Source organism: Polaribacter sp. Asnod6-C07 (genome assembly GCF_045063625.1).
In the GTDB taxonomy this organism is placed as follows: domain Bacteria; phylum Bacteroidota; class Bacteroidia; order Flavobacteriales; family Flavobacteriaceae; genus Polaribacter; species Polaribacter vadi_A.
Window position 1 is genome coordinate 1,499,060 of the sequence record NZ_JBEFOF010000005.1, and the last position, 115,343, is coordinate 1,614,402.

A 115,343-nucleotide genomic window follows, 5' to 3' on the forward strand; every position below is an offset into this window, starting at 1 on the left:
GAGGATGTAATTATATATGTTGGTAAAGCTAAAAACTTAAAAAAAAGAGTTGCTTCTTATTTTACAAAAACACATGAAAATGGTAAAACTCGTGTTTTAGTAAAAAAAATAGTTCGTATAAAACACATTGTTGTAAATACAGAAACAGACGCGTTATTATTAGAAAATAACCTTATTAAAAAATACAAACCACGTTACAATGTGCTTTTAAAAGACGATAAAAGTTATCCTTGGTTGTGTATTAAAAAAGAACGTTTTCCGAGAATTTTTATGACAAGAAGAGTTATTAAAGATGGCTCAGAATATTTTGGACCTTATACTTCTGTAAGAACAGTAAGGGTTTTGTTAGATTTAATTAAAGAACTCTACCAATTAAGAACCTGCAATTACGATTTAAGTCCGCAAAATATTAGCGAAGGCAAATATAAAGTCTGTTTAGAATATCATTTAAAAAACTGTAAAGGGCCTTGTGAAGCTTTAGAAACTGAAGCACATTACAACGAATCTATCAAAGAAATTAGAAATATTATTAAAGGAAACTTTAAAGAAAGTTTAGAGAAATTTAATAAAATGATGATGGATTTTGCAGCAAAAATGGAGTTTGAAGAAGCGCAAAAAATTAAAGAAAAATTAGATTTATTAGGTAATTATCAAGCAAAATCTACCATTATAAATCCGTCTATTAATAATGTAGACGTGTTTACTATTATTTCTGATGAAACACATGGTTATGCAAATTTCTTAAAAATTTCTAACGGATCTATTATTCAATCACACACTACAGAAATAAAGAAAAAGTTAGATGAAACAGACAAAGAATTACTAGAACTTTTTATAGTAGAAATTAGGCAACGTTTCGATTCGCAATCGCCAGAAATTTATGTGCCTTTTAAAGTTGATATTGGCGAGAATATAAAAGTAACCATTCCTAAATTAGGTGATAAAAAACGAATTGTAGAACTCTCTGAAAGAAATGCAAAGTATTACAGACAAGAGCAGTTTAAGCAAATAAAAATTGTTGATCCAGACAGGCATGTAAAACGAATTATGGCGCAAATGAAAAAAGATTTGCGTTTAAAAGAAGAACCAAGGCATATAGAGTGTTTTGATAACTCTAACATTCAAGGTACAAACCCAGTTGCAGCTTGTGTTGTTTTTAAAGATGGTAAGCCAAGTAAAAAAGATTACAGACATTATAACATTAAAACTGTAGAAGGTCCAGATGATTTTGCGTCTATGGAAGAAGTAGTGTATAGAAGATACAAACGCTTACTTTCTGAAGGCCAATCTTTGCCTCAATTAATAATTATTGATGGTGGTAAAGGGCAATTATCATCAGCATTAAAAAGTTTAGATGTTTTAGGTTTACGAGGTAAAATTGCAATAATTGGTATTGCAAAACGTTTAGAAGAAATCTATTATCCAGATGATCCTATACCTTTGTATTTAGATAAAAAGTCAGAAACTTTAAAGATTACACAATATTTAAGAAACGAAGCACATAGATTTGGTATTACATTTCACAGAAACAAGCGTAGTAAAAGTGCCATACAAAGTGAGTTAGAGCAAATTCCTGATGTTGGTAAACAAACAATTACAACTTTATTACGTAAATTTAAGTCGGCAAAACGAGTTAAAGAAGCTTCTTTGACAGATTTAAAAGAAGCAATTGGTAATGCAAGAGCTGTAAAAGTGCATCAATATTTTCATAAACAAATAAAAAATGAAAAGTAAAGTTTTTCTTCTAATTTTAATGTTTCCTTTGTTTGTTTTTGGGCAACAAAAGCAGCCAAAAATTGGTTTAGTTTTAAGTGGTGGTGGGGCTAAAGGTTTTGCGCATATAGGTGTTTTAAAAGAAATAGATGCAGCAGGTATACAGTTAGATTATATTGGTGGTACAAGTATGGGAGCTATTGTAGGTGGTTTGTATGCTTTAGGTTATTCTGGTATTGAAATAGAAAAAATTGTAAAAAATACCGATTTTATGTCTTTATTAAGAGATAAATTACCACGAAGTTCTTCTCCTTTTTTTGATAAAGAAAATGCCGAAAAAACCAAGTTAACTTTACCTGTTTCTAAAGGTAAATTGGGTTTACCTAAAGGTATTTCTAAAGGGCAAAATGTATTAAATTTATTGTACGAGCTTATTGGCTCATCAGAAGAAATAGAAGATTTCTCCAGATTAACAATTCCATTTTTTTGTATTGCTACAGATGTAGAAACAGGTAAGGGAGTTATGATAGAAAGCGGTTCATTACCAGCAGCTTTAAGAGCAAGTGGCTCTTTCCCAACCTTATTAAATCCAGTTGTTTTAAACGATAAATTATTAGTTGATGGAGGTATAGCAAATAATTTTCCTGTAACTTTTATGAAATCAAAAGGAATAGATATTGTTATTGGTGTAGACGTAGAGGGTAAGTTAATTGATAGAGATAAGTTAACTTCTGCAATTGCTATTTTAAATCAGATTGTTAGTTATCAAATGTACGATCAAAGTAAAGAAGAAAAAGAAAAGTTAGATGTCTATTTGCATCCAGAAATATTTAATTATACTGTTGTAGATTTTGATAAAAAGGATGAAATTATTGAAAAAGGAGAAATTGAAGCTAAAAAGTTTAGAGAAGTTTTTAAAGAATTAGCAGCAAAACAGATCAATAATAAAAAGAGAACATTTTTAAAGATAGATACTCAAAAAAAATATATTTCTAAGATTGATGTAAAAAGATCAGAAAACTATACAATTGCCTATGTTTTAGGTAAGTTAGATATTAGAGAAGGAGATAGTATTTCTAGGCAAGAAATTACCAAAAGAATAGGTCTATTATCTGCCACTAAAAACTATGATAGAATAGATTATGCTTTAATAAAACAGAGAGATAATTCTTATCATTTAAACTTTATTATAAAAGAATCTATAGAGAATGCTACTTTAAGTTTAGGGGCACATTATGATGATTTATACAAATCTGGAGTTTTAGTAAATTACAGTCACAAGCACGCTTTTTTTAGTAATGATTTACTTTCTTTAGATTTAGTTTTAGGCGATAATTTAAGATATGATTTAAACTATTTTGTAGATAATGGGTTTTATTTGAGTGTGGGTTTTAAATCTAGATATAATCACTTTAGGGCAAATTCTAAATACGGCCCTATTATTTCTCAATTTCCTAATATTAGCAGTGTAAATATTAAATACACAGATATTACAAATCAGCTATACTTACAAACAACTTTCGATAGAAAATTTGCTTTAGGACTAGGTGTTGAGCATAAATATTTAAAAGCTAGTACAGAAACTATAACTAATAATAACAATGAAACTAATATTGATAATAGCGAATATTACAACGCTTTTGCTTATTTAAAGTTAGATACTTACGATAAAAAGTATTTTGTAACAAAAGGATATTTTGCTGATTTAAATTTAAAATGGTATTTAAACTCAACCGATTTTAATAACAATTTTAAAAGTTTTGCACAAGCACAAGGTACTTTAGGTTTTGCAACACCTTTATCAGATAAAATAACTTTTCAAAATACTAATGAAGCTGGTTTTACTTTTAATACTAATGAAACTGGTATTTTTGAATTTTATTTAGGTGGTTATAACCAAAACTTTATTAACACGTTTGTGCCTTTTTATGGTTATGATTTTGGTGAGCTTTCAGATGTTTCGTTCTTAAAAACAGAGTTCCATTTAAGATATGCTTTTTTAGATAAGCATTATGCAAGTTTTATTGCTAATTATGCACGTTTAGATAATAATGTCTTTAAAGATATAGATATTTTTAAAGACATTAAATCTGGTTATGCATTAGGTTATAGTTTTGATAGCCTAATAGGTCCTATAGAATTAAAGTACAGTTGGTCTCCAGATCATAGAGATCGCTATTGGTTGTTTAATTTAGGATTCTGGTTTTAATCATTTTTAAATAATGATAAACTTTTATTTAGTACTCAAATAAAACTCCTCGTAAATTTCTAATAAATTCATTAAAGCTTTCATTAAATCTTTGGTTTCTAGAAGAATACTAAAGTAAAGTGTAGAGTTTTTAGGGCTAGTTTCATCTGTTCTAATTCTACTAACTTGTTTTTCTACAGATAATGAAACGTTCTTTAGCAACTCACGTTTTTCTATTAAAATAGGATTTAAACTATCAAATTCTCTAGATTTAAAAACGTCGCTTACATTGTCTAAAATTTCTGTAAGTTGGTTGTTAATACCTTTTAAATCTTTTAATTGACCCTTTTTTAAGTTTTTATGATTGTTATTTACGTGTTTAAAACTTGCTCTAGAAATATAACTAATAGACTGAGCAGCATCTTGTAAATAGCCTAAAACAGATATATAAAATCTACTTGCTTGCACAGAAGTTTCATCTAAAGATTTAATAAAATAAAAAACGTTGTCTTTTAGTTCATCTATTTCTTCATTTAATTTTTCTACGTGTTTATCTGTTTTACGAAGTTTATTTAAATCGTGATTAGCTAAATCATCTACAACATTTGTGTACAATTTATTTATTCTGTCTGCAACACCAGAAATATGATCAGAACTTTCTTCTATAACACCATTAATAGTAATTAATTCAGATCTTTCTATATGGTTTTTTCTTTTTACTTCTTTTGCTCTTTTTCTATGTGCCATAGAGTTTTTAGTGATTAAAAAAGCAACTAAAAGCAATAAAACAGGAATAAACGCAATATGTAAATTAATAAAATATGCTACAATACCAGCAGCAATAAAGGCAATTAGAGCTGTTAAAAACCAACCACCAATAACATTTAAAACTCCAGCAACTCTATATACAGCACTTTCACGTCCCCAAGCTCTATCTGCTAAAGAAGTACCCATTGCAACCATAAAAGTTACGTAGGTGGTAGACAATGGTAATTTCATAGATGTTGCTATAGATATTAAAACACTAGCCATAATAAGGTTTACAGAAGCACGAACTAAATCAAAAGCTGGCATTTCAAAAGTTTTATCTTTTGGTAGTTTTATAACTGGTTTTTCAAACTTAGCATTAATAAAATCTTGCGTTTTTTGTGGAAATAAATAATTTATACCTGTATTTAAAACCATTGCAAAACGTACCACAACTCTAGATAAATTGTTTGGTTGAAATTTTTCATGACCTTCTCCTTGTCTAGATAAATTAATACCAGTTTCTATAACTGATTTTGCTTTAGAAGATGTCCATAAAGTAACCACCATTATTCCACCAGCTAAAAGTAAAAGCCAAATGTTAGAAGGTACTTTTTTAGCCAAACTACCCATAGAGAAAACTTCTGGGCTTACACCAGAAATATTCCAAGCTTCATAAGAGTTTAAAGCTGCAATTGGCACTCCAATAAAATTAACTAAATCATTACCAGCAAAAGCCATAGCTAAAGAAAATGTACCAACACCAATAATAATAACTAAAATATTTTGCTTAAATATTTTTATAATTAAATAAGATATAGCAGACCAAATTACAAAACTTGCAGCAACAATTTGTAGTGTGTTCCCTTCTAAATATTCTTTTAAACTATCGTAAAACTGTGTTCCTTTTAAACCTTTAATAATTATAAAATAAGTAATTGCAGTAATTGCAAAACCACCAAATAGAGAGTTTATGTAAGTAGGTCTACTTTCAAAATTAAAAGAATAAATAATTCTAGAAAAGTATTGTACAATGGCACCAACTGTAAAAGCAACAATAACAGAAAGTAAAATTCCTAAAATAATATCTGTAGCTGTATTGTAATTTATATAGTTCCAAATGGCAGAAACACTTTCTGCATCATTTTGTGAAATTTTAACCATTGCAATAACAACAGCAGAGCCTAAAAGCTCAAAAACAATAGAAACTGTGGTAGATGTTGGCATACCTAATGAGTTAAAAACATCTAACAATAAGATGTCAGTAATCATAACAGCCATAAAGATGTACATTACATCTTGAAACACAAACATGTTAGGGTTAAATATTCCTTTACGAGCAACCTCCATCATTCCACTAGAGGAAACTGCACCAAAAAAAACACCCACACTAGCAATAATCATAATGTTTCTAATAGATATTGCTTTAGAACCAATTGCAGAATTTAAAAAATTTACTGCGTCGTTACTAACACCAACAACTAAATCAACAATAGCTAAAACAGCTAAAGCTATTAACATTAAAATATAAGGATCTTCCATTTTATATTATAAATTTAAGAAAGCAAAGTTAATTACACTACATTTTGGTAATGTTATCTAAATGTTATGAAATTCTCATTCATTTTTTGCAACTAAAGTAATCTATTTTATGTGTATACACTGATAATTTTTGCCATTAGGTACTTATAAATTCTTGTTTTTTAATTTAACATAATTAACAATTAATTAACCAGTTTTTAACTCAAGCATAATTTAATACTAACACTGAGTTTACAAAAGGAGTGGATTTTTGCATTAGCAAATTAAACACACAAAATGAAAAAATTTTTACTAATTACCTTGTTAGCATTGAGTCAATTTATAGTAGCTCAAGATAAAGGTAAATTAACAGGTTTATTAACAGATAAAGAGTCTAATAATGAGCCTTTGCCATTTGCAAATGTACTCATTAAAGGTACTGATATTGGTGCTACAACAGATTTTGATGGTAATTACACCATTCAAGTTCCTGCAGGTACACATATAGTACAATTTAGTTTTTTAGGTTACAAAACAATCGAAAAATCATTTACTATAAAAGCAGGTGGTACAGTTACAATAAACCAATTAATGTCTGCAGAAGAAGGTGTAGCTTTAGATGATGTTGTAATAAAAACTACAACAACTAAAGAAAAAGAGTCAGCCCTGTTATTAAAGCAAAAAAATGCTACTGTAATTGTAGAGAGTATTGGAGCAGAAAGATTATCTAAAATTGGGGTTTCTGATGCTGCAGCTGCAACTACTAAAATATCTGGAGTAACAAAAAGTGAAGGTTCTGGAGATATTTATATTAGAGGTTTAGGAGATAGGTATTTATCTACTACAATGAATGGTTTGCCAATTCCCTCTGATGATGTAGCAAATAAAAACATAGATTTAGGTCTTTTCTCTACCAATATAATTAATAATATAGGTATATCTAAAACTTATAATACAAGCGGATATTCTGATCAAGCATCAGGAACAGTAGATATCACTTCAAAAAAATACACAAGAAAAGGTTTTTCAGTTAGTGTAAATGGAGGTTTTAATACAGCAGTTATTGGGTTAAATTCAGATTTTAGAAGTACATTAAATATGAATGATGTTACTTTCGGATATTATAAAAAACCTTTTTTACTTAATGATGCTATTAAGTATCAAGGTTGGGATCCTATTACATCAGATAATTCAACTAATTATGGATTGTCTTTTAATGCGTCTTATAAGTTTGATATTTTTGGTAAAGAATTAGGGATATTTGCTACAGCATCTCACAGTAAATCTTTTGAGTACCAAGAAGGAGAATTTAGAACATATCGTGCTAATATTTTAGATAACGCATTTCCTAATTTATCCTATGACCCTGAAACAGCGTTAAATGATTCTCCATCAGTAGAACAATATATTACAAAAATAAATACAACAGGTTATATTAGAGGAGATTTAAAGTTAAACGATAACCATAAGATTGGTTACAATACTTTATTTGTAAATACTGGTAAAGATAATTTATACGAACAAGGAAGAAATGGTTTAGGTTATGTTTTTGACCAACAACCACAAGAGAGAGGAGCTTTTGTTAGAGATCAAAACTACAAACAAACAATTATGTTTGTAAATCAATTAACAGGTGAACATAAACTTTCTGAAAACAATAAATTAACATGGGCAGGTGGCTATAATTTTATTTTAGCAGAAGAGCCAAATCGTATTAGAAACGAAGGTATTATTTTTAGTGATAGCGAAGTAACTTATGCAGATGTATCAGATTTTTCTCAAAGAAAATCTACACAAAGAATTGAGGACAATGAGTTTAATGCTTACATAGTTGATGAATATTCTTTTGGAAAAACAGAAAGTGAGTATGATGATAAACCAATGAAATTAAATTTTGGTTTAAACTTTAGAAATAAAGAAAGAGCTTTTAGTTCTCAGTTTGTAGGTGTTTCTACACCAGGTTATACACCAGGTTTTCCTAACTCAGGGTTTTTAGTTGAAACAGTAGATAATATATCAAATACTTTTACAGATCTTTCTAACTACAATGAAGCAGCTAACCCAATGTTAAGAGTAATAGAGCAATTACCAGATGCATACTCAGCAGATATGACAAATATGGCTGCGTTTACCAATTTAAATTTTGGTTTAAACAATAAGTTTTCTGGAAATTTCGGATTAAGATTCGAAAGAAACGAAGTTAATATTGCTTGGAATGTAAAAAATTATCAAGGCCCAGATGGACAAGCAAGAGTTGGTTCTTTAAGCAGAGAATACAATTCTATTTATCCTAGTTTAAATCTTAAATACCAATTAAACGAAAAAAATTCTGTTCGTTTTGCATCTAGTTTAACGCAAACACTTCCAGAGTTTAAAGAATTTGCTCCTTTTCAATATGAAGAGCCTACAGGACGTGTAATTCAAGGTAATCCAGATTTAGAAAGATCTAAAGTGATAAATATAGATGCTAAATGGGAGTTTTTTCCAAGTAGAGATGAGTTAGTTTCTGGAACAGTATTTTACAAAAACATTAAAGACCCAATAAATTTAGCTTTAACAAGAGGTTCTTCTGGTAACTTTGAGTTTAATAATACAGGAGAGAGAGCAACTGTTTTTGGAATTGAAATAGAAAGTAGATTAAATATCATAGAAAATGATGATGAAAAAAGTTTATTGAGTGCTAATTTCAATATTACTAAAATGTGGTTTAATCAAGATTTATACACAAACTTTCAATATTCAAATGTAGAAGAGTCAGGTTTACAAGGAGCTTCTGATTTTATTACAAATGCATCTCTTAGTTTTAATAGTAGAACAGAAAAAGAGTTTACTGCAACTGTATCTGGTAACTATGCATCAGATAAAATATTTGCATTAGGTTCTCCAGAAGATTTGGTAAATAGTGCAACTTTATTTAATGATGAAATTATAGAAAAAGGTTTTGTGTCTTTAGACTTAGTTTTAAGCAAAGAAATTACAGAAAACTTAATAATTAAAATTGTAGGCAGAAACTTATTAAACCCAGATATACAACAGACTCAAAAAGTTACAGATTTTGATAATTCAGGTTCTGGTGAAATAAATGGAGTAACCAATGAGGTGGTTCAGTCTTATAAAAGAGGAAGTCAATTAAGTTTTAATTTTACGTATAAATTCTAGTTAACATTTTCGTAACAAATCAAGGTTTTTTATGAGTTTTCGTAACTTATTGTTAATAGTTAGTTAATAAAAATCAAATAAATCTGAAGTTTCTTTGTGGAAATAAATAAAAAAATATAATTCAAAAAAAATGAAAAATTTAGTTGTAAAAGTATTGGCAATTATTACTATTGTTACTTCTATATCAAGTTGTGGAAGTGATGACCCAATTGCAGTTGTTCCACCAGTGAGTGATGTAATTGAGAACTTACAAAACGGAATCTTAAATGGAGCATTAACAGAGAGTGCAACTTTAGACTCTTCTACACAGTATAGTTTAACAGGGCAATTTACAGTTGCAGAAGGAGCTAGTTTAACAATACCAGCAGGTACAAGAATTATTGCTGATGCAGGTGGTTCAGAAGTTTATATTGCAATTTTAAGAGGAGCTCAAATTTATATTAATGGTAATACTTCTAATCCAGTAATAATGTCTTCTGCTAGCGGAAACCCTGGAGATTGGGGTGGTTTAACACTTTGTGGTAATGCTACTACATCAGCAGGTGTAGATGCAGTTGCAGAAGTTGGAGACTTTGTTTATGGAGGTACTACAGATAACGATAGTTCTGGTAACATTAACTATTTACAGATTGTTGGTACAGGTGCTCAGATTACTACAGAATCTCAGTATAATGGTATTTCTTTTTACGCAGTTGGTTCTGGTACAGTTGTAAATAATGTAGCAGTAATTAATGGTAAAGATGATGGTGTAGAATTTTTTGGAGGTACAGTATCTGTTTCTAATTTATATTTAGAAAATAATGATGATGATTCTATAGATTGGACAGAAGGATGGAATGGTACAGTTACAAATGCATACATCTCTCATACAATTGCAGGTTTCTCTACAGTTTTTGAAGGAGATAAGGTTAATGGAAACCCAAAATTTAATAATATTACAGCTGTTTCTACTGTAGGTGGTACAGCTTTACAGTTTAAATTACAATCTGGAGGTACAATTACTGGTTTATCTTTGTCTGGTTATGATATAGATTTAGATATGAAAAATGGAGGAGCAACTAGTAATGTTGTTTTAGAAGCAGGTTTAGAAGCTGTTGCTTTAACAGATCCTACAGCTACAGAGACAATAGATGAATATTTTTATACTATAAATGGGGCAAATGTAGCACCAGTTGTTTCTAAAACAGATTTTCCTTGGGTAGATTCAGATTTATCTTTTGAAAGTTCAGTATTACAAGGTACAATTTCTGGTACAGTTACTTTAGATGCTTCAGTTTCTTATATGTTAAATTCAGCTTATATTGTTCCTAGTGGTGCAAAATTAGTGATTCCTGCAGGTACAAAAATTACTGCTAGAGATGGTGGTACAGGAGTTTATATTGCTGTTTTAAAAGGCGGTCAAATAGAGATAGATGGTACAGCAGCTAACCCAGTTGTAATTTCTTCTGCAGATGCTAACCCTGGAGATTGGGGAGGTTTAACAATTTGTGGTGATGCACCAACATCAGCAGGTGTAGATGCAGTTGCAGAAGTTGGAGGTTTCATTTATGGAGGTACTACAGAAGATGATGATTCAGGTCACGTAAAATATTTAGTAATTAAAGGTACAGGTGCACAAATTAATTCAGAATCTCAATACAATGGTGTTTCTTTATATGGTGTTGGTAATAATACTGAATTAGAATACATTGCTGTAATAAATGGTGCAGATGATGGTGTAGAGTTTTTTGGAGGTACAGCAGCAGCTAGCTATTTATACTTAAAAGATAATGATGATGATTCTATAGACTGGACAGAAGAATGGAATGGTTCTGTTACAAATGCTTACATTACAAATACAGTACCTGGTTTTTCTACAGTTTTTGAAGGTGATAAAGACAATGCAAACCCTACGTTTACAAATATTACTGCTATTTCTACAGTAGGTGGTACAGCTTTACAGTTTAAGAAAACTTCTGGTGGTACAATTACAGGTTTAAACTTAATTGGGTACGATTTTGATTTAGATATGAAAGATGAAGGTTCTTTATCTAACGTAATAATTGATGGTGTTGCTGCTGATGCAACTTTAGTTAGTGGAGAAACAACTAAATATACTTTAAACTCAGGTAAAACTTCTACAGCTGTTGATATTTCTGCTTGGACTTGGATTAACGCTAGTTTATAATCGATTAAGATTTTAAAAGAACATATTATTAGAAAGCAGGCTTTAAGCCTGCTTTCTTGGTTTTATAATTAGACTATTATTCGTGTTTTAATTTATGTTGATTAAAAATTCTAGGTTGTAACATTTACTTTTTCTTATAAATCATATTAGAGTTGTTTATTTACCTATATAACCCTACTAAATTGATGATTTCAATGCTTTTAAAGCATAAAAATAATCTAAAGTAGAGATTTACATCCATAAAAAAAAACCGAGCAAATGCTTAGACATGGTCGGAAGAAATTCCGACCATTTTTTTTAGGTTTCAAAATGGTCTAAATTTCCTTCACATTTTAGAACTATCATAGCAATAGCTAAATTTCTGAGTTCCATTTTAAATCTTCTTTTAGCGGTTTTATAACCTATTTTGTTAGTTTTTTTATATATTAAAATTAGCATAGCCACAATCAATGTCATGTAAAGCATTACTTCTATTTCATTTTTGTTTAACGATACAAGGTGACTAACATTAAGCTCTTGTTTAATAAAACGGAAGAATACCTCAATATCCCATCTTCTTCTATAGGCTTGTGCAACTTCTTTAGCCGTTAGTTCAAAATCATTAGTTATAAACCAAAACTCTTTAGACTCTTCTGTTTTACTTTTTGCAACAATTAAACGAAAAGGCGTTTCTACTAACTCTTCTCTATAATGAATATTTCCTTTTTTATTTTTGATAGGTTTTCCAGTATACAGTTGTACCTTACTATCTTTTATAAGGATTAGCTCTCCTAAATCTATCTCTTTATTTTGATTCATTAAACAGGCTATCTCAATATGTTTTCTGTTTTCTCTTGCTCTAATAATAAAACCAATGGAGTCTTTACTAAAAGAGTGCATCGTTCTTGTATACTGCAAACCTCTGTCAATTACATAAATATTTTGATGACCTGATTCTTGTTTTACGTGACCCAAAATAGCTTCAGGTAAAGCAACATCCTCGCTAGAGTATTTTTTATCTGTAAAAACATTAAAATGGCAAGGTAGTAAACCATCGAAAGCAACACTGTACTTTACAGACTTCTTTCCATTTTTATGGTCAATACCTTTTACTAATCTTGTAGAAGCTTCACTAACCATAGAGCTATCAACATGAACTAAGTTGTATTTTGAGCTATTCTTATTAGGATAAGCATCATAAAACTGTTGGTAAATACATTGGTATATCTGAGCAAAGTAATCGGAATCAATTTTAGATAATCGTTCTGAGATAGAACTTCTACGTATACTTTCTGATTTGTCCAAATCAAAAAGAGTTTTGAAAATTACATCATTAAATGTATCCTCTAATGTACGTTGACTCAGTTTTTCATTTTCTAAAATACCATATAATAAAAGATAGAACATCTTTTTACCATGAAGTACTTTGGCATAATAATCTACTTTAGTAGTTACTAATAAATTGGATAAAAGAGCTTCTGGTATAACTCTCAATAATTGATTTACTGAAATTTTACGATCTTTAAAAACTGACATAAATAGCTGATTATCAGACAAAAAGATACGAAAATATTATCAAATAAACAAGCTAAATAGTTGGTTTTTAGTTTCTTGACTAAAAATTTATTGTGTTTTATAAAACAAAAAAGTCGGAAGAAAAATCTTCCGACCATGACTAGCTTTTAGCCTGCTTTTTATCTTATAAGTTAAAATGATTGTTAAGCTTTTTTATCATTACAACAATCCATTGTGCAATCTTCTTTACATTCTTTTTTATCAGTAGAAGTTTCACATTTTTCTTTACAAGCTTCAGAACAAGCGTGTGCTTTCTTGGTTGTTTCAGAAGCTGAGTACATTTCTCCACCAGCAATACCATCAACAAAAGCAATTAGGTCTTTTTTAGAAGTAGTATTAGCATCAAATTGAATATTAGCAATACTATCTGTAAAAATAACTTTAGCATCTATAACACCTTCTTTTTTAGATAATTTAGATTGAATGGTTTTTGCACAACCTATTTCGCAGGTCATTCCAGAAATCGCTAAAGAAACGTTTTCATTTTTCACTTCTTTCTTTTCAGTTTTACATGAAGTAAGTATAAAACAAGCAATTGCGATTGCAGTAAATATTTTTTGAGTTTTCATTTGAATATAGTATTGAATTATTTTGCAAATTTATTAATAATATGACTTGTATTTGAAAAAGTCGAGGTTTTTTACATCAATTTTAACTGAAAATGAGTCCTATACTGCAAAATATAACTTTAAACAATAAAAAAAGAGCCAAAACATTAAGTTTTAACTCTTTTATCAAATTTATTTTAAAAGTGTTTACTTAAAATCTTCATCAGTAACACCTTCATTTACTTTTATTTCTTTTACTTCAAATTTTAAATCCATAGGTCCAGATTTTACCCCAATAGAATAAGGAAACAAAACTCCTTCTACAGCCTTATAATTGCTGAATGTTGTTGGTACTTTCATTTCACCTGTTGGTCCTTTTACCGTTTTTACTTCTTTTGCTTTTAAACCTGTTTTTAGGTCGTAAAAAGCTTCAGTATCATTGAATTTTATAACGTAATAATTTACACCATCAATAGGTTCAATTCTCTCTAGTTTACCAGTTTTATACGCCAAATCTGAAAAAGGAACTAAATTAGACTTTGCTTCTTCTATTTGTTCAGCTTTCATCTCTATTTTTTGTCCTCTAGCTTCTTGGTAACCTGTTGTACCATTAAAAACAGCTTTTTGCATAACATTACCAGCTACAGCAATTTCTTGCGAAGTTTTGTTAGGTGCAGCTGCTTTAGATGTCATTGTCAAAGCCATTCCTTGTACAGTGGCATTTGCAACCATTATTGTGGTTTTAATTGCCATTACTTTTTCTTTACCTCCAATAGCTTCTATGTATTTGTCAACAACAGTTTCTGCAGTCATTCCTGCAGGAATAGGCATTGTCATTGGTGGTTTTACTGTTGGGTTTCCTTTATCATCAAAATACTTAATTACATAATCTGTTTTTTCAAGATTTTTAAGTACATCAATTCCTTTACCTGTAATTACAATTCTAGCTTTATTACCTTTAAAATATTTAATGGCTGCATTCTGAACTTCATCAATAGTAACCGCATTTATATTTTTTAGGTAATTTTCATAAAAATCATCTGGTAAATTGTACAATTCTCTGTTTAAAGCATAACCTGCAACAGTTGCTGGCTTTTGTACATTAATTACAAAGCTTCCTACATATTGTGCTTTAGCGTTTTTAAGTTCTGCTTCTGTAATTTTTTCATAACGAATTCTGTTAATTTCTTTCATTATTTCTACAACAGAGCTGTCTGTAACCATATTACGTACACTTGCAGTTGCTCTAAATGTAGCTGCGTTTCTGCTTTGTCTTAACCTTGAGTAAGAACCATAAGTATAGCCTTTATCTTCTCTTAGATTAGAGTATAAACGAGCAGTACCTCCACCACCTAAAATTCTATTGGCCAAAAGAGCAGCATAATAATCTTTATCTCCTAATTTTAGGTTGATATTATTGATAATTGCAATTTCTGATTGAACTGCATTATCCATATTAATAAAGTTAATTTCAGTAGTTTCTACATTTTTAGTTTCTGGAATGTTGGTTGTAGGTATTGTACCTGCTTCCCAATCAGAAAATAATTTAGTAACTAACTTTTTAATTTCTTTCGGGTTTATATCACCTTGTACAACCAAATAAGCATTATTAGGCTTGTAATATGTATTGTAATTAGTCTTTACATCTGTTAGAGTGATGTTGTTTACAGTTTCTTTAGATATGAACTCTCCATAAGGATGTTCTGCTCCATAAGTCAATAAATCTTCTACTCTTCTTGCAATTGTAGTAACACTTTTTTCGTTACTTTTTATACCATCTAAAGTTATCTTTTGTTCTTTATCAAATTCTTCTTGCGTAAATTGTGAGTTCTTTACACCATCTGCCATTAAACCTAAAACTTCTTCAAAATATCTTTTTAAAGAAGATGCATAAGCAGATGAGCTACCAAAACTAATATTTGCACCTAAAAAGTCTACTCGTTCATTAAAAGTATCTTTTGTCATTGTTGGTGTTCCTCTTCCTAAAAGGCTACCCATCATAGAAGAAACACCAGCTTTATCACCTTCAAAATAAGGTTTATTATCAATATTTAAACTGGCAGAAGCTCTTGGTAATTTATGGTTTTCTACTACAATTACAGTTAAACCATTTTTTAATTTAAACTTATCTGCTTTACCAAATTTTACTTGTGGTGCAGGACCTGAAGCAGGCTTTTTTGTTCTGTCTACTTGTGCATTTAACGAAAAACAGATGGTTAATATGGCTACAAGTGATGCTATTTTTGTTTTCATAATATTCATATCTTATATTATTTCTTTTGTGATTCTGGTAAATACTCTAAAACTAATCTTTGATTTGGATTTAAGTATTTTTTTGCAACTTCTCTAATATCTTCTCTGCTGATAGATCTAAAAATATCAATCTCTGTATTAATTAAATTAGTATCACCAAACATAACATAGTATTCTGCTAATGAACCAGCAATTCCTTGTACTGTAGCATTTGAATTTACAAATCTATTTTCGAATTGATTTTGTAATTTCTGATAATCGTTTTCAGAAATTAAATTGGTTTGTAGTTTTATAATTTCTTCGTCTATACCTTCTAATAAAGCATCCAAAGAAGTTTCATCTTGTGGTAAACCAAACAAAATATAGGTTCCATAATCTTCTTGACTAAAGTTGATAGCACCTGTTTGTAACGCCATTTTCTTAGTATCAACTAATTTTTTATACAAAACTGAGCTTCTACCAGTACTAAAGTAAGAAGAGATCATATCTAAAACTCTAGAATCTTTTGTTGTCATTGCAGGAGTTCTATAAGCAGCCATAATTGCAGGAATACTAATATTAGCATCGTAAGCTTTTGCTTTTATAGTTTCTGTAATTGGTTCTTCTTTTGGGAAGTTTCTTTCAATATCTGCACCTCTTGGGATTGAGCCAAAATAATCTTGAATTAATTTTTTAACTTCGGCTTTATCAATATCACCAGCAACTACTAAAGTTCCGTTATTTGGTATATAAAACTTTTTATTAAATGCTTTAAAATCCTCTAAAGTTGCAGCGTCTAAATGCTCCATTTTTCCAATTGTAGTTCCTTTATAAGGATGTTTTTTAAAGATATTTTTCTTAACATTCTCTAAGAATTTTCCATAAGGCTGATTGTCTACTCTTAGTCTTTTTTCTTCTTTAACAACTTCATTCTGTGTGTCTACACCAACTTGTTCTATAACAGGATGCAATAATCTTTCAGATTCTAACCACAAACCAGTAGCAACTTCGTTAGATGGAAATTGCTCATAATAATAAGTTCTATCATCATCTGTTGTTGCATTTCCATTACCACCAGCAGAAGAAACTATTTTATCCCATTCTCCTCTTGGTATGTTTTTGGTTCCTTCAAAAAGTAAGTGCTCAAAAAAGTGAGCCATCCCTGTTCTATCTGGTTGTTCATCTTTGGCACCTACATGATAATAAGTAGCAATAAATGCTACAGGTGCAGAATTGTCTTGATGCAATATTACATGCATCCCATTACTTAAATCATACTCTTCAAATTCTACTTTTTGTGCATTTGTTGTAAAAGCAAATAACACCAAAGCAGCAAAAGATAAAATACTTTTCTTCATTGGTTTAATTTAGTTTATTAATAAGTGTTTAGATTTGACGCAATTTTTTATGTTTTGTAACAACATAAAAATATCAACAATCAAAAATAATAAAGACCAATATAATATAAATGATTTCTTATATAATTATTTAATTTTAAAATATTATAATTGATGTTGTTAACTATTAAAAAAGATGTATATTTGCATCCGCATTTTCAGTAAGTTAAATGCAATAAATTAGTATAAATACGCAAAACAATTAGTATGTACGCAATCGTAGAGATAGCAGGGCAGCAATTTAAAGTAGCAAAAGACCAAAAAGTATACGTTCATCGTTTACAAGGAGAAGAAGGATCAAAAGTAACTTTTGATAACGTTCTTTTACTTGATGATGCTGGTAACGTAACTTTAGGCGCCCCAGCTATAGAAGGAGCATCAGTAACAGCTCAAATTTTAAGTCACTTAAAAGGTGATAAAGTAATCGTCTTTAAAAAGAAAAGAAGAAAAGGTTACAGAAAGAAAAATGGTCATAGACAGTATTTAAGCGAGATTCAAATTGAATCTATTGCTGCAACTGGTGCAAAGAAAGCTGTTAAAAAAGCTGCTCCAAAAAAAGCAACAAAAGCTAAAGCTGATGATTTAAAGAAAATTGAAGGTGCAGGACCTAAAGCTGCTGAAGCTTTAGTAAATGCAGGTTTAGATACTTTTGCTAAAGTTGCAAAAGCAGATCCAGCTAAATTGAGTGAAATCTTAACTGAAGCAAGTTCTAGATTGTCTCATTTAGTTACAACTACATGGCCAAAGCAAGCTGGTTTAGCTGCAGAAGGTAAGTGGGATGAATTAAAAGAATTACAAGATAGATTAGATGGTGGTATTGAAAAATAACCATTTATAATTTACTTTAACCTATAAAAACTCAACAAAATGGCACATAAAAAAGGTGTAGGAAGTTCGAAGAATGGTAGAGAATCAGAATCGAAACGACTAGGTGTTAAAATATTTGGAGGACAAGCTGCAATTGCAGGTAATATTATTGTTCGTCAAAGAGGAACTACTCACAATCCAGGAGAAAACGTTTACATGGGTAAAGATCATACTTTACATGCAAAAGTTGATGGAATTGTAGAATTTCAAAAGAAAAGAGATAATAGATCTTATGTATCTATTACTCCATTTGAAGCTTAAAAAGACGTAAGTTTTTTACAATATTAAAAATGCTCTAACATTTATTTGTTAGAGCATTTTTATTTTTAGTAAATTTTATGGTATATTTCTATGATATATAAAAAAAACATGACGAGAATCCATTTTTTTACTTTATTTGTATACCTATTTTCTTTTAGTAGTAGTGTAGCTCAAGATCAAAACAATCAACAAACTGAACTAACACAAAAAGTTGAGATTTTTATTTTAGAAAAGAAATTAGATTCTGCATCTCTTCTTTTAAATCAACTTAATAAAAACAGCTATACAACAATTTTAAATAAGATTAAAAATAAGGAACTTGTTTCTTATGCAGAGTATAATCAATTTTTAAAATCTGTAAGTACAAGACAGGTTGTAAATTATTTATCTGTACATAATTTTATAAAAAACTTTATAAAAGAGCCAGTAAATGATAAAAAAATAGATATAGATTATGTAAATATTAAGTGGAATCAAATAGGTAATTTAAGAGATGAGGTTACGTTAGAAGCCGCTAATAAAGAGCATGAAAAACTAGAAATTTATGTAAATAAGTTTGATGATTCTGATATTGATGTTTTAAAGTTGAAGACAAAAATTACAAGTCATCCTATAATAATGTTTAATATTAAACAAGATTTAAAGGGAAAAGAGTTGTGTTTAAAAAGTATAGAATCTGCAAGAGAACTAAAAGACATAAATTTAGAAATTATTTTTTTATACTATCTAACAGACTTTTTGGTACAAGAAGGTAAATTACAAGAATATATAGATGTTTGTGAGCAAAGTTTAGAATTAGAAAAAAAGTTGCCTAAACAAACAGGTTTTCATCATGCTATATTAGAGCATTTAGTAGATGCTTATATTTATAAAGGGGGTAATAATGACAGGGTAGAAGGTTTGTTGGCGGAAATTTATGAAAATGAAACTTCAAGAATACAATCATTTGAATTCTATGCTAAATTTATAGCTAAACTAAACAAGAACTCAATAGAAAAGAAAAAAATTCTAAAAAAATTTCAAGTAAAAAATGTACTAGAACTAATAGAAAAATTTAGAAAATTAGGAGAAGTTTTAAATAATCATGATTATGCCAGTTTAATAAGTAGCAGTGCAAGAGCTTTAGTTGCTCATGGTTTTTACGAAAAAGCAATTTTGTATAAAGAAAGCCAAATAACCCTAATCAAAAATATTTACTCTAAAGATTTATCAGAAACATTAGCAAATTATAAAACAGATTTAGCTGTTAAAGAACAAGAAAAAGTTATAGAACACGAAAAAGAAAAAACAAGTTTATATGCAGTTATTGCATCTTTAGCTTTTATTTTACTATTAATTTCATTATTAGTTTTAAGGAAAATAAGAAAGCAATCTAAAGAGTTAAGCGAAAAAAATACACTAATAGAACAATCATTAAAAGAAAAAGAATTACTAGTTAAAGAAGTACATCATAGGGTAAAAAATAATTTTCAAATTGTATCTAGTTTATTAGAACTACAGAGCGAAGGCATAGAAGATGAAAAAGCATTAGAATTAGTCAATGAAGGTAAGAATAGAGTGAAATCGATGGCTTTAATTCATCAAAAACTATATCAAAATGAAAGTGGTTTAGTAGATTTTGATGAATATATACACTTATTAGTTAAAGAACTTTCATCCTTATTTAAATCTAATAACAAAATTGAAACATCAATAGAATCAAAAAATATGGAATTTGATGTAGATACAGCAATTCCTCTTGGCTTAATAATTAATGAAATAATTACAAACTCTTACAAATATGCGTTTGGTAGTGAAAAAGAAAATATCTTGTCTATTTCTATAGGTAAAGAAGATAATGATGATTTTAAACTTGTAATAGAAGATAATGGCCCAGGATTGTCTAATGATTTTGATGTAAAAAAAACAAAAAGTTTAGGTTTACGTTTGGTAAACAGATTGGTAAAACAATTACATGGTACTTTAAAAGTAACAAATATAAATGGAGCGAGATTTGAAATTACTTTTAAAGATGAACAAGCAAGACAATTAATCGATTAAATTTTTATAAATTTTTGTTTATGGAAAGTGTAAAGGTTTTAGTAGTTGAAAATGAAATGATAATTGCAGATAATATTTGTAATACCTTAGAAGATTTAGGCTATAATGTTTTAGAGCCAGCTATTAGTTATACAGAAGCTATGATAACTATAGAAAAAGAAAAACCAGATATTGCAATTTTAGATATTATTTTATCAGGTAAAAAAACGGGTATAGATATTGCAAAACAAATTATAGATAATTACCATTTTCCTTTTGTTTTTTTAACGTCCAATTCAGATTCAATTACTTTAAATAAGGCAAAAGAAGTTATGCCACCTGCATATTTAGTAAAACCATTTTCTAAAGAAGAACTTTTTACTTCTATAGAAATAGCAATTTCAAATTATTCTAAAAGAGTAATAGAAGAAGAAAAAAGTGTTTCTGATAAATCAATTTTTATTAAAAATAAAGGAGCTTTGTTAAAAGTAAAGTTCGATGATATCTTATATTTTAAAAGTTCACATGTTTATGTAGAGCTTTTTTTAGTAGATAATAAAAAGTTTTTGGTAAGAAAAAGTTTAAATAACATTCAAGAAACATTAAATAAAAATTTTGTTCGTGTACAAAGAAGTTTTATTGTAAATATTCATCATGTTAAAGAGGTTAAAATAGATTCTATTATAGTTGATCAAGAGATAATACCTATAGGTAAAAAATATAAAGAAGAATTAATAGATAGAATTAATTCAATTTAAATTGCTTTTTAGAACAAAAAACACTGTGTTTAGAACATTTAGTTAGCAAAAACAGTTGAGTTTGTTTATTTTTATTAAAAATATTTACGTTGGGGGATGTAACTATTTTTATAAAAGTTATTTTATAATAAGAACTTTTAATCAAGTTACCCTTTTTAGGGTAACTTTTTTTTAAGGTCAAATTTCTTTTTTGGGTATTTAACAAACTTCTATTTTGTATTTTTACCACAATGAATTTCCTTTATAACTTCCTTGTTTTTAAAGCCTCTATTGTGCTCTCAATTTTAGCTATTTTTAATAAAAAATTAAAGCTTTTTGTTGATGGAAGAAAAGAAACATTTTCTAAAATTTCTACTTTAAAAAATGAGCAAACAATTTGGTTTCATGTAGCATCTTTGGGCGAGTTTGAACAAGCAAGACCAATTATAGAAGAGTTAAAAAAAGACTACAAACAGTTTAAAATACTGGTTACTTTTTTTTCTCCTTCAGGATATGAAATAAGAAAAAATTATAATTTAGCAGATGTTGTTTGTTATTTGCCTTTAGATTCTAAATCGAATGCTAAAAAGTTTGTAGAAATTGTAAATCCTAAAATGGCAATTTTTATTAAATATGAATTTTGGCCAAATCTTTTAAATGAACTTAAAAGAAAAGAAATTCCTACAATTTTAGTTTCGGGCATTTTAAGAGAAAAACAATTGTTCTTTAAAAGTTATGGAGGTTTTATGCGCAAATCTTTAGAAGCTTTTCATTACTTTTTTGTGCAAAATAAAACTTCTAAAGAATTATTGAATTCCATCAATTTTAAAAATGTAAAAGTTGCTGGTGATACACGTTTTGATAGAGTTTCTAAAATCTTAGAACAAGACAATTCACTCGATTTTATTAGCGAATTTAAAAATGGAAAATACACTGTTGTTGCTGGTAGTACTTGGCCAGAAGATGAGCAATTGTTGGTCAATTATATCAACAATAATGCAACAAATGACGAAAAATTTATTATTGCGCCTCATAATATTAAAGCTGATGCAATTGTTGCTTTACAAAAATCCATCAATAAAAAAACAGTTTTATTTTCAGATAAAGAGGATAAAAACTTAGCAGAATATCAAGTTTTTATTATTGATACAATTGGTATTTTAACCAAAATTTATGCTGCAGCAGATTTAGCTTATGTTGGTGGAGGATTAAAAACAGGGTTGCATAATATTTTAGAACCAGCAACTTTCGGAATTCCTGTAGTGATTGGAAATAATTACGACAAATTTAAAGAGGCTGTAGATTTGGTGAAAATTGGTGGTTGTATTTCAATTAAAAATCAAGAAGAATTTACGCAGAATTTCATCAATTTTAAAAATGATGAAAATTTCAGAAAATTAACAGGCGCAATCAATAAAAAATATATTGAGACTAATTTAGGAGCAACAAAACAAATTATGAATTATTTAAAGGATAAAATTTAAAATGGATTTTATATTTCAACCTTGGGCTTGGTATATAGGTGGTCCACTAATAGCATTATCGCTGTTATTGTATTTCTATTTTGGGCAAAACTTTGGAGCATCAACGAATTTTGAAACCTTGTGTACAGTGGCTGGTGCAGGCAAAGTTTCTGATTACTTTAAAAAAGATTGGAAACAGCGTGATTTTGCACTAATGTTTGTAGTTGGTTTAATTATAGGTGGTTTTATTTCATCAACTTATTTAGTGCCAAATCAAACAATAGATTTAAACCCAACTACAGTAAAAGAACTCACAGACTTAGGTTTTACTAATGTTGGTAATCAATATTTTCCTGATGAAATTTTTGGGGATGATATTTACACATCTTTAAAAGGATTTTTAATTCTGATAATTTCTGGAGTGCTAATAGGTTTTGGAACACGTTATGCAGGTGGTTGTACTTCTGGCCACGCAATTACAGGTTTAAGTAATCTACAATTACCATCTTTATTAGCCGTAATTGGGTTTTTTATAGGGGGTATCATAGCAACATGGTTTATAATTCCAATACTTTTTTAGATGATGAAAAATATTAAGTTTTTAATTTTAGGAATCTTTTTTGCAATTGTATTGAGTAAATCTCAAGCCATTTCTTGGTATCGATTTTACGAAATGTTTAAGTTTCAATCTTTTCATATGTTTGGTATTATTGGAGGCGCAGTTGTAATTTCTGCTATTATTATGCAGTTGTTTAAAAGCGGAAAAATAAAAGATATTAAGGGCAATAAAATTGTACCAAAGCCAAAGAAAAAAGGATTTATCAGTACTGTTTTTGGAGGAACACTTTTTGGTTTAGGTTGGGGGATTTCTGGAGCTTGTGCAGCACCTATTTTTGTGATTTTTGGATTTAAATTAATACCAGCACTAATTATTTTATTGGGTGCACTTTTGGGTACATTTTTGTATGGTTTAGTAAGTAAGAAATTACCTAATTAATGGAACGTCATTATAAAATTTCTGATGCTGAATTTGAAACACAATTCACAGAAAATACATTTAAACCTTTGTGGTTTACACACGAAGCACATTTACGTTTAGCGTGGATTTATATTACCAAATACAGAAAAGAAATTGCCTTAGAAAAGTACAGTAAACAATTGCAAGACTTTGCAAATAAATACAACGCAGAAGGTAAATACAATGCTACAGTAACTTTTGCTTCCATTCAAATTATGGATGCTTTTATTCAGAATTCTGATGCTTATGATTTTCAAGATTTTATCAATGAATTCTCACAATTAAAAAGTAATTTTAAAGAAATTATTTCAACCTATTATTCTGGCGATGTTTTTACTTTAAAAGAAGCAAAACAACAAGTTTTACAACCAGATTTAAAACCTTTTAATGAGTAAATTAGTAGACAATTTTGGACGACAAATGGAATATGTACGATTGGCAGTTACAGATCGTTGTAATTTGCGTTGCCAATATTGTATGCCTGCTCACGGAATAGATATTGTTCCTAGACAAGAATTATTGACTTTTAAAGAAATGTATCGTTTAATTCGAGTGTTAACAGAATTGGGCGTTAATAAAGTTCGTTTAACAGGTGGAGAACCTTTTGTGCGTAAAGATTTTGTTGGTTTTTTAGAAATGTTGTCTTACAACGATTTATTAGATGCTATAAATATCACAACCAATGGTGCTTTAATTTCTCATCATATAGATAAAATTGAAAAGCTAGAAAAAGTTAAAAACATTAATTTAAGTATTGATAGTTTACATAGAGATAAGTTTGCTAAAATTACACGAAGAGATGTTTTTCCTGAAGTTTATAAAACGTTTGAACTCCTAGAAAAAAGCAACTTAAACTTAAAACTGAATGTAGTTGTGCAGTCTGGTTTTAATACGGATGAAATTGTAGATTTTGTTAGACTAACAAAAGACAAAAATGTAGCAGTTCGTTTTATTGAAGAAATGCCTTTTAATGGAAAAGGACAAAGAGATATGCAAGAAAATTGGACGTTTAAAAAGATTTTAAATGAAGTAAAAACCGAGTTTTCTGTGGATGAAATTCAGTCTGAAAAATCATCAACTTCTAGAAATTATAAAGTAGAAAATCATAAAGGGACTTTCGGAATTATACCTGCATTCACAAGAACTATTTGTAACGATTGTAATAGAATAAGAATAACATCAACAGGAACTTTTAAAAACTGTTTGTTTGATGATGGCGTTTTTAATCTACGAGATTTTATAAGAAAAGGAGCTTCTAACGATGATTTAAAAGAACTCTTTTTATCTTTAGTAAAAGAAAAACCAGAAAATGGTTTTATAGCAGAAGCAAATCGTAAAAAAGGAAATGTTTCTGAAAGTATGAGTACAATTGGAGGGTAAAAAAGTGTAACTGTGTAATTGTTTAATTGTGATAGTACACATAACAATTACACAATTCAACATATAAACGATTACACGTTATAATCAATGATTTCAGTTAAAGAAGCAAAAAATATTATTTTAAACTCAACCCAAAATTTTGGAGTTGAAGAAATTCCGTTTATAAAATCTGTAGGTAGAATTTTAAAAGAAGAAATTAGGGCTGACAGAGATTTTCCGCCATTTAATAGAGTTTCTATGGATGGAATTGCAATCAATTATTCGTTTTTTAAAAAAGGACAAAGAGATTTTAAAGTAGAAGAAATTCAAGCTGCAGGAAGTAAGCAATTATCTATGCAAAATGCTGAGAATTGTATTGAAGTAATGACAGGTGCTGTTTTGCCAAATAATTGTAATACTGTAATTCGTTATGAAGATGTAACTATCAAAAATGGAGTTGCAACTATTAATGTTGATGTTATAAAAGATAAACAAAACGTTCATGATAAAGGAAAAGATGGTAAAGTTGGTGATGTTTTAATTAAAGAAAATAAAATTATTTCAGCTGCAGAAATAGGTGTTTTAACAACCGTTGGAAAATCGTTTGTAAAAGTTGCAAAACTACCAAAAGTGATGATTGTTTCTACAGGTGATGAATTGGTTGGCGTAGATGAAATTCCGTTAGAACATCAAATTAGAAGAAGCAATGTTTTTACATTGGTTTCATTGTTAGAAAGATTACATATTTCTTCAGAAACTGCTCATATTACAGATGATAAACCAATTTTAAAATCTAAAATTGAAGCGTATTTACAAGAATATGATGTTTTGCTTTTTAGTGGAGCAGTTAGTAAAGGTAAATACGATTTTTTGCCAGAAGTATTTGAGGAATTAGGAGTAGAAAAATTGTTTCATAAAGTAACTCAAAGACCAGGAAAACCTTTTTTCTACGGAAAAACGAGTGATTGTAATATCTTCGGTTTTCCAGGAAACCCGATTTCAACTTTTGTAAATTGTCTAGCATATTTTTATACTTGGTATCATAAATCTGTTGGATTAGAAACCAAAGAAGAAACTGCAATTTTAAATGCAGATGTAACTTTTAAACCTAATTTAACTTACTTTTTACAAGTACAATTAGATTATAAATTCGGACATTTAGTTGCAACTCCAATTAAAGGAAATGGTTCTGGAGATTTAGCAAGTTTGGTAAATACGGATGCTTTTATTCAATTACCAAATGATAAAATAGAGTTTAAAAAAGGAGAGAGTTTTTCTGTAATTAGATATAGATGAAATTAAATCTAAAGAAAACACCAGTCTTATTTTTATCAATCATCCTAGTTCCTTTATTTTTTTGTGGAGCTTTTTATTATTTATTAGTTGAGAATAATGGAGGAATGGCTTTAGCAGGAGCAATATCCCTATTTGCTTTAATTGTAAATTTAATTATATTGATAATTGAACAATTGATATTAAAAAACATTTTTAACTTAAAGAAAATATGGATTGCAGAAATAGTTTTAATTTTATTAATCATATTATTTACAATTATATTTAGTGACTAATGAGCAACTTTACACACATCAACCAAAAAGGAAATCCTAAAATGGTAAATGTTTCTGATAAGAAAATTACCAAAAGAACTGCCATTGCAAAAGCAACAATGTTTTTAGGCAAAGAAGTGATTGCTCATTTTACAAATGATGAGTTAATTACCAAAAAAGGACCTGTTTTTCAAACGGCAATTATTGCCGGAATTCAAGGTGTTAAAAAAACATCAGAATTGATACCTATGTGTCATCCTTTATTAATTAATGGAGTAGATGTTGATATTGAAATTATCGATTTAGAAAATATTGAAGTTCTTTGTGAAGTTACGATAACTGGTAAAACTGGTGTAGAAATGGAAGCGTTAACAGGTGCAAATATTACTTGTTTAACCATTTATGATATGTGCAAAAGTATCAGTCAAAAAATGGTGATTAAAGAAGTGAAATTATTAGAAAAAACAGGAGGAAAATCTGATATTAAAAATGGTTAAAAAACACAGTAAACACACAAATTTAGAAAGAAGAAATAACGATAATTTTGCTCCTAATGAAATTGCTATTCTAGGTACAAATTGTAATAATATTTCTGATTTAGTAACAAAAGTTTCTCAAAAATTATCTGATTATAATTTAGCGTATTTTGATGCTTCACACGCAAAAAATGTTGAGGAGAATAAATTATCTGAATATGTTTTTCATCATCAAGGAAATTTGCAGATTACAACTTCTGGTAACATCAATAAATTTCAACAGAGATTAGATTTTGCGCAGTTTGATTATGTTTTTATCAACGGAAATCATTATCAAGGAGCAAAACAAATTTTAATTTTAGATGAAGCTAAAGAAGCTTCTGTGTTAAAAAGATTAGAGCAGTTAGATCGCATTCAGTTTGTGGTAAAATTAAAATCAGAAACTAAATATTTTGACTTTTTAGTAGAGAAATATCCGCAGATAAAGAATATTACTTGTTATACAATTGATGAAGTTGATGAAATTGCAAATCATATTAATAATTTAATTCAAGAAAAAATTGCACCTGTTAAAGGTTTGATTTTGGTTGGCGGAAAAAGTACAAGAATGGGTACAGATAAAGCTGAACTCAATTATTTTGGAAAACCTCAAAAAGAAACAGCTAAAGAATTGTTAGAGAATAATAATTTAGAAACTTTTTATTCAGTTCAAGAAGGTAGCAATGAAAATGAAATATCAGATAAATTCTTAAACCTAGGACCTTTTGGAGGCATCTGTTCTGCTTTTCAAAAAGACCCGAATTCAGCTTGGTTTGTGTTGGCAACAGATGTTCCTTTTGTAAATGAAGAAATCATTCAATTAGTTTTAAAACATAGAAACCCAAGTAAAACTGCTACAGCAATAAAGGGAAAAGGGAAGCAATTTGTAGAACCTTTGATTACTATTTATGAGCCAAAAGCATATCCAATTTTATTGCAATATTTAGCACAAGGTTATTCTTGTCCTAGAAAAATGTTAATCAATTCTGATGTAAAAATTGTAGAAATTGATGACGATTTTATTAGAAATATAAATACTCCAGAAGAGTTTGAAGCTGCTAAAAGTGAGATTCAAAAAAAGTAAACATGTTGTATTTTACACTAATGATTTTTGTTAAAGAAGGTAAAGAAGAAGTTTTTCATCAATTTGAAAAGTTGTCACTTCCAATTTTAGAAGATTATAATGGAAAACTAATTTATAGACTAAGACCAAATAAAGAATCTTTTATTTCTGCTCAAGAAAAACTACCTTATGAAATTCACTTTTTATCTTTTAATACTGAAAATGATTTTTTAAACTTTACAAAAGATAAAAAAAGAAATGACTTTTTACATCTTAAACAAGAGTCTATTAGCTCTAGTTTATTAATAAAAGGAACAAAATTATAATTGGTAAGATACTTAAATTAGAATGTTAAAAAATCAACTTTTTAAACGTCAAATTACTTTATCAGAAATTGGTGAAATTGGGCAACAAAAACTACAAAACGCATCTGTTTTGGTAGTGGGTTGTGGAGGTTTAGGAAGTCCGATTGCAGTTTATTTGGCATCAAGTGGAATAGGAAGAATACATTTGGTAGATTTTGATACTGTTGATATTACAAATCTGCACAGGCAAGTTTTTTATTCTTTAGAAGATGTAAATCAACCAAAAGCAAAAGTTTTATCAGAATTTATTAAAAAAAGAGCACCTTTTACAGAAGTTAATTTTACAAACAAACCTATAACAAAAGATAATGTTTTTGAGTTGATAGAAAACGCAGATATTATAGTTGATGGTACAGATTCTTTACCCACAAAATACTTGTTAAATGATGCTTGTGTCATTAAAAACAAACCTTTAGTCTATGGTTCTTTGTATAAGTTTGATGGTTATGTAGCTACTTTTAATGTGTTGCAAAAAGATGGAACTTATTCTGCAAATTTAAGAGATGCTTTTCCTGAAATGGCAACAGATATACCAAATTGCGAAGAAGCAGGAACTTTAAATGCTATTGTTGGCATAATTGCGACTACGCAAGTAAATGAAGTTTTAAAATTGATAACAGGAATTGGAAAACCACTAACAAATGAGTTGTTAATTTACAATTCGCTGCAAAACACACAATTGAAAATGAAACTAAAAGCATCAACTATAAAGGATAAAATTGCCAAATTATTTAAAGTTCAGACTTATGTAGATGCTGCTTGTTCTGGTCAAAATCCTGATTGGCAAATATCACCATCAACCTTAAAAGAAAAATTAGGTAGTGAAAACCTGGAAATTATTGCGGTTTTAAATAATTTAAAATTGCCTTTTACTGTTAATCAGACCATTCATATTAATAAATTTGATGCAGATAAAATAGAAGTAGATTTTAATAAAACCTATGTTATGGTTTGTCAAAGAGGTTTTAACAGTTATAGAGCTACAGAAAGGTTAAAAAAGAAGTATCCAAAATTAGAAGTGTTGAGTTTAACAGGTGGTATTTCATCTTATGGAGAATAAAAATGTTATTATTTCTTTTGGTAAAAGATCTCTTTTTAATCGGATTTTGTCTTCTGTTTTTTATGCTGCAGCAATTTATGTTTTAGCTCTTTTTTTTATTAGAAAACCATTTTCCTTTTCCGAAAGTTACGTAATCTCTTTTTTGCATATACTAGAGTTAGAAATCTATATAATTGGCTTTGCTTTGCCTTTTTCTGTTTCAGTTTCTCATCATTTTAATTTTAAAGAGATGAAATACAGAAAGTTTTATTATGTTGGACCAATAGGTTATGGCTCTTGGAAAAATCTTAGGAAATTAGATAGAGTATCTACTTTTTTAAATTCTAGAAAAGAATGCGAAGTTAATATTTGGGATGAAAGAAATAACAGGTATAAAATTGCTGCTTTTGATAAAATTGATAATGCAGTTATTTATGGTAGAGATTTAGCCGGAAATTTAAAAATTAAATTTTTAGAAAGAAATTAAGAATGAAAAATCCTTTAGAATTTTATAATCAACAAAAAGAAGAACTAGAACATGAAGCTTCTAAACTTAAAACAAAACTTATTAATTTAGGTGTTTTTAGATTGGTTGTTTTTTTAGTTACAGCCTTTTTGGTTTATCTTACTTTTGGCAAATATCCAGATGTTTTTATCATTGCTTTTTTAGGTGTTTCACTCTTTTCTTTTTTGGTGATAAAATACATCAACCTAAAAAGAGAAAAGGCAATTGTTGATCAAAAAATAGAGATCAATAAAACAGAAATTAATGTTTTAAATGGCAATTTTTATCAATTAGAAACAGGTAAAGAATTTATAGATCCATCACATTTTTATAGTAATGATATCGATTTATTTGATAGAGGTTCTTTTTTTCAGTATGCAAACAGAACTGCTACTTTTGATGGTAAAAAAGCATTAGCAAACCTTTTTACAGATAATAATATTGATGCTATTATAGCCAAGCAACATACTATTAATGAGCTTTCTGAAAAAGTAAAATGGAGACAACATTTTTCTGCTTTGGCAAGTTTGGTAACTGTAAAAAACACTTCGAAATCAATTGTAAATTGGTTAGGGAATTACACTTCAGTTTTTCCTAATTATTTAGCTAAAATACAAATTGGGTTTTCTGTAATTTCTTTACTGTTATTGGGTTTAATTTCTTTCGGATTTTTATCTTTTTCTTACTTAACTGCTTGGTTTTTTATCGGACTTTTTATTACTGCTATGTTTCTAAAAAAAACGAATAATTTATATGTAGAAACTGATAAAGCCAGAGAAACTTTTAAGCAATATCATCAATTATTAAATGAAATTGAGAACGAAAGTTTTACTGCTAAAAACCTAGTAGAGAAACAAGCAATTATTCAATCAGAAAACAAAAAAGCATCAACAATATTTAAAGAATTTTCTAAAATTTTAGATGCTTTTGATAATCGAAACAATATTGTAATTGCTGTTTTTGGAAACGGACTTTTTCTTTGGGATATTTTAAATGCTTGTAAAGTAGAAAAATGGATTGCGAACTACAAACACACAGTAGAAAATTGGTTTGAGGTTGTTGCTTATTTTGATGCTCAAAATTCATTAGCAAACTTTAAATTCAATCATCCAAAATTTGTGTTTCCAGAAATTTCATCAGAAAAAGAGATTATAAAATCTACAAATTTAGGGCATCCATTATTAAATGCTAATAAAAGAGTTGATAATGATTTTTTTATTGATGATGAGCAATTTTTTATTATAACTGGTGCAAATATGGCTGGTAAAAGTACTTTTTTAAGAACGGTCTCTTTGTCTATTGTTATGGCAAATTGTGGCTTGCCAGTTTGTGCAGAACATTTTAAATATCATCCTATAAAATTAATTACAAGTATGCGAACTTCTGATTCTTTAACAGATGATGAATCGTATTTTTATTCTGAATTGAAACGTTTAAAGTTTATTGTAGATCAAATTAAAACAGAAAAATATTTTATTATTTTAGATGAAATTTTAAAAGGAACCAATAGTAAAGATAAGGCAATTGGCTCTAAAAAGTTTGTTGAAAAATTATCAAAATCGAAATCTACAGGAATTATAGCAACACACGATGTTAGTTTGTGCGAATTAGAAAATGAGTTTACTGATATTAAAAACTACTATTTTGATGCAGAAATAATTAATGATGAATTGCATTTCGATTACACCTTAAAAAACGGTGTTTGTAAAAACATGAATGCTTCTTTTTTGTTGCAAAAAATGGAGATTGTTTAAAATTTTAGACAAAAGAGAATAGACTTGAGATTTCTCGAAAATCAACCAAAATAGAGATAAATATATAAACTAAGACTTTTACAAAGATTGGAATCCTTTCCCTTTGATAAGGTTAGGAAGGGCTTTATTCCCACTCCAAACTTTCTACTAATTTTAAAATATCTTCTTTAATGTAAGCAACTGCTGGTAAAATTGAATCGTAATTTGGTTTTGCGTAGAAATACAAAGATCCTTTTATAAAATGATTGGTACTATCTGTTACGTGAAACTGTAGGTGAGAAGCTGCATTTCCTGTAATTTCGTATAAGCTGCCAAAAGTTCTTTTTTCTGGGTTTATAAAATCTTTTGGTATTATTTGTTCTGCTTTTACAGCGTGTTTAAAAACTAATTTTTCAGCTTCTGTAAGTAATTCTTTTATGTTGTTTTTTACAGGTCTGTAGGTAATATCAATAGAGGCTTTTAAATCTGGATATTTTATTTTTAACCAATTGTTTTTATCATCAAATATGGTTGTACTTTTTAAAACATCAAAAGAATAAGGTCTAGAAACGGATAGCTTTTCATAATCTTTAGCAGGGTATTCTAAACTTAAATATGCTTTAGGTTTTGGTAAAACATCATCATTACAAGAAATAAAGAGAATAAAGATGAGAGAAAAGAGAAAAGAGATTTTACGCATTTCTGGTTGCTTTTACTTGTTTAATGCGTTTTTTATCTAACGCTTCTATGGTAAACGTATAATTCTTGAAGTTTATTTTCTCTCCTTTTCTTGGAAATTTACCAGATATTTCTAAAATAAAGCCAGCTAATGTTTCACTTTCGCCTTTTTCTTCTTCAAAAATTTCTTCGTCTTCATCATCTAAAACTCTACAAAAGTCTTTAATTGTAGTTTTACCTTCAAAGATATAATTGTTTTCATCTATTTTAGAATATTGTAAATCATCATCATCAAACTCATCATTTATATCGCCTACAATCTCTTCAATAACATCTTCTAAGGTAACTAAACCACTTGTACCTCCATATTCATCAACCACAATTGCTAAATGATTTTTACGGTCTCTAAAATCATCTAACAAATCGTCTAGTTTTTTATTTTCTGGCACAAAAAAAGCTTCACGAACTAAATCTTGCCATTTAAAAGTATTCTTATTTAAGTGTGCTAATAGATCTTTAGCATATAAAACACCAACTATATTATCGATGTTTTCTTTATAAACAGGGTTTCTAGAATAACCGTTTTCAAGAATTTTATTTAAGACAACTTCGTAAGATTCTTCATCAGAAAGTGCAAAAATATCTATTCTTGGTTTCATAATTTGCACAGTTTCTGTATTACCAAAATTTACGATTCCTTCTAAAATTTTCTGTTCATCTTTTGTAGTTGCACCTTCTGAAGTAAGTTCTAAAGCTTGCGATAAAGTTTCTACTGAAAAATTAGAATTTTTATTACCTAATTTCTTTTCTATAAACTTAGTTAATGTAATTAATGGTAAGCTAAAAGGTGTTAAAATTACATTTACTCCATTAATGAATTTTGCCATTAATTTAGAAAATTTCAATGCATTTCTAGACGCATAAACTTTTGGTAAAACCTCACCAAACAAGAGAATTAAAAAAGTTACTAAAACAATTTCTATTAAAAAACGAACAGGAACTTCGAATAAAATTAGGTTTAATTGATAATCAAAATCAGCAAATATTGTTTCTGCTAAAGAGGCAAATAAGAGTACAATTAAAATATTTATAAAATTGTTGGTAATTAAAATTGTTGCCAATAATTTTCTAGGTTTATCTAATAAATCTACAATTATGTTTTGTTCTTTGCCTTCGTTAGAAAGCGAATCTAAATCTGTTTGTGAAAGAGAGAAAAAAGCAACTTCTGTGCCTGAAATTAATGCAGAACTAATAAAAAGAAAAATTAATGCAAGAATATTTAGACCTACAATAAAATCTATAGAAGTAAATATTAAGAGTAATAAAGGTTCAGGATCTGGGTCCAAAATTTAAATATTTTGATTAATTAAAAAGGTAAATCGTCATTTTCTTCTGGTGCAACAGTTTTAGTTTCTGGAGCAGAAGGTTGTTGGTTTTGCTGAGGATTATTAGCGTTAGCACTATTGTTTTTGGTAGATAACATTGTCATTTCGTTTACATGCACTTCAGTAGAATAGCGTTTTATGCCATCTTGCTCCCACTGACGGTTTTTTAATTTACCCTCAACATAAACTTTATCACCTTTACTAAGGTATTTTTCGCAAACTTTAGCCAAGCCATTTCTAACTACAATATTATGCCAATCTGTATTTGTAATTTTTTCTCCAGTTTGTTTATTGGTATAACTTTCTGATGTTGCAATAGGAAAACGACCTACACAATTTTGATCATCAAAATAATGCATTTTTACTTCATCACCTAAATTACCAATTAAAATTACTTTGTTTATTGTACCTGCTGCCATAGCTTAATTTTAAAATATTTTAGATAGTTTATCAGGATTTTGTTTACTGTTAAACACATCAATAATGATTACTTTATTAGTTTTTCTTTCGTAGATTATTTTATAACTCCATTTAGGAATAAATCGATACTTGTCATCATCTATAATTAGTTCTCTAGAAAAATCAAAACGTTCATCTTTTAAAGAATCTCCTAATTCTAGTAAAGAATCAAAAACGTGTTTTGCGTTTTTTGGGCTATCTTCATAAATATAATCATAGATTTTAGCTAAAGATTGCATAGATTTAGAAGACCAGAAAACTTTCATTATCTATTTAAAACATAATTTCTGACTTCTTCAGAAGTATATGTTTTTTCTCCAGCCTCAACGCTTTCGCTAATTTTGTTTAAATGCGCTTTGTATTGTTTTTTTGTTAAACCTTTTCCATCAGCAGTATAAATAACAAATTCATTTAATGAACTTTTTTTAAGTTCATCAATTTTATTGAGCATCTTTTCATCTAGATTATTAATCCATTTAGCGAGCTCGTCTCTTTTTGCTTCTACATTCATGACTAATATTTATGTAAATATACTAAAAACTCAAAAAATAAATCTTAAAATAAGTTAACATCGATTACTTTTTAGGTTGATACTCTTTTAAAAAATTAGCGATTAATACAGGTACAGGATATTTTTCTATATCAGACCAATTTATTTTTGCTTCGGATGAAGTAGCTGTTTCTACAATCCAGAATTGTGTATGTAAATGTTGATGAGATAATTTATGAACAATCTCCTTTTTATTGAACAGTGAAATTGTTGTTTCATTAGGAAAAAGTGCTACAAATTCATCAGAAGAAATCAATTCATTTTTGTTGATGTTTTTATCGCTTTCAACTAATGGGAATTGATACAAGCCCTGCCAAATACCTTTTCCTTTTCTTTCTGACAGAATCGTTTTGTTATCATTTGTTTTTATCACCAAAAAATTAAAATAACGATTTCTAACTTTTACTTTTTTCTCTTTTACAGGCAAAGTTTCTATCAAGTTTTTTTGAAGTGCAACACAACCATCAGCAAAAGGACAAAACATACACAATGGTTTTTTAGGTTTACATTGTATAGCACCAAAATCCATAATAGCTTGATTAAATGTACCTGGTTGTGTTTCGTCTATTAACGTTTGTGCTAATTTTTTGAACTCTTTTATACCTGCAGATGAATTAATAGGAGTGTCAATACCAAAATATCTAGATAAAACACGATACACATTACCATCTACAACTGCTGTTGGTTCATCAAAACAAATAGAAGCAATTGCTGATGCTGTATAATCGCCTATTCCTTTTAATTTTATAATCTCTTTAAATGTTGATGGAAACTCGCCATTAAAATCACTCGCAATTTGTTTTGCAGTAAAATGTAAATTTCTTGCTCTAGAGTAATACCCTAAACCTTGCCACATTTTTAAAACAGTGCTTTCTTCTGCTTTTGCAAGGTCGAAAACTGTAGGAAAAGTGGAGGTAAATTTTAAGTAATAAGACAAACCTTGTGCAACTCTTGTTTGTTGCAACATAATTTCTGATAACCAAATATAATAAGGATTTTTAGTTTTGCGCCAAGGCAATTCTCTGCTGTTTTGTAAATACCAGTAAATTAAAGTGTTAGAAAAAATCATCGATTAAAAATAGAAATGCAATATTACATTTTAAAATTCACATAATTTTAGTTGTTTAAATTTTTGGAATTGATTAATTATCATATATTTGCATCCGCATTTTTGAAAGTAAATTAATAAAAATATAATAAAAGTAGAGACATGACGAAAGCAGATATCGTATCAAAAATTTCAGATAAATCAGGGATCGAAAAGACAGATGTTTTAGCAACTGTTGAGGCGTTTATGACTGAAGTTAAGGACGCATTAGAAAATGGAGATAATGTTTATTTAAGAGGTTTTGGTAGTTTTATTATCAAAACAAGAGCAGAAAAAACAGGTAGAAATATTTCTAAGAATACAACTATTAAGATTCCAGCTCACAATATTCCAGCTTTTAAACCAGCTAAAACTTTTACAGAAGGAGTAAAAAATAAAGTAGCTGTTAAATAACAAAATACTAATCTAAACCTTAACAGGTTTAAAAACATCAGAACATTATGCCAAGTGGTAAAAAAAGAAAGAGAGCAAAAATCTCTACACACAAAAGAAAGAAAAGAGCTAGAGCAAATAGACACAAGAAAAAGTAAGCGTTAGCTTACTTTTTCGTTTATAGTTTAGCGAAAAGAATTACAAGTTCATTGACATCGAGGTTACACAAACCTCAAATGGTATTACAAATACCTGACAATATTAATCCATCTGCACAAAAAAGTGCAGTGTTAAAACCAGTTCAGTATGAAAACAGAATTAATAATTCGTTCAAATTCATCTGATATTGATTTTGCCTTATTAAGAGATGGAAAACTTATTGAATTAAATAATGAAACAACTGATAACAAATTTTCTGTTGGCGATATCTTTTTAGCCAAAATAGGAAAAGTGTTAACAGGTTTAAATGCATCATTTGTAAATGTTGGCTATCCAAAAGATGGTTTTTTACATTATCATGATTTGGGTGCACAAGTAAACTCATTAAATTCGTTCATTAAGAAAGTAAGCACAGGTAAGTATAAAGATTTCACTTTAAAAAACTTTCGAAAGGAAGTAGACATTAACAAAGACGGTAGTATTAAAGATGTACTAAAAACAGGGCAAAACTTGTTAGTACAAATAGTAAAAGAACCAATTTCTACAAAAGGACCAAGATTAAGCTCTGAGCTTTCTATAGCTGGTAGATATTTAGTTTTAGTCCCTTTTTCTAATAGAGTTTCTGTATCTCAAAAAATAGCAGATCCTAAAGAAAAAGAACGTTTAAAAAGGTTGGCAAAAAGTATTAAACCTAAAGGTTTTGGAGTAATTTTAAGAACTGTAGCTCAAGGTAAAATGGTTGCAGAATTAGATAAAGACTTACAAAACTCTTTAGAACGTTGGAAAACAATGTGTAAAAGAATACCTAACACAAACACACCAACAAAAATTTTAAGTGAGTTAAACAGAGCATCTTCTATTTTAAGAGATGTTATGAATGAAACCTTTACAAACATTGTAACAAATGATGAGACTTTGAAAGTAGAAATTAAGGAGTATTTACAAGAAATTTATCCTGAAAAGGAAAACATTGTAAAACTACATAGATCTACAACTCCTATTTTTGAAAAATACGGAATTGAAAGACAGATTAAAACATCGTTTGGAAAAACTGTTTCTATGAGTAAAGGCGCTTATTTAGTTATAGAGCACACAGAGGCTTTACACGTTATTGATGTAAATAGCGGAAATCGTTCTAATAAAGCTGGTTCTCAAGAAGATACTGCATTAGAGGTAAATTTAATTTCAGCCACAGAAATTGCACGTCAATTACAATTACGTGATATGGGTGGTATTATTGTTGTTGATTTTATTGATATGCACAAAGCTGAAAACAGAAATAAATTGTTTCAGCACTTAAAAGATCAAATGGCTTTAGATAGAACAAAACACAAAATTTTACCTCCAAGTAAATTTGGGTTAGTTCAAATTACAAGACAAAGGGTTAGGCCTGAGTTAAGTATAAAAACTACCGAAGACAACCCAAATATAAATGGACAAGTAGAAGCTCCTATTGTTTTGTTAGACAAAATAGAGGCTGATTTAGAAAAACTTATCTTTAAACTAGAAAGTAATAAATCAACAAATAAAAAGATACAATTACATATTCATCCTTTTATTGCTGCTTATTTAACAAAAGGAGTAAATTCAATTCGTTTTAAATGGTATTTAAAACACAAAAAGTGGATTACAATTATACCTAGAGATGCTTACACATACTTATATTATAAATTTACTACTGTAAAAGAGTAACCTATATAATAAGGCAATAATTTATTATCAAAAAACCCCACAATTTTTAATTGTGGGGTTTTTCTATTTTATATAAATCTTAATTTTAAGACCAAGGTTCTTTGTTAACTTCTAACTGTTTTTGGCTTGTAAGCAAGGCTTTTTTATTTTGTTCTGTTTCTCCAATTTTTAAACAAGAGTATAATAAAAAACTAATTTCTAAGTCCTTTTTATCTAATAATAAGAGTTTTATAGATTCTTTAAAGTTTTCATCAGAAAAAGATTCATCAAATTCTGCAATCTTAATTTCGTTTTTATAAATAGATATTCTCTTTTTATAATGAATGTTAACTGCATAAGTAACTCCATTAATATTAATAGAATAAATGGTTTTTCTATTGTTTTGAGAAATCAGTTCTATAATTGCAGCATTGTTATTCTCTATGCTAAATACCATTTTCCATTTCCAAAATTGAAACTTTTTTGTAATTTTATAAATGATATTTTCCTCTTTATTAAAAACCTCACAACCAAATTTACCAAAATCCATAAACCAACTAGAAATATATTTTATTTCTGTTGATAAATAAGTAATTAAAGTATTATTGTTGTGTTTTATTGTGTATAAATGTAAATTCATAGGGAGCAATATTAGTTCACAAAAATAGAATAACTAAAGTAAAATTGAATTATTTATATGATTAAAATAACGCCTTTATTTTCTTAAAAATGCAATAACTTTATCAGGGAAATCTGTAAAAGCACCATCTACATTAGCATCAATTAAAAGTGTTTGCATCATTTCTTTAAAGGATGAAAACTCTGCTAAATCATCTGCTCTAAAAGTATAAGGATGCACTTTTAAACCTAACTCATGGGCATCATCAACAAGTGTAGTAAACGTAAATTTATCACCTTCTTTTTTACTTAGAATTTGTCTGTACCAAGGGCCAATACCATCTGCATAAGTTGCAAAATGTGCTAATTGTTTTGTTTCTTCTTTAAACTCCATTAATTGAACCAAAAATAATTTAGATTTTAATTCTTTACGAATTCTTTCTAATTCTTTGGCATTAAAACACTGTAATATACAGTTGTCTTTTTTGGTTTTGTAACCATAATCAGAAAGAACTTTTAAAACAATTTCGGTTAAATTTTTATTTTCTTTTTGATGAAATTCTGGCGCTTTTATCTCTGGATAAATTCCAATATTTTTACCTGTAGATGTATTTAAACCTTGTATTAATTCTATTTCTTCTTGTAAAGAATGTAGCTTAAAATTGCCTTGCCAAATAGGAAAGCGATTCGAATATACTTGTTTGCCAGTTTTAGGATTAAATCGTTCTGAAACTTTTAGTATTTTTAATTCATCAAAAGTAAAATCGATAACATAATAACGATTATCACTTCTTTTTCTTTCTGGGAATTTTTTGGCAACATCTGTTACATCATCCAAATAAATATCATGAATTACAATAGGTACATTATCTTTACTTAATACCAAATCTTGCTCAATAAAATCTACATTCATTGCATAAGCCATTGCTTTTGATTGCAAAGTATGCTCAGGTAAATATCCAGAAGCTCCTCTGTGTGCTATGACTATTTTTTTGCTCATTGGTTTTAATTTTTGATGTGTTTTTTTACATCCAAAGATAATTATTAATAAAAGTATTATTTTCTTCATTCTTTAAAAGTATAACTTTTGTAGTTTTGCGATATGAAGTTAGCGTTAAAAATAATGTTTATTGTCTTTTTACTTTGGATGATAGTAGGAATATATCTTATTAACACAGAACATGAAAAAGCCCAAATTGTTATGGGTTTAGGCGTTTTGTTTTTGTCTTTTTTATTTATGCCTTTGTTTATTTATTATAGATATAGAGATGGTAAATACAAGAAGTATATTCTAAATGATGAAAAAATTTTGAATGCTTTTAAAGGTGTTAAAAAAGATTAATCTTTCTTTTTTAAAAAAGCATATACAGGGAAATGATCTGAAAAACCACCTTTATACCAAGGGCCAATATAAGTTCTAAAAGGGCTTCCTTTGTATTTGCCTTTGTAAATTTTCATCCACTTTTTATTAAAAACTTCTGCATGTTTAAAGTAGCTTTTACCCTCTTTTTTTTCTAAGAAGTTTTTAGAAAATATTATTTGATCAAATAAGTTCCAATTACCATTATAAGTTAAAGTACCATTGCCTTTTGCTAACAAACTTTTCATAGGATTGTAAAAATCATCTTTAACCAAAAAATCTTTTACACTTGTACTTGTAGGATCATCATTAAAATCGCCCATAATTATAATTTTTGGGCTCATTTCTTTACTTTTTATTTCTTCGATAATACCTCTTGCAGTTTCTGCAGCAATAATTCTTTTAGGTTCAGTTTCTAGGGCACCTTCTCTTCTAGAAGACCAATGATTTACTAATATATGTACTAACTCACCATTTAAATTTCCACTAACTTTTAAAATATCTCTGGTGTAATCTCTTTTGCCTCTTTCATCTTTTAAATAAACAGGGTAAGTTTCAGAATCAATCAACTCAAAAGCAATTTTATTGTATAATAAAGCAACATCAATTCCACGTTCATCAGGCGAATTATGATGTACAAAACCATAATGATGTTTTTTTAAATAAGATGAATTTGCCAAATCAGAAACCACTTTTGCATTTTCAACTTCTACCAAACCTACAATTGCAGGCGGATATTTAGATCTGTTTAAACCCAATTGAGAAATTACAGAACTCAGTTTTTTTATTTTAGAATCATAGCGTTTATAGTTCCATTTGTTTCTTCCTTTAGGTGTAAAATCATCATCCGCAGTTTTAGGGTTGTCTATAGTATCAAATAAATTTTCTACATTATAAAATGCAATTGTTGTTATATTTTTTTTCTGTTTAGATGATGATAGTGTTGGAAACATATTTTTTACTTTATTGTAAAAATAGACAATTATTTTAGGGCATTCATAACTTAAACCTCTAGTTTTATTAACTTTCAAATAACTATAAATAATAATTACTATTATAAATTTGTAGTGATTAAAATTTGAATTTGGCTATAGAAAGAATTAACTGAATAAGTACGAAATTTAAAATAGCTATAAAATCCTCAATTTCATTGAGGATTTTTAATTTTAATTATAAATTAAACACTAAAAATTGCTTTTTAAGCAATTTTTAACTTTAAGTAAATGTTTTATTAACATTAAAATCAACTCAAATAAATAAAAACATTTTATTTTTGCATAAATAAAAATTAACTATTAAAAAGAAAGAGTATAAGAAAAAAAAAGAAGTGTAAAAAATTTGAATTAATTAGTTAAAACCTCAATGTAAATTGAGGTTTTTTCTATTTATATAGCTTTTGTTCTTTGTAATTCTACAAGATGGTTTCCTAATTTTTTATTCAAATAAAATAATTTTCACAAATAATTTTTATACTCTTAATGTTAAATTAATCTAAGATATTGCATTGTTTTTATAAGAATAAGGTAATTGCTTAAATTACTCTTACAATCTTTATTTTCTATTATTAATACAATTGTATTTTAATAATTATTAACACTTTTTTGATAGTTTATCTTCAATGTTAACCCTTTTAAAAAAGTACCCAAACTAACTGAAACTACATGTTTTTATAACATTTACTTTAGCTTTTAAAATTATACTTCTATTAATTTTACAGTGTTAAATAATAATACCTAAAAACAAAATATAATAAAATGAAAAAGCTATCTATTGTAATTTTACTAACTTTTATGACTGTGTTTTCTACTTTTTCTAATAATGATGAAAGAGTAAAAAAAGAGGTAAATAATCGATTAAGAATTAAGATTGAAAACTTATTAGGAGACTATCAAAATATTTTAGATAATACAGAAGAAAAAGCTTCTATTAAATTTATCATTAATAGACAAGGAGAAATTATTGTGTTATCAGTTAACACAGAAAAAGAAAACATAGCTAAGTTTATAAAAAGAAAATTAAACTATAAAGTGGCTACAATTAAAAATGTAAAATTTTTAAGAACCTATACACTACCTGTAAAGTTTGTGAAAGAGTAATATTTTTTTAAAATATTTGAATTTGAATTGGTTAATTAAAGCTTTTAGCTTAGCCTCAACAATTGTTGGGGCTTTTTTGGGTTTTAAAATAAAGAATAGTTTGTATTTTTGTATTATATGATAGATCAAAAAGAAGCCATTTCAGAAAAAGCTGTTTTAATTGGTGTAATTACACAACAGCAAGATGAAGCAAAGTCTACAGAATATTTAGATGAGTTAGAGTTTTTAACATCAACTGCAGGTGGAGTTGCTGTAAAACGTTTTGTGCAAAAAATGGAAAGACCTAACCCTAAAACATTTTTAGGCGCTGGTAAATTAGAAGATGTTAGAGCTTATATTCATTCCAATCATATTGGTACTGCCATTTTTGATGATGAATTATCGCCAGCACAATTACGTAATATAGAGAAAATTTTAGATTGTAAAATTTTAGATAGAACCAATTTAATTTTAGATATTTTTGCTCAAAGAGCACAAACAAGCTCTGCTAAAACTCAGGTAGAATTAGCACAAAGCGAATATTTATTACCTCGTTTAACGAGACTTTGGACACACCTTGATAAACAGAAAGGTGGTATTGGTATGCGTGGACCTGGAGAAACAGAAATAGAAACAGATAGACGTATTATTCGTGATAAAATATCTTTACTAAAAAAACGATTAAAAGTCATTGATAAACAAATGGCGGTTCAGCGTAAGAATCGTGGTAAAATGGTTCGTGTAGCTTTAGTTGGGTATACCAATGTTGGTAAATCTACCTTAATGAACGTAATTAGTAAAAGTGATGTTTTTGCCGAAAATAAACTTTTTGCAACCTTAGATACCACAGTTCGTAAAGTGGTTATTAAGAATATTCCGTTCTTAATGACAGATACTGTTGGGTTTATTAGAAAATTGCCAACACAATTGGTAGAGTCTTTTAAATCTACCTTAGATGAAGTTCGTGAAGCAGATTTGTTGTTACATGTGGTTGATATCTCTCATCCTAATTTTGAAGATCATATTGCTTCTGTAAATGATATTTTAAGAGATATAAAAAGTGATGACAAACCTACTTTAATGGTATTTAATAAGATTGATGCTTATCAACATGAAATAATTGATGCAGATGATCTAGAAACCGAAAAAGGAAAAGAACACTACACTTTAAAAGACTGGAAAAAAACCTGGATGAATAAAAATGAGGTTGAATCTATTTTTATTTCTGCTTTAAATAAAGAAAATCTAGACGATTTTAAAGACAAAACTTACGAAGAAGTAAAGAAAATACACATTCAACGTTTTCCTTATAACGACTTTTTGTACTATGAGTATAAAGAGGAGGAATAGTTTTTTTAATATTAGCTGTTTTAAACAGCTAGTAATTTTATTTTTAATAATATTCTTGGTTTCTGGTTTTTCTAAAAAATCTGTTTTTAGAAAAATACAGAAACCCTCTGTTTTAGTTTTACCTCCCTATGATTTAAATGCCAATGGAGGTTTTTCTCCTGAAATATAAGATATATTAGAAACAAATTTTAGCAATAATTTTGAAATAATTCTGATAAATTTTCCTTTCAAGAAACTTATACAGGTTCCATATCAAAATGTATACGATAAAAAATATTGTAAATTAATTTCAGAAAAAATAAATGTTGATTTTATAATAATGTCGAAAATTGACCTAAAAGATATTCTGAAACAGAATAAAAAATGGGATTTAAATTTTAGAATTTATAATGTTAAAGAAAATCAACAAATAGATTCTAAATTAAAAGGTAAAGATTTGTCTTATAATCAAATAGAAGATAAAATTCAAAATAATTACCAAATTTTGGTTGATGAAATGTCAGGATTCAAAAAATAATTATTTTTATCCTTTTTTCTCTTCTTCAATAATACCCATTCTTTTGGCACGGTTTTCCCAAGATTTTCTTGCATAAGATTGTAAGTCTGCAATATTATCGGTTTCGTCCATAATTTCTAAACCTAATAAAGTTTCAATAACATCTTCTTGAGAAACTAATCCGCTTACAGAACCATACTCATCTACAACTAAAGCAATATGTTCTTTTTCTTTAATCAATTTATCAAACAAATCTGCAATAGATAAATCTCTGTTTGTAATTAGAATATCTCTTCTAATTGTTGCTAAAGTTTCAGAACCTTTACCATTAATTATAGCTTCTAATAAATTATCTTTTAAGAAAAAACCTGTAATTTCATCTGGATTATCTTTAAAAACAGGAATTCTAGAAAAACGTAAATTTTTATGATCGTTGTAAAAAGCTTGTATAGTTTGGCTTTCATCAGCAGTTTCTAAAACCGTTCTTGGGGTCATTACATCATTTACTTTTATCTCTTTAAAACCTAAAAGATTTCGAATTACTTTACTTTCATTCTTTTGAAAAACGCCATCTTTTTCAGCCATTTCTGTCATTACTAAAAAGCCTTCTCTACTTAAAATACTTCCATGGCCTTTACCACCAATTAATTTTGTAGTAAGCTGTAAAACCCAAAGAATACCTGTCCATTTTAAAGGAAATATCATAATGTTTAAGGCTTTAGAAGTAAAGTTAGATAATTGTTTCCAGTAAGTTGCACCAATGGTTTTTGGTATAATTTCTGAAGCTACTAATATTAGAATTGTCATTATTGTAGAAACAACACCAACCATTATATCTTCTGTAAACTCAAAGCCTAAAATACTACTTGTGGTAGTTCCGTACATTTCTGCGTAAGCAACTTTTGCTTGTACACCTACTAAAATTGCACCTACAGTATGTGCAATTGTGTTAATTGTTAAAATAGCAATTAAAGGTTTGTCTACGTCTTTCTTTAAAGTTTCTAATTCACTTGCGTAACTTTCACCTTCGCTCTTTTTTAGGTTGATAAAAGTAGGAGTAATACTTAATAAGACTGCTTCTAAAATAGAACACAGAAATGAGAAAAAAATAGATATTGTTGCGTAAATTATTAATAAGGTCATCCACAGAAATTTAAGTTACAAAAGTAATTAAAATAAAAAACCTCAAGAATTTCTTGAGGTTTAATATATATTATTTTTTTATTTAATTAAAAAGCATAGCTTAAACCAAATAACCAGTAAGATTGTAATTTGTTATCTTCTGCGCCTAAATCTACTCCTTGAAAGTTTGCTGCTTCTTGTTTGTTGTTTCTTAAACCAAGCTCGAAACCTAAACCAATGCCTTTCCAGATTGTGTAACCAAAAGAGTTGGTCCATGTCCAGTTAGATAAATCACCATCTTTATAGCTTTGAAACATAGATAAGTTAGATTTTACGCTTAAACCTCCATATTTATTCGTATAATCTGCTACAATCTTTGCACCTAAAGAAGATTCAAAAACAGTATCTCCACTACTAAATACAAAATTGTAGTTTCCAGGGTGTATAACTACTACTAAATGGCTTGTTGGTGTCCAAGTTGCACCAGCACCTAAATCTAAATAACCAGGGTCATTAAAATTGTCTAATAATGTTGTTCTGTATTCACCTAAAGCAGAAATTGCCCATTTTTTATTTAATCTTTTACCATACAAAGAAGAAATTGTAAAAACGTCTGTTGCTGTTTCGAATTTATCAGAATCTGTAGGGTCGTCTTTATCATCAATTTTAACCCAACCTAAATTAATTGTACCAGAGTTTCTCCAGAAAAAATCTTCTTCAATTAGATTTGCAAATCCGTTAACAGTAATACCAATATTACCTGCAGCCGTATTTGGGGCAGTTCTTGCATACCAATTGTTAAAACCAGATAAACTAGCACCAATAGTACCAAAAGCACCTTTTCTCCAGCCAGGTAATGCATCAATTTTAGCTTGTAAAGCTTTTACTTCTCCTTGTAATTTAGCAATTTGAGCTTTTTTAGGAGCTTGTTCTTTTTTTAATTCTTCAGCAGTTTGTGCATTTGCAGTAAAGCTAATGCATACTAATAATAGTAGAATAGAAAGTTTTTTCATTTTTTTGTTTTTACTTTTAAAAAATAAGCGTGCAAAAATACACTTTATTCTTTAGACAATAAATTTATTAATAAGTCACTTTATCATGAAAATTATAATTAACACCTAAGCCAAATAATTGTTTAAATTGAATTCTACTAGAAGCATTATCATCAATAATAGTATGAAAAGTCATAAGCATTTTAATAGATTTGTTTACTGTAAAACGAATATTTGTTTGATAATCAGTATCTATATTGCCAATGTTTGCTAAATAATCAGAATAAAGCGTTAAGATATTTTCCATCTGAATATTTTCCATCAATTTAAATTTATAATAGCCAGATAAGTTAAAACCTAAACTAAAGGCGGTATTTCTACCATCATCTACACCAAATTGACCAGAAAAATCATCGTTAACAAAAGTGTATCTTGCAGTTCCTGGTGCAATATTAACATTTAAATTGTCCGATTTTTTCCATAACATACCAGGTCCAAAAGTTAAATATGCAGGCGATAAAAAGTCAGAAACAGCAACTTTAGGCTCAACATTGTAATTAAAACCCTCTGAGTATTGTGATTTAAAATTGCTGATAAAAGAAAAAAACCAATATGTGGTTGTTTTAATACCAAGTACAGAATTTAATTCGAAACGATCGTCCGTTTTTCTCCAACCATTTTCGCTTAAATGACTTAATCCGTAACTGGTTATTAGTCTAGTATCCCAGTTCACGTTATTTTTTTTGTAATTAAAATCGTAATTCACGTTAAAGTTACTAGCTATTGTATTTTCTCCTCCTGAAGACCAATTAGAAAATGAAGATTGATTAAAAACAAAAGTAAATTTGCCATTAATTTTCCATTTGGGTTGTGGTTCTTCTTTTTTCTTTTTTTGAGATAAAACGCTTACAGAGCTTAAAAAGAAAAGCAATAGCAATAAATTTTTCACGATATAAAACTTTAAATTACACAAAAATAAAATTAATTTTTAGACTTATAAAGAGGTACTGTTGAGCAAGCTTCGCCAAACATAATTGACTTTGCAATAGGTTGTAGTTTTTCAATTAAAAAAGCAAATGCTGATGCTGGTATAGGTTTTTCTGCACAACCTTTTATAATTACAGGCTTATTAGCAAAATCTCTTAAATCTAAAAAACCAATTAATTCTTGATATATTACAGTTTCTAATAATTCTAAATCGCCAATTACTACTTTATTTGCAAAAGGTATTAATTCTGAAGCGACTAGCATAAAAGCCCAAGAAGGCACAATAGCATCTACAGAACAATTTACAGCTACAAAAGAATTTTTGTACTGTTCCCAATTATGGTTTTTTACTGAATCTCTAAAGTCTTTTTCTTTTAGAATTAACTCTTCATAAAGCCAATCTTTAATATCAAACAAAACTCTTTTTCCTTCAGGATAAATTTCTTCTAAATCAAAAGTTTTTAGTTTGCTATTGGCAACTCTATTTATAATTTCTTCCATTTTTCTTTAAGTTTCAAAGTTTCAAAGTTTCAAAGTTTCAAAGTTTTTTTAGTTTTGAATACTGAATACTGAATACTGAATACTGAATACTGAATACTGAATACTGAATACTGAATACTGAATACTGAATACTGAATACTAAAGCATACCTAATTCTAGCTTTGCTTCTTCACTCATCATTTCTTGAGTCCAAGTTGGGTCGAAAGTAATTTCTACCTCACACTCGTTTATCTCTTTTAATGTTTTTACTTTATCTTCAACTTCTACAGGTAAAGTTTCTGCAACTGGGCAGTTTGGAGATGTTAAGGTCATTAATATTTTTGCATTGTTTTCATCAGAAACAAAAACATCATAAATTAAACCTAACTCGTAAATGTCAACTGGTATTTCTGGATCAAAAATGGTTTTTAAAACTCTTATAATTTTATCTCCTATTTCTTCTAGTTCTTTGTCTGTCATTCTGTTGTTGTGTTATTCCTAAAATTATTAGGAAACTTAATTAGCTAATTTAGTTTGTTGCGCAATTGCGTACATTTTTATCTGTTTTACCATAGAAACTAAGCCGTTTGCTCTTGTTGGCGATAAATGTTCTTTTAAGCCAATTTCATCAATAAAATTTGTATCAGCATTTAAAATATCTGTTGGTTTTTGTTCAGAAAAAACGCGCAATAATAATGCCACAATTCCTTTTGTTAAAATAGCATCACTATCTGCTGTATATTTTATGGTATCGTTTTCTAATTCAGAGTAGAGCCAAACTTTAGATTGGCATCCTTTTATTAAGTTTTCATCTAATTTGTATTGAGCATTAATAATTGGTAAAGATTTACCTAATTCTATAATGTATTCATAACGCTCCATCCAATCATCAAACATAGAAAACTCATCAATAATTTCTTCTTGTATTTCTTTGATAGTCATTTTTAAAACTTATTTTTGCCTTTTGTAATTTATTGTACAATAATCGTGCAAAATTAGGCATAAAAAGGCATTTTATGTCTTAATAATATAAAAGAAAGATTTTTTATTAACAAACTATAGAGAGAGTAATATTTCTCTTAATTTAAAAATCCCTTCTTTTTTAGAAGGATTAGAGCAATTTATGAGTAAATTATTGGCAGTTGGTACTGTAGCATTTGATGCAATTGAAACACCTTTTGGTAAAACTGATAAAATTTTAGGAGGTTCAGGAACTTTTGTAGGTTTAGCTGCAAGCACTTTTGGTATTGAAACAGGTGTTGTTTCTGTTGTTGGCGGAGATTTCCCTGATGATTATCTTAAAATGATGAATGCTAAAGGAATTAATACTGATGGTGTAGAGGTAATTAAAGAAGGAAAAACGTTTTTTTGGAGTGGTAAATATCATAATGATATGAACTCTAGAGATACTTTAGTTACAGAATTAAATGTGTTAGAAAACTTTAAACCAATTGTGCCAGAAAGTTTTAAAGATGCAGGTATTGTAATGTTGGGTAATTTACACCCCTTAATCCAAGCTTCTGTTTTAGACCAAATGACGGAAAGACCAAAACTAGTTGTTTTAGATACAATGAATTTTTGGATGGATATTGCATTAGCAGATTTGCATACTGTTTTAAAAAGAGTAGATGTAATTACTATTAATGATGAGGAAGCACGTCAGCTTTCTGGAGAATATTCTTTGGTAAATGCAGCAAAGAAAATTCACGAAATGGGGCCTAAATATGTAGTAATTAAAAAAGGAGAACATGGAGCTTTATTATTTAGTGAAGGAAAAATGTTTTTTGCACCAGCTTTACCTTTAGCAGAAGTTTTTGATCCAACAGGTGCAGGAGATACTTTTGCAGGTGGTTTTTGTGGTTATTTAGCAAAAACAGAAAACATCTCTTTTGAGAATATGAAAAACGCCATTATTTACGGTTCTAATTTAGCCTCTTTTTGTGTAGAGAAATTTGGTACAGAACGTATGCAAGAGTTAACCCAAGATGAAGTAAGAGTTCGATTACAAGCTTTTAGGGAATTAACTCAATTTGATATAAACATTTCATAATTTAATCCGCGGTTTTTGCTGCGGATTTTTTATTTCAATAACATAAAATATTACTATAATGAGTGATGCTATTAAACACGAATGTGGAATTGCACTTGTTCGATTAAAGAAGCCTTTACAGTTTTACAAAGACAAATATGGTTCTGCCTTTTACGGAATTAATAAAATGTATTTATTAATGGAAAAGCAGCACAATAGAGGGCAAGATGGTGCAGGTTTTGCCAGTGTAAAATTTAATGTAGAGCCAGGTACAAGGTATATTAGTAGAGTACGTTCTAATAAACCACAACCTATACAAGATGTTTTTGCACAAATTAACGAACGTTTAAATGGTGTTTTAGAGCAAAACCCAGATAAAAAAGACGATGTTGCTTGGCAAGAAGAAAACATGCCTTATGTAGGAAATTTATTTTTAGGGCATGTACGTTATGGAACTTTTGGTAAAAATAGTATAGAAAGTGTACATCCTTTTTTAAGGCAAAGTAACTGGAAACATAAAAACTTAATTGTTGCTGGTAATTTTAATATGACTAATTCTAATCAGATTTTAGAAGAGTTAGTAGAGTTAGGTCAGCATCCAAAAGAATTTACAGACACAGTAACTGTAATGGAAAAAATTGGGCATTTTTTAGAGGATGAAGTTGCAAAATTATACCAGGAAGCTAAGAAAAAAGGATTTAACAAAAGAAACGCATCACCTTATATAGAAGAAAATTTAAAACTAAAAAAAGTTTTAAAAAGATCTTCTAGAAATTGGGATGGTGGTTACGCAATGGCTGGTTTAGTTGGTCATGGAGATGCTTTTGTTTTAAGAGACCCAAATGGCATTAGACCAACTTATTTTTATGAAGATGATGAGGTAGTAGTTGTAGCATCAGAAAGACCAGTTATACAAACTGTTTTTAATGTAAAAATAGATGAAGTTAAAGAGTTAGAAAGAGGACATGCGCTAATTATTAAAAAAAGTGGTAAAACTTCGATTAAAAAAGTAAACGAGCCAAGAGAAAATTTAGCTTGTTCTTTTGAGCGTATTTACTTTTCTAGAGGTAGTGATGCTGCTATTTATGAAGAACGTAAAAATTTAGGGAAATATGTTTTTCCTGAAATATTAAAATCAATAGATAGCGATATTTCTAATACAGTATTTTCTTTTATACCAAATACTGCAGAAACATCTTTTTATGGGATGACAGAAGCTGCTGAAGATTTATTAAATCAACAAAAAACAGCAAAGATTTTGGCTGGAGGTAAAAATTTATCTGCAGAAAAAGTTACAGAAATTTTATCAGAAAGACCACGTTTTGAGAAAATTGCCATTAAAGATGCTAAGTTAAGAACTTTTATTGCTGATGACAGTTCTAGAGATGATTTGGTAGAGCATGTTTACGATATTACTTATGGGGTTGTAAAGCCTACAGATAATTTGGTAATTATTGATGATAGTATTGTACGTGGAACAACTTTAAAGAAAAGTATTATTAAAATTTTAGATAGGCTAAGCCCTAAAAAAATTGTGGTAGTGTCTTCTGCACCTCAAATTCGTTATCCAGATTGTTACGGAATTGATATGGCAAGAATTGAAGCATTTATTGCCTTTAAAGCTGCTTTAGAGTTGTTAAAAGACACAAATCAATATCACATTGTAAGTGATGTTTATAAGTTGTGTAAAGAGCAACAATCTAAAACAGACGAAGAAATTATAAACCATGTAAAGGGAATTTATAGCCCTTTTAACGCTGAAGAGATTTCTGCTAAAATTGCTGAGATGTTAAAAACAGAAGACATTAAAGCAGATGTAGAAGTAATTTATCAAACTATAGATGGGTTACATAAAGCTTGTCCAGATAATTTAGGAGATTGGTATTTTACTGGTAATTATCCAACTCCTGGAGGTATGAGAGTTGTAAACCAAGCTTTCATTAATTTTTATGAAGGTAATGATGAAAGAGCTTATTAGAATATTATAAATTATTGATATAAAAAAAGCATCCAGAATTGGATGCTTTTTTTATATCATAGAGAATCTAATTACTTAGCTTCTGCATATCTTTTTTCAACTTCGTTCCAGTTAATTACTTTAAAGAAAGCACTAATATAATCTGGTCTTCTGTTTTGGTAATTTAAGTAATATGCATGTTCCCAAACATCTAAACCTAAGATTGGAGTTCCACCACAAGTAACACCTGGCATTAATGGATTGTCTTGGTTTGGTGTAGAACAAACTTCTACTTTACCACCTGGTAAAACACATAACCAAGCCCAACCAGAACCAAACTGAGTAGCTGCAGCTTTAGAAAAAGCATCTATAAACGCTTCTTTAGAACCAAAAGCTTCTTCAATTGCATCTTTTAATTCACCAGATAAATAACCACCATTTTCAGGATTCATAACGGACCAAAATAAAGAATGATTGTAAAAACCACCACCATTATTTCTAACAGCACCATTACTCATATCTAAATTAGTTAAAATATCTTCAATAGATTTTCCTTCTAAATCAGTTCCTTCAATTGCTGCATTTAATTTTGTTGTATATCCATTATGATGTTTTGTATGGTGTATTTCCATAGTTCTTGCATCAATATTTGGTTCTAGTGCATCGTAAGCATATCCTAATTCTGGTAATTCAAAAGCCATAATTCTTTATATTAAATTGATTAAATAAAATTTTTGTTCCACAAATTTAACTATAAATACATGGTTTTACAAGAAGTTTACGTTTTGATAATTTATTGCTGTATAAGAAAGATTTATTCGCCAAAAGTTTTCATGAATTGTTCAACTTTTTTTACCATATTTTTACTTCCGCAAACAAAAGGAACTCTTTCATGTAGTTCTTTAGGTTCTATTTCCATAATTCTATTATATCCATCTGAGGCTAAACCACCAGCTTGTTCTGCTAAAAATGCCATAGGACTACATTCATACAACAAACGTAGTTTTCCTTTTGGGTTTTTTGATCCTTTAGGATACATATAAATTCCACCTTTTATCATATTTCTATGAAAATCAGAAACTAAAGAACCAATATATCTACTTGTATAAGGTCTATCTCCTTCTTCTGCTTGGCAATATTTTATATACATTTTAATTCCTGCAGGAAAATCTAAATAATTTCCTTCGTTTACAGAATAGATGCTTCCATCTTCTGGGAATTTCATATCAGGATGTGATAAATACCAACTACCTAAAGCTGGGTTTAAAGTAAAACCATTTACACCATTTCCTGTAGTATATACCAACATAGTAGAGGTACCATAAACAATATAACCTGCAGCTACTTGTTGGTCTCCAGATTGTAAAAAATCTTGTATTTCAACAGGTGTTCCAACAGGAGTAACCCTTCTAAAAATAGAAAAAATGGTACCAACAGAAACGTTAACGTCTATGTTTGATGAACCATCCAAAGGATCCATAAGAACAACATATTTATTTTGATGATTCTCATCTTTACTATTAATAACAATAAAATCGTCTTCTTCTTCACTCGCTATTCCACAAACAATATTTCTGTCTGTAAGTGTTTGAATAAAAATCTCATTGGCATAAACATCCAACTTTTGTTGATCTTCTCCTTGAATATTAGTGTCTCCTGCAGCTCCAGTAATATCTACAAGTCCGGCTTTATTTACTTCGTGATTTACAACTTTACCAGCTAATCTTAATGAATTTAGTAATCGAGATAATTCTCCTGATGAATACTTAAAATCGCTCTGATTTTCAATAATAAATTCTCCTAAAGTTTGATTTTTTTTTGCCATTATTATGATTAATAGTTAATTATTTAACAAATATCTGAACTTTTTTGAGTTACTACAACGTTTTCGAATTATATTTTTATTTATAATTGACTGTTTTCAAGAATCTTTAAAAAATTGAACAAAATAAGTTTTATTGTCAAAAATCTTCAATAATTTTTAGCGATTATAAAATCAAGTATCTTTGACCAAAATTTTAATAGTATGAGTTTCAACATAAGGTTAGGAAAACAAAAAGACATGCAATCTGTATTAGATTTAATTACTGAATTAGCAGTTTTTGAAAAAGAGCCAGATGCTGTAGAAATTACTGTAGAAGATTTAATTAATGATGGTTTTTCTGCAAATCCAAAATTTAAAGTTTTTGTAGCAGAACAAGAAAGTAAAATTATTGGTATTGCACTTTTTTACGAACGTTTTTCTACATGGAAAGGTAGAACTATACATTTAGAAGATCTTATTGTTACTAAAGAAAAACAAAAAATAGGAGCAGGTAAGGCTCTGTATACAGCTGTTTTAAAATATGCTTACGATAATAATTACAATAGAGTTGCTTGGGAAGTAATTGATTGGAATACAAATGCTATAGAATTTTATAAAAGTACAGGCGCAACTTATTTAAGTGATTGGTCTGTGGTGCAAATGAATAAAGAGAATTTAGCAAAATTTATAGAAAATAATTAAGATGAAGATTTTTAAGTTTGGAGGAGCATCTGTAAAAGATGCAGAAAGTGTAAAAAACGTTGCAAGTATTATAAAAAATGAAGGTGCAAAAGATACCTTGGTTGTAATTTCTGCAATGGGAAAAATGACAAATGCTTTTGAAGATGTTATAGAATCTTATTATCATAAAAAAGAAGATTTACCTAACAAGCTTAATTTTATAGAAGAATATCATAAAAATATTATGGGTTCTTTGTTTGATAAAGGTGATGATGTTTACAAAGAAATAGATGTTTTGTTTGGTGAACTAGGTTGGTTTCTGGCTAGAAATACATCGCAAAGATTTAATTATGTTTACGATCAAATTATTTGTTTTGGTGAATTATTATCAACCAAAATTGTAAGTGCGTATTTGGCAAAATTAGGTCAAGAAAATGTTTGGTTTGATGTTAGAAACTACGTAAAAACTGACAGCAATTATAGAGATGCAAAAGTAGATTGGCAACTAACAGAAGAGTTAATTACTAAAAAAGTAGATACTTCTAAAATAAATATAACTCAAGGTTTTATTGCTGCTAATGATACTGAAAATACAACCACTTTAGGTAGAGAAGGGTCAGATTATACAGCTGGTATTTTTGCCTATTGTTTAAGCGCAGAAAGCGTAACTATTTGGAAAGATGTTCCTGGAGTTTTAAATGCAGATCCAAGAGTTTTTTCTGATACTACTTTGTTAGAGCAAATTTCTTATGAAGAAGCTATAGAAATGGCCTTTTATGGTGCTTCTGTAATTCATCCAAAAACGCTACAACCATTAGAAAGAAAAGAAATTCCGTTATTGGTTCGTTCATTTGTAAATCCTAAAGAAACAGGTACAAAGGTTAGTAAAGGTACAAGATTAGTGCCATATATACCTTGTTTTATTGTTAAGAAAGATCAGGTTTTAGTGTCTATTTCTGCTTTAGATTTCTCTTTTATGGTAGAAAATAACATCAGTTTTATATTTCAAAAATTACACGATTATCAACTGAAAGTAAATTTAATTCAGAACTCTGCTATTAGTTTTTCTGTTTGTATTGATAATAAGTTCAATAAATTTGATGCTTTTTACGAGGAATTAAAAAATCAATTTAAAATTGAAGTTCAAAAAGGAGTGGATTTATATACAGTTCGTCATTTTGATGATAATGCAATAGAATTGATAGAAAGTAAAGGAAAATCTTTGCTAACTCAGGTAAATAAAGAAACATCACAAATAGTTGTTAATCCAAATTAAAACAAATTAGAACTTCGTTTTTTTTACTATGTTTGTATTTAGTTTTAACTGAACTTTATGGCATTAGTAACTTCTAAAGAAATAGCGCAAGTAATTGGTTTACAGAAACTTGGTTTTATTGGTACATTTGTAGGTTGGTTGCTTATAAGGGTGTTAAGAATATCTAAAGTAAATAAGATTTATGATAAGAATAAAAATAAATCTGATTTAGAGTTTTTAAATGCTGTTTTAGAAGATTGTAATGTTCAATTCGAAATACCAGAAGAAGATTTAAAAAGAATACCAAAAGATGGTCCTTTTATTACGATTTCTAATCATCCTTTAGGAGGTGTAGATGGTATTTTGCTATTAAAACTTTTAACTGAAAAAAGAAAAGATTATAAAATAATCGCTAATTTTCTGCTTCATAGAATTGAGCCATTAAAACCTTATGTAATGCCTGTAAATCCTTTTGAAAACAGAAAGGATGTAAAATCTAGTGTAGCAGGAATTAAAAGTGCTTTATTACATTTAAAAGAAGGTAAACCTTTAGGTATTTTTCCTGCAGGAGAAGTTTCTACCTATACAGAAGGAAAATTGAAAGTAGATAAACCTTGGGAAGAAGGTGCTGTACGTTTGATAAAAAAAGCACAAGTACCAGTAATACCTATTTATTTTCATGCAAAAAACAGTCGTTTTTTCTATTTTTTATCTAAAATTTCTGATACTTTAAGAACAGCCAAATTACCATCAGAAGCTGTTTCTCAAGATGATAAGTTGGTAAAAGTTAGAATTGGGAAACCGATTGCTGTAAAAGATCAAAACGAATTTAAAGACATACCCGCTTTTTACGAATTTATTCGAAAGAAGACTTATATGTTAGCAAATCCTTATGATAAAAAGAGCAAGATTTTATCAACAGAAAAAATAAAAATTAAAAAATCTGCTAAGAAAATTACTCCACAAAAAAATATAGATTCATTTATTGAAGAGGTTGATACTTTAAGAGAAAATAATGGTAGATTGTTAGAAAGTAAAAATTATGAAGTCTTTTTTGCAAACGCAAAAGACATCCCTAATTTGTTACATGAAATTGGTAGGTTGCGTGAAATTACCTTTAGAGATGTTGGTGAAGGCACAAACAAAGCCATAGATTTAGATAAGTATGATAAGTATTATTATCATATGTTTCTGTGGGATAGAGCTGCAAATTGTTTGGCTGGTGCATACAGAATGGGTTTAGGTAAAGAAATCTATAAAAAGTATGGTATTAATGGTTTTTATGTACAAACATTGTTTAGAATTGAGCCAGAATTGCATCAAATGATGGAAAATACTATAGAAATGGGACGTGCTTTTATTATTGGCGAATATCAGCAAAAACCTATGCCTTTATTTTTGCTTTGGAAAGGTATTGTACACGTTACTTTACGTTATCCAGAACATAAATATTTAATGGGTGGCGTTTCTATTAGCAATCAGTTTTCAGATTTCTCAAAATCGTTAATGATTGAGTTTATGAAATCTCATTATTACGATCCTTATATTGCACAATATATTTATCCGAAGAAAGAATACAAGGTAAAATTAAAAGATGGTGATAAAGATTTTGTGTTTGATGCTACAAAAGCAGATATGCAAAAGTTTGATAAAATTATCGATGAAATAGAACCTGGTGCACTTCGAATTCCGGTTTTAATTAAAAAATACGTGAAACAAAATGCACGTTTGGTGGCTTTTAATGTAGATCCAAAATTTAACAATGCTGTTGATGGTTTAATGTATATTAAAGTGGCAGACATACCACAAAGCACTGTAAAACCTGTTATGGAAGAATTTCAAGCAGAGTTAGAACGTAAAGCTGCTGAGTTGCAGAAGAAGTAGGGTTTTAACGTGTTTGTATATGAAAAATAGCAGAATAAAAATACTTTTACTTTCAGTTTATATATTAAAATAGCAGAAAAGCACAAACTTTATAGTTTGTACTTAACTGCTATTTTTTATATACTTTGTTATGCCACGTTATTATTTTTCAAAGTATAGTTGTCTAAAAAAACGTGAACTCCAAAAAGGAATAAGAACAGATTTCCACAAATCCTTTTTTTCAATTACATTCTTTTCAATTAATCTTTGACCATCAATAAATCCTCTAAAAATAATATAAAATAATAGTAAAACTGTAAACATTACAGAGCTATTATTTGATACAATTATCAGTAGAGGAATTGGTAATAAAATTGCAAAGTAATAAATAAATAAATTTTTCATATTTTAAGTTTTTAACATACTGCAGCTGCACAACCTGCAGCTGCTCCAATTGCAAAAGCTGGATAGAAAGCAGTTACTATCCATAAACCAACTGAAGTCCAACCTCTATTTGAATAGCTGTCAACTAAACAATCAGAAGTTTTTTGACCACAACTTTCACCTTTAGCAGCATAATTATTAGTTTTATTAGGGTAAGTAATAGAGACTTCCTCCGTTATTGTGTTAGCAGAAATTGTAACTAGTATTTCTCCATTTGTTTTTTTATATACTATTTCCTTATTATTACCATTTTCTCCATATTCTACTATTAAGAAATTAAATTCTCCATTTTCTATCGGATAAACACCTAGTTTTATTTTTTCATCAACATTAGAATCTATCATATAAGAAATTTCACCTGTTTCTACATTTTCAACTTCATTAATATTATCAAAGTCAAAATCATTAGCACCTTTTTTAGCATATTTAGAATTAAAAGAGCTATTCAAATTATTTGATAGTTTTGCGTTTTTTATAGAAGTTGTTTTGTATTCTTTTTGTATTTTCGAATCAACATCTGGTAAAGATTCACTATTATCACAAGATACAAATAAAAATATACTTGCAATTATGACAGATAAATAAGGTTTTCTCAAAGCTTTTAAAATATTCATTTTTTTAAATTTTAAGGAAAAAATCTTTTTCTAATTTTTAATTTTTTCCTTGTTAATAACAATTTTCTACTTGTTCGATTTTCGTAACTAGGTTTACTTTTTATTTTATTTCGGTTTCAACTTTCACAATTCCGATTTTGGATGGTCAGTCCTTTTTCGACCGTTGTTTTAGGTTTATGTGGCATAACTACTTATATCTCAAACACTATTTTTATTATCCCTACCCTATTTATTTGTAAACACAATTTTTTTAGTTATCGTAATAAATATTTAGAATAGAAAATTTTAGCAATTATTTGTCTAGTAAATTTAAAGACATAAAATACACCTGGCAATCCCCATTTATGGGTAGGCTTCTCCCTATAAATGGGGAGAAGAAATTGATAAGTAATTGTTTTACAGTTAATAATGATTTATTAAAATTTTAAGAATAAATTTATTTCCGCTAAAAGGAAAACTTAAACAATTATAAAAAGTTAATTTAAAACTAGTTTTTTAAAAATATAACCTGCCAAAACTTCCGATTTTAAAATTGGTACACTTTTAGCAATCAGTAAGTTAAATTTATACTTATGAAAACATTTCTAAAAATTTTATTAACGGCTTTAGCAGTAATTGTTTTAGCTAATATTTTACCTGGAGTTGCTGTAACTGGTTATCTTTCAGCAATTATTGTAGCTATTGTAATTGCAATTTTAAATATGATTGTTAGGCCACTTTTAATATTCTTTACACTACCAGCTACCATTGTAACTTTTGGGCTATTTATTTTTGTAATAAATGCTTGTATTATTTTATTGGCAGACAGTTTAATAGACGGTTTTAAAGTTTCTGGCTTTTGGGCAGCACTCTTTTTTAGCATTTTACTTTCAATATTTAGATCAGCATTATTCTCTTTATTGAAAGACGAAAAGAAGTAGTAATTATCCTTTAAAAGAAGCTCTTTGCAAGCGATCGTTCATCGATTTTCCTAAACCAAAATCTGGCATTTTTTCTACTAGAATAATGTCTAAATTTTGATGATCTAATTGATGTAAAGCATCGTATAATTTTGATGCAGCTTCTTCTAAATTAGATGAAGTAGATAAAATAATTTCAGCACTAATTTTATCACTTTTAAAAGAAGAATTTAAGCTCAAAACACCAATTTTTTTATTTGGATGTTGCTCAATTTCATCAACAATAGATGTTGTTAAAATGGTTGTTGTAATTGGCGAATAATGTTTGTCTAACATTCCTGGAGCATCAGGGTTTTCCTCCTTTTTATTCATTATAGCTACTTTACCAACAACAGCTTCAATTTCTTCTATAGCCAAAGCTCCTAATCTGTAAATAATGGGTTCATTGTTTTCGAAACCAATAATGGTAGATTCAATTCCGTTTTTACAAGTATCACCATCTAAAACCATTTTAATATCATTTTTAAAATAGCGTTCTACGTGTTCTGGCTTTGTTGGGCTAATATTGTTAAAAGGATTGGCACTTGGTGCAGCCAAAGGAAAAGGTAATTGCTCTAAAAGGCTTATTGTTGTTGGGTGATTAGGAACCCTAACAGCAACTGTATCTTTACCAGCTGTAATTAAATCAGGAATGGATTCGTGCTTTTTTAAAACCAAAGTTAGAGAACCTGGCCAGAATTTTTCTGCTAAAATCTTTGCTTTTTCAGGGATTTCAGAAACAATGTTTTCTAGTTGATCTACTCCTGAAATATGAACAATTAAAGGATTAAAAAAAGGACGCTTTTTAGTTTCGAAAATGCTTTTAATCGCTTTTTCGCTAAAGATATTACCAGCTAAACCATAAACGGTTTCAGTTGGTATTGCCACCAATTCCTCATTGGTTAAAATGGCAATTGCTTTTTGTATGTCTTTAGAAATAATACTCATAATTTTCGGATACAAAATTACATATAAAAATGCTTTTTTGATTTAAAAATCAGCATCAACCTTAAAACTCATTTTTTTATGAGTTGATGGGTGTAAAAACTCAATAAACTGAGCATGTAAATGCAACCTGTTTGTTTTTTTTCCATATAAATCATCACCTAAAATAGGAGTGTTTAAACCATTTTTATGAGCTGCATGTACTCTTAATTGATGAGTTCTACCAGTTATAGGATAAAAATAAACACGAGTTTTACCATTTTCTTTGTTGATAATTTCCCAATTCGTTTCTGCATTTTTTCCATATTTAAAATCGACCAATTGTTTAGGTCTATCATCTAAATCTACACGTAAAGGAAGTTTAATTGTTCCTTTTTTTGCTGATAAATTACCATCCAATAAAGCTACATATCGTTTTTTTACAGTTCTATTTATAAACTGACTTTGTAAAACTTTATTGGCTTCTTTAGTTTTTGTAAGCACTAAAATTCCGGAAGTAGACATGTCTAAACGATGCACAATTAAAGGGCCTGTTGCTGTTGGGTATAGCTCTTTAATTCTGGTGTACACAGAATCTTTAATTTCTTTGCCAGGTACAGATAAAAATTCTGAGGGCTTATTAACTACTATTAAAACATCATCTTCAAAAATAATTTTTAACTGTTCTTTTTTTGATAAGCTTTCTAACAGCAAATTATCATCCATTTTAATGCCATTTAACATGTGTCCTAAAATGGGTTTACATCTGCTTTGGCAAGCAGGATAATAATTTTTGTGTTTTCTAATGGCTGAGTTTGGCGAAATTCCCCACCAAAATTCTGCTATACAAATGGGTTTTAAGTTGTTGGCAAACGCATAGTGTAATAATTTTGGTGCAGCACATTCTCCAGAACCTGCAGGAGGTTTTATTGTTGGATCGTTAAAAATATCTAACAAACTTTTTAGTTCTTTTTTCTGATTAAAAAAAGCATATTTACTAAACAAAGTTTGCTGTAAATAATTCGATTTTTCTTTTCTTCGGATTTTTAGAGCATCAATTTTATTTTCAAAAGCAGTTAGTTTTTTAGCACTTTTATCAATTTTAGATTGATAGTATTCTTGTAATTCTTTGTAAAAAAATTGATCGTTATAACTTTCTTGCTGTAGTATTTGTGTTAGTTTTTTAAACTCAACATCGCTTAAAACTGAAATTGCTTGTTGCTTTCTTGCTTTTCTATCAGCTTTAGAAAGTTTCATTTTTTTTCTTTGCAGTTCTAAATCAGTTTCAATATTTAAAACAAGTTTTTTGTGATTTGCTTTTATAGTTAAGTAGTTTTCATCCTTTAAAATTGAACCTAATTGAGCATTTATTTCTTCAATTTTTTTTTCTCCTTTGGTGTAAAAACTACCTTCTGTTCTCATGTTAAAAACAGGTGGTACAAAAGCTTTGGGTAAACTATTATCATCTAATTTACCAGAAAAAGCGGCTAAATAACCCAATTGGTTTTTATCATCTTTAACTACTAAGACTCCAAACATTTTACCAATGGCAGTTTCAGAATTTTTATCATCTAAACCAAAATTGTGTGTAAAGTCAGTCTGATTTTCTAAATAAGCCTGAATTTCATCCACAGCAGTTTTTGCTAATAAATGAGGCTCATAATAGAATGGAAATGTAAACTTTTCTGGAAGTTTAATTTCTGAAATATCAGTTTTAAAATGATGAAAATGTTTCAATTTTATAAGAATAATTGCCAAAGATAGGTTGTTTCGTTATAAAATACCACTTAAACAGTTTATAGAATCTAAAATATCTAAAGAGCAAAGAATTACATTATTTGCGTTAAAGAACTGTTTTGTTATCCTATAGTTTTGTATCGAACTTAAAATAGAAATATTATGAAAATTATGAATATGAATTCAGTAAGAGTAGCAGCTATCGTTTTAACATTATCTAACTTTATGTTGGTTTCATGTGATACTCCAAAGAAAAACAACATGGATGAAGCAAAAGAAGAAATTGCAGAGCTTGTAGATATGGATAAAGATAATTTAGACGTGGAAATGGAAAGTGATTTAGCAGAAGATGAGGTAAAAACACGTACCTATAAAATGAAAGAAAAAGAAACACCAATTGTATATGACTTAGATGCTAGAGGAATATCTGGTTTTAATGATTGGGCAGATTATACAGTTGTAAACTACGAATTAACTAATTTAAGAAAAGTTGATTATGTTACAACAAGAGAAAGAATTCAGAATATGAATTATAGAATTGCAAACTTAGGAAACACAATTCCTGCTTGGTTAAAAACTGAGGAAGTTATGGAAGATGTACAAGATATTCAAGATGAATATTTAGAACTTATAGAAGACCAAGATGCATCAGAAAAAGAAATGCAAGAGAATTTAGAAGAGCTTTCAGAAAAATTTGATGACTTAAAAGAGGAGTTAGATGAAACTGTAAATGAATATATAAAAATTCACGAAGAAGCTATTGAAGAATTTAATGAAGAAATTAAAAAAGGAAAATTTGATGCTGCTATTGAGGAGTACAATGAAGAGATTAAAAAGTTAGATAAAATTGTAAAAGAAGATCAATAATAAATAACACTCTTTAAAAGAAAAAGTTTTTAAACTAAGGTAGATTTTTAATCTACCTTTTTTTATGCGTTTTATTCTAGTCTTTCTTGATATTGAAAAGCATCAAAAAGCACATTATTTTCTGTTGATGTTGGCAAATCTCCCATAAAATGTAAATTCTCTAAACTACAATGTACTTTAAATTTAGTGTTACTTTTTACGTTAGTTTGTAGCGTTTTAACTAAATTATTGTTGATGAACCACTTTACTAAATAAAAGCCATTAACATCTATTAGCTCCATTTTAAAAGTAGCATATTCCTCCATTTTTACTGCAAAGTGGCTAGAGTTTGAAGGCGAAAATTGTGATACACAAAATACAATGGCTTCATTGTCTTTTAAATTTATTTGTTCTCTATCTATTTTTTGACCAGAGCCAATTTCAAAATCAAACTCAAATTCTTCTTTTTGATTATGATATAAAAATGCGCCAATACTAACTTGTTCGTGCATTTTAAATTTTGGTACAAAAATACGCCATGAATATGTGCCAGTGGTAAACTTTTGTTTACTTCTTATTTTTACTCGATCTTTTGTATTGGGTCTTGTTGTAATTTTTAAATGTTCGTTTTCTAGTTGATACAATGCAGGACTTTTCCAAGAGTTATCTTTCCAGTTTTTTTTAAAAGTTTCTTGATTGTTAAAGTTTTCTGTAAAGGAAGAATCTTGTTTCATAAACAAACGATTAGTACCACAATTTATAAAGGTGATGATAGATAGAACTAAAAAAAATAGATTTTTAAGTTTTTTATTCATTTAATTCTGTTAGAATTATTTTAACTAGCACTTGGGCAAAATAACAAATCTGTAGGGTTGTCAATATCATACAAGTATTGATGAGCTCTAGATTCTTTATTGCAAAATGGTTCTATTAATCTTATCATATTTTCAAAACCTTGTAGGGTTAAAATACAGAAAAAATTATAGTCGTCTTTTGTTAAAATACCTTCATCCGTTTTAAATAAACCTAAAATTAAATTGCAATTTCTAGGTTCAATAAAATCAACTTGAGCTAAATCTAACTTTTGTTTTTTAAGAATAACAACTTCAATTAATAAGTCTCTAAATTTTATGGCTTCTGCTTTATTAAAATTATAAAGACGAACCAAGTTTTCATTAAGTTCGTTGTAGTTTTCTAAGTAATCTAGTTTCATTTTTTGTTTTATTTAATCTCCACAGCCAGAACAGCCACTGCACCCACTATCACATCCATCATCATGAAAATCATCATAAGAGCATCCATTATTATTGTTGTTATTTTTACTTTTTAAGGTTATCAAAATTATTACAACAACTAATACTATAATTATTGAACTTGAATCAGTTAAACTGTCTTTAGCTCTTATAAATAATAGAGGAATTATAAGTAGAATAGTTAATAATTTAAATGCAAATAAAAATTGTTTTGATGGTTTTTTTATAAGCCAAAAAGAGTCAATATTAATTCTTTTAAAATTAACCTCTTTAAACCTTTTTTTATTGTTTAGCCAAATTGAGTTAGGAGGTGTTTCTTTAAATTCAGATTTATAAATCTCAAATGTAGAATCATAACAATCAGAAAATTTTTCTCTTTCATTTGTACCTCCTTTTGTTGGGTTATGATGAATTTCTTTGCCAAGTGTTTCGTTACAGAATGTTTTCCAATAAGATTTGGTGTAAGTTAAGTGAAGGTGCCAAACTTGATCTACAGCATCTGAAGGTGTAATTTGTTTGTTAGATACACAACATAGGTAAATGAATTTTTTGTATTCTAGAATGCTTTTTAAAGCAAATTTAATTTCCCAATTATTATCTCTGGCTAACCTTTTAGAAAAAGGAAAATCAGAGCTTTCGTCATCTAGATTAAAGTTTTTAATTTTAATCCATAGTTTTTCGTTTTTCACTAGCTTTTTATTTTTTAGAAAAGAGAATCATATCTAATGCGCCTCTAACCAATTATAACCCAAACCTATTTCAACATCTAAAGGAACACTCATTTTAAAAGCGTTTTCCATTTCGTGTTTAATGATTGGTTCTATGGTTTTTAGTTCGTCTTTATGTGCATCAAAAACCAATTCATCATGCACTTGCAGTAACATTTTAGATTTAAAACCTTCTTTTTCAAAACGGTTGTGAATATTAATCATTGCTAGTTTTATAATATCTGCAGCAGAACCTTGTATTGGCGCATTTACGGCATTTCTTTCTGCACCACTTCTAACCATTGCATTTCTAGAATTGATGTCTTTTAAATACCTACGTCTGTTTAAAACGGTTTCTACATAACCATTTTCCCTAGCAAAATCTACTTGTGCAGACATATAGGCTTTTAACTTCGGATAGGTTTCATAATACGTATCAATCAATTCTTTGGCTTCGCCTCTAGATAAGTTGGTTTGATTGCTTAAACCGAAAGCAGAAACTCCATAAACAATTCCGAAGTTTACTGTTTTTGCATTACTTCTTTGCTCACGAGTAACTTCATCCAAAGGAACATTAAACACTTTTGCAGCAGTAGAAGCGTGAATATCTTCGCCATTTTTAAAGGCATTTATCATATTATCTTCTTCGCTTAAAGCAGCAATAATTCTTAATTCTATTTGGCTATAATCTGCAGCTAATAAAACATATTCCTGACTTCTTGGTATAAACGCTTTTCTTACTTCACGACCTCTTTCTGTTCTAATAGGTATGTTTTGTAAATTAGGATTGTTAGAACTCAATCTACCAGTTGCAGCAACTGCTTGTGCATACACAGTATGAATTCTTCCTGTTTTTTTGTTGATTTCATTAGGCAAAGCATCAACATAAGTACTTTGTAATTTTTTATATTGACGATATTCTAAAACATCTTGAATAATTTTATGATCTTTTGCTAAGTAAGATAAAATATCTTCACCTGTTTTGTATTGCCCAGTTTTGGTCTTTTTAGGTTTGTCTACCAATTGCATTTTTTCGAATAAAACAATACCCAATTGTTTTGGTGATGCAATGTTAAATTCTTCTCCTGCTTGTTCGTAAATGTTTTTTTCTAGTCTAATAATATCATCAGACAAAGCAACAGATAGTTCTTTTAAAAATTCAGTATTGATGTTTATTCCTTCAATTTCCATAGCTGTTAGTACAGAAACTAAAGGCAATTCTACATCATTAAACAAATTGGTAACATTACCAGAAGCCAATTCTGTGGTAAAAAGTTGTTTTAATTGATAAGTAATATCTGCATCTTCTACTGCATATTCTGTTTGATCTGCTATAGGCACAACTCGCATAGAAAGCTGATTTTTACCTTTTTTACCAATTAATTCTGTAATAGAAACAGGTTGATAATTTAAATACGTTTCTGCCAAAATATCCATATTATGCCTCATATCAGGATTAATTAGATAATGAGCAATCATCGTATCAAACAATTTACCTTTTACAGGCATTTTATAATTTGATAAAACTTTAATATCATATTTTAAATTATGACCAATTTTCTCGATATTTTCAGATTCGAAAAAAGGTCTAAATTCTTCTAAAATAGTTTTAGTTTCTGTTTGGTCTTCAGGAAATGAAACGTAATAACCTTTACCTGTTTCGTAAGAAAAAGCAATTCCTATCAACTCAACTTCTAAAGCTTTTAAACCTGTAGTTTCAGTATCGAAACAAACAGAAGTTTGTTGCATTAATTTCTGAATTAATAATTTTCTAGAAAAAGTAGTATCTATATGCTGATAAAAATGACTCGTGTTTTTTATAGTTTTAAACCCAGAAGCCACATCTTCTTCAGAAACGCTTCCAGAACCAGGAGCTGCAAATAAATCGAATTGTCCATCTGCTTTTACTGATGGCTTTTTTGATTTTTCAGCAACGCTAGTTTCTACAGTTTTTGTAGTAGTTTCTGTTGCAAAAGTTCGTAAAAAGTTGGTTAATAAATTTCTGAATTCTAAATCGTTAAAAAGTTCAGTTACTTTTTCTTTATCAGGTTCATCTAAATTAAAATCTTTAGCATCAAAAGTTACAGGAACGTCTAACATAATTGTTGCCAATTTTTTAGATAGTAAACCTAACTCTCCATTAGCTTCAACCTTTTCTTTCATTTTTCCTTTTAGCTGATCTGTGTTGGCTAATAAACCTTCCATAGAACCAAATTGTGCTAAGAATTTTTTGGCAGTTTTTTCTCCAACTCCAGGTAAACCTGGAATGTTATCAGCAGAATCTCCCATCATTCCTAAAAAATCGATGACTTGTTCTGGGTTTGTAACTCCGAATTTTTCTTGTACTTCTGACACTCCCCAAACATCATAACCACCACCAAAACGTGGTTTATACATAAAAATATTTTCTGAAACTAGTTGAGCAAAATCCTTATCTGGAGTTACCATATAAGTTTTAAAACCTTCTTTTTCTGCTTGTTTAGAAAGTGTACCAATTACATCATCTGCCTCAAAACCTTCTTTAACCATAATTGGTATGTGCATAGCTTTAAGAATTTCGTAAATATAAGGTACAGCAACTTTTATGGCTTCAGGAGTTTCGTCTCTATTGGCTTTGTAAGCTTCGAACATTTCTACACGATCTACGCTACCACCTTTATCAAAACAAACTGCTAATTTATCTGGTCTTTCACGTTTTATAACATCTAATAAAGAGTTCATAAAACCCATTATTGCAGAAGTATCTAACCCTTTAGAATTAATTCTTGGGTTTTTTATAAAAGCGTAATATCCTCTGAAAATTAATGCGTAAGCATCTACTAAAAAAAGTCTTTTTTGATCTGCCATTTTGTATAGAGTTGAAAGGATAAAACTACAAAATATTAGCTTGAAAATTAATATTAAAGGTTATGAATTGTAACATTAACTACTTTTGTATTACTAACTACTTAAAAATGGGAAAGATGAATTTGTTTTTAAAAATAACCTTAGGATTTGTATTTGTTGGCTTGTTACTGTTTTTTGGTATTAATTTATCAGAAAAAAAGAAATCTAAAATTGGAGATTTAACTTTTGATAAAAATGATTCTATAGCAACTAAAGTTAAATTAGCTGATGAATGGTTGCAACAATTACAAAAAGATAAAAAATTTAATGGAGCAGTTCTTCTGATAAAAAACGACCAGATTTTATTGAAAAACACATACGGTTTTGCTGATGCTTCTCAGCAAACAAAATTGTCTGTTTCTTCTTCATTTAGATTGGCCTCTTTATCTAAACAATTTACAGCAACAGGAATTATGCTTTTAAAAGAGCAAGGTAAATTGAATTTTAATGATGCCATAACAAAATTTTTACCTGAGTTGAATTACAAAAACGTTACCATTCGAAATTTATTAAATCATACTTCAGGTATTCCTGATATTTATATGGATTTTCCTAAGAAATACAAGAAAGAAATAGGGGTATATTTAAGCGTTTCTAAAATGGTAGAATTACTGGCTAAAGAAAATAGACCTTTAATAAATATGCCTAATGAAGTTTATCGTTATAATAATACTGGCTATGTTTTGTTAGCTGCAATCATAGAAAAGATCTCTAAAATTTCGTTTGAAGATTTTATGAAAAAAGAGTTGTTTGATAAATTAAAAATGAAAGACACAAGAGTTTGGAATTTGGCTTCTAAAGATTCAACTTTTAATAATAAGACAAATTCTTTTCACTATTTTTTGGGAAAACCTTTTGAATTGAAACCTACAGTTTTAGATGGTGTTGCAGGTGATGGAAGTGTTTTCTGTAGTATAAATGATTTTGTAATTTGGAATAATTTTTGGCATTATAATAACCTCATTGCTAAAGAAACTATGAATGAAGCTTTAAAAACAACAAATTTAAACAATGGAAAAGAATCTAATTATGGTTTTGGTTGGCTTATTACAAAAAATGATGCAATGTGGCACAATGGTTCTTGGTTAGGTGCTAGAACTTTAATTATAAGAAATGAAAGTCTAAGAAATTGTATGGTTATTTTAGATAATTCATCATCAAAAAATATTGATGAAATGGCTAAACAACTAGTTGATGTAATGCGATAAATGAATTTGTTATTTTAAGTATTTAAACTTTAACAAGTTGTTAAAATTCATTCGTTTTTTAACAGTTACCTTTGTTTGTTTAAAATAAATTTTATGCTACGTTGGTTAATTCCACTAATAATTGTAACGATTCTTGCAGTAATTTTAGAGGTTTACACATTTAATGCCTTAAAAATAGTTTCTAAAAATAAGTTTTTAAGATATGCTGTTTTAATTGCAAGTTGCCTTGTTTATATCAACTTTTTTATCACCATTTTTTCTTATGATAGAAGCAATGGACAAACACCACAATTTCAAATGGCAATGGGTTTGTTGCTTACTTTTTTAATTCCGAAGTTGGTGCTTTTTTTATTGCTTTTTGGTGAAGATATTTACAGATGGATTGTAAAAGGAATATCAGCAGTTTCTAAAACAGAAACACAACCTTTAGCTGGTAGAAGAAAATTTATTTCTCAATTGGCTTTAGGGTTGGCAGCCATTCCTTTTGTGTCTTTTATCTACGGAATTATACAAGGTAAATACAATTATAAAGTGATAAAATACCAACTTGCTTTTGATGATTTACCAGCGGCTTTTGATGGGTATACCATTACTCAAATTTCGGATATACATTCTGGAAGTTTTACCAACAAAGAAAAAATACAATATGGTGTAGATTTGATAAATGAACAAAAATCTGATTTAATGTTGTTTACAGGAGACATTGTAAATAATCAGGCAAAGGAAATGGACAATTGGATTGATGTTTTTGCAAAACTAGAAGCCAAAGAAGGTAAATACGCTATTCTTGGAAATCACGATTATGGTGATTATATGGATTGGAAATCGCCAGAAGATAAAACCAATAACTTTAAAAAAGTAAAAGAAATTCATCAAAAGATAGGTTTTGATTTACTTTGTAACGAAAACAGATATTTAGAAAAAGACGGACAAAAAATAGCTTTAATTGGTGTTGAAAATTGGGGAAAAGGGTTTAATCAAGCAGGAGATCTTGAAAAAGCATCAGTAAATGTTAAAAAAGATGATTTTAAAATATTAATGAGTCACGATCCAAGTCATTGGCAAGAAAAAGTAAAGAAAGATGATTTTAATTATCATTTAACTTTAAGTGGTCATACACATGGTTTGCAAATGGGTATTGAGATTCCTGGTTTTTTTAAATGGAGTCCTTCTCAATATGTGTATAAACAATGGGCTGGTTTGTATCAAGAATTTGGTAGGTTTATAAATGTAAATAGAGGTTTTGGTTATCACGCTTTTCCTGGTAGAGTAGGTATTTGGCCAGAGATTACTGTTATAGAGCTTAAAAAAGCCTGATAATCAGCTTATTTAATTAGATTTATTATATTTGTGTTAATAAAATAGAAATTTTACGCAATTTTTTCCTTTAAAAACCTTAGGTTATGACAAAATTTGGAGAGTTAATTAGTGTTGATAAGCCTGTTTTAATCGACTTTTATGCTGATTGGAATGAGGTAGAAAATAGTGTACAAACTTTAAGAGATGTTGCTGCTGCTTTAGGTGATAAAGCTAAAGTAATTAAGATCGATATTAAAAAGAACGAAACTTTAGCAGATGCTTTACGTGTTAAAGGAAACCCTACTTTTATGATTTATAAAAATGGCGAAATGAAATGGCGCCAAACAGGTTTTCAAGATGCAAATACTTTAATTAGTTTGGTACAACAATACGTTTAAGTTTTACTAAATAATAACTATAAAAAAACCACAAACTTTTAAGTTTGTGGTTTTTTGTTTTATTGTTTTACTTCTTCACTGTCACTGGGCATAATGTGTTCAAATAAACTCAGTGTTTTGTTAAAGTCATCTTGTATTTCGTTTATAAATTCTTGGTCAGTATCATACTGTACAACTTGATCTATGATTCCTCTATAAAGATATCTAAAAGTTAAATCGAAATCTTCGAAAACCATATCAAAATCTTCGACAGAAAAAGTACTATACCAAACTAGTTTTTCTTTAAATAATCTAATTAAATCTTCGGCATTTTTTCTAGCTTTTTTTGCTTCACCTAATTTATAATACATCTCTGGGTATTCCATAGATAAACTGTAATGGTCAAAATCTTCGATAGGTAATTTGTCTAAAGATAAGTCTAACACTTCAATTGCTTTTAAAGTATCACCTTCTTTTGCAAATGCAGCAGACAAACGCATTAAGCTGTTTCTTAGAGAGATTGCGTTTCTTTTAGTTTGTTCGTCTAAATAAATTTTACCATCATTAATGTTTCTCCAGTTCCATTTTTTAACGTTACTGTACATTTTTTCAGTATCAATTCTACCAATATCAAACAAACTCAACTCACGAATTAATTGTCCGTTTTCATTATAAATTTTGGTAGGTGTTTTTATAGGTACAAATTTAAAAGCAACACCATCTAATTGTAAGTAATCTTTAAGCCATATATATTCATTATCTGCATTAGAACCACCTGTAAAGTAAATTGGTCTTTTCCATTCGAAATTATTTAAAATATCTAACATTAAGATTGCATTTTTACCTATGGCTCTATCAATCGTAATATCTATGTAAGGTACAATCTTATCAGCGTCTTTTTGTGCCACAATTCCGTATTTTAAAACATTTTCTTTGTTTACAGGAATACGAATTTTGTTAGCAAGTAATACTTTTTCTGGGTTTCCATCATCATCTAAATCATAAAAAGTACGTTTATTATCACTCTGAATCCATTTCATAAAATAATCTAATTCTATGACAGAATCTTTTAATTGAGGAAATATTTCAGGAAAGTAATAAGCAACATCTAAAGTTCCGTATTTGTATTCATCATGTTCTAATTGCGATGGAATTGGTTCTGCTTTATAACTTTTCTTTTTCATTTGGTCTATGTACCAATCTGTTTGAAAAAGACTTGTATTTACCAGTTTAACATCGGTTCTAATGCCTTCTACTTCTTGCATATACCAAAGAGGAAAAGTATCATTATCGCCAATTGTAAACATAATTGCATTTGGGTCGCAACTTTCTAAATAAGCTTGTGCATTTAAATGTGTTGTGTATCTGTTAGAACGATCATGATCGTCCCAATTTTGTACGGCCATTAAAGTAGGCACAGCTAATAATGTAACTACAGTAACAGCAATTGCAACTTTTTTTCTCATTGCAAAATTTTTCAGGTATTCATATAAGGCTAATACACCAAAACCTACCCAAATTGCGAAAATATAGAAACTACCCACAACTGCATAATCACGTTCTCTTGGTTCAAAAGGTTTTGGGTTTGTATAAAATATAATGGCAAAACCTGTAAAAGCAAAGAATAAAAATAGGGTGAAGAAATTATTTTTATCCCATTTTATTTGATATAACAAACCTATTAACCCTAAAATAAGAGGTAAAAAATAGTATTTATTGCGTCCTTTATTTAGTAAAGATTGCCAAGGTAACATTTCTTGAGAGCCTAACCTTGCTTCGTCTATTACATCAATTCCGCTAATCCAATTTCCATTATGTATATCTAATTGTCCTTGAATATCATTTTGTCTTCCAACAAAATTCCACATAAAATAACGCCCATACATATACCCAAATTGATAGCTAACCATAAACTTAATGTTCTCTGCAAAAGTTGGTCTACGTTTGCTATTTGCTGGTATTCCTGCAATTTTTTTATACATTTCTTCGGATGCAGGATTTACCATTCTTGGTATAAACCCCTTATGTTTATCAGAATAATTAGGTAAAACGTCTTTGTAAACATTTACAATTACATATTTTCCGTCTTTTTTCTCATATTTTGGTTTGTCATCTTTAGTTGGGTTTGTAGCATCTTGCTCTCTGCTGTATGTATTTGAATAATACGTGTCGTAAAAAACATTGGCATCCCCATATTGTTCACGTTCGTAATAAGCCAATAATTCACGTGCACTAGAAGGATTATTCTCGTTAATAGTAGTGTTTGCATTGGCTCTTATGGGTAACATCATCCAAGAAGAGAAACCAATCATTATAAAAAGTAACGATAAAATTAAAGTGTTTGCCGTTAATTTTTGCTTTTTTCTGGTGTATTTTAATCCGAAGATAAAGAGAGCTACTAAGATTATTGCAGCAATAATACTACCAGAATTATATGGTAAACCAACTGAGTTGATGAAAAATAACTCTGATGCACTAAAGAATTTTAATGTAAAAGGGAATATAAATTTAAAAACCAGCATTAAGACAAATACAGAAAAAATAGTGGCTATAGCTGTAGTTTTTAAGTTGATGCTCTTGTAAGTTTTAAAAAAATATAACATTACAATTGCAGGGATAACCAACAAAGAAAGTATGTGAACACCAAATGATAAACCAACAACAAAACTGATTAAAACCAGCCATTTATTACCTCTAGGTGTATCTATTTCGCTTTCCCATTTTAAACCTAACCAAAATAATAATGCCATTAAAAATGATGACATTGCATAAACTTCACCTTCAACAGCACTAAACCAAAAACTATCAGAAAAAGTATAAGTTAAAGAACCAACTAAAGCACTTCCTAAAATAGCAATTCGTTTCCCTTTAGATATATTTCCTGTTTTAGCTGCAAGCTTTTTAGCTAAATTACTAACTGTCCAGAACATAAATAAAATGGTAAATGCACTTGCTAAAGCAGACATAAAGTTTACCATTTTAGCAATTTCTGTATTATCTGATGTAAACAATGCAAAAAATGCACCTAACATTTGAAAAAGTGGCGCTCCTGGTGGATGCCCAACTTCTAATTTTACAGCTGTAGAAATGTACTCACCTACATCCCAGGCACTAACTGTGGGCTCTAAGGTTAAAGTGTAAGTAATTAAGGCAATAGCAAATGTAATCCATCCAAGAATGATGTTCCATTTATTAAATTGTGCTGGTGTCATAAAAGCAGGTAATTGTATGTGGGCGAATTTACTAATAATTATGAATAAAAGCTTGTTCTTATTGTTTTTCTAAGTAAAGAAATCCTCATAAATCTTTGTTAAAAGTAAATTTTATAAAAAAATGTTTGCAAATTTAAAAGATTGCATTAAATTTGCATCCGCTAAGAAGCATTGGCCTATGGTGTAATTGGTAACACACCGGTTTTTGGTACCGACATTCAAGGTTCGAGTCCTTGTAGGCCAACAAAAGCAACTTTTAATCTTATGATTATCAGTTGCTTTTTTTTTAGTTTAAATTTAAGTAGAAAAAATTTTGGTTTATGTGGATGTATTTGGGGCTTTTAGCCGCGCTTTTTTTAGGGTTTCATAGCATCATAAAAAAACAAGTTGTTAAAAATAATGAGGTTTTACCTGTATTAACAATTACTTTATCTGCCGGATTTTTAGTTTTCTTACCTTTTTTTATCGGTTCAATTGTAAATCCTGAATATTTTAAATCAATAGGATTTTATATTGAAGAATTGCCAATAGAAAAACACGGTTTTATTTTTATAAAATCTATGATTATGGCTGCTTCTTGGGTTTTAGCTTACAGTGCTTTAAAACATTTACCAATTACAATTGTAGCTCCAATACGTTCTGCAGGTCCGTTTTTTACTTTTATTGGAGCTATATTTATATTTAAAGAAGAGCCAAACATTTATCAATGGATTGGTTTTTTTCTGATAATCTTCTCAGTGATTTTATATTCTAAAATAGGGAAAATAGAAGGTATCATTTTTAAAAGCAACAAATGGATTTTTGCAATAATAGCAGCTACTTTTTTAGGGGCATCAAGTGGTTTGTACGATAAATTTTTGGTGCAAAGCCTACATTTAAATCCGCAAACATTACTGTTCTGGTTTTGCTTTTATACTTTATTGATTTTATTGGTTATACTAAGTGTAATGTGGTTTCCTTTTAAAGAAAAAAGAGCAAGATTTAAATGGAGTTGGTTAATCCCTTTAGTAGGGTTGTTGTTATATACTGCAGATTATTTTTATTTTAAAGCATTACAAGATCCTGAAGCTTTAATTATGTTGTTGTCAGCCATAAAAAGAAGTCAATTATTAATCACAGTAGTTATTGGAGGGTTTATTTTTAATGAAAAAAACAAGCGTAAAAAGATTGTGCCTCTAATAGGAATTATGATTGGTGTTTTTCTGATTTTAAATTCTTAGTTTTTAATAGTTTGGTTGGTATATTGTATCCTACTAATAAAAATAGCTTCCAATTTTAATAAATGATTTTATTAGAATTGGAAGCTAATAGCTTTTAATATAGTAAGAGAAATATATTTATTTCATTAAATACGCTTTCAAGTCTTCGTAAGTAGCTGCTTTTAAAGCCACTTTTGTATTGTTAATTACTTTTTTAATCTGCTCAGGAATTTCAACTTTTACAGGCAAAGTTTCTTCTACAACATCTAAGAATTTTACTGGATGAGCAGTTTCTAAGAAAACACCAAATTCGTTTTCTTTTAAACCATGTTTTTTTAATCCTAAGTAACCAACAGCTCCATGAGGGTCTGCTACATAACCCGAATTTTCATAGATTTTTTTCATTGTTGCTCGAGTTTCATCATCAGTAAAACTATAAGAAGAAAAAGCACTTTTTAACAATTCTAAATCGTTGTTAAACAATTCTCTAATTCTAATAAAGTTACTTGGGTTACCAACATCCATAGCATTAGAAATGGTTGCTTTTGATGGTTTAGGAGTGTAAACTCCATCCACTAAATAATTAGGTACAGTGTCATTTACGTTTGTTGATGCTACAAAATGTTTGATAGGTAAACCTAGTTTTTGTGCCATTATTCCTGCACAAATATTACCAAAATTACCACTTGGGACAGAAAAAATAAGGTCTTTATGTTGTTTGTGTAATTCTTTGTAAGCGAAGAAAAAGTAAAACATTTGTGGTAGCCAACGTGCAACATTTATAGAGTTTGCAGAAGTTAAAGTTCGCTCTATGTCTTCATCTAAAAAAGCAGTTTTTACCATATCTTGGCAATCATCAAAAACACCATCTACTTCTAAAGCTGTAATATTTTTACCTAAAGTAGTTAATTGTTTTTCTTGAATATCGCTCACTTTACCTGAAGGATACAAAATAACCACATTTACGCCTTTTGCACTTAAAAATCCGTTAGCAACAGCACCTCCTGTATCACCAGAAGTAGCAACTAAAACAGTAACTTCATTGTCATTATCTCTGTTAAAATACTCCAAGCATTTTGCCATAAATTTTGCACCAACATCTTTAAAAGCCATTGTTGGTCCGTGAAACAATTCTAAAGTTGCAATATTATCATCAACCTTAACCACAGGAAAATCAAAAGAAACAGTTTCTGCAATAATTTCTTTTAAAACATCAGTAGGGATTTCATCACCCACAAATTGTTTTATGGCTTCAAAGGCAATTTCGTGGTTGGAGTAATCAGAAATATTATCAATAAAATCTTTTGATAAAGGTGTAATATTTTCTGGAAAATAGATTCCTCTATCTTTTGCTAAACCTTCTACAACAGCATTTTTAAAAGTTGTATTTGGTGATTTATGATGTAAACTGTAATAGTTCATTTTTTAGTTTTTTTGGTCATTCTAAGTTTACAAAGCAATCTTATAATTTTATAGAGATTGCTTGATTCTCTTATTTTGAAAAGACGATTAGTCAATTATTTTTATTCCTTCTGGATTTACTTTAGATGTGTAAAGTTCAAAATCAATACCTTTATCTCTGTAGCTTTTTTCGATTGCATTATAAACTTCTTTCTGAACCTCATCACCTTTACAAAGTGCAAAAATTGTTGGCCCAGAACCAGAAATCCCAGCACCTAAAGCTCCTGCTTTTATGGCAGCGTTCTTTACTTTATCAAAATAAGGGATTAACTTTTTACGATGAGGTTCTACAATAATATCTACTAAAGAATTACTGATTAAATTATAGTCATTAGAGTGTAACCCAGAAATTAATCCACCAACATTAGCCCATTGTGTAACTGCGTCTTTTAAAAGTATTTCTTTTGGTAAAACTGCTCTTGCATCTTTGGTTTTTACTTCAATCTGTGGGTGAATGGCTACAAGTCGTAATTCATTTGGTACAGGTAGTTTTATGATTTCTAAGGGTTCGTAACTTCTAATTAATACAAAACCACCATAAACTGCTGCTGCAACATTATCTGCAATTGCACTTCCACAAGCAACTTCTTCTCCAAACATTGCAAACTTTGTTAGTTCTAATTCAGAATAAATATTGCCTAATAATTGATTTGCACCAAAAGCAGCACCAGCAGCACTTGCAGCAGAGCTACCCAATCCACTTCCTGGAGAAAAACCTTTATGAATGGTAAGCTGCACACCAAAATTTGCTTTTGCTTCTAACAACATTTTCTTAACCACAGCACTTGCAGCGTTTTTATCAACATCGTAAGTTAAATCTGCACCTGTTATATTTGTTATTTCTACTTCTAAGTTTGGTGTTTTTGTAAATGTCATTTCATCACCAATAGCATCTACAGCAAAACCTAGAGAATCATAACCACAAGAAACATTGGCAACAGTTGCAGGAGAAAATATTTTTAAATAGTCCATTTTTAATAGTTTGAAAGTTCTTAGAGTTTATAAAGTTTCAACTTTTAAACTGTTTTATTGATTAGCAATTCTTATAACATCCGCAAAAATACCAGAAGCAGTAACATCTGCACCTGCACCTGCACCTTTAATAATTAATGGATTTACTGGGTATCTGTCTGTAAAAAATAACACAATATTGTCACTACCTTCTAAATTGTAAAAAGGATGATCTGTGGGTATATGTTGTAAGCCAACATTTGCTTTTCCGTCAACAAATTCTGCTACATATTTTAAACGACAATCTTTGTCATTGGCTTGTTTAAAAATATTTTGAAAATGATTTTCGTGTTTTGTTAATGCTGCATAAAAATCATCATTATTACTTGTGTTTAAAGCCTCTTCTGGTAAAAAAGCATTCTTTTCAATGTCTTCTAATTCCATTTTAAAACCACTTTCTCTAGCAAGAATTAAAATTTTTCTAGCAACATCTACACCACTTAAATCAATTTTTGGATCTGGTTCTGTATATCCTTCTTTTTGTGCCTGAGTAACAACATCGTGAAATGTTGAGCTTTCATTAAAATTATTAAAAACAAAGTTTAAACTACCAGATAAAACTGCTTGAATTTTATGAATTTGATCACCAGAATTTACTAAGTTTTTAAGTGTATCTATAATTGGTAAACCTGCACCAACATTTGTTTCGAATAAGAAAGAAGCATTGTATTTTTTAGAGACTTCTTTTAATTTTTTGTAATTATAAAAACTAGAAGCACAAGCAATTTTGTTACAAGTAACTACAGAGATACTATTTCTTAAATACTTTTCGTAAATCTCAGAAACAGTTTGATTTGCTGTATTATCAACAAAAACACTATTTCTATGATTTGCTTCTTTTACTTTTATGTAAAAATTATCTATGCTTGTTGGTTCTCCATTTTCTAATAAATCTTTCCAGTTATCTAAATTGATTCCAGAATCATTAAAAACCATTTTTCTAGAATTAGAAATACCAATAACTCTAATGTTTAGTTTTAAGTTTTCTTTTAAGAACTTTTTTTGTTGATTTAATTGTGCTAAAAAACGCTCACCAACATTACCAACACCAGTTACAAACAAGTTTAATTGTTTAGTTCTTTCTTCAAAAAATTGTTCGTGTAAGGTATTTAATGCCTTTTTTGCATCATATTTATTAATAACTGCAGAGATATTTTTTTCTGATGAACCTTGGGCTATTGCTCTAACATTCACATTATTTCTACCCAAAGCACTAAACATTTGTCCACTTAAACCTTGGTAGTTTTTCATGCTCTCACCAACTACAGCAATAATTGCCAAATCATTTTCTACAATAATTGGTTTTATTTTTTTTCTGTAAATTTCTATGCTAAAAGTTTCGTCTAAAATAGTTTTTGCTTTTTCTGCATCAGTATCATAAACACCAACACAAATAGAGTGTTCAGATGAAGCTTGAGTAATAAACACTACATTAATTTTAGCAACAGAAAGTGCTTCGAATAAACGTTTAGAAAAACCAGGAATGCCAATCATTCCTCCACCTTCTAAAGTAATTAAGCTAATGTCTTCTATATGCGAAATTCCTTTTACTTCGTTTCCATTTTCAGGATCGTTAGAAATTAACGTTCCGAAATTTTCAGGATCGAAAGTGTTCTTAATTCTAATAGGGATTTCTTTACGCAAAGCAGGTTGAATTGTTGGCGGATACAAAACTTTTGCACCAAAATGAGACAACTCCATTGCTTCTTCGTAAGAAATTTCGGAAATTGGATAAGCTTGTTTTACAATTCTAGGATTTGCAGTAAACATACCACTAACGTCTGTCCAGATTTGTAATTCATCAGCATTTAAAGCAGCAGCATAAATGGCAGCAGAAAAATCAGAACCACCTCTACCTAAAGTTGTGGTTTCTTCGCCTGTATTCGAAGAAATAAATCCACCTAAAACTGTAACTTTATGTTGGTTGTCCTGAAAAAATACAGCAATATTTTTATTAGTAACCTCAAAATTTACTTGTGCATTTAAATACTCATCATTGGTAACAATTAAATCTCTACTTTCTTTGTGAGTAGCATCTAAAGTTTCTTTGGCAGCATTTGCAATAATGTAAGAAGATAATCTTTCACCAAAACTAGATACTTTTGCTAATGTTTTGTTTGATAATTCTTGAAGTAAAAAGATACCCTCGTAAATAGAAATTAAATGATCGAATAAATAGGTGATTTCTTCAGTAACTTCTTTTTTGTTTTTGATGATTAGGTCATCAATTACTCTAAAATGTAATTCTTTAATTAATTCTAAAATTTCTTTTGCAGCAGTAATGTCTTCTAAAGCTTCGTTTGCGCCAGCTAAAAGTTTGTCTGTAGTTTTGCCAAATGCAGATACTATAACTGCTACTTTTTGTTCTTCTGATGTTTTAGCAACAATGCTTAAAACTTGTTTGATTTTTTCTGAATTGGCTACTGAAGAGCCTCCGAATTTTAATACTTTCATCTTAAATTGATAAATAGTTTGTAATTTTTTTATAGTTTTTATTTCGATTTGTACGAAACAATAAATAACCTAGGTAATATGTATATAGCAGAACCCCTAAAGGGTAATAGTTGTAGTTGATGTGCGAATAATGGTGTTCATAGAAATACATACTACAGAAGTAGTTTTAGAAGAATTTGTATTTAATTTAGAAAGATTCACACCACAAAAATAGAAGTATTATTTATTTTGATGGGTTTAGATGCGTATTATTTTAAGAAAATTATTAAAAAATATAATGTTCGTAATAATTATCAAAATAATTAATAATAATGTAATGTATAATTTATTTCTTTGATTTTTCTTTAATTATCAAAGCTATAGGTTTGTTTTTTATTTTACTTTCTAACCAAGATAGAATGTCTAAATACAAAAATGCTCTTTTTTCATAAGGATGATTTTCAAACTTTTGTAGTTTTGCGTGTATTTTTTTGAACTCATTTTTTATTTCATGAGGAAAAACATCGCTCAAATCTCTAATAGATGTCAAGAATATTTTTTGAACTTCTTGTAGGTTTTCCATCTTTAGAAGAAACTTATAGGTATCTAAAAACTGTCTTTCTAAATCGTAATCTAATCCACATTCGTAATGCGCAATTAAATTTAAAATTCTTGCAAAACATTGTAAATCTTCTGCAGAACTTAAGTTTTTAGACTTTATTATTTTTTGCAAATAAGCAATACATAATTCGTTTTTACCCATTCCAAAATACAAACAAGCAATTTTGTAATATAGCATTACAATATAATGGCTATCTAATCTGTTTCTATAATCTTGTATTTTTTGATTAATGATTTCCACTAAATACTCACCTTCAGAAAAAGTAGCTTCTAAAAAGTGTAAGTGTAATTTATTGGCATACAAATACTGAAAAATTAAAAGCTCCGTATTTGTATTAGATGGAATTGTGTTTTGCTCAATTTCCTCTTCAAAAGAAATTAATTCTCTTTTAAAGGTAGATTTTTTCTTTACAAAAAACGATGCTTCTAAAAGGTAATTTATCCCTTTTAAATAAAAAACGGGGTGTTGTAAAATATGCTTTTTATCCTCTTTAAATAAATCTACCCATTTTCTGGCATACTTGTAACTCTGCAAAAAATCTTGAGTTAAAAAGCTATACCACAAATGAGATTTATAAAGCCATAATTTTTCTCTAAAACCTAAATCTTCAAAGTTGTATTTTGGTAATCTTTTATGGAAGTAAAGGTTAATGAATTCTAATTCTTTATTGTTTTTCACATACCCATTTTGTAATAAATGACTATATAGTTGTAATGATAAATTAGATAATTTACTTGCAATTACATTTTGCTGACTTAACGTTTTTGCTTGTATAGAAAGTTGATCTGCTCTGTTACTTAAACTTCTTGTAATGTATTGTGTTTCAATTACTTTTTCGAGTTCAACAATTTCGTAGGCAATGTTTTTTTCTTCATTCTCTAAAGCTAAATTTTTAGCTTTATCTAATAATTTTAAACTCTGCTTGTATAATCCTTTTTGATATAAAACTGTTGCAAAATCTAGTTGCTCCCTTATCTGAATTCTAATATTTTTATGAGCAGGATTTAAACGTAAACTAATTAAAATCTGCTTATATAAATGCGCTTTTAAATTTGATAATTGTTGTTTAGAAACAATTCCGCTATTAATAATTACTTTTTCATCATAGATTTTTAGCTTTTCTAAAAACTTGAAAAGCGAAAAAAACTTGGCGTCAATATTACCACCTAATCTACCAACATATAAGTTGAATTGCCTCTTTTCAGACTTGGTTAAAGACTTGATTAATATAAAAAGAGCATCGTTTTGATTATTGACTGATGTAGTAGTTTTACTCATAAATTACTGATTATAAAATACTTGTGTTTTAGCTAAGTATATTAGAAATCGTACTGAACTGTAAAAATAACCATTTATTTTAATCTCATTAATATACATTTGATTAAATATAAAGATAATCTTTACAAATTATGCAAGATAATAAGGTTCAAATTTTTGATACAACTTTAAGAGATGGAGAGCAAGTGCCTGGCTGTAAGCTAGATACTAATCAAAAATTGGTTATAGCAGAAAGATTAGATTTACTAGGTGTAAATGTAATTGAAGCTGGTTTTCCTGTTTCTAGTCCTGGAGATTTTACTTCAGTGTCAGAAATAGCTAAAATTGTAAAAAATGCAACAGTTTGTGGTTTAACTAGAGCTGTAGAAAACGATATAAAAGTAGCAGCAGAAGCATTAAAATTTGCAAATCATCCAAGAATTCATACTGGTATTGGTACTAGTGATTCTCATATACAATTCAAGTTTAATTCTACTAGAGAAAAAGTAATTGAAAGAGCTATTAAAGCAGTTTCTTATGCAAAATCTTTTGTAGAAGATGTAGAGTTTTATGCAGAAGACGCAGGTAGAACTGATAATGAATTTTTAGCAAGAGTATGTGAAGAGGTAATTAAAGCAGGTGCAACTGTTTTAAACATTCCAGATACTACTGGTTATTGTTTGCCAGAAGAATATGGTGCAAAAATGAAATATTTACGTGAAAACGTAAAAGGAATAGAAAAAGTTACACTTTCTTGTCACTGTCATAACGATTTAGGTCTGGCAACTGCAAACTCAATTTCTGGTGTTATTAATGGTGCTCGTCAAATTGAATGTACCATAAATGGGATTGGAGAAAGAGCAGGAAATACAGCTTTAGAAGAAGTTGTAATGGTGTTAAAACAACATCCATATTTAAATTTAGAAACCTCTATCAATACAAAATTATTGTATGATACAAGTATAATGGTTCGTGAAAGTATGGGAATGCCTGTGCAACCAAACAAAGCTATTGTTGGTGCTAATGCATTTGCTCATAGTTCTGGAATTCATCAAGATGGAGTAATAAAAAACAGAGAAACATACGAAATTATGGATCCTGAAGATGTTGGGGTTACAGAAAGTGCAATTGTTTTAACTGCAAGAAGTGGTAGAGCAGCTTTAGCTTATAGAGCTAAAAAAATTGGTTACGAATTAACTAAAGTTCAATTAGATACTGCTTACACTTCATTTTTAGAAACTGCTGATAAACAAAAAGAAGTAAAAGATGATGATATTCATTCTATAATGAAAGAGGTGAATAAAATATCTAAAATAGCAATGGCTTAAATGTAATAGAATTATGAAATATACTATAGCTGTAATTCCTGGAGATGGTATTGGTCCTGAAGTAGTAGATCAAGCTAAAAAAGCATTAGATGCAGTAGCAGAAGCTTACGACCATATTTTTTTGTATAAAGAAGCATTGTTAGGTGCTTGTGCAATAGAAAAAACGGGTTATCCATTACCTCAAGAAACTATAGATATTTGTAGAAATTCTGATGCTATTTTATATGGTGCAATTGGTGATCCTAAATATGATAATGATCCATCAGCAAGAATTCGTCCAGAACAAGGTTTGTTACAACTTAGAAAAGAATTGGATTTATATTGTAATGTAAGACCTGTAAAGGCTTATGATAATTTAATTCATAATTCACCATTAAAAAGAGAGGTAATAAAAGGTACAGATTTTTTAGTGTATAGAGAGTTAACTGGCGGAATTTATTTTGGTAAAAAAGAACTAAGTGAAGATGGTAAAACAGCTTCTGATGTTTCTGTTTATACTGTTGATGAAATTACAAGAATAACGCATTTAGCATTTAAAGCTGCACAAAAAAGAAAGAAAAAAGTAACCTTGGTAGATGAATCTAATGTGTTAGAAACATCGCGTTTATGGCGAAAAACAGTTACTGAAATTGCTAAATTATATCCAGAAATTACTTTAGAATACTTGTTTGTAGCTAATGCAACAATGCAATTAATTACAAACCCAAAAAAGTTTGATGTTATTCTTACAGAAAATCTTTTTGGAGATATTATTTCTGATGAAGCTAGTGTAATTAGTGGTTCTAAAGGTTTAATAGCATCATCATCAATTGGTGAAGAAAATGCTTTATTTGAGCCTATTCATGGTTCTTATTTTGAGGCAAAAGGTAAAGATTTAGCAAATCCTTTAGCATCAATTTTATCAGCAGGTATGTTATTACAACATTTAGGTTTAAATGAAGAGGCAGATGCAATTGAAAGAGCAGTAGAAAAATCGTTGGCTTTAGGTATTACAACTAAAGATATTAAGCGTAAAATTCAAAATGCAACAACAACATCTAAAGTAGGTGATTTTATTGCAGATTATATTACAAATCAAGATGATAGTAATATGAATTTTAAGAACATTCATATGGGGCAGAGTACAATTATTTAATTAAATTCAATTTAAAATTAGGATTTTTAAATAAAATTTTTAAATATTTGAATCGCAAATGAAAAAACAAATTTTAAATATTATTACTATTTTAAACGTCATCGTAATTATTGCGAATTGATCAGGAAGTGGTATTTATAACATAAAAATATAATTTAGCCTTCCTTTAAAAACGGAAGGTTTTTTATTGCATTTATTTGAATAATTGAGTATCATAATTAAGTAAGGTTAAACAACTGTAAATCAGTAAGATTAGTGTTATTTTAAACAACTGAAATTCAAGTATTCAATTGAATTTAATGTAACGAAAAAAGAGAAATAGAATAATTTAGTCAACAAAATCAAGAAATCATTAAATGAAACTAAACAAACACAGTAGCAGATTAACACAAGACGAATCTCAACCAGCATCTCAAGCAATGTTGTATGCAGTTGGTTTATCTGACGAAGATATGCAAAAAGCGCAAATAGGAATTGCGAGTACTGGTTACGATGGTAATCCTTGTAATATGCATTTAAATAGACTTAAAGATGAAGTCAAGGTCGAGTGTAAAATTGCAGATTTAGTCGGTTTAGGTTTCAATACTATTGGTGTTTCTGATGGTATTTCTATGGGAACTTCAGGTATGAACTACTCTTTAGTTTCTAGAGATATTATTGCAGATTCTATAGAAACTGTAATGAACGCTCAAAGTTACGATGGTTTAATTGCTATTGTAGGTTGTGACAAAAATATGCCAGGAGCTGTAATGTCTATGTTGCGTTTAAATCGCCCATCAATTATGATGTATGGAGGTACAATTGCATCAGGGAATTATAAAGGAAAAAAATTAAATATAGTTTCTGCATTTGAGGCATTAGGGCAAAAAGTAGCAGGTGAAATAGAGGAAGATGAGTATAGAGAAATTATAAAAAGAGCAATTCCAGGAGCAGGTGCTTGTGGAGGAATGTATACTGCAAATACGATGGCTTCTGCTATTGAGTGTATGGGCTTTGCATTACCTTACAATTCGTCAATTCCTGCTGAAAATCCTAATAAATTATCAGAATCAGAAAGACACGCAAGAGCAATTAAAAACTTATTAGAAAAAGATTTAAAACCTTTAGATATTATTTCTAAAAAATCAATTGAAAATGCAATTGCTTTGGTAAATGCTTTAGGAGGTTCTACAAATGCAGTATTACACTTTTTAGCAATAGCTCATGCAGCTGATATTGATTTTACTTTAGAAGATTTTCAAAAAGTATCTGATAGAACTCCATTAATTGCTGATTTAAAACCATCAGGAAAATATTTAATGGAAGATGTTCATGGAGTTGGTGGTACACCAGCAATTATGAAATATTTATTAGATAATGGCTATTTGCATGGAGATTGTATGACTGTAACTGGTAATACATTAGCAGAAAATTTAGCGGATGTTGAAGCAATGGAATTTGAAGATCAAGATGTAATTTATCCAAAAGATAAAGCATTAAAATCATCAGGAAATATTCAAATTATTTATGGAAACTTGGCAACTGAAGGAGCAGTTGCAAAAATTTCTGGAAACGAAGGTTTATTGTTTGAAGGGAAAGCAGTTGTTTATGATGGAGAACAAGCTGCAAATACAGGTATTTCTAATGGAGAAGTAGAAAAAGGTGATGTAGTCGTCATTAGATATGTTGGGCCTAAAGGAGGACCAGGAATGCCAGAAATGTTAAAGCCAACTTCGTTAATTATGGGAGCAGGTTTAGGTAAATCTGTAGCTTTAATTACTGATGGACGTTTTTCTGGAGGTACTCACGGTTTTGTAGTGGGGCACATTACACCAGAAGCACAATCAGGAGGAACAATAGGGATTTTAGAAACTGGAGATAAAATTAGAATTAGCGCAGAAGATAATTCGATTAATGTTTTAATTTCTGATGAAGAATTAGCAGAAAGAAAAGCAAAATGGATTGCTCCAGAACCAAAACATAAAAAAGGAATTTTATATAAATATGCAAAAACAGTAGCCTCTGCATCTAAAGGATGTGTTACTGATTTGTAAATAATTATAGATAAAAGAATAAGAGAAAAGAAAGGTGAGATAGATAGTAAAATCTTTAGTCTTTTTTCTCTAATCTAAAAATATAAAAATATGGAAACACAAACCATAAACACAAAAGATAAAACAACAAAAACAACAGAACGTATTTCTGGTAGCGAGGCAATTGTAAGATGCTTAATTGAAGAGGATGCAAAAATAATTTATGGATATCCAGGAGGCGCAATTATGCCAGTCTATGATGAATTATACAAGTATCAAGATAAAATTCATCATGTTTTAACACGTCATGAGCAAGGAGCAACACACTCTGCCCAAGGTTATGCAAGAATTTCTGGAAAAGTAGGTGTAGCAATCGCAACTTCAGGTCCAGGTGCAACTAATTTAATTACAGGTATTGCAGATGCACAAATAGATTCAACACCTATGGTATGTATTACTGGTCAGGTATTTTCTCACTTATTAGGAAGTGATGCATTTCAAGAAACTGATATTGTGGGTATTTCTACACCTGTTACAAAATGGAATTGTCAAGTTACTAAAGCTTCAGATATTCCTACAGCTATAGCAAAAGCATTTTATATTGCAAAAAGTGGAAGACCAGGCCCTGTTTTGATTGACATAACAAAAGACGCACAAATAGAGGAGTTTGATTTCTCATACGAAAAATGTACTAAAGTAAGAAGTTATAATCCAGTTCCTAAAACTGTATTTTCCTCAGTAGAAGAGGCTGCTAGACTAATTAATTCAGCCAAAAAACCTTTAATTGTTTGGGGGCAAGGAGTTATTTTAAGTGAAGCAGAAGAAGCTTTTAAAGCTGTTGTAGAGAAAGCAGGAATTCCTGCTGCTTGGACTATTTTAGGCGTATCTGCAATTCCTACTTCTCATCCTTTAAATGTAGGTATGGTTGGTATGCATGGTAATTATGCACCAAATGTTTTAACAAATGAATGTGATGTTTTAATAGCAATCGGTATGCGATTTGATGATCGTGTTACAGGTAGTTTATCAACTTACGCAAAACAGGCCAAAGTAATTCATTTTGAAATTGATCCTGCAGAAGTAGATAAAAATGTAAAAACAGATGTTGCTGTTTTGGGTGATGCAAAAGCAAGTTTAGAGTTGTTATTACCATTATTAAATAAAAATACACATCCAGAATGGCGTCAGAAATTTGCTGATTTATATGCTATTGAATATGAAAAAGTAATTAAAAACGATTTATATCCTACAAAAGAAGGAATTACAATGGGTGAGGTTTTAAAAGAAATCAACATTCAAAGTAAAGGAAATGCTGCAATTGTAAGTGATGTTGGTCAACATCAAATGATTGCTTGTAGATATGCAGAATTTAATAAATCAAAAAGTAATATTACTTCTGGTGGTTTAGGTACAATGGGCTTTGGTTTGCCAGCGGCAATAGGTGCAAAAATGGCAGCTCCAGATCGTGAAATAGTTTCTATTTCTGGTGATGGAGGTTACCAAATGACGATTCAGGAACTAGGTACTATTTTTCAGCAAAAAGCAGCTGTAAAAGTAGTGGTTTTAAATAACGATTTCTTAGGAATGGTGCGTCAGTGGCAGCAATTATTTTTTGATAAACGTTATGCATCCACAGAAATGGTGAACCCAAATTTTGTTGCTATTGCAGAAGGGTATTATATAAAGGCAAAAAAGGTTACAAAACGAGAAGAATTAGCAGATGCTGTTGCAGAAATGATGGCAAGTAAAGAAGCGTATTTCTTAGAGGTTTGTGTAGAGAAAGAGGATAATGTATTTCCTATGATTCCTACAGGAGCAAGTGTTTCAGATATAAGACTAGAATAAGATGAATACAAAAAAACAACTTTATACAGTATCTATTTATACTGAAAATAATATTGGATTGTTGAATAGGATTTCAGCAATTTTCCAAAGAAGACATATAAATATAGAAAGTTTAAATATTTCACCTTCAGAAATAGAGAATGTTTCTAAATTTATTATTGTGGTCAATATGATTGAAGAAGATGTAAAGAAAATTATTGGTCAAATCGAAAAACAAGTAGAAGTAATTAAAGCATATTACCATAATCTTGATGAGATTATTTATCAAATTTCGGGGTTATTTAAAATTAAATCAGAATTGTTATTTGAAGAACGCCAAATTCAAAATATCATTAAAGAAAGTAACGCTAGAATTGTAACTGTAAATAAAGATTTTTTTGTCCTTGAAAAATCAGGAAGAAAAGAAGAAATAGTAGAACTTTATAATGAATTAAGTGTTTTTGGAATTATGCAATACACTCGTTCTGGTTTAATTGCAGTTAGTAAAGAAGAAATGAAAATTTCTGCATTATTAGAAACATATAATAACTAAAAATAAATTACAGTAAAGAAAAAAGAATTCAACTTTTAAGGTTTACTTCTTTTTTCTACATCAAAAACAAAAACTAAAAAAATGTCAAATTATTTTAACACATTAACATTAAGACAAAAATTAGAACAATTAGGTCAATGTCGTTTCATGAATGCTTCTGAATTTGAAGACGGAGTTGAAGCGCTAAAAGGTAAAAAAATTGTTATTGTGGGTTGTGGAGCACAAGGTTTAAACCAAGGTTTAAACATGAGAGATTCTGGTTTAGATATCGCTTATACTTTAAGACCAGCTGCTATAGAACAGAAAAGACAATCATATATTAATGCAACTTCTAACAATTTTAACGTAGGTACTTACGAAGAAATGTTACCAACTGCAGATCTAGTAATTAATTTAACACCAGATAAACAACATACAAATGTTGTAAATGCAGTAATGCCATTAATGAAAAAAGGTGCTACTTTATCTTATTCTCATGGTTTTAATATTGTAGAAGAAGGTATGCAGATTCGTAAAGATTTAACTGTAATTATGGTTGCACCAAAATCTCCTGGTTCAGAAGTTCGTGAAGAATATAAAAGAGGTTTTGGAGTACCAACATTAACGGCAGTTCACCCAGAAAATGATCCAGAAGGTAAAGGTTGGGCGCAAGCAAAAGCGTATGCAGTTGCAACAGGTGGTCATACAGCAGGTGTTTTAGAATCTTCTTTTGTAGCTGAGGTAAAATCAGATTTAATGGGAGAGCAAACTATTTTATGTGGTTTGTTACAAACTGGTGCAATTTTATCTTTCGATAAAATGGTTGCAGAAGGTATTGATGCTGGTTATGCAGCAAAATTAATTCAGTATGGTTGGGAAACTGTAACTGAGGCTTTAAAGCATGGAGGTATCACTAATATGATGGACAGATTGTCTAACCCTGCAAAAGTAGAAGCATTTAGATTATCAGAAGAATTAAAAGACATTATGCGTCCATTATTCCAAAAACATATGGATGATATTATGACTGGTCATTTCTCTAAAACAATGATGGAAGACTGGGCTAATGATGATGTAAACTTATTAACTTGGAGAGCTGCAACAGGTGAAACTGCTTTTGAAAAACAAACGATTACAGACCAAGAAATTCCAGAACAAGAATATTTTGATCACGGAACTTTATTAGTTGCTTTTGTAAGATCTGGAGTAGAATTAGCTTTTGAAGCAATGACAGAATCAGGTATTATTGATGCATCTGCATATTACGAATCTTTACACGAAACTCCGTTAATTGCAAATACAATTGCAAGAATGAAGTTAGCAGAAATGAATCGTGTAATTTCTGATACTGCAGAATATGGTTGTTATTTATTCGATCACGCTTGTAAACCTTTATTAACTGATTTTATGAAAACAGTTTCTACAAACGTAATTGGTAAATCTTTTAGCTCAGAAAACGGAGTTGATAACCAAGAATTAATTAAAATTAACAAGATTATAAGAAATCATCCTGTAGAAATTGTAGGAGAGCAATTAAGAGCTTCTATGACTGCAATGAAAGTAATTAAATCTGCTTAATAAGATAAGAATTTCCCCAATATTTTGAATAAACCTGTTAGATTTAAAAATTTGACAGGTTTTATTTTTACATTTGATTTATGCAATCAGAATCAATTTTTTTTCCAAGTTTAATTAACATAAAAGCGGCTGCCAAAAATTTAGAAGGTGTAGCTTCTAAGACACCTTTAACTAAAAACTCTAATCTATCTAAAGAGTTTGCTGCTACTATTTTTTTTAAAAGAGAAGATTTACAGGTAGTTCGTTCTTACAAAATTAGAGGTGCTTATAATAAGATGTTTGCTTTAAGTGTTGTTGAAAAACAAAACGGAATTGTTTGTGCAAGTGCAGGTAATCATGCACAAGGTGTAGCTTTATCTTGTAAATTATTACAGATAAAAGGTACAATTTTTATGCCATTACCAACACCAAATCAAAAGATAGAACAGGTAAAAATGTTTGGTGAAGAGTATATAGATATTGTAATTGGTGGCGATACTTTTGATGATGCCTTTAATGCTGCAAAAGTAGAATGCGATGCTAAAAATAAAACCTTTATTCACCCTTTTAATGATGAAAAAGTTATTGAAGGGCAAGCAACAGTTGGTTTAGAAATTTTAGAACAAACCAGTAAAAAGATCGATTATGTTTTTGTGCCAATTGGTGGTGGAGGTTTATCATCAGGATTGTCTTCTGTATTTAAATTATTATCTCCAGAAACAAAAATTATTGGTATAGAGCCAGAAGGTGCACCTGCAATGCTAACATCAATCAATAATAATAAAAACACGGCTTTATCTACTATAGATCCTTTTGTAGATGGTGCTGCTGTTAAAAAAGTTGGCGATTTAAACTTTGCTATTTGTCAGCAAAATTTGCATAAAGTAATTACAGTTCCAGAAGGTAAAGTCTGTCAAACAATTTTAAACTTGTATAATAAAGATGCAATTGTTGTGGAGCCTGCTGGCGCTTTAAGTATTGCTGCGTTAGATTTTTTTGCTGATGAAATAAAAGGAAAAAATGTAGTTTGTGTAGTAAGTGGTAGTAATAACGACATCACTAGAACAGAAGAAATTAAAGAAAGAGCTTTAGTGTATGCAGATTTAAAACATTATTTTATTATAAAATTTCCTCAAAGAGCAGGTGCTTTAAAAGAATTTGTAGTTGATATTTTAGGACCTGATGATGATATTACACATTTCGAATACACCAAAAAAAATAATAGAATAAAAGGTGCAGCAGTAGTTGGTTTAGAGTTGCAGTCATCTAAAGATTTGCAACCTTTAATTAAAAGAATGAAAGACAATAATTTCTTTGGAGATTATTTAAATGATAAACCAGACTTGTTTCAATTTTTAGTATAATTATTTTAAAATGCATTATAATACGAAATGCTTTTCGCTATTTTAGATTCAAAAAAGAACAGATGGCGCTAATTTTTGCTAAATTCGTTATATAAAATTATTTCAAATTTTGTATAAAATTTAAATATTTCAAATGAAAAACAATTTCAAAGAAATTCCAGAAAAGTTTAAAATTTCGGAATTAAAACACCAAAAAACATATTTAGTTAGTGGTGAATTAAAAGAATGGAAAGGAGAATTTTCTGAAGTATATTCCTCTATTTCATCAACAGAAAAATATAAACCAACTTTGTTGGGTACTGTGCCTAATTTAACTGGAGATCAAGCTATAGAAGCATTAGATTCTGCTTATAGAGCTTATGATAAAGGGCAGGGTTTATGGCCTACAATGCGTGTTGCAGACAGAATTGCTTGTATGGAAGAGTTTGCAGAGCAAATGAAAACCAAAAGAGATGAGGTTGTAAAATTGTTAATGTGGGAAATTGGTAAGGCACTGCCAGATTCTGAAAAAGAATTCGATAGAACAATAGAGTACATTTACGATACTATAGAAGATTACAAACAAATGGATCGTGATTCTGCTAAATTTCAAAAAAATAGTGGAGTTTATGCACATGTAAGACGTGGACCATTAGGTGTAGTTTTGTGTTTAGGGCCTTATAACTATCCTTTAAACGAAACTTTTGCTTTGTTAATTCCTGCTTTAATTATGGGTAATACAACTGTTTTTAAACCAGCAAAACATGGGGTTTTATTATTATCACCATTAATGGAAGCATTTCAAAACTCTTTTCCAGAAGGTGTTGTAAATATTATTTATGGTAGAGGCCGTGTTTTGGCAACTCCTATAATGAAAACTGGTAAGGTTGATGTTTTAGCTTTAATTGGTAATAGTAAATCTGCAAATGCAATTCAGGCAAATCATCCTTATAAAAATAGATTGAGATTGGTTTTAGGTCTAGAGGCTAAAAATCCAGGAATTGTTTTGCCAGATGCAGATTTAGATTTAGCAATAAATGAATGTATTACAGGTTCTACATCTTTTAACGGCCAAAGATGTACAGCTTTAAAAGTATTGTATGTACATGAGCATATTGTAGATAAATTTAAAAAGCGTTTTGCAGAAAGAGTAGATGCTTTAAAGTTTGGAAATCCTTGGGAAGATGGTGTAAAGTTAACACCTTTACCAGAACCAGGAAAACCAGCTTATATTCAAGAATTGATAGATGATGCTACTGAAAAGGGAGCAAAGGTTATCAATAAAAAAGGAGGAAAAACAACTGAAAATTATATTTTTCCAGCAGTTTTATATCCTGTTTCTAAAGATATGAGAGTATATCAAGAAGAGCAATTTGGACCTGTAATTCCTGTAGTTTCTTTTAAAAACATTCAAGAACCTTTAGATGATATGGCTGAATCGAATTACGGACAGCAAGTAAGTGTTTTTGGTAGCGAAGTAAAAACTTTAGCGCCTTTAATTGATACACTTGTTAACTTGGTATGTAGAGTTAATTTAAATAGTGCTGCACAAAGAGGGCCAGATGTATATCCTTTTACAGGTAGAAAAGATTCTGCTGTAGGTACTTTAAGTGTTCATGATGCTTTACGTTCTTTTTCAATTAGAACTTTTGTAGCCTCTAAAGATACAGAATACAATAATGCAATTTTAGAAGAATTATTAGATAAAAAAGCGTCTAACTTTATTAGTACTGATTATCTTTTGTAATAGATTGTTGATAATATTTACACAAACAAAAACCTCCTTTTATGCACTTTAAAAGGAGGTTTTTTATTTTTCTAAGATAGATGTTATTGTTCTTTATTTGATAGTGTATTTAAAATTTTAATAGCTTTTTCAGAGTCTTTCTTATCAACAAAAATATGATCGTGATAATAACCAGCAATTACATTACAACTAATATTGTTTTTTGCTAATTCTGATGAAAATATTGCAGTTAAACCTACAGCATCTAAAGAAGAATGAATATTTAAAGTAATCCAAGAAGCAATATATTCATAGTTTAGGTTTAGTTTGTCAGCTTTTTCTTTCTCAATAACTATAGTTGTTCCCTCTACTTCTTTAAACTCACAAATGGTATCTTTTCTATTAATTTTAGTAATGTCTTTAATAGTAGAAAATATATAATCTCCATCATTTAATTTTGGAGACATACTTTTTATTAATTCAGATAAATTTGTTTCTCCAGCCATTTAATAAGTTTTTTTGTTTAAAGAGATAAAGAGTAAATTTTCTATTACTTTTTCTCTTTAATCAAATACATATATACAGGAAAATGATCAGAATAACCACCAGTATAACTTCCGTTAGAAAAACTTCTGAAAGGGTAACCTTTATATTGACCTTTTTTACCACTTAAAAAACGTTTATTAAAAATTTTTGCTTGAAACATTTTGTAATCAGAAAAATCTTTTTCGCCTTTATCTAAAAGAGGAGAAGAAATTAAAATCATATCAAAAAGATTTAAATTATCTCTATATGCTAAAGTATTAAAACCTCTTCTATGTAATTCTTCATAAGGATTATAAATATCTAAAGAGTCTACATTTTTCTTTTTAGCTTTTGTTTTTAAAACTTTTTTAAAACTAGAATTTATTGGGTCGTCATTAAAATCTCCCATAATTATAATTTTTGCATTTGGGTCTTTTTCACGTACTTGCGCAATAATTTTAGTATTTTGAAACGCTGCTTTTTCACGTAAAGGTCTACTTTTTGCTTCACCACCACTTCTAGAAGGCCAATGGTTTACAATAACATGAATAAGTTCATCATCTAAATAACCAGAAACTAATAATTGATCTCTTGTATAAACAGGAAAATTATTTCTGTAAATTTTAGGGTTAAAAGCTTCGTGAAAAACAGGTTTAAAATATCTTTTTTGATATAATAAAGCTACATCAATTCCACGTTTGTCTGGCGAATCGTAATGTATAATGCCATATCCTTTTTTTCTTAAACGTTCAGATTTTACTAAATCTTCTAAAACACTTAGGTTTTCTACTTCAGAAACACCTATAATAGCAGGGCTAGTTTTTGCTTTATCTGCACCAATTTGTACTATAACAGAACCTAATTTGTCAATCTTGTCCCAATATACTTTAGATCGGTTTGCTTTTAATTCCATCATTGGGCTAGCTTCATCATTAATAGTAGTATCATTAATGGTATCAAAAAGATTTTCTAAATTATAGAAAGCAAGTGTTCTAATATTGTATTGTTTCCCTTTACTTTGAGAAAAAGAAATAGAAACAGTTAAAAAAAGAATTGCAATAAAAGATAAATATTTATTCATTATGGTTATATTTAGATTTGCAAATTTATGAAACAAATTTTAAGCCAAAAATTATATAATGTTATGTTAACATTAGAATTTCTTAAAATTTCTTAAATTTACACCCGTTTTTAACAAAAAAAATAACGAAATATAATCAAACATTTATGAAAAAAAATATTTTATCAATATTTATGTCATTATTCTTGCTTTGCGGAATAAATGCACAGAATATTGTAAAAGGAGTTGTTGCAGATAGCGATTCCGAAAATCCTCTAGCTAGTGTTTTGGTAAGCGTTATAAATACTAATTATAATCAAGAAACTGGTTCTGATGGTGTATTTGTAATAAAAAGCATACCAAATGGAACTTATATCTTAGAGGTAAAATTATTAGGTTATGAAACTCAAAATTTTCCTATAGAACTAAATGGCAAAACAATAGATTTAGGGAGTATTCTACTATATAAAGATATTACTGTAGATCAAGATTTAAGTTTAATTACCATCACAGACGATGAATTAAATGATGATGCAAGTGCTGCAGATAATATTTCTGGTTTATTACAAGCTTCTAGAGATCTTTATTTAAGAACTGCAGCTTATGAATTTAGTTCTTCATTTTTTAGAATTAAAGGTTTAGATTCAGAAAATGGTAAAGTGCTTATAAACGGTTTAGATATGAATAAGCTCTATAGTGGAAGACCACAATGGAGTAACTGGGGTGGTTTAAACGATGTTTTAAGAAATCAAGAATTTAGCAATGGTTTAACACCTTCTGCATATACATTTGGTGGTGTGTTAGGTTCTACAAATATAAATGTTAGAGCAGCAGAACAAAGAGCAGGTACAAGAGTTTCTTATTCTTCATCTAACAGAAGTTATGCTCACAGACTTATGGTTACTCATTCTTCTGGTTTGTCTCAAGATGGCTGGGCTTATACAGTTGCAGCAAGTAGAAGATCTGCTTTAGAAGGTTTTGTAGATGGTACAAGTTATAATGCAATTTCTATGTTTGCATCCGTAGAAAAGAAATTCAATGAAAAACATAGTATCAATTTTACTTCTATAAGTGCTTTTAATAGAAGAGGTAAATCAGCTCCGCAAACACAAGAAGTTTTTGATTTAAAAGGTATCGCATACAATTCGTACTGGGGATATCAAAATGGACAAATGAGAAACTCTCGTATAAAAGAGGTTTTTGAACCAATTTTAATGTTGAATCATTATTGGACTTTAAGTGATAAAACATCTATAAATACAAATGTTTCTTATCAATTTGGTAGAACTGGTAATAGTAGAATAGATAATAATGGAACTAGAGTAGATGGAACTGCTGTTGATGGTAATGGAAACCCATATATTGTAAATCTTGGTGCATCTAATCCAGATCCTACATATTACCAAAAATTACCAAGTTACGGTTTAAGACAAGGTTATTCTAATATTTACGGTATTCAACAAAACTTTTTAAATGATGGTCAATTAGATTGGAATAGTTTATATAATGCTAATTTAAACCCTGCAAATGGTGGGAATTCTTCTTATGTATTATATGAAGACAGAAATGATGATAAGCAACTAACAATTAATAGTATTCTTGCACACGAAGTTTCTGATAACGTTACTATAAATGGAAGGTTACAATACACACAATTAAAATCTGAAAACTTTGCAGAAGTAATCGATTTATTAGGTGGTACAGGTTATTTAGATGCAGATTCTTTTGCAGATACTTTCGATGAGAAACAGAATGATTTATTAAACCCTTTAAATGTTGTAGGAGAAGGAGATAAATTTAAATACAACTTCGATTTAAACTCAAGTGTAATTGATGGTTTTGTTCAAGGGCAATTTAAATATAATAAAGTAGATTTTTATTTAGCTGCAAATGTATCAAGAACTACACACCAAAGAGAAGGGTTATTCCAAAATGGAGGTTTTGCAGACAATTCTTTAGGTAAATCTGATGAATTATCTTTTTCTAATTACGGAGCAAAAGGAGGTTTTACCTATAAATTTACAGGGCGTCATTTACTTGATTTTAATGCAGGTTATTTAACAAAAGCACCTAATTTAAGAAACTCATTTTCTAACTCAAGAGAAAATAATAGCACTGTAGATAATTTAACAAGCGAAAAAGTACTTGCTACAGATATTAGTTACATTTTTAGGGGGCCAATTATTCAAGCTAAATTAACAGGTTATTATATTAAATCCCAAGATGCAACAGAAATTTCTTTTTTCTTTGCTGATGGAATTGGAGGAGACAATACAGCCTTTGTACAAGAAGTTTTATCAGGTATTGATAAGAAGAATTTTGGAGCAGAATTTGGTATAGAAGCACAAGTTACACCAACTATTAAATTAAAAGCAGCAGGTAATATTGGTCAGTATACTTATGATAATAATCCAAATTTATACTTAACTACAGAAAACAATACTCGTTCTCAAGAAGCAGGTTTTGTAGATGGTCGTAAAGATTTTGGTGAAGCCAATCTTAAAAATTACAAATTAGCAGCTGGTCCACAAACAGCTTATTCAGTTGGTTTTGAATATAGAGATCCAGATTATTGGTTTGTAGGTGCAACTGCAAACTTTTTCGATAATGTTTATGTAGATATAGCTCCTTTAACAAGAACATCTAACTTTGCAGATGATGGAGGAGTTCCTTTTAACGATTATGATGAAGATATTGCTAGAGAATTGTTACAACAAGAAAAGTTTGATAATTATATGGTAGTAAATATGATTGGTGGTAAATCTTGGAAAATAGGTAATCAATACATTAGCCTTTTTGCTAGTATTGGTAATATTTTTAACACTGAGTACAAATCAGGTGGTTTTGAGCAAGGTAGAAATGCAAATTATAGAGAACTAAAAGCAGATAAAGAATTAGATACACCTGTTTTTGGAAACAAATATTGGTTTGGTAGAGGAACAAATTACTTCTTAAACTTAAGCTACAGATTTTAAATAAAAAATAAAAAAATAATTAATAAATACAATTATGAAAACAAATAAAATTTACGGCTTTTTATCATTAATAATGGTGGCCTTAACAATATTTTCTTGTGTAGAAGATGGCGATTTTGCAGTGCCAAACGTATCTGTAGTAGAACCAGATATTACAGTTAATTCTTCAGTTTTAGCCATTCAAACAGCGTTACAACAAGAGTACAACTCTACAGGAGATATTACATATACTTTTTATGAAAATGAAGACAACCCTACTTATGTAGAAGCTTATGTTGTTTCTAGTGATGCAACAGGTAATTTTTACAAAAAGTTAATTGTACAAGACAATCCAGAAAACCCAACAGCAGGTATAGAAATTGTATTAAACCAAACTTCATTAGGTGAAACTTACGAAGTAGGTAGAAAAATTTATATTAAATTAGATGGTTTATCTGTTTCTTATGATGATGGAGAAAGCGCTAGTTGGATAGACCCAACAAACGACGTTTTGGGTAAATACGTTTTAGGTGTTTTAGCAGGTGATCAAGTAGATGATATACCATCAACAGAAATTGAAAACCATATTTGGAGATCTGCTACAACAGTAGATATTGTGCCAACTTCAATTCAATTAGCAGATATTACAGATGCACACATAAATACAATGATTCAATTACCTTCTGCTCAATTTTTAAAATCTGATGTAGCTAAAACTTTTGCTGGCGAATCTAGTGACGAGTATGATGGTTTTAGAACTATTTTTGAGTGCGATACAGAAGCTACAATTCAACTACAAACAAGTACTTTTGCTAGTTTTAAATCGAATTTAGTACCTCAAGGTAAAGGTTCTTTTACAGGAGTTTTATCTAAAGATTATGCATCTGAATTTTTAGTAGCTGTTGTAAATAAACCATCTGATATGGATTTTACAGATGATGCTAGATGTGATCCTCCAGTTTTAGAATGTACAGGTACTGTTGGTGGTAGTACAATTTTATTAGAAGAAGATTTTGAAAGCATTTCTTCTGCAACTGCTTTAACTGCTGCAGGATGGACAAATGTAAACGTAAATGGAGGTAGTACTCTTTATTCTTCTACAAGTTTTAGTGGTAACAGATATGTGCAAATAAGTGCATATAATAGTGATGAGTCTCCTTTAGAAGTTTGGTTAGTTACGCCAGAAGTAGATTTAGATTCAACAACTGATGAAGAGTTAACATTTGAAACAAATACAGGTTATGATAATGGTGCTGCACTTACAGCATTTGTTTCTTCAGATTTTACAGGAGATGTAACAACAGCAACTTGGTTAAAAGTTGATGCAGATTTATCTTCAGGACCAACTTCTGGTTATAATTCTTTTTCTAGTTCAGGTTCTATAAACATATCTTGTTTAACTGGTAAATTACATGTTGCCTTTAGATATGTTGGTGCAGATAATGGAGTTACAACTACTTTTCAAGTAGATAATGTAAAAATTTCAGGAAACTAATCCTTTAGTTTTTTTAAAATAATAAAGAACCAGTAATTAAGTTTACTGGTTTTTTTATTTTTACAAAATGGATAAAATAGAACATATAGGGATTGCTGTAAAAGATTTAGAGAAATCAAATCTGCTATTTGCAGCGCTTTTTGGTGAAAAGCATTATAAAACAGAAGAAGTTTTATCAGAAGGCGTAAAAACCTCTTTCTTTAAAACAGGTCCTAATAAAATAGAGTTGTTACAGGCAACGAATGCAGAAAGTCCTATTGCAAAATTTATCGATAAAAAAGGAGAAGGAATTCATCATATAGCTTTTGCAGTAAACGATATTGTTTCAGAAATAAAAAGATTAAAAAACGAAGGTTTTATCATCTTAAACGAAACTCCCAAAAAAGGTGCAGACAACAAATTAGTTGCTTTTTTGCATCCAAAAAGTACAAATGGAGTTCTTATAGAATTGTGCCAAGAAATCAATTAGTTAAAATACTGCAAACTCTTACTATCAACTGAAACGTAATTATTATCTTGCAACGATTTTTAACAGTTAATTAATGTCATCAAAATTTGACTCTTATCAAAAAAGACGCTTAACATCTTCTTACATTTCAGTTGTAATTAGTATTGCCTTGGTGCTTTTTATGGTAGGTGTTCTAGGGTTGATATTACTAAAATCTACAAAAGCTGCTAACTACGTTAAAGAAAAAGTAGCAATTACACTTTTTATAAAAGATAACGTAACTCAAAAACAAATAAAAACCTTTAGAGAATCTCTATTAACAGAAGAATTCACAAAAAAGGCAATTTATACAAGCAAAGCACAAGCAGCAAAAAAATATAGCGAAGAAATTGGTGAAGATTTTTTAGAGTTTTTAGGAGAAAATCCTTTAAAAAACGGAATAGATATTTACTTAAAAGCAGATTTTGTTACTCCAGAAAAAATTACAGAGTTAGAACAAAGATTTTCTAAAAATGCCTTTGTTGCTGATGTTTCTTACGATAAACCTTTAATTAATTTGTTAACTAAAAACATCAATAGAATTAGTTTTTGGCTTTTAGTTTTAAGCGGATTTTTTAGCTTAATTGCAATGATATTAATTAACAGTTCAATTAGATTATCAATTTATTCGAAACGATTTAATATTAAAACCATGCAAATGGTGGGTGCAACCAAAAGTTTTATTCGCAGACCATTTATTTGGAGAAGCATAAAATTAGGTATGATTGGGGCAATTATAGCTTTAGCAGGTTTAGGAGTTGTTGTTTATTATTTAGATAAATACATACCAAGTTTACAGTTTTTAGAAGATTATATTACTTTAGGATATATTGCAGTAGGTGTGCTTTTATCAGCATTTATAATAACTTGGATTAGTACATTTTTTGCAACACAACGTTTTCTGAATCTAAAAACAGACGAACTTTATTATTAAAAATATGAAAAAAGAAATCAATCAAGATCAAGAATTTTTATTCGGCAAAAAGAACTATATCATTATGCTTATAGGTATTGTTTTTATTACTTTAGGTTTTATTTTTATGTCTGGTGGAGGTAGTGATGATCCTAACGTTTTCAATGAAGAAATATACAATTGGCAACGAATTCGTTTAGCGCCAACTTTAGTAATTATAGGCCTTGGAATAGAAATTTATGCAATATTAGTAGACCCAAAAAAATAAGCTATGGATGTTTTAGAAGCAATAATTCTTGGAGTTATCCAAGGGTTAACAGAATTTTTACCAGTATCATCTAGTGGTCATTTAGAATTAGCAAAAGCTATTTTAGGTGATACATCAGTACCAGAAGAAAGTTTAACCTTTACAGTAGTTTTGCATTTTGCTACAGCATTAAGTACTTTGGTTATCTTTAGAAAAGAAGTGGCAGAAATTTTTAAAGGATTATTCCAATTTAAATGGAATGATGAGTTAAAGTTTTCTTTAAAAATCATAATTTCTATGATTCCTGCAGTTATTGTGGGTTTACTTTTTGAAGAGCAATTAGAGTCTTTTTTTGGTGGTAAAATATTATTAGTAGGTGTAATGTTGTTAGTTACAGCTTTACTTTTATTACTTGCAGACAAGGCAAAAAACACCAATAAAGAAGTGTCTTTTGTAAATTCTGTTATAATAGGTGTTTCTCAAGCAATTGCAATGTTGCCAGGTATTTCTAGATCTGGTGCAACTATTTCTACTTCAGTTTTATTAGGTATAGACAGAACTAGAGCAGCAAAATTTTCATTTTTAATGGTTGTTCCTTTAATTTTTGGAAAGATTGGTAAAGATGTTTTAAGTGGCGATTTGAATTTCCAATCATCAGAAATGTTACCAATTTCAGCAGGTTTTATAGCTGCATTTTTAGCAGGTATTTTAGCATGTAAATGGATGATTGCTTTGGTTAAGAAAAGTAAATTATCTTACTTTTCAATTTACTGTGCAGTAGTTGGTGTAATTGCCATTGGTTATGCACTTTTTAACTAATTTAGGTTGATGTTCATTTAGTGCTAAACTGATTATCCAAAGTAAGAAACGCTTTATTTTTTAAATGATAAGAACAGAAGATGATTTTAAAAACGGTCAAGTTTTATTGGTTGATAAACCTTTAACTTGGTCCTCTTTTCAAGTTGTAAATAAATTACGTTGGCATATTAAGCAACGCTTTAATATCAAAAAAATAAAAGTGGGTCATGCAGGTACTTTAGATCCGCTTGCGACTGGTTTATTAATAATTTGTACTGGTAAGCAAACTAAAGAAATCAATACGTATCAAGGTCAAATAAAAGAATATACAGGTACAATTACTTTAGGTGCAACAACACCAAGTTACGATTTAGAAACTGAGGTTAACGAGACTTTTGCAATAGAACATATTACAGAATCTTTATTAAAAGAAACTACTCAACAATTTATTGGTAATATTCAGCAGAAACCACCAATTTTTTCAGCAATTAAAAAAGACGGAAAGCGTTTATACGAATTGGCTAGAAAAGGAGAAACTACAGAAATTAAATCTAGAGAAATAACTATTTCAGAATTCGAAATTACTAATATTGATTTACCAAATGTAGATTTTAGAGTGGTTTGTAGTAAAGGAACTTACATTCGTTCTTTAGCTTACGATTTTGGGAAAGCACTAAATTCTGGCGGACATTTATCAGCCTTAAGAAGAACTAAAATTGGTGATTTTTCAGTTGATGATGCAGTTTCTATAGCGCAATTTATAGAAGAATTAGCGCATTAAAATACTACTGTAAATTCGAAAAGTAGCTCGTAATTCCAGTTAAAATACTTTGTACAGCATAAGAAGCTAAAATTAAACCCATAATTTTACTGATTACTGTAATTCCGTAACTACCAATTCTTTTTTGCAAGAGATTTGCACCCAAAAGAATAATACAAGTTAAGCCAATAACTAATAGAACAATTCCTGTAGTAATAATTTGTTGTTGTATAGAATATAAATGATTATCCGTCATTAAAACAACAGCCATAATTGCTCCAGGAGAAGCTATTGATGGTATTGCAATAGGAAAAATAGTAACGTGTTTATAATCGGTAATACGATTTTTTTCTAGTTCAGGTTTGCCATCACCAAAAATCATTGTTAATGCAAATAAGAATAAAATTACACCACCAGAAATCTGAAAAGCATCTAAAGAAACAGACATACCTTCTAGAATCAGTTGCCCAATTACAATAAAAAATAAAAGAATTAAAAACGCCATTACAGAAGCACGAATAGCAATTTTTTTCTTGTATTTTAAATCAAATTCTTTGGTAGCTTCTAGGTAAACAGGTACACTACCTATAGGATCTATAACAGCAAATACAAAAAAGATAGTGGTTAAAATTTCAGCCATATTACTGAATTCGTTTTGCTTGTGTTGTAAAAGATAACCCTTGTTGACTCATTGTTGATGTCATTACTGCTTCAAAAATAGGTTCTGGTGTGTTTTTTTGCTTTTTCCACTCAAAAATAAAATTAGAACCAGTACCACCAGTTACGTCTTTTTCTCCAATTATGATTTCTGTGGTTTCTAATGGAGCAATAAAAATAGGATAATCAAAATATTTTCGAATCGATTTGCCTTCAGTATCAAAATACTCGGCTTTTAAGAGATAAATGGTATCTAAATCGCTTGTATTTCTTATGCTTATCATCGATGTTAAACTTATTTTTTTACTATCAGTAAAACTATAAATTTCAGAATAAATAGAAAGGTAAGATTTTCCATATTCTAAAGAATCGTTTAAAACATGATTTATTTTTCGCTTCGACCAGTTTTCTGAATTTAAAGTATCGATTCCGTTTTTCTTTTCACAATTAAAAATCAGGAATATTAAAACTAATACAAGATATTTTGGTTTCATAAAGTTAATATTTTCAAATTTCTAACAATTTAATTTCTATAAACAAATATATTGTATTTTACTTAGATATTTTTTGGTTGCTTACTTTTTGTCTACCCTAAATAATAACGTAAAACCTCTGTTTTATATTTGTTTTTCAAACGTTTAATAGCTCTTTGTTTTACTTGTCTTACACGTTCTCTAGTTAAATCGAATGTTTCTCCAATTTCACTTAAACTAGTAGGTTTGTAGTTGCCTAAACCAAAAAACATTTTAATTACCTTAGCTTCTTTTTGAGTAAGTATATTTAAAGCCCTTTCAATATCTGTATTTAAAGACTCTTTCATTAACTTTTTATCGGGTCTTGGAAACTCATTTGTCTTTAAAACATTATATAAATTTGTATCTTCACCATCTTTAAAAGGCGCATCCATAGAAAGGTGTTTGCCAGAATTTTTCATAGATTGTGCAACACTACTTACAGTAGTATCTAACTCATTTGCAATCTCTACATAAGTTGGTATTCTTTCGTTTTGTTGTTCTAATTTTGAGTATACTTTTTTAATTTTACTAATGCTACCAATTTTATTTAAAGGCAAACGCACAATTCTAGATTGTTCTGCTAAAGCAGACATAATCGATTGACGAATCCACCAAACTGCATAAGAAATAAATTTAAAACCTCTTGTTTCATCAAAACGTTTGGCTGCTTTTACAAGACCTAAATTGCCTTCATTAATTAAATCAGACAATTTTAAACCTTGTCCTTGGTATTGTTTTGCAACAGAAACTACAAAACGTAAATTTGCTTTTACCAATTTATCTAAAGCTCTGCCATCTCCTTTTTTTATTTTTAAAGCCAATTCAACTTCTTCATCAGCCGTAATTAAGCCTATTTTACTAATTTCTTGAAAATATTTTTCTAAGGATTTTTCATCACGATTGGTTACTTGTTTTGCAATTTTAAGTTGTCTCATAAATAAGATTTTTTTTGATGTTTGAAAGGTGAAATTTTAAAATAGGTTGTAACAATTAAACTTGTTAGTAAAGTTTATGAATTGTAACTAATGATGTAGAATGTAGAAAAACTAGAAAACAAAATTTGAAGAGAAATCAGTAGCATTTCTATTATTTATAATGATGCTTTGCTGATGTAATTTTAATTTTTTCATAGATCTCGAAATTACATAAAATAAGCCGATTTTACTAAGAAAACAGGTTTTTTTGTTCGTTTTTAATCAGTTTTTATTGAAAAATGATGAATTTTAGTTTTTTTTGATTGGGTTAACAATCAAATCATTTGCGCTAAAATTAAGTTTGTTTATGCTTTAATTTTGTATAGAATAAAAACGATAGCAACAATGAAATCTAAATATAAAATTAAAATATTATTAGCAGCTGTATTACTTATTAGTTCTTGTAATTTTAAAAATGAAGAAAAAACGGATTTAAAAAGTAATTCTGATGTTGTTTACATAGAATTAGATAATGGTGATACTGAAATTATCAGAAAAAATTACGAAGATGGCTTTGTTTTTGAGAATTGGAACGCATATAACATGGCAAATGCTCAGTTATTAAGTATGGAAAATGATGAGTTTAAAATATCTAAAAATAGAATTATTTATTTAAAAAAGTTTGTGAATAATCTCTCAGAAACTATACCAAGTTGGTTGCAAACCAATGAAGTGCAAGAAGAAATAAATGATGTAGAAAAAGAATTCACTGTTTTAATTGATGAGTTAAACGAATCTACTCAACAAATAAGAGCCAATTGTAAAGAGTTAAATAAAGAATTTAAAGACTTAAGAAAAGATATTAATGAAAGAGTAGAAGATTATACAAATAGCTAATTTTTTTTAACTGAAAAAGAAAATTAAAAAGCCGTTTCAAAAAATTTTGAAACGGCTTTTATATTTTTAAAAAAGTTTTTACCTAAAAACGAAGAGTAGCCCCAATTAAAAAGTTTCTAGTAGCTTGTGGAAAGTAACCTGCATAATCAACTGTAGTTGTAACACCAGCAACAGACCAATCATCATCGTAAATACCATAATAACCTCTATCTACATATTCTGTGTCAAAAATATTATTTACTAAAGCTGTTAACGTAATTGATTTAAAGATTTTATTCGGTTTTATTTGATAAACAATGTTTAAATCGCTTGTAAAAAATGAGTCTAAAACATCATTTTCAGAAATAGCACTACTAAAGTTGCTCATAAACTGTTTGCCTACAAATTTTGATAAAAATGAGATTTGTAAATTTTCTGTAGGATTATAGTTCAACATATTACCAACAACAACATCAGGCGAAAATGAAATGTCTGTATTACCTAATGCAGTAGGATTTTCGTTTCCATCTCTAGTAACAAAGAAATCTCTGTTTTTATTAGAACTAAAAGCAGCATTTGGTTTTATAGAAAATTTATTAGAGATTTTAATATCTGCATCAATTTCTAAACCTAATCTGTAACTACTACCAGAAGTAGCTCTAATAGGCGCTCCAACATCATCTAAAGCACCAGTTAAAACTAACTGATTTTTATAATCCATATAGTAGATATTAGTGTTTAGTTTAATAGTTGGTTTGTTTAAACGCCATCCAAATTCTAAATCGTTTAACCTTTCAGGAGTTGTAACATCACCTTCAAAATCGTTTCTATTTGGCTCTCTGTTTGCTACAGCAAAAGAAGTGTATAGTTTATTACTATTGTTAATTTTATAGGTTAATCCGAATTTAGGATTAAAAAAACTAAAACTAGCATCTACATCTATAGGATCTCTATCAGAAGTTAAACCTGCAGTTTCGTAATTTACAAATCTACCTTGTAAATCTGCATAACCAGCAAGGTTTTCGCTAATATCAAAAGTAGCTTTTGTAAATACAGAAAAATCTGTTTTTTTAGCATCAGAAAAATAATAACGATCTCTGATATTTGCATTTTCAGATAATTCTTTTGCCCAAATAACTTCACCAAAATGATCTCCAGTATAATTAGAATACGAAATTCCTGAAATTAAATTTAAGTGATCAGTTTTATAATTTGTATTAAAATTTACAACATAAAAATCATTTTCTAGCCAGCGTCTTCTAATTACATCTGTAATTGGTACAACTTCACCCCAATCATTAATATAAGAATCTGTAGCAACAACAATACCATCATATAAATCTATTTCATCTGTATCGTCTTCAAACTGCTCAAAAAAACCAGATCCTTTTGTATAATTTAATCCTAAGTTTGTAGACCAACTGTCGTTTAATTTTTCATTCCAGTGTAATTGATAATGATTTTGACCATAATCATCTACTTCATTATCATAAGTGTACGGATTTTGTCTTCTGTCTGCAGCTAATTCATCCGCAGTTAAACCATACCAAGCTTGGTAGGTTTTTTCTTTTCCGCCAAAAGTAATCGCTTTAATTAATGTATTTTCATCTGTAAAACTACCTTGTAAATAGTAAGATTTTAAATCTGATGTAGCTCTATCAATATAACCATCAGAAGAAATATTAGATAAACGTCCTGCAATTTCTATATGATCGTTAATTTTTCCAGTACTAAATTTTACAGTATGTTTTCTGGTGTTGTAAGAACCAAAAGAATTAGAGATTTCTCCAAAAGCTTCGTCTGAAACTGCATCTGTTAAAATATTTAAACTTGCACCAAAAGCTCCAGAACCATTGGTTGATGTACCTACACCTCTTTGCAGTTGTAAGTTTTGAGTTGATGAAGCAAAATCACCCAAATTAACCCAAAAAGTTCCATGACTTTCTGCATCATTATAAGGAATTCCGTTTACAGTAACGTTAATTCTTTCTCCATTAGAACCACGAACGCTCATATAAGTATAACCCACACCTGCACCAGCATCTGAAGAAGAAACCACAGAAGGCATATAGTTTAATAGAATAGGTATGTCTTGCCCTAAATTACGTTTTGCAATTTCTTTTTTTGATAAATTAGAGAAGGTTACTGGCACATCTGTATTTGCACGAACTGCAGATACTAAAACTTCTTCCAAAACAGTTTCATCTTGTTTTAAAATGATGTCATAAGCTTCATTTTGGTTGATGATAATTTTATCAGAAATCGTTTTGTAGCCTAAAAAAGAAACTTCTAAAGTATACGTTCCTTTTGCTAATTTTAAACTAAAATTACCATCAAAATCTGTTGATGTTCCTAGTTTCTTTTCTTTAACTAAAATAGATGCTCCAGCTAAAGGTTTTTTGTTTTCGTCGTAAACAGTTCCTTTTACAGTAAACGATTGGGCGTTTGCAATAATACTTGCAAACAAGAATAAAAAAAAGGTAATTTTTTTCATTTTAAAAAATTTAAAACGAATAAAAAGAGGTAATTATTCTTGTGTTTAATATTGAATAATTAGTTATTTAAGTCGTTGCAATTTTTTGCTGTAATCTGTTTTTTTAGACTACTACAGTAATTTTATAAATTGCCTTGCAAAGACGTTAAAAATATAATCCCTAAACAGCATTACCTGTTCTAGGTTCATTGGGTATGATCTCAGCTTTAGCTGAATTTATTTCAAAATCTATCAAATTTGGAACTTAATTCAGTTTTAGCACCCCTTTATGAGAACGCTGCAAAATTAAGTGCTAAAAGTTTCTTATGAAATATAAAATTGATTTTTTTTCAAAGTATATTTCTTTAAAAAAAACAAAAATTAAATTAGCTTTCATTTCGCATATGGTGTATTATATACTGCAATAGAGCACATTCTTGCTATAAGAAAACAATAAATTTGTAACTCAATATAAAAGTGTTCTTTTGTTTTTTTAAGAAAAACACTTTTTTCTAATACATATCAACTAATGAGAATATCACAGAAAATAGGGTTATTAATTTGTATTCTAACTCTAAGTTTACCCTTAAATGCACAAGAAAAAGAAAGCGGATTAGATAAGTTTGTAGAATACTTTACATTTTATCCAAACAAAGATAAAGTTGCAAAAGATTCTACTTTGTATTTATCAAAAATTATTACAGCTCCTATTTTAAGTTACTCACCAGAAACGAGTTTAGGTTTTGGAGTTGGTGCAAAATATTTATTTAAGTTTAAAGGAAGTGGAGAAGAAACTAGAACTTCTAATATGCCAGTTTCTTTGTTATATACGCTTAAAAATCAGTTTTTTGTGTATTCTGGATTCGAAATTTTTACAAATCAGGAAAAATGGGTAATATCAGGTAATATAATTTTTCAAAATTACCCAAGATTATATTATGGAATTGGTCAAAATTCACCAGAAACAGACGAAGAAAATTACGATAATTATCAATTTTTATTCGAACCTATTTTATTAAAACAGGCATTTACACGTTATCTGTTTTTAGGTGGTGGTGTGCGTTATAATAAAATTTATAAAACTAAAATAGAATCAAATAAATTATTAGCTACTAATCAGCCTTCAGGTTTTGATGGTTCTACTTCTGTCGGTTTTGAGTTAGCAGCTTTGTATGATAGTAGAGATAATATTTTAAATGCCTCTAAAGGTTGGTATTTAGAATTAACCAGAGGTTTTTATGGAACGGCTTTAGGAGGTACTCATCAATTTGAGTTAACAAGATTCGATTTAAGACATTATTTAAAAGTGTCTCAAAAAAATGATGATGTTTTGGCTTTTCAAGCTATTGGACATTTTGCAAATGGAGATACACCTTTGTCTGAATTGGCGCTTTTTGGTAACGAAGAAATTATGCGTGGTTATATTGAAGGTAGGTATATTGAGGAAAATTTATTAGCAGCACAAGTTGAGTATAGAAAAACGTTTAAAGATAGCAGATTAGGAATGGTTGCTTTTTTAGGAGCAGGAGACGTGTTTAACAAATCGAAAAATTTAAGTTTAAATGATATAAAATTGAATTATGGAGTAGGTTTGCGTTTTATGTTAGATAAAAAAGAAAAACTAAATATCAGGTTCGATTTTGGTTCAGGTAGTGATACTGATGGAAACTTTTACGTAAATATAGCAGAAGCATTTTAATCGAGTTTTGGCTTTTTACGCAAGTCCTTTTTAAGCGATTTTCGTTTATTCTTTTCAACATTTTTTAAAATTGAAGATCTACTAGGTTTAGTAGGTCTTCTTTTTTTGGGTTTCACCAAGTTGGTTTTTATCAATTGTAAAAAACGTTTTATAGCTAATTCTTTATTTTTATGTTGCGATCGTGTTTCTTCGCAAAAAAGAATCAAGAGGTTTTCTTTGGTAAGTTTAGATGCTAATTTGGTTTTTAGAAGTGTTTTTTCATCTTCGGATAAAGAGAGTGAGTTTTCTAAATCGAAAGTCAATTCTATTTTAGATGATGTTTTATTTACATGTTGCCCACCAGCACCAGAACTTCTGATGGCTTTGAAGTTTAATTCGTTTATTAATTGATGTTGTTTAAGATCATTCAATATTAGCAATAATTTTTATACCTGTAAATTCTGATGAAAACTGAGGAATGTAATTAAAAGAAATACTTCTTTGTTTTTGAGGTAAAATTCCACGCGCTTTCCAGCTACTTTTTACAATAGATCTTCCTATAAGGGTTCCTATAATTCCACCAGCAACCATATCACTAACCCAATGTTCGTGACTTTTTATATCTGATAAAAAAGTAATAGCCATTATACTATAAGGAATCCAATAATTATCAAATTCCATTTGAATTACTTTAGCTAAAGCAAAATAACCAGTTGCATGCATAGAAGGTAAACTAGTTCCTTTTGGGCTACCATATAAATAACCATCTCTGCTATTAAAAAAATCCCAATTATTATTGGTAAATGGTTCTGAAATTACACCATCAATTGGTCTGTTGGGTCTATTTCTACCTAAAATTGTTTTTAAAGACAATTGTGTTATAATTGTAGAATAAGCAATTGCTTTAAGTGAGTTTGCAGCAGCAAATTGCCCTTTTTCATTATTGGTAATTAAAGAACCCAAATATACCCCAATAATTGGATAGGTTAAGTAAGAGTTTTCTCCATTAATCCATACGTTTTTAGAGCTTCTTAAAAATTTAGGAGTAATATTGGGTAAGCTATAATCTATATTTGGTTCTATATTATTATGATAAAACTTAGTAGTAATTTTATCAGTAGCAATTAATCCTAAAATACCTGCTGTATAATAACCTGTTTTTTTCCAATCGTCAGAAAATTCTTTTCCTAAAAAAACAAAATCACTTGGTATTGTGTTAAAGCTTGTTTTAAATACATAACCAGCTGTTTGCAAGTGATTTCTATCAGATGTTTGATTTTGAGAAATTACAGAAATTGAAAAGAAAAATACGAAACAAGTTACTAAGAATTTCATTTTTTGATTTTTTATAGGATTCTTTTTCAGGATTTAAAAGTACAATTATTCAGTCATTAAATCAGAAAATGAATGTAAGTTTTCTTTTTTGCGAATAATTTCGTCAATAGCTTTCGTCGCTTTTTTAAGACGACTTTCTTTATTTCCTTTTAATAAAATGTAGTTACAATTGTGATCTTTTAATGCTTTTTCAAAGGCGTTAAACATTTCTAAACGTTGTTCTGGTCTATCTCTTAAATCATCTTCTTCCCAAGGTGTGTCTATGTAAGTTAAGAGATACAAATCATATTGATTTATTTTAGCTGCTTCATTAAGTTTATCATCAACAAAACCACCATAAAACTCCTGAGAATATACTTTGGTTTCTAACAAATCTGTATCGCAAATTAAAACTTTATCTGCTTTTTTTGCTAGTTTGTTTTCGAGTTTCATTTGTCCAATGGCTATGGGTAATAAGTCATCAGCTTTACAAGTTTTACGTTCATTATTCCACTTGTTTTGTAAATATTCTCTTGCAAATTCAGGAGCCCAAACCGTATTGTAATAACGAGCTAAATGTTTAGAAAGTGTTGTTTTTCCTGTAGATTCAGGGCCAAATAAAACAACTTTTACGATGTTAATTGGATGTTGTTTAAGCTTTTCTTCCATGCTAAATAACCTTGTATTGCAAGTATTGTGAAAATTAAATATTGCAAAGATAACATTCCTAAACCTCTGTATGCGTAAAGTGGTACAGTTATTAAATCAGCAAAAATCCAAAGCGTCCAGTTTTCTATTTTTTTGGTTGCCATAAACCACATTGCAGTAAAGAAAATACCTGATGTAAAAATATCTATATAATTTTCAGTTTTTATTTCGTAATCAAAATTGACATAGACAGCATAAGTAACTATCATCGTTAAAATAACTAAAACAAGACCTATTATTTTTTCTTTAGATGTAGTTCTAGTTATAGGTACTATAACTTTATCATTTTTAGTTCTAGACCAGTTCCACCAACCATAAATACTCATTACAGAATAATAGAAATTCATCATCATATCTCCAAAATACTCAGCTTTGTAAAGCAAGTAAACAGAAATTACAGTGGCAACTAAACCTGTAGGATACACTAAAATGTTTTCTTTTTTAGCAAACCAAACACTGGCAATACCAAATAAAAAAACAAGGGCTTCTAAAACTATAGAAAATGTAGGTGTATTTTTATAAGCATTTAAAAAGAAATCAAAAATTTCTGACATTATGTTTTTGGGTTTTTGTAAATCAAAAGTAAGAAGTTATTTTTTGGATTTACCAATCTTAGGAACTTTGTGGCTCAAAACTTTACAACTTATTTTAATACGCAAACACACAAGTAAAGCCTTCAAACTCTAAAAATTTTACAGTATAAGCATAGGTTTCTCCATTAAAACGGATTTCACCAGTGGTTTTTTCATCAGCAAATTTAAAATCAGCAACATAAATATCACGTAAAAAAAGTAGTTTTTTCTTTCCGTAAATTTTGTACAAACTTTCTTTGGCTCCCCAAACAATGGTTAGTTTACTAATTAAAGCATCAGCATTTGCAATGGTTTTATACTCTTCAATTGGTGTAAATTTATGAGCTATTTTTAAAATTTTATCACGTTGTTTTTCAATATCAATTCCAACTTCTGTTTGTGTAGAATAAATAATAGCTGTAAAATTAAAAGAGTGTGTAATCGAAATAAAACGTCCTTTATCTAAATGTGGTTTTCCAAATTCATCATAAATTAAATCAGCATCAGTTAAATTAATTTCTTTTAACAAATGCCTTATAGATAAAAATCCTTTTTGATGTAAATCAGATTTCATCGAATTAAATCTAATAAGATTCTTTTCGGTTAAAGAAATTCCAGCTTTTAATTCATCAATAGATTCTTCGATTTTCCAGATAAAAACTTTCGTTTCTGGGCTGATAGTTAATGTTTTGTAAAGAGCCATATATTTTAAATTCTATGTCGTAACTTTGCAGTCGCAAAAAACAGACAATAAATATACATAATATGAGCACAAAAACAGCTTACGTACCATTTAAAGTTAAAGATATTTCTTTAGCAGATTGGGGTAGAAAAGAAATTGAATTGGCAGAAGCAGAAATGCCAGGATTAATGAGTTTAAGAGAAGAGTATGGAGATTCTCAACCTTTAAAGGGAGCTAGAATTGCAGGTTGTTTGCACATGACAATTCAAACCGCTGTTTTAATTGAAACTTTACAAGCTTTAGGGGCAGAAGTTACTTGGAGTTCTTGTAATATTTTCTCTACTCAAGACCAAGCTGCTGCTGCAATTGCTGCAACAGGAACACCAGTTTATGCTTGGAAAGGGATGAACGAAGTAGAATTCGATTGGTGTATAGAGCAAACCTTATTTTTTGGTGAAGATAAAAAGCCATTAAATATGATTTTAGATGATGGTGGAGATTTAACTAATATGGTTTTAGATAAATATCCAGAATTAGCTGCAGGTATTAATGGTTTATCAGAAGAAACAACAACAGGAGTTCACAGACTTTACGAAAGAGTAAAAAACGGAACGTTACCAATGCCAGCAATCAATATTAATGATTCTGTAACAAAATCTAAATTTGATAATAAATATGGTTGTAAAGAATCTGCAGTAGATGCAATTCGTAGAGCAACAGATATTATGTTAGCAGGTAAAAGAGTTGTAGTTTGTGGTTATGGAGATGTTGGTAAAGGTACAGCTGCTTCTTTTAAAGGTGCAGGTTCTATTGTAACTGTTACAGAAATCGACCCAATTTGTGCTTTACAAGCAGCTATGGATGGTTTTGAGGTAAAACGTTTAGAAACTGTGATGGGTAATGCAGATATTATTATTACAACAACAGGAAATAAAGATATTGTAACTGGTAAACATTTTTCTGCTTTAAAAGACAAAACAATTGTTTGTAATATAGGACATTTTGATAACGAATTAGATATTGCTTGGTTAAACGAAAATCATGGTGATTCTAAAGTAGAAATCAAACCTCAAGTAGATAAATATACAATTGATGGTAATGATATTATTATTTTAGCAGAAGGACGTTTGGTAAATTTAGGATGTGCAACTGGTCATCCAAGTTTTGTAATGTCTAACTCATTTACAAACCAAACTTTGGCTCAAATGGAACTTTGGAATAATGCAGATGCTTACGGAAACGAAGTGTATATGTTACCAAAACATTTAGATGAAAAAGTAGCAAAATTACACCTAGAAAAAATAGGAGTAGAGCTAACAGAATTACGTAATGACCAAGCAGAATATATTGGTGTTACTGTAGAGGGGCCATATAAACCTGAGCATTATCGTTACTAAACTTTAGCTTTTAGTCGTTGGTAATTAGTGACTAATTCAATGAAATCTGTCATTCCCAACTTGATTGGGAATCCAAATAACTGCAAAAATCCTTTTAATTGAACTGAATGTATTTCAGTTTCATTGAAAGGGTTTTCTTTTTTCAAGTCAACTAGAAACGATTGTTGCAATCTCTTACATCGAAATCACGTTAATTATTTATCAACATACTTAATTAATTATATAATATCAAGAGTTAATTGTTAGGGAAAATTTAATGACAATAATCAAAGAAGTGCATCAGTAATATTAGTAATTCTGATATAGAAGTTGACAAGTTGAAAATTGAAGTATAATAGTTAATTTATAATCTACATTTTCTATTTAACATATCATTTCTAGATGGGTTATACCCATTGTTAGTTGCCCAAGCAAAACCATTCTCTAAACTAACAACTGAGAATAAATTATTTAAACCACAAAAATCCGTAAGATTACTATTAAAATTTATTGATATTTTACCATATCTGAACTTGTAATTTTCTAGAGGATTTAAATCAAGTAGTTTAGGATTTGTACTTATTATTATATCATGCCTAACATTATAATTTTCATTAAAATTGACATTTTGAATTCCAGTTAAATAGACGAGGTTGTCATTTCGAGCAATTGATATGTTATTTAATTTAGTAAGTGATTCTAGCCCTTCTAGCGAAGTAATGTTTTCATTATCAGTAATACTAACTGAACCAGCTTCTTCTAAACTATCAAAACCAATTAAATTTATAGGGTTGTTTTCTACTATAACAAAATCGGATACAGTTTTTAAATTATGTAAGCCTCTGTAATTTTCTAATAAAGTAAGTCCAATTATGTATAAAGAACTTAATGTTTTTATATTCTCTAACCCCTTGAGTTGTCTTAGTTTTTCGTTATTTTCAATCTTAAGAAATCTAACATTAGATAAACTTTTTAGTTCTAATGTCTTAAGGTTTGGATTTAAGTTTATATGAACATTAAATTTTACAGTTTCAAGGTTTTGAAGTCCCTCAACACTTTCTAAAGAATTATTAGAAGTTACAAAAACATCATATAAAGATTTTATTTTAATAAACCCATCTAGGTTTTTCAATAAAGGGTTATTAGTTATGGTTAAAATTAAATTCTCGTTGGTAGTTGTTAACTTTTGTAAACTGTTTATATTGTCGAGTTTAGTTTTATTAATTATTAACCTATCACCTTGAATTCGAATTAAATCAGATAATTTAGATATGTCTGTAATATCA

The 115,343-nt window shown here is 29.0% G+C and carries 103 protein-coding genes, 1 tRNA gene, 1 pseudogene and 1 riboswitch (2 of these 106 running past the window's edge); of the genes and pseudogenes, 58 read left to right on the plus strand and 47 right to left on the minus strand.

What is annotated here, in order from left to right:
- Nucleotides 1-1,734: the 3' portion of an excinuclease ABC subunit UvrC gene (gene uvrC / locus ACJJVK_RS06345; RefSeq protein WP_405564284.1), read on the plus strand. It extends 72 nt beyond the left edge of the window; 1,734 of the gene's 1,806 nt are visible here — the last part of the coding sequence; its start codon lies off the left edge, out of view; the stop codon is at nt 1,732-1,734.
- Nucleotides 1,724-3,922, plus strand: a complete 2,199-nt coding sequence (locus ACJJVK_RS06350) for a patatin-like phospholipase family protein (RefSeq protein ID WP_405564286.1) — start codon at nt 1,724-1,726, stop codon at nt 3,920-3,922. The genes uvrC and ACJJVK_RS06350 overlap by 11 nt, the downstream gene beginning before the upstream one ends.
- A gap of 24 nt (nt 3,923-3,946) precedes the next feature.
- On the opposite strand, the gene ACJJVK_RS06355 is transcribed toward ACJJVK_RS06350, so the two are convergent.
- Nucleotides 3,947-6,190, minus strand: a complete 2,244-nt coding sequence (locus tag ACJJVK_RS06355) for an anion permease (protein ID WP_405564289.1) — start codon at nt 6,188-6,190, stop codon at nt 3,947-3,949.
- 276 nt (nt 6,191-6,466) lie between these two features.
- Here ACJJVK_RS06355 and ACJJVK_RS06360 point away from each other — a divergent pair, with 276 nt between their 5' ends.
- A complete protein-coding gene (locus ACJJVK_RS06360) occupies nt 6,467-9,328 on the plus strand; it encodes a carboxypeptidase-like regulatory domain-containing protein (RefSeq protein ID WP_405564291.1) in 2,862 nt (953 codons plus the stop codon).
- Between the two features lie 130 nt (nt 9,329-9,458).
- Complete coding sequence (locus tag ACJJVK_RS06365; protein ID WP_405564294.1) at nt 9,459-11,495, plus strand: hypothetical protein; 2,037 nt, start codon at nt 9,459-9,461, stop codon at nt 11,493-11,495.
- Nucleotides 11,496-11,792: 297 nt separating this feature from the next.
- Here ACJJVK_RS06365 and ACJJVK_RS06370 read toward each other — a convergent pair whose 3' ends face one another.
- The 4 genes from ACJJVK_RS06370 to ACJJVK_RS06385 all read right to left on the minus strand — a co-directional run bounded on the left by ACJJVK_RS06370 (nt 11,793) and on the right by ACJJVK_RS06385 (nt 17,187).
- Nucleotides 11,793-13,010: an IS4 family transposase gene (locus ACJJVK_RS06370; protein WP_405564296.1), complete on the minus strand. Its 1,218-nt coding sequence runs from the start codon at nt 13,008-13,010 to the stop codon at nt 11,793-11,795.
- Between the two features lie 182 nt (nt 13,011-13,192).
- Nucleotides 13,193-13,618 (minus strand): cation transporter, encoded by a 426-nt coding sequence (locus ACJJVK_RS06375; RefSeq protein WP_215994047.1) that lies wholly within the window; start codon nt 13,616-13,618, stop codon nt 13,193-13,195.
- Nucleotides 13,619-13,804: 186 nt separating this feature from the next.
- Nucleotides 13,805-15,850, minus strand: coding sequence for a M16 family metallopeptidase (locus ACJJVK_RS06380; RefSeq protein ID WP_405564299.1), 2,046 nt, complete (start codon nt 15,848-15,850; stop codon nt 13,805-13,807).
- Nucleotides 15,851-15,867: 17 nt separating this feature from the next.
- Nucleotides 15,868-17,187: a M16 family metallopeptidase gene (locus ACJJVK_RS06385; protein ID WP_405564306.1), complete on the minus strand. Its 1,320-nt coding sequence runs from the start codon at nt 17,185-17,187 to the stop codon at nt 15,868-15,870.
- A 246-nt stretch (nt 17,188-17,433) separates the two neighbouring features.
- On the opposite strand from ACJJVK_RS06385, the pseudogene rplU reads away from it, so the two are divergent.
- The 18 genes and pseudogenes from rplU to ACJJVK_RS06475 form a co-directional block, all read left to right on the plus strand.
- Nucleotides 17,434-17,724 (plus strand): annotated as a pseudogene (gene rplU, locus ACJJVK_RS06390) (50S ribosomal protein L21); the annotation flags it as partial.
- A gap of 93 nt (nt 17,725-17,817) precedes the next feature.
- Entirely contained in the window at nt 17,818-18,054 is a 237-nt protein-coding gene (locus ACJJVK_RS06395; protein WP_394372179.1) for a helix-hairpin-helix domain-containing protein, read from the plus strand.
- A 39-nt stretch (nt 18,055-18,093) separates the two neighbouring features.
- Nucleotides 18,094-18,354: a 50S ribosomal protein L27 gene (rpmA, locus tag ACJJVK_RS06400; RefSeq protein ID WP_208080109.1), complete on the plus strand. Its 261-nt coding sequence runs from the start codon at nt 18,094-18,096 to the stop codon at nt 18,352-18,354.
- A 108-nt stretch (nt 18,355-18,462) separates the two neighbouring features.
- Complete coding sequence (locus ACJJVK_RS06405) at nt 18,463-20,394, plus strand: sensor histidine kinase (RefSeq protein WP_405564309.1); 1,932 nt, start codon at nt 18,463-18,465, stop codon at nt 20,392-20,394.
- A 20-nt stretch (nt 20,395-20,414) separates the two neighbouring features.
- Entirely contained in the window at nt 20,415-21,131 is a 717-nt protein-coding gene (locus ACJJVK_RS06410; protein ID WP_405564311.1) for a LytR/AlgR family response regulator transcription factor, read from the plus strand.
- A gap of 230 nt (nt 21,132-21,361) precedes the next feature.
- Complete coding sequence (locus ACJJVK_RS06415; protein WP_405564314.1) at nt 21,362-22,594, plus strand: 3-deoxy-D-manno-octulosonic acid transferase; 1,233 nt, start codon at nt 21,362-21,364, stop codon at nt 22,592-22,594.
- A 1-nt stretch (nt 22,595) separates the two neighbouring features.
- Nucleotides 22,596-23,153: a YeeE/YedE family protein gene (locus tag ACJJVK_RS06420; protein ID WP_405564315.1), complete on the plus strand. Its 558-nt coding sequence runs from the start codon at nt 22,596-22,598 to the stop codon at nt 23,151-23,153.
- 3 nt (nt 23,154-23,156) lie between these two features.
- Nucleotides 23,157-23,570, plus strand: coding sequence for a YeeE/YedE thiosulfate transporter family protein (locus ACJJVK_RS06425; protein WP_405568328.1), 414 nt, complete (start codon nt 23,157-23,159; stop codon nt 23,568-23,570).
- Nucleotides 23,570-23,986 carry a hypothetical protein gene (locus ACJJVK_RS06430; protein WP_405564318.1) on the plus strand — a complete coding sequence of 139 codons (417 nt, stop codon included), beginning with the start codon at nt 23,570-23,572 and terminating at the stop codon, nt 23,984-23,986. Before ACJJVK_RS06425 ends, ACJJVK_RS06430 begins: the two co-directional genes overlap by 1 nt.
- A complete protein-coding gene (moaA, locus tag ACJJVK_RS06435) occupies nt 23,979-24,971 on the plus strand; it encodes a GTP 3',8-cyclase MoaA (RefSeq protein ID WP_405564321.1) in 993 nt (330 codons plus the stop codon). Before ACJJVK_RS06430 ends, moaA begins: the two co-directional genes overlap by 8 nt.
- 87 nt (nt 24,972-25,058) lie before the next feature.
- Nucleotides 25,059-26,246, plus strand: coding sequence for a molybdopterin molybdotransferase MoeA (locus ACJJVK_RS06440; protein WP_405564323.1), 1,188 nt, complete (start codon nt 25,059-25,061; stop codon nt 26,244-26,246).
- A complete protein-coding gene (locus ACJJVK_RS06445; RefSeq protein WP_405564325.1) occupies nt 26,243-26,518 on the plus strand; it encodes a hypothetical protein in 276 nt (91 codons plus the stop codon). The genes ACJJVK_RS06440 and ACJJVK_RS06445 overlap by 4 nt, the downstream gene beginning before the upstream one ends.
- Nucleotides 26,518-26,994 (plus strand): cyclic pyranopterin monophosphate synthase MoaC, encoded by a 477-nt coding sequence (gene moaC, locus ACJJVK_RS06450; protein WP_405564328.1) that lies wholly within the window; start codon nt 26,518-26,520, stop codon nt 26,992-26,994. Before ACJJVK_RS06445 ends, moaC begins: the two co-directional genes overlap by 1 nt.
- A complete protein-coding gene (locus tag ACJJVK_RS06455) occupies nt 26,987-28,096 on the plus strand; it encodes an NTP transferase domain-containing protein (RefSeq protein WP_405564330.1) in 1,110 nt (369 codons plus the stop codon). The genes moaC and ACJJVK_RS06455 overlap by 8 nt, the downstream gene beginning before the upstream one ends.
- Nucleotides 28,097-28,098: 2 nt before the next feature.
- The gene (locus tag ACJJVK_RS06460) at nt 28,099-28,401 is read left to right on the plus strand and encodes a hypothetical protein (protein WP_405564332.1); all 303 of its coding nucleotides are present in this window, start codon (nt 28,099-28,101) and stop codon (nt 28,399-28,401) included.
- Nucleotides 28,402-28,423: 22 nt separating this feature from the next.
- A complete protein-coding gene (locus ACJJVK_RS06465; RefSeq protein ID WP_405564335.1) occupies nt 28,424-29,500 on the plus strand; it encodes a HesA/MoeB/ThiF family protein in 1,077 nt (358 codons plus the stop codon).
- Nucleotides 29,490-29,966, plus strand: a complete 477-nt coding sequence (locus tag ACJJVK_RS06470) for a hypothetical protein (protein ID WP_405564337.1) — start codon at nt 29,490-29,492, stop codon at nt 29,964-29,966. Before ACJJVK_RS06465 ends, ACJJVK_RS06470 begins: the two co-directional genes overlap by 11 nt.
- A 2-nt stretch (nt 29,967-29,968) precedes the next feature.
- Nucleotides 29,969-31,738 (plus strand): MutS-related protein, encoded by a 1,770-nt coding sequence (locus tag ACJJVK_RS06475; protein WP_405564340.1) that lies wholly within the window; start codon nt 29,969-29,971, stop codon nt 31,736-31,738.
- A 124-nt stretch (nt 31,739-31,862) separates the two neighbouring features.
- On the opposite strand, the gene gldD is transcribed toward ACJJVK_RS06475, so the two are convergent.
- The 6 genes from gldD to mutY form a co-directional block, all read right to left on the minus strand.
- Nucleotides 31,863-32,417, minus strand: a complete 555-nt coding sequence (gene gldD, locus ACJJVK_RS06480) for a gliding motility lipoprotein GldD (RefSeq protein WP_405564342.1) — start codon at nt 32,415-32,417, stop codon at nt 31,863-31,865.
- Nucleotides 32,410-33,741 (minus strand): gliding motility-associated protein GldE, encoded by a 1,332-nt coding sequence (gldE, locus tag ACJJVK_RS06485; RefSeq protein WP_405564345.1) that lies wholly within the window; start codon nt 33,739-33,741, stop codon nt 32,410-32,412. Before gldE ends, gldD begins: the two co-directional genes overlap by 8 nt.
- Nucleotides 33,742-33,761: 20 nt before the next feature.
- Nucleotides 33,762-34,199 carry a single-stranded DNA-binding protein gene (locus ACJJVK_RS06490; RefSeq protein ID WP_405564348.1) on the minus strand — a complete coding sequence of 146 codons (438 nt, stop codon included), beginning with the start codon at nt 34,197-34,199 and terminating at the stop codon, nt 33,762-33,764.
- Between the two features lie 9 nt (nt 34,200-34,208).
- Nucleotides 34,209-34,505, minus strand: coding sequence for a type II toxin-antitoxin system RelE/ParE family toxin (locus ACJJVK_RS06495; protein ID WP_215994066.1), 297 nt, complete (start codon nt 34,503-34,505; stop codon nt 34,209-34,211).
- Entirely contained in the window at nt 34,505-34,750 is a 246-nt protein-coding gene (locus ACJJVK_RS06500; protein ID WP_215994067.1) for a hypothetical protein, read from the minus strand. Before ACJJVK_RS06500 ends, ACJJVK_RS06495 begins: the two co-directional genes overlap by 1 nt.
- A 64-nt stretch (nt 34,751-34,814) precedes the next feature.
- On the minus strand, nt 34,815-35,858 hold the full coding sequence (gene mutY, locus ACJJVK_RS06505; protein ID WP_405564353.1) for an A/G-specific adenine glycosylase: 1,044 nt from the start codon (nt 35,856-35,858) through the stop codon (nt 34,815-34,817).
- A 141-nt stretch (nt 35,859-35,999) separates the two neighbouring features.
- Here mutY and ACJJVK_RS06510 point away from each other — a divergent pair, with 141 nt between their 5' ends.
- The gene (locus ACJJVK_RS06510; protein ID WP_015481675.1) at nt 36,000-36,290 is read left to right on the plus strand and encodes an HU family DNA-binding protein; all 291 of its coding nucleotides are present in this window, start codon (nt 36,000-36,002) and stop codon (nt 36,288-36,290) included.
- A gap of 285 nt (nt 36,291-36,575) precedes the next feature.
- Complete coding sequence (locus ACJJVK_RS06515) at nt 36,576-38,120, plus strand: Rne/Rng family ribonuclease (protein WP_215994069.1); 1,545 nt, start codon at nt 36,576-36,578, stop codon at nt 38,118-38,120.
- Between the two features lie 85 nt (nt 38,121-38,205).
- On the opposite strand, the gene ACJJVK_RS06520 is transcribed toward ACJJVK_RS06515, so the two are convergent.
- Both ACJJVK_RS06520 and glpQ read right to left on the minus strand, forming a co-directional pair.
- On the minus strand, nt 38,206-38,739 hold the full coding sequence (locus ACJJVK_RS06520) for a hypothetical protein (RefSeq protein ID WP_215994070.1): 534 nt from the start codon (nt 38,737-38,739) through the stop codon (nt 38,206-38,208).
- A 75-nt stretch (nt 38,740-38,814) separates the two neighbouring features.
- A complete protein-coding gene (glpQ, locus tag ACJJVK_RS06525; protein ID WP_405564358.1) occupies nt 38,815-39,786 on the minus strand; it encodes a glycerophosphodiester phosphodiesterase in 972 nt (323 codons plus the stop codon).
- Between the two features lie 54 nt (nt 39,787-39,840).
- Here glpQ and ACJJVK_RS06530 point away from each other — a divergent pair, with 54 nt between their 5' ends.
- Entirely contained in the window at nt 39,841-40,059 is a 219-nt protein-coding gene (locus ACJJVK_RS06530) for a hypothetical protein (RefSeq protein WP_405564360.1), read from the plus strand.
- On the opposite strand, the gene ACJJVK_RS06535 is transcribed toward ACJJVK_RS06530, so the two are convergent.
- The gene (locus ACJJVK_RS06535) at nt 40,056-41,030 is read right to left on the minus strand and encodes an endonuclease/exonuclease/phosphatase family protein (protein ID WP_405564363.1); all 975 of its coding nucleotides are present in this window, start codon (nt 41,028-41,030) and stop codon (nt 40,056-40,058) included. The genes ACJJVK_RS06530 and ACJJVK_RS06535 overlap by 4 nt on opposite strands.
- An 801-nt stretch (nt 41,031-41,831) precedes the next feature.
- Here ACJJVK_RS06535 and ACJJVK_RS06540 point away from each other — a divergent pair.
- The 3 genes from ACJJVK_RS06540 to ACJJVK_RS06550 all read left to right on the plus strand — a co-directional run bounded on the left by ACJJVK_RS06540 (nt 41,832) and on the right by ACJJVK_RS06550 (nt 44,019).
- On the plus strand, nt 41,832-42,173 hold the full coding sequence (locus tag ACJJVK_RS06540; protein ID WP_405564364.1) for a hypothetical protein: 342 nt from the start codon (nt 41,832-41,834) through the stop codon (nt 42,171-42,173).
- A gap of 117 nt (nt 42,174-42,290) precedes the next feature.
- The gene (gene hflX / locus ACJJVK_RS06545; protein WP_405564374.1) at nt 42,291-43,502 is read left to right on the plus strand and encodes a GTPase HflX; all 1,212 of its coding nucleotides are present in this window, start codon (nt 42,291-42,293) and stop codon (nt 43,500-43,502) included.
- Between the two features lie 319 nt (nt 43,503-43,821).
- Nucleotides 43,822-44,019 carry a hypothetical protein gene (locus ACJJVK_RS06550; RefSeq protein ID WP_405564376.1) on the plus strand — a complete coding sequence of 66 codons (198 nt, stop codon included), beginning with the start codon at nt 43,822-43,824 and terminating at the stop codon, nt 44,017-44,019.
- Between the two features lie 6 nt (nt 44,020-44,025).
- On the opposite strand, the gene ACJJVK_RS06555 is transcribed toward ACJJVK_RS06550, so the two are convergent.
- From ACJJVK_RS06555 to ACJJVK_RS06580, 6 genes are all read right to left on the minus strand, one after another.
- Entirely contained in the window at nt 44,026-45,141 is a 1,116-nt protein-coding gene (locus ACJJVK_RS06555; RefSeq protein WP_405564378.1) for a CNNM domain-containing protein, read from the minus strand.
- Nucleotides 45,142-45,227: 86 nt separating this feature from the next.
- On the minus strand, nt 45,228-46,133 hold the full coding sequence (locus tag ACJJVK_RS06560; protein WP_405564380.1) for a DUF3078 domain-containing protein: 906 nt from the start codon (nt 46,131-46,133) through the stop codon (nt 45,228-45,230).
- A 67-nt stretch (nt 46,134-46,200) separates the two neighbouring features.
- Nucleotides 46,201-47,061, minus strand: a complete 861-nt coding sequence (locus tag ACJJVK_RS06565; protein ID WP_215994079.1) for a DUF3078 domain-containing protein — start codon at nt 47,059-47,061, stop codon at nt 46,201-46,203.
- A gap of 32 nt (nt 47,062-47,093) precedes the next feature.
- Nucleotides 47,094-47,600 (minus strand): DUF2480 family protein, encoded by a 507-nt coding sequence (locus tag ACJJVK_RS06570; protein ID WP_215994080.1) that lies wholly within the window; start codon nt 47,598-47,600, stop codon nt 47,094-47,096.
- A gap of 138 nt (nt 47,601-47,738) precedes the next feature.
- The gene (locus ACJJVK_RS06575) at nt 47,739-48,059 is read right to left on the minus strand and encodes a DUF59 domain-containing protein (protein ID WP_215994081.1); all 321 of its coding nucleotides are present in this window, start codon (nt 48,057-48,059) and stop codon (nt 47,739-47,741) included.
- A gap of 36 nt (nt 48,060-48,095) precedes the next feature.
- A complete protein-coding gene (locus ACJJVK_RS06580; RefSeq protein ID WP_405564384.1) occupies nt 48,096-48,521 on the minus strand; it encodes a SufE family protein in 426 nt (141 codons plus the stop codon).
- 181 nt (nt 48,522-48,702) lie between these two features.
- Between ACJJVK_RS06580 and ACJJVK_RS06585 the strand changes: the two genes are divergently transcribed.
- Complete coding sequence (locus ACJJVK_RS06585) at nt 48,703-49,629, plus strand: PfkB family carbohydrate kinase (RefSeq protein ID WP_405564386.1); 927 nt, start codon at nt 48,703-48,705, stop codon at nt 49,627-49,629.
- A gap of 58 nt (nt 49,630-49,687) precedes the next feature.
- Nucleotides 49,688-51,586 carry an amidophosphoribosyltransferase gene (locus tag ACJJVK_RS06590; protein ID WP_405564389.1) on the plus strand — a complete coding sequence of 633 codons (1,899 nt, stop codon included), beginning with the start codon at nt 49,688-49,690 and terminating at the stop codon, nt 51,584-51,586.
- Between the two features lie 71 nt (nt 51,587-51,657).
- On the opposite strand, the gene ACJJVK_RS06595 is transcribed toward ACJJVK_RS06590, so the two are convergent.
- Both ACJJVK_RS06595 and fbp read right to left on the minus strand, forming a co-directional pair.
- Complete coding sequence (locus ACJJVK_RS06595; protein ID WP_405564391.1) at nt 51,658-52,266, minus strand: superoxide dismutase; 609 nt, start codon at nt 52,264-52,266, stop codon at nt 51,658-51,660.
- A 113-nt stretch (nt 52,267-52,379) separates the two neighbouring features.
- A complete protein-coding gene (gene fbp, locus ACJJVK_RS06600) occupies nt 52,380-53,390 on the minus strand; it encodes a class 1 fructose-bisphosphatase (protein ID WP_215994086.1) in 1,011 nt (336 codons plus the stop codon).
- Nucleotides 53,391-53,591: 201 nt separating this feature from the next.
- On the opposite strand from fbp, the gene ACJJVK_RS06605 reads away from it, so the two are divergent.
- Genes ACJJVK_RS06605 through ACJJVK_RS06615 form a run of 3 tightly spaced genes read left to right on the plus strand, consistent with a single transcriptional unit; the run spans nt 53,592 to nt 57,189 of the window.
- A complete protein-coding gene (locus ACJJVK_RS06605; RefSeq protein WP_405564393.1) occupies nt 53,592-54,071 on the plus strand; it encodes a GNAT family N-acetyltransferase in 480 nt (159 codons plus the stop codon).
- A gap of 1 nt (nt 54,072) precedes the next feature.
- The gene (locus ACJJVK_RS06610; RefSeq protein ID WP_405564396.1) at nt 54,073-55,326 is read left to right on the plus strand and encodes an aspartate kinase; all 1,254 of its coding nucleotides are present in this window, start codon (nt 54,073-54,075) and stop codon (nt 55,324-55,326) included.
- A 57-nt stretch (nt 55,327-55,383) separates the two neighbouring features.
- Nucleotides 55,384-57,189 carry a GNAT family N-acyltransferase gene (locus ACJJVK_RS06615; protein ID WP_405564399.1) on the plus strand — a complete coding sequence of 602 codons (1,806 nt, stop codon included), beginning with the start codon at nt 55,384-55,386 and terminating at the stop codon, nt 57,187-57,189.
- A gap of 141 nt (nt 57,190-57,330) precedes the next feature.
- On the opposite strand, the gene ACJJVK_RS06620 is transcribed toward ACJJVK_RS06615, so the two are convergent.
- Entirely contained in the window at nt 57,331-57,573 is a 243-nt protein-coding gene (locus ACJJVK_RS06620) for a hypothetical protein (protein WP_405564402.1), read from the minus strand.
- Nucleotides 57,574-57,584: 11 nt separating this feature from the next.
- On the minus strand, nt 57,585-58,226 hold the full coding sequence (locus tag ACJJVK_RS06625) for a hypothetical protein (RefSeq protein WP_405564405.1): 642 nt from the start codon (nt 58,224-58,226) through the stop codon (nt 57,585-57,587).
- Between the two features lie 572 nt (nt 58,227-58,798).
- Between ACJJVK_RS06625 and ACJJVK_RS06630 the strand changes: the two genes are divergently transcribed.
- Entirely contained in the window at nt 58,799-59,146 is a 348-nt protein-coding gene (locus tag ACJJVK_RS06630) for a phage holin family protein (RefSeq protein WP_215994092.1), read from the plus strand.
- A 3-nt stretch (nt 59,147-59,149) separates the two neighbouring features.
- Here ACJJVK_RS06630 and ACJJVK_RS06635 read toward each other — a convergent pair whose 3' ends face one another.
- Both ACJJVK_RS06635 and ACJJVK_RS06640 read right to left on the minus strand, forming a co-directional pair.
- Entirely contained in the window at nt 59,150-60,112 is a 963-nt protein-coding gene (locus tag ACJJVK_RS06635) for an L-threonylcarbamoyladenylate synthase (protein ID WP_405564407.1), read from the minus strand.
- A 42-nt stretch (nt 60,113-60,154) separates the two neighbouring features.
- Entirely contained in the window at nt 60,155-61,825 is a 1,671-nt protein-coding gene (locus ACJJVK_RS06640; protein WP_405564410.1) for an RluA family pseudouridine synthase, read from the minus strand.
- 162 nt (nt 61,826-61,987) lie between these two features.
- Between ACJJVK_RS06640 and ACJJVK_RS06645 the strand changes: the two genes are divergently transcribed.
- Nucleotides 61,988-62,692 (plus strand): hypothetical protein, encoded by a 705-nt coding sequence (locus tag ACJJVK_RS06645; RefSeq protein WP_215994095.1) that lies wholly within the window; start codon nt 61,988-61,990, stop codon nt 62,690-62,692.
- Between the two features lie 71 nt (nt 62,693-62,763).
- Here ACJJVK_RS06645 and ACJJVK_RS06650 read toward each other — a convergent pair whose 3' ends face one another.
- The 4 genes from ACJJVK_RS06650 to polA are packed head-to-tail and all read right to left on the minus strand — an operon-like array spanning nt 62,764 to nt 67,478.
- Nucleotides 62,764-63,486: a hypothetical protein gene (locus ACJJVK_RS06650; RefSeq protein WP_405564413.1), complete on the minus strand. Its 723-nt coding sequence runs from the start codon at nt 63,484-63,486 to the stop codon at nt 62,764-62,766.
- A 20-nt stretch (nt 63,487-63,506) separates the two neighbouring features.
- Nucleotides 63,507-63,884: a hypothetical protein gene (locus ACJJVK_RS06655; RefSeq protein WP_405564416.1), complete on the minus strand. Its 378-nt coding sequence runs from the start codon at nt 63,882-63,884 to the stop codon at nt 63,507-63,509.
- Nucleotides 63,885-63,896: 12 nt separating this feature from the next.
- Entirely contained in the window at nt 63,897-64,613 is a 717-nt protein-coding gene (locus ACJJVK_RS06660) for a hypothetical protein (protein ID WP_215994098.1), read from the minus strand.
- 33 nt (nt 64,614-64,646) lie between these two features.
- A complete protein-coding gene (gene polA, locus ACJJVK_RS06665) occupies nt 64,647-67,478 on the minus strand; it encodes a DNA polymerase I (protein WP_405564419.1) in 2,832 nt (943 codons plus the stop codon).
- 116 nt (nt 67,479-67,594) lie between these two features.
- Here polA and ACJJVK_RS06670 point away from each other — a divergent pair, with 116 nt between their 5' ends.
- From ACJJVK_RS06670 to ACJJVK_RS06680, 3 genes are all read left to right on the plus strand, one after another.
- The gene (locus tag ACJJVK_RS06670; RefSeq protein ID WP_405564421.1) at nt 67,595-68,725 is read left to right on the plus strand and encodes a serine hydrolase domain-containing protein; all 1,131 of its coding nucleotides are present in this window, start codon (nt 67,595-67,597) and stop codon (nt 68,723-68,725) included.
- A gap of 93 nt (nt 68,726-68,818) precedes the next feature.
- On the plus strand, nt 68,819-70,042 hold the full coding sequence (locus ACJJVK_RS06675) for a metallophosphoesterase (RefSeq protein WP_405564423.1): 1,224 nt from the start codon (nt 68,819-68,821) through the stop codon (nt 70,040-70,042).
- Nucleotides 70,043-70,128: 86 nt separating this feature from the next.
- Nucleotides 70,129-70,422 carry a thioredoxin family protein gene (locus ACJJVK_RS06680; RefSeq protein ID WP_405564425.1) on the plus strand — a complete coding sequence of 98 codons (294 nt, stop codon included), beginning with the start codon at nt 70,129-70,131 and terminating at the stop codon, nt 70,420-70,422.
- 59 nt (nt 70,423-70,481) lie between these two features.
- Here ACJJVK_RS06680 and ACJJVK_RS06685 read toward each other — a convergent pair whose 3' ends face one another.
- Nucleotides 70,482-73,613, minus strand: a complete 3,132-nt coding sequence (locus tag ACJJVK_RS06685; protein WP_405564428.1) for a DUF2723 domain-containing protein — start codon at nt 73,611-73,613, stop codon at nt 70,482-70,484.
- Nucleotides 73,614-73,785: 172 nt separating this feature from the next.
- Between ACJJVK_RS06685 and ACJJVK_RS06690 the strand changes: the two genes are divergently transcribed.
- Together ACJJVK_RS06690 and ACJJVK_RS06695 are read left to right on the plus strand one after the other, a co-directional pair.
- Nucleotides 73,786-73,857, plus strand: a tRNA-Gln gene (locus ACJJVK_RS06690).
- A 76-nt stretch (nt 73,858-73,933) separates the two neighbouring features.
- On the plus strand, nt 73,934-74,833 hold the full coding sequence (locus tag ACJJVK_RS06695) for an EamA family transporter (RefSeq protein ID WP_405564431.1): 900 nt from the start codon (nt 73,934-73,936) through the stop codon (nt 74,831-74,833).
- Between the two features lie 117 nt (nt 74,834-74,950).
- On the opposite strand, the gene thrC is transcribed toward ACJJVK_RS06695, so the two are convergent.
- The 4 genes from thrC to ACJJVK_RS06715 all read right to left on the minus strand — a co-directional run bounded on the left by thrC (nt 74,951) and on the right by ACJJVK_RS06715 (nt 81,617).
- Entirely contained in the window at nt 74,951-76,234 is a 1,284-nt protein-coding gene (gene thrC, locus ACJJVK_RS06700) for a threonine synthase (RefSeq protein ID WP_405564434.1), read from the minus strand.
- An 87-nt stretch (nt 76,235-76,321) separates the two neighbouring features.
- Nucleotides 76,322-77,245, minus strand: a complete 924-nt coding sequence (locus tag ACJJVK_RS06705; protein WP_405564435.1) for a homoserine kinase — start codon at nt 77,243-77,245, stop codon at nt 76,322-76,324.
- A gap of 54 nt (nt 77,246-77,299) precedes the next feature.
- Complete coding sequence (gene thrA, locus ACJJVK_RS06710) at nt 77,300-79,738, minus strand: bifunctional aspartate kinase/homoserine dehydrogenase I (RefSeq protein WP_405564438.1); 2,439 nt, start codon at nt 79,736-79,738, stop codon at nt 77,300-77,302.
- Between the two features lie 325 nt (nt 79,739-80,063).
- Nucleotides 80,064-81,617 (minus strand): hypothetical protein, encoded by a 1,554-nt coding sequence (locus ACJJVK_RS06715; protein WP_405564441.1) that lies wholly within the window; start codon nt 81,615-81,617, stop codon nt 80,064-80,066.
- Nucleotides 81,618-81,748: 131 nt separating this feature from the next.
- On the opposite strand from ACJJVK_RS06715, the gene ACJJVK_RS06720 reads away from it, so the two are divergent.
- From ACJJVK_RS06720 to ACJJVK_RS06755, 8 genes are all read left to right on the plus strand, one after another.
- The gene (locus ACJJVK_RS06720) at nt 81,749-82,924 is read left to right on the plus strand and encodes a 2-isopropylmalate synthase (RefSeq protein ID WP_405564444.1); all 1,176 of its coding nucleotides are present in this window, start codon (nt 81,749-81,751) and stop codon (nt 82,922-82,924) included.
- A gap of 13 nt (nt 82,925-82,937) precedes the next feature.
- A complete protein-coding gene (gene leuB / locus ACJJVK_RS06725) occupies nt 82,938-84,059 on the plus strand; it encodes a 3-isopropylmalate dehydrogenase (protein WP_405564447.1) in 1,122 nt (373 codons plus the stop codon).
- Nucleotides 84,060-84,415: 356 nt separating this feature from the next.
- Nucleotides 84,416-86,092 (plus strand): dihydroxy-acid dehydratase, encoded by a 1,677-nt coding sequence (ilvD, locus tag ACJJVK_RS06730; RefSeq protein WP_405564449.1) that lies wholly within the window; start codon nt 84,416-84,418, stop codon nt 86,090-86,092.
- A gap of 90 nt (nt 86,093-86,182) precedes the next feature.
- Nucleotides 86,183-87,916 (plus strand): biosynthetic-type acetolactate synthase large subunit, encoded by a 1,734-nt coding sequence (ilvB, locus tag ACJJVK_RS06735; protein ID WP_405564451.1) that lies wholly within the window; start codon nt 86,183-86,185, stop codon nt 87,914-87,916.
- 1 nt (nt 87,917) lies between these two features.
- Entirely contained in the window at nt 87,918-88,448 is a 531-nt protein-coding gene (ilvN, locus tag ACJJVK_RS06740; RefSeq protein ID WP_405564452.1) for an acetolactate synthase small subunit, read from the plus strand.
- Nucleotides 88,449-88,529: 81 nt separating this feature from the next.
- On the plus strand, nt 88,530-90,005 hold the full coding sequence (gene ilvC, locus ACJJVK_RS06745; protein ID WP_405564455.1) for a ketol-acid reductoisomerase: 1,476 nt from the start codon (nt 88,530-88,532) through the stop codon (nt 90,003-90,005).
- 80 nt (nt 90,006-90,085) lie between these two features.
- Entirely contained in the window at nt 90,086-91,348 is a 1,263-nt protein-coding gene (gene ilvA / locus ACJJVK_RS06750) for a threonine ammonia-lyase IlvA (RefSeq protein ID WP_405564458.1), read from the plus strand.
- A 133-nt stretch (nt 91,349-91,481) separates the two neighbouring features.
- A complete protein-coding gene (locus tag ACJJVK_RS06755) occupies nt 91,482-93,074 on the plus strand; it encodes an NADP-dependent glyceraldehyde-3-phosphate dehydrogenase (RefSeq protein ID WP_215994114.1) in 1,593 nt (530 codons plus the stop codon).
- 83 nt (nt 93,075-93,157) lie between these two features.
- Here ACJJVK_RS06755 and ACJJVK_RS06760 read toward each other — a convergent pair whose 3' ends face one another.
- Both ACJJVK_RS06760 and ACJJVK_RS06765 read right to left on the minus strand, forming a co-directional pair.
- Nucleotides 93,158-93,559, minus strand: a complete 402-nt coding sequence (locus ACJJVK_RS06760) for an ACT domain-containing protein (protein ID WP_405564461.1) — start codon at nt 93,557-93,559, stop codon at nt 93,158-93,160.
- A 44-nt stretch (nt 93,560-93,603) separates the two neighbouring features.
- Nucleotides 93,604-94,659 carry an endonuclease/exonuclease/phosphatase family protein gene (locus ACJJVK_RS06765; RefSeq protein WP_405564463.1) on the minus strand — a complete coding sequence of 352 codons (1,056 nt, stop codon included), beginning with the start codon at nt 94,657-94,659 and terminating at the stop codon, nt 93,604-93,606.
- Between the two features lie 146 nt (nt 94,660-94,805).
- Here ACJJVK_RS06765 and ACJJVK_RS06770 point away from each other — a divergent pair, with 146 nt between their 5' ends.
- The 7 genes from ACJJVK_RS06770 to truB all read left to right on the plus strand — a co-directional run bounded on the left by ACJJVK_RS06770 (nt 94,806) and on the right by truB (nt 102,313).
- Nucleotides 94,806-97,613: a carboxypeptidase-like regulatory domain-containing protein gene (locus tag ACJJVK_RS06770; RefSeq protein ID WP_405564466.1), complete on the plus strand. Its 2,808-nt coding sequence runs from the start codon at nt 94,806-94,808 to the stop codon at nt 97,611-97,613.
- Nucleotides 97,614-97,647: 34 nt separating this feature from the next.
- Entirely contained in the window at nt 97,648-99,087 is a 1,440-nt protein-coding gene (locus ACJJVK_RS06775) for a DUF5689 domain-containing protein (RefSeq protein ID WP_405564469.1), read from the plus strand.
- A 67-nt stretch (nt 99,088-99,154) separates the two neighbouring features.
- Nucleotides 99,155-99,556, plus strand: a complete 402-nt coding sequence (gene mce, locus ACJJVK_RS06780) for a methylmalonyl-CoA epimerase (protein ID WP_405564471.1) — start codon at nt 99,155-99,157, stop codon at nt 99,554-99,556.
- Between the two features lie 73 nt (nt 99,557-99,629).
- Nucleotides 99,630-100,508: an ABC transporter permease gene (locus tag ACJJVK_RS06785; protein WP_215994120.1), complete on the plus strand. Its 879-nt coding sequence runs from the start codon at nt 99,630-99,632 to the stop codon at nt 100,506-100,508.
- Nucleotides 100,509-100,512: 4 nt separating this feature from the next.
- Nucleotides 100,513-100,755 carry a DUF3098 domain-containing protein gene (locus ACJJVK_RS06790; protein WP_215994121.1) on the plus strand — a complete coding sequence of 81 codons (243 nt, stop codon included), beginning with the start codon at nt 100,513-100,515 and terminating at the stop codon, nt 100,753-100,755.
- Nucleotides 100,756-100,758: 3 nt separating this feature from the next.
- Nucleotides 100,759-101,553 (plus strand): undecaprenyl-diphosphate phosphatase, encoded by a 795-nt coding sequence (locus tag ACJJVK_RS06795; protein WP_215994122.1) that lies wholly within the window; start codon nt 100,759-100,761, stop codon nt 101,551-101,553.
- Nucleotides 101,554-101,617: 64 nt separating this feature from the next.
- A complete protein-coding gene (truB, locus tag ACJJVK_RS06800; RefSeq protein ID WP_405564476.1) occupies nt 101,618-102,313 on the plus strand; it encodes a tRNA pseudouridine(55) synthase TruB in 696 nt (231 codons plus the stop codon).
- Between the two features lie 4 nt (nt 102,314-102,317).
- Here truB and ACJJVK_RS06805 read toward each other — a convergent pair whose 3' ends face one another.
- From ACJJVK_RS06805 to ACJJVK_RS06815, 3 genes are all read right to left on the minus strand, one after another.
- Nucleotides 102,318-102,932 carry a MarC family protein gene (locus ACJJVK_RS06805; RefSeq protein WP_405564478.1) on the minus strand — a complete coding sequence of 205 codons (615 nt, stop codon included), beginning with the start codon at nt 102,930-102,932 and terminating at the stop codon, nt 102,318-102,320.
- Between the two features lies 1 nt (nt 102,933).
- Nucleotides 102,934-103,443, minus strand: a complete 510-nt coding sequence (locus ACJJVK_RS06810; protein WP_405564481.1) for a DUF3124 domain-containing protein — start codon at nt 103,441-103,443, stop codon at nt 102,934-102,936.
- A 92-nt stretch (nt 103,444-103,535) separates the two neighbouring features.
- Nucleotides 103,536-104,399 carry an RNA polymerase sigma factor RpoD/SigA gene (locus tag ACJJVK_RS06815; RefSeq protein WP_405564483.1) on the minus strand — a complete coding sequence of 288 codons (864 nt, stop codon included), beginning with the start codon at nt 104,397-104,399 and terminating at the stop codon, nt 103,536-103,538.
- A 384-nt stretch (nt 104,400-104,783) separates the two neighbouring features.
- Here ACJJVK_RS06815 and ACJJVK_RS06820 point away from each other — a divergent pair, with 384 nt between their 5' ends.
- On the plus strand, nt 104,784-105,275 hold the full coding sequence (locus tag ACJJVK_RS06820; protein WP_405564486.1) for a hypothetical protein: 492 nt from the start codon (nt 104,784-104,786) through the stop codon (nt 105,273-105,275).
- An 82-nt stretch (nt 105,276-105,357) separates the two neighbouring features.
- On the opposite strand, the gene ACJJVK_RS06825 is transcribed toward ACJJVK_RS06820, so the two are convergent.
- Nucleotides 105,358-107,748, minus strand: coding sequence for a TonB-dependent receptor (locus ACJJVK_RS06825; RefSeq protein WP_405564488.1), 2,391 nt, complete (start codon nt 107,746-107,748; stop codon nt 105,358-105,360).
- A 140-nt stretch (nt 107,749-107,888) separates the two neighbouring features.
- Nucleotides 107,889-108,024: riboswitch (TPP riboswitch) on the minus strand.
- A gap of 232 nt (nt 108,025-108,256) precedes the next feature.
- Between ACJJVK_RS06825 and ACJJVK_RS06830 the strand changes: the two genes are divergently transcribed.
- The gene (locus ACJJVK_RS06830) at nt 108,257-109,426 is read left to right on the plus strand and encodes a BamA/TamA family outer membrane protein (protein ID WP_405564491.1); all 1,170 of its coding nucleotides are present in this window, start codon (nt 108,257-108,259) and stop codon (nt 109,424-109,426) included.
- Here ACJJVK_RS06830 and arfB read toward each other — a convergent pair.
- From arfB to ACJJVK_RS06855, 5 genes are all read right to left on the minus strand, one after another.
- A complete protein-coding gene (gene arfB / locus ACJJVK_RS06835; protein WP_405564493.1) occupies nt 109,423-109,836 on the minus strand; it encodes an alternative ribosome rescue aminoacyl-tRNA hydrolase ArfB in 414 nt (137 codons plus the stop codon). The genes ACJJVK_RS06830 and arfB overlap by 4 nt on opposite strands.
- A complete protein-coding gene (locus ACJJVK_RS06840) occupies nt 109,829-110,740 on the minus strand; it encodes a phosphatase PAP2 family protein (RefSeq protein WP_405564495.1) in 912 nt (303 codons plus the stop codon). Before ACJJVK_RS06840 ends, arfB begins: the two co-directional genes overlap by 8 nt.
- Before the next feature lie 45 nt (nt 110,741-110,785).
- Nucleotides 110,786-111,388, minus strand: a complete 603-nt coding sequence (locus ACJJVK_RS06845; RefSeq protein ID WP_405564496.1) for an AAA family ATPase — start codon at nt 111,386-111,388, stop codon at nt 110,786-110,788.
- A complete protein-coding gene (gene pnuC, locus ACJJVK_RS06850; protein ID WP_405564498.1) occupies nt 111,349-111,981 on the minus strand; it encodes a nicotinamide riboside transporter PnuC in 633 nt (210 codons plus the stop codon). The genes ACJJVK_RS06845 and pnuC overlap by 40 nt, the downstream gene beginning before the upstream one ends.
- 94 nt (nt 111,982-112,075) lie before the next feature.
- Entirely contained in the window at nt 112,076-112,702 is a 627-nt protein-coding gene (locus ACJJVK_RS06855) for a 4'-phosphopantetheinyl transferase family protein (protein ID WP_405564500.1), read from the minus strand.
- 62 nt (nt 112,703-112,764) lie between these two features.
- Here ACJJVK_RS06855 and ahcY point away from each other — a divergent pair, with 62 nt between their 5' ends.
- Complete coding sequence (ahcY, locus tag ACJJVK_RS06860) at nt 112,765-114,078, plus strand: adenosylhomocysteinase (protein ID WP_215994135.1); 1,314 nt, start codon at nt 112,765-112,767, stop codon at nt 114,076-114,078.
- A 343-nt stretch (nt 114,079-114,421) separates the two neighbouring features.
- Here the strand turns inward: ahcY and ACJJVK_RS06865 are convergent, their stop codons facing one another.
- On the minus strand, nt 114,422-115,343 hold the 3' portion of the coding sequence (locus tag ACJJVK_RS06865; RefSeq protein ID WP_405564503.1) for a hypothetical protein. 737 nt of this gene lie beyond the right edge of the window; only the last 922 of its 1,659 coding nucleotides appear in the window; its start codon lies beyond the right edge, outside the window — the gene reads right to left on this strand; the stop codon is at nt 114,422-114,424.

Excerpts from the sequence above, each read along its gene's own strand:
- ACJJVK_RS06350 (WP_405564286.1), top strand. The coding sequence starts at position 1,724 with ATGAAAAGTAAAGTTTTTCTTCTAATTTTAATGTTTCCTTTGTTTGTT.
- ACJJVK_RS06355 (WP_405564289.1), bottom strand. The coding sequence starts at position 6,190 with ATGGAAGATCCTTATATTTTAATGTTAATAGCTTTAGCTGTTTTAGCT.
- ACJJVK_RS06360 (WP_405564291.1), top strand. The coding sequence starts at position 6,467 with ATGAAAAAATTTTTACTAATTACCTTGTTAGCATTGAGTCAATTTATA.
- ACJJVK_RS06365 (WP_405564294.1), top strand. The coding sequence starts at position 9,459 with ATGAAAAATTTAGTTGTAAAAGTATTGGCAATTATTACTATTGTTACT.
- ACJJVK_RS06370 (WP_405564296.1), bottom strand. The coding sequence starts at position 13,010 with ATGTCAGTTTTTAAAGATCGTAAAATTTCAGTAAATCAATTATTGAGA.
- ACJJVK_RS06375 (WP_215994047.1), bottom strand. The coding sequence starts at position 13,618 with ATGAAAACTCAAAAAATATTTACTGCAATCGCAATTGCTTGTTTTATA.
- ACJJVK_RS06380 (WP_405564299.1), bottom strand. The coding sequence starts at position 15,850 with ATGAAAACAAAAATAGCATCACTTGTAGCCATATTAACCATCTGTTTT.
- ACJJVK_RS06385 (WP_405564306.1), bottom strand. The coding sequence starts at position 17,187 with ATGAAGAAAAGTATTTTATCTTTTGCTGCTTTGGTGTTATTTGCTTTT.
- rpmA (WP_208080109.1), top strand. The coding sequence starts at position 18,094 with ATGGCACATAAAAAAGGTGTAGGAAGTTCGAAGAATGGTAGAGAATCA.
- ACJJVK_RS06405 (WP_405564309.1), top strand. The coding sequence starts at position 18,463 with ATGACGAGAATCCATTTTTTTACTTTATTTGTATACCTATTTTCTTTT.
- ACJJVK_RS06410 (WP_405564311.1), top strand. The coding sequence starts at position 20,415 with ATGGAAAGTGTAAAGGTTTTAGTAGTTGAAAATGAAATGATAATTGCA.
- ACJJVK_RS06415 (WP_405564314.1), top strand. The coding sequence starts at position 21,362 with ATGAATTTCCTTTATAACTTCCTTGTTTTTAAAGCCTCTATTGTGCTC.
- ACJJVK_RS06420 (WP_405564315.1), top strand. The coding sequence starts at position 22,596 with ATGGATTTTATATTTCAACCTTGGGCTTGGTATATAGGTGGTCCACTA.
- ACJJVK_RS06425 (WP_405568328.1), top strand. The coding sequence starts at position 23,157 with ATGAAAAATATTAAGTTTTTAATTTTAGGAATCTTTTTTGCAATTGTA.
- ACJJVK_RS06430 (WP_405564318.1), top strand. The coding sequence starts at position 23,570 with ATGGAACGTCATTATAAAATTTCTGATGCTGAATTTGAAACACAATTC.
- moaA (WP_405564321.1), top strand. The coding sequence starts at position 23,979 with ATGAGTAAATTAGTAGACAATTTTGGACGACAAATGGAATATGTACGA.
- ACJJVK_RS06440 (WP_405564323.1), top strand. The coding sequence starts at position 25,059 with ATGATTTCAGTTAAAGAAGCAAAAAATATTATTTTAAACTCAACCCAA.
- ACJJVK_RS06445 (WP_405564325.1), top strand. The coding sequence starts at position 26,243 with ATGAAATTAAATCTAAAGAAAACACCAGTCTTATTTTTATCAATCATC.
- moaC (WP_405564328.1), top strand. The coding sequence starts at position 26,518 with ATGAGCAACTTTACACACATCAACCAAAAAGGAAATCCTAAAATGGTA.
- ACJJVK_RS06455 (WP_405564330.1), top strand. The coding sequence starts at position 26,987 with ATGGTTAAAAAACACAGTAAACACACAAATTTAGAAAGAAGAAATAAC.
- ACJJVK_RS06460 (WP_405564332.1), top strand. The coding sequence starts at position 28,099 with ATGTTGTATTTTACACTAATGATTTTTGTTAAAGAAGGTAAAGAAGAA.
- ACJJVK_RS06465 (WP_405564335.1), top strand. The coding sequence starts at position 28,424 with ATGTTAAAAAATCAACTTTTTAAACGTCAAATTACTTTATCAGAAATT.
- ACJJVK_RS06470 (WP_405564337.1), top strand. The coding sequence starts at position 29,490 with ATGGAGAATAAAAATGTTATTATTTCTTTTGGTAAAAGATCTCTTTTT.
- ACJJVK_RS06475 (WP_405564340.1), top strand. The coding sequence starts at position 29,969 with ATGAAAAATCCTTTAGAATTTTATAATCAACAAAAAGAAGAACTAGAA.
- gldD (WP_405564342.1), bottom strand. The coding sequence starts at position 32,417 with ATGCGTAAAATCTCTTTTCTCTTTTCTCTCATCTTTATTCTCTTTATT.
- ACJJVK_RS06490 (WP_405564348.1), bottom strand. The coding sequence starts at position 34,199 with ATGGCAGCAGGTACAATAAACAAAGTAATTTTAATTGGTAATTTAGGT.
- ACJJVK_RS06495 (WP_215994066.1), bottom strand. The coding sequence starts at position 34,505 with ATGAAAGTTTTCTGGTCTTCTAAATCTATGCAATCTTTAGCTAAAATC.
- ACJJVK_RS06500 (WP_215994067.1), bottom strand. The coding sequence starts at position 34,750 with ATGAATGTAGAAGCAAAAAGAGACGAGCTCGCTAAATGGATTAATAAT.
- mutY (WP_405564353.1), bottom strand. The coding sequence starts at position 35,858 with ATGATTTTTTCTAACACTTTAATTTACTGGTATTTACAAAACAGCAGA.
- ACJJVK_RS06510 (WP_015481675.1), top strand. The coding sequence starts at position 36,000 with ATGACGAAAGCAGATATCGTATCAAAAATTTCAGATAAATCAGGGATC.
- ACJJVK_RS06515 (WP_215994069.1), top strand. The coding sequence starts at position 36,576 with ATGAAAACAGAATTAATAATTCGTTCAAATTCATCTGATATTGATTTT.
- ACJJVK_RS06520 (WP_215994070.1), bottom strand. The coding sequence starts at position 38,739 with ATGAATTTACATTTATACACAATAAAACACAACAATAATACTTTAATT.
- glpQ (WP_405564358.1), bottom strand. The coding sequence starts at position 39,786 with ATGAAGAAAATAATACTTTTATTAATAATTATCTTTGGATGTAAAAAA.
- ACJJVK_RS06530 (WP_405564360.1), top strand. The coding sequence starts at position 39,841 with ATGTTTATTGTCTTTTTACTTTGGATGATAGTAGGAATATATCTTATT.
- ACJJVK_RS06535 (WP_405564363.1), bottom strand. The coding sequence starts at position 41,030 with ATGTTTCCAACACTATCATCATCTAAACAGAAAAAAAATATAACAACA.
- ACJJVK_RS06540 (WP_405564364.1), top strand. The coding sequence starts at position 41,832 with ATGAAAAAGCTATCTATTGTAATTTTACTAACTTTTATGACTGTGTTT.
- hflX (WP_405564374.1), top strand. The coding sequence starts at position 42,291 with ATGATAGATCAAAAAGAAGCCATTTCAGAAAAAGCTGTTTTAATTGGT.
- ACJJVK_RS06550 (WP_405564376.1), top strand. The coding sequence starts at position 43,822 with ATGTCGAAAATTGACCTAAAAGATATTCTGAAACAGAATAAAAAATGG.
- ACJJVK_RS06555 (WP_405564378.1), bottom strand. The coding sequence starts at position 45,141 with ATGACCTTATTAATAATTTACGCAACAATATCTATTTTTTTCTCATTT.
- ACJJVK_RS06560 (WP_405564380.1), bottom strand. The coding sequence starts at position 46,133 with ATGAAAAAACTTTCTATTCTACTATTATTAGTATGCATTAGCTTTACT.
- ACJJVK_RS06570 (WP_215994080.1), bottom strand. The coding sequence starts at position 47,600 with ATGGAAGAAATTATAAATAGAGTTGCCAATAGCAAACTAAAAACTTTT.
- ACJJVK_RS06575 (WP_215994081.1), bottom strand. The coding sequence starts at position 48,059 with ATGACAGACAAAGAACTAGAAGAAATAGGAGATAAAATTATAAGAGTT.
- ACJJVK_RS06580 (WP_405564384.1), bottom strand. The coding sequence starts at position 48,521 with ATGACTATCAAAGAAATACAAGAAGAAATTATTGATGAGTTTTCTATG.
- ACJJVK_RS06585 (WP_405564386.1), top strand. The coding sequence starts at position 48,703 with ATGAGTAAATTATTGGCAGTTGGTACTGTAGCATTTGATGCAATTGAA.
- ACJJVK_RS06590 (WP_405564389.1), top strand. The coding sequence starts at position 49,688 with ATGAGTGATGCTATTAAACACGAATGTGGAATTGCACTTGTTCGATTA.
- ACJJVK_RS06595 (WP_405564391.1), bottom strand. The coding sequence starts at position 52,266 with ATGGCTTTTGAATTACCAGAATTAGGATATGCTTACGATGCACTAGAA.
- fbp (WP_215994086.1), bottom strand. The coding sequence starts at position 53,390 with ATGGCAAAAAAAAATCAAACTTTAGGAGAATTTATTATTGAAAATCAG.
- ACJJVK_RS06605 (WP_405564393.1), top strand. The coding sequence starts at position 53,592 with ATGAGTTTCAACATAAGGTTAGGAAAACAAAAAGACATGCAATCTGTA.
- ACJJVK_RS06610 (WP_405564396.1), top strand. The coding sequence starts at position 54,073 with ATGAAGATTTTTAAGTTTGGAGGAGCATCTGTAAAAGATGCAGAAAGT.
- ACJJVK_RS06615 (WP_405564399.1), top strand. The coding sequence starts at position 55,384 with ATGGCATTAGTAACTTCTAAAGAAATAGCGCAAGTAATTGGTTTACAG.
- ACJJVK_RS06620 (WP_405564402.1), bottom strand. The coding sequence starts at position 57,573 with ATGAAAAATTTATTTATTTATTACTTTGCAATTTTATTACCAATTCCT.
- ACJJVK_RS06625 (WP_405564405.1), bottom strand. The coding sequence starts at position 58,226 with ATGAATATTTTAAAAGCTTTGAGAAAACCTTATTTATCTGTCATAATT.
- ACJJVK_RS06630 (WP_215994092.1), top strand. The coding sequence starts at position 58,799 with ATGAAAACATTTCTAAAAATTTTATTAACGGCTTTAGCAGTAATTGTT.
- ACJJVK_RS06635 (WP_405564407.1), bottom strand. The coding sequence starts at position 60,112 with ATGAGTATTATTTCTAAAGACATACAAAAAGCAATTGCCATTTTAACC.
- ACJJVK_RS06645 (WP_215994095.1), top strand. The coding sequence starts at position 61,988 with ATGAAAATTATGAATATGAATTCAGTAAGAGTAGCAGCTATCGTTTTA.
- ACJJVK_RS06650 (WP_405564413.1), bottom strand. The coding sequence starts at position 63,486 with ATGAATAAAAAACTTAAAAATCTATTTTTTTTAGTTCTATCTATCATC.
- ACJJVK_RS06655 (WP_405564416.1), bottom strand. The coding sequence starts at position 63,884 with ATGAAACTAGATTACTTAGAAAACTACAACGAACTTAATGAAAACTTG.
- polA (WP_405564419.1), bottom strand. The coding sequence starts at position 67,478 with ATGGCAGATCAAAAAAGACTTTTTTTAGTAGATGCTTACGCATTAATT.
- ACJJVK_RS06670 (WP_405564421.1), top strand. The coding sequence starts at position 67,595 with ATGAATTTGTTTTTAAAAATAACCTTAGGATTTGTATTTGTTGGCTTG.
- ACJJVK_RS06675 (WP_405564423.1), top strand. The coding sequence starts at position 68,819 with ATGCTACGTTGGTTAATTCCACTAATAATTGTAACGATTCTTGCAGTA.
- ACJJVK_RS06680 (WP_405564425.1), top strand. The coding sequence starts at position 70,129 with ATGACAAAATTTGGAGAGTTAATTAGTGTTGATAAGCCTGTTTTAATC.
- ACJJVK_RS06685 (WP_405564428.1), bottom strand. The coding sequence starts at position 73,613 with ATGACACCAGCACAATTTAATAAATGGAACATCATTCTTGGATGGATT.
- ACJJVK_RS06695 (WP_405564431.1), top strand. The coding sequence starts at position 73,934 with ATGTGGATGTATTTGGGGCTTTTAGCCGCGCTTTTTTTAGGGTTTCAT.
- thrC (WP_405564434.1), bottom strand. The coding sequence starts at position 76,234 with ATGAACTATTACAGTTTACATCATAAATCACCAAATACAACTTTTAAA.
- ACJJVK_RS06705 (WP_405564435.1), bottom strand. The coding sequence starts at position 77,245 with ATGGACTATTTAAAAATATTTTCTCCTGCAACTGTTGCCAATGTTTCT.
- thrA (WP_405564438.1), bottom strand. The coding sequence starts at position 79,738 with ATGAAAGTATTAAAATTCGGAGGCTCTTCAGTAGCCAATTCAGAAAAA.
- ACJJVK_RS06715 (WP_405564441.1), bottom strand. The coding sequence starts at position 81,617 with ATGAGTAAAACTACTACATCAGTCAATAATCAAAACGATGCTCTTTTT.
- ACJJVK_RS06720 (WP_405564444.1), top strand. The coding sequence starts at position 81,749 with ATGCAAGATAATAAGGTTCAAATTTTTGATACAACTTTAAGAGATGGA.
- leuB (WP_405564447.1), top strand. The coding sequence starts at position 82,938 with ATGAAATATACTATAGCTGTAATTCCTGGAGATGGTATTGGTCCTGAA.
- ilvD (WP_405564449.1), top strand. The coding sequence starts at position 84,416 with ATGAAACTAAACAAACACAGTAGCAGATTAACACAAGACGAATCTCAA.
- ilvB (WP_405564451.1), top strand. The coding sequence starts at position 86,183 with ATGGAAACACAAACCATAAACACAAAAGATAAAACAACAAAAACAACA.
- ilvN (WP_405564452.1), top strand. The coding sequence starts at position 87,918 with ATGAATACAAAAAAACAACTTTATACAGTATCTATTTATACTGAAAAT.
- ilvC (WP_405564455.1), top strand. The coding sequence starts at position 88,530 with ATGTCAAATTATTTTAACACATTAACATTAAGACAAAAATTAGAACAA.
- ilvA (WP_405564458.1), top strand. The coding sequence starts at position 90,086 with ATGCAATCAGAATCAATTTTTTTTCCAAGTTTAATTAACATAAAAGCG.
- ACJJVK_RS06755 (WP_215994114.1), top strand. The coding sequence starts at position 91,482 with ATGAAAAACAATTTCAAAGAAATTCCAGAAAAGTTTAAAATTTCGGAA.
- ACJJVK_RS06760 (WP_405564461.1), bottom strand. The coding sequence starts at position 93,559 with ATGGCTGGAGAAACAAATTTATCTGAATTAATAAAAAGTATGTCTCCA.
- ACJJVK_RS06765 (WP_405564463.1), bottom strand. The coding sequence starts at position 94,659 with ATGAATAAATATTTATCTTTTATTGCAATTCTTTTTTTAACTGTTTCT.
- ACJJVK_RS06770 (WP_405564466.1), top strand. The coding sequence starts at position 94,806 with ATGAAAAAAAATATTTTATCAATATTTATGTCATTATTCTTGCTTTGC.
- ACJJVK_RS06775 (WP_405564469.1), top strand. The coding sequence starts at position 97,648 with ATGAAAACAAATAAAATTTACGGCTTTTTATCATTAATAATGGTGGCC.
- mce (WP_405564471.1), top strand. The coding sequence starts at position 99,155 with ATGGATAAAATAGAACATATAGGGATTGCTGTAAAAGATTTAGAGAAA.
- ACJJVK_RS06785 (WP_215994120.1), top strand. The coding sequence starts at position 99,630 with ATGTCATCAAAATTTGACTCTTATCAAAAAAGACGCTTAACATCTTCT.
- ACJJVK_RS06790 (WP_215994121.1), top strand. The coding sequence starts at position 100,513 with ATGAAAAAAGAAATCAATCAAGATCAAGAATTTTTATTCGGCAAAAAG.
- ACJJVK_RS06795 (WP_215994122.1), top strand. The coding sequence starts at position 100,759 with ATGGATGTTTTAGAAGCAATAATTCTTGGAGTTATCCAAGGGTTAACA.
- truB (WP_405564476.1), top strand. The coding sequence starts at position 101,618 with ATGATAAGAACAGAAGATGATTTTAAAAACGGTCAAGTTTTATTGGTT.
- ACJJVK_RS06805 (WP_405564478.1), bottom strand. The coding sequence starts at position 102,932 with ATGGCTGAAATTTTAACCACTATCTTTTTTGTATTTGCTGTTATAGAT.
- ACJJVK_RS06810 (WP_405564481.1), bottom strand. The coding sequence starts at position 103,443 with ATGAAACCAAAATATCTTGTATTAGTTTTAATATTCCTGATTTTTAAT.
- ACJJVK_RS06815 (WP_405564483.1), bottom strand. The coding sequence starts at position 104,399 with ATGAGACAACTTAAAATTGCAAAACAAGTAACCAATCGTGATGAAAAA.
- ACJJVK_RS06820 (WP_405564486.1), top strand. The coding sequence starts at position 104,784 with ATGAAATCTAAATATAAAATTAAAATATTATTAGCAGCTGTATTACTT.
- ACJJVK_RS06825 (WP_405564488.1), bottom strand. The coding sequence starts at position 107,748 with ATGAAAAAAATTACCTTTTTTTTATTCTTGTTTGCAAGTATTATTGCA.
- ACJJVK_RS06830 (WP_405564491.1), top strand. The coding sequence starts at position 108,257 with ATGAGAATATCACAGAAAATAGGGTTATTAATTTGTATTCTAACTCTA.
- ACJJVK_RS06840 (WP_405564495.1), bottom strand. The coding sequence starts at position 110,740 with ATGAAATTCTTAGTAACTTGTTTCGTATTTTTCTTTTCAATTTCTGTA.
- ACJJVK_RS06845 (WP_405564496.1), bottom strand. The coding sequence starts at position 111,388 with ATGGAAGAAAAGCTTAAACAACATCCAATTAACATCGTAAAAGTTGTT.
- pnuC (WP_405564498.1), bottom strand. The coding sequence starts at position 111,981 with ATGTCAGAAATTTTTGATTTCTTTTTAAATGCTTATAAAAATACACCT.
- ACJJVK_RS06855 (WP_405564500.1), bottom strand. The coding sequence starts at position 112,702 with ATGGCTCTTTACAAAACATTAACTATCAGCCCAGAAACGAAAGTTTTT.
- ahcY (WP_215994135.1), top strand. The coding sequence starts at position 112,765 with ATGAGCACAAAAACAGCTTACGTACCATTTAAAGTTAAAGATATTTCT.